General features: G+C 56.2%; 100 protein-coding genes, 1 pseudogene, 1 riboswitch and 1 other annotated feature (2 of these 103 running past the window's edge). Of the genes and pseudogenes, 38 read left to right on the top strand and 63 right to left on the bottom strand.

The window, feature by feature from the left end; genetic code table 11:
• The 10 genes from murF to leuO all read right to left on the bottom strand — a co-directional run.
• Window positions 1–617, bottom strand: the 5' portion of a protein-coding gene (murF, locus tag ETG88_RS11390; protein ID WP_129035425.1) for a UDP-N-acetylmuramoyl-tripeptide--D-alanyl-D-alanine ligase. The gene continues 742 nt to the left of window position 1, outside the view; the window shows 617 of its 1359 coding nt (coding positions 1–617); it begins with the start codon at window positions 615–617; its stop codon lies beyond the left edge, outside the window.
• Complete coding sequence (gene murE, locus ETG88_RS11395; protein WP_129035426.1) at window positions 614–2101, bottom strand: UDP-N-acetylmuramoyl-L-alanyl-D-glutamate--2,6-diaminopimelate ligase; 1488 nt, start codon at window positions 2099–2101, stop codon at window positions 614–616. Before murE ends, murF begins: the two co-directional genes overlap by 4 nt.
• Window positions 2088–3854 (bottom strand): peptidoglycan glycosyltransferase FtsI, encoded by a 1767-nt coding sequence (locus ETG88_RS11400; RefSeq protein ID WP_100777628.1) that lies wholly within the window; start codon window positions 3852–3854, stop codon window positions 2088–2090. Before ETG88_RS11400 ends, murE begins: the two co-directional genes overlap by 14 nt.
• A 15-nt stretch (window positions 3855–3869) precedes the next feature.
• Complete coding sequence (gene ftsL, locus ETG88_RS11405; protein WP_014068894.1) at window positions 3870–4235, bottom strand: cell division protein FtsL; 366 nt, start codon at window positions 4233–4235, stop codon at window positions 3870–3872.
• Window positions 4232–5173: a 16S rRNA (cytosine(1402)-N(4))-methyltransferase RsmH gene (rsmH, locus tag ETG88_RS11410; RefSeq protein ID WP_100777629.1), complete on the bottom strand. Its 942-nt coding sequence runs from the start codon at window positions 5171–5173 to the stop codon at window positions 4232–4234. Before rsmH ends, ftsL begins: the two co-directional genes overlap by 4 nt.
• A gap of 2 nt (window positions 5174–5175) precedes the next feature.
• On the bottom strand, window positions 5176–5634 hold the full coding sequence (mraZ, locus tag ETG88_RS11415) for a division/cell wall cluster transcriptional repressor MraZ (RefSeq protein WP_129035427.1): 459 nt from the start codon (window positions 5632–5634) through the stop codon (window positions 5176–5178).
• 601 nt (window positions 5635–6235) lie between these two features.
• Window positions 6236–7240, bottom strand: a complete 1005-nt coding sequence (gene cra / locus ETG88_RS11420) for a catabolite repressor/activator (protein WP_100777631.1) — start codon at window positions 7238–7240, stop codon at window positions 6236–6238.
• A gap of 181 nt (window positions 7241–7421) precedes the next feature.
• Complete coding sequence (ilvN, locus tag ETG88_RS11425) at window positions 7422–7913, bottom strand: acetolactate synthase small subunit (RefSeq protein WP_100777632.1); 492 nt, start codon at window positions 7911–7913, stop codon at window positions 7422–7424.
• On the bottom strand, window positions 7913–9637 hold the full coding sequence (gene ilvI, locus ETG88_RS11430) for an acetolactate synthase 3 large subunit (RefSeq protein WP_129035428.1): 1725 nt from the start codon (window positions 9635–9637) through the stop codon (window positions 7913–7915). Before ilvI ends, ilvN begins: the two co-directional genes overlap by 1 nt.
• Window positions 9638–10020: 383 nt before the next feature.
• Entirely contained in the window at window positions 10021–10965 is a 945-nt protein-coding gene (gene leuO / locus ETG88_RS11435) for a transcriptional regulator LeuO (RefSeq protein WP_100777634.1), read from the bottom strand.
• Window positions 10966–11598: 633 nt separating this feature from the next.
• Between leuO and leuL the strand changes: the two genes are divergently transcribed.
• The 5 genes from leuL to leuD all read left to right on the top strand — a co-directional run bounded on the left by leuL (window position 11599) and on the right by leuD (window position 16457).
• On the top strand, window positions 11599–11685 hold the full coding sequence (gene leuL, locus ETG88_RS22580; protein ID WP_100777635.1) for a leu operon leader peptide: 87 nt from the start codon (window positions 11599–11601) through the stop codon (window positions 11683–11685).
• Window positions 11686–11775: 90 nt separating this feature from the next.
• Window positions 11776–13347 (top strand): 2-isopropylmalate synthase, encoded by a 1572-nt coding sequence (gene leuA, locus ETG88_RS11445; protein WP_100777636.1) that lies wholly within the window; start codon window positions 11776–11778, stop codon window positions 13345–13347.
• On the top strand, window positions 13347–14438 hold the full coding sequence (gene leuB, locus ETG88_RS11450) for a 3-isopropylmalate dehydrogenase (protein ID WP_100777637.1): 1092 nt from the start codon (window positions 13347–13349) through the stop codon (window positions 14436–14438). Before leuA ends, leuB begins: the two co-directional genes overlap by 1 nt.
• Window positions 14439–14440: 2 nt before the next feature.
• Window positions 14441–15841, top strand: coding sequence for a 3-isopropylmalate dehydratase large subunit (gene leuC / locus ETG88_RS11455; RefSeq protein WP_129035429.1), 1401 nt, complete (start codon window positions 14441–14443; stop codon window positions 15839–15841).
• A 10-nt stretch (window positions 15842–15851) separates the two neighbouring features.
• Window positions 15852–16457 carry a 3-isopropylmalate dehydratase small subunit gene (gene leuD, locus ETG88_RS11460; protein ID WP_129035430.1) on the top strand — a complete coding sequence of 202 codons (606 nt, stop codon included), beginning with the start codon at window positions 15852–15854 and terminating at the stop codon, window positions 16455–16457.
• Window positions 16458–16489: 32 nt separating this feature from the next.
• Here the strand turns inward: leuD and ETG88_RS11465 are convergent, their stop codons facing one another.
• Complete coding sequence (locus tag ETG88_RS11465) at window positions 16490–17668, bottom strand: sugar efflux transporter (RefSeq protein WP_129035431.1); 1179 nt, start codon at window positions 17666–17668, stop codon at window positions 16490–16492.
• 120 nt (window positions 17669–17788) lie between these two features.
• Complete coding sequence (sgrT, locus tag ETG88_RS11470) at window positions 17789–17941, bottom strand: glucose uptake inhibitor SgrT (RefSeq protein WP_100777656.1); 153 nt, start codon at window positions 17939–17941, stop codon at window positions 17789–17791.
• Window positions 17942–18028: 87 nt separating this feature from the next.
• Here sgrT and sgrR point away from each other — a divergent pair, with 87 nt between their 5' ends.
• The 4 genes from sgrR (at window position 18029) to thiQ (ending at window position 23110) form a co-directional block, all read left to right on the top strand.
• Window positions 18029–19684, top strand: coding sequence for an HTH-type transcriptional regulator SgrR (sgrR, locus tag ETG88_RS11475; protein ID WP_129035432.1), 1656 nt, complete (start codon window positions 18029–18031; stop codon window positions 19682–19684).
• Between the two features lie 36 nt (window positions 19685–19720).
• Window positions 19721–19821, top strand: a riboswitch (TPP riboswitch).
• Between the two features lie 31 nt (window positions 19822–19852).
• Window positions 19853–20836, top strand: coding sequence for a thiamine ABC transporter substrate binding subunit (gene thiB / locus ETG88_RS11480; RefSeq protein WP_129035433.1), 984 nt, complete (start codon window positions 19853–19855; stop codon window positions 20834–20836).
• A complete protein-coding gene (gene thiP / locus ETG88_RS11485; protein WP_129035434.1) occupies window positions 20812–22422 on the top strand; it encodes a thiamine/thiamine pyrophosphate ABC transporter permease ThiP in 1611 nt (536 codons plus the stop codon). The genes thiB and thiP overlap by 25 nt, the downstream gene beginning before the upstream one ends.
• Window positions 22406–23110, top strand: a complete 705-nt coding sequence (gene thiQ, locus ETG88_RS11490) for a thiamine ABC transporter ATP-binding protein ThiQ (RefSeq protein WP_129035435.1) — start codon at window positions 22406–22408, stop codon at window positions 23108–23110. The genes thiP and thiQ overlap by 17 nt, the downstream gene beginning before the upstream one ends.
• Window positions 23111–23167: 57 nt before the next feature.
• On the opposite strand, the gene ETG88_RS11495 is transcribed toward thiQ, so the two are convergent.
• Both ETG88_RS11495 and araC read right to left on the bottom strand, forming a co-directional pair.
• Window positions 23168–23935: a DedA family protein gene (locus tag ETG88_RS11495; protein WP_129035436.1), complete on the bottom strand. Its 768-nt coding sequence runs from the start codon at window positions 23933–23935 to the stop codon at window positions 23168–23170.
• 128 nt (window positions 23936–24063) lie between these two features.
• Entirely contained in the window at window positions 24064–24906 is an 843-nt protein-coding gene (gene araC, locus ETG88_RS11500) for an arabinose operon transcriptional regulator AraC (RefSeq protein WP_100777662.1), read from the bottom strand.
• 337 nt (window positions 24907–25243) lie between these two features.
• Here araC and araB point away from each other — a divergent pair, with 337 nt between their 5' ends.
• The 6 genes from araB to rluA all read left to right on the top strand — a co-directional run bounded on the left by araB (window position 25244) and on the right by rluA (window position 35441).
• Complete coding sequence (gene araB / locus ETG88_RS11505) at window positions 25244–26953, top strand: ribulokinase (protein WP_100777663.1); 1710 nt, start codon at window positions 25244–25246, stop codon at window positions 26951–26953.
• Window positions 26954–26963: 10 nt separating this feature from the next.
• Window positions 26964–28466: an L-arabinose isomerase gene (gene araA / locus ETG88_RS11510; protein WP_100777664.1), complete on the top strand. Its 1503-nt coding sequence runs from the start codon at window positions 26964–26966 to the stop codon at window positions 28464–28466.
• Window positions 28467–28548: 82 nt separating this feature from the next.
• Complete coding sequence (gene araD, locus ETG88_RS11515; protein WP_100777665.1) at window positions 28549–29244, top strand: L-ribulose-5-phosphate 4-epimerase; 696 nt, start codon at window positions 28549–28551, stop codon at window positions 29242–29244.
• A 131-nt stretch (window positions 29245–29375) separates the two neighbouring features.
• Window positions 29376–31733 (top strand): DNA polymerase II, encoded by a 2358-nt coding sequence (polB, locus tag ETG88_RS11520; protein WP_129035437.1) that lies wholly within the window; start codon window positions 29376–29378, stop codon window positions 31731–31733.
• A 129-nt stretch (window positions 31734–31862) separates the two neighbouring features.
• Entirely contained in the window at window positions 31863–34769 is a 2907-nt protein-coding gene (rapA, locus tag ETG88_RS11525) for an RNA polymerase-associated protein RapA (protein WP_129035438.1), read from the top strand.
• A 12-nt stretch (window positions 34770–34781) separates the two neighbouring features.
• A complete protein-coding gene (gene rluA, locus ETG88_RS11530) occupies window positions 34782–35441 on the top strand; it encodes a bifunctional tRNA pseudouridine(32) synthase/23S rRNA pseudouridine(746) synthase RluA (protein WP_102104579.1) in 660 nt (219 codons plus the stop codon).
• A gap of 30 nt (window positions 35442–35471) precedes the next feature.
• Here the strand turns inward: rluA and djlA are convergent, their stop codons facing one another.
• Entirely contained in the window at window positions 35472–36293 is an 822-nt protein-coding gene (gene djlA, locus ETG88_RS11535; RefSeq protein ID WP_100777669.1) for a co-chaperone DjlA, read from the bottom strand.
• Window positions 36294–36532: 239 nt separating this feature from the next.
• On the opposite strand from djlA, the gene lptD reads away from it, so the two are divergent.
• From lptD to apaH, 6 genes are read left to right on the top strand one after another with little or no spacing between them, the layout of a single operon-like run.
• The gene (gene lptD, locus ETG88_RS11540; protein ID WP_129035439.1) at window positions 36533–38881 is read left to right on the top strand and encodes an LPS assembly protein LptD; all 2349 of its coding nucleotides are present in this window, start codon (window positions 36533–36535) and stop codon (window positions 38879–38881) included.
• A 53-nt stretch (window positions 38882–38934) separates the two neighbouring features.
• Complete coding sequence (gene surA, locus ETG88_RS11545; RefSeq protein WP_100777671.1) at window positions 38935–40221, top strand: peptidylprolyl isomerase SurA; 1287 nt, start codon at window positions 38935–38937, stop codon at window positions 40219–40221.
• Complete coding sequence (gene pdxA, locus ETG88_RS11550; RefSeq protein ID WP_129035440.1) at window positions 40221–41207, top strand: 4-hydroxythreonine-4-phosphate dehydrogenase PdxA; 987 nt, start codon at window positions 40221–40223, stop codon at window positions 41205–41207. The genes surA and pdxA overlap by 1 nt, the downstream gene beginning before the upstream one ends.
• Window positions 41204–42025 (top strand): 16S rRNA (adenine(1518)-N(6)/adenine(1519)-N(6))-dimethyltransferase RsmA, encoded by an 822-nt coding sequence (rsmA, locus tag ETG88_RS11555; protein ID WP_100777673.1) that lies wholly within the window; start codon window positions 41204–41206, stop codon window positions 42023–42025. Before pdxA ends, rsmA begins: the two co-directional genes overlap by 4 nt.
• A 3-nt stretch (window positions 42026–42028) precedes the next feature.
• Complete coding sequence (gene apaG / locus ETG88_RS11560) at window positions 42029–42406, top strand: Co2+/Mg2+ efflux protein ApaG (RefSeq protein ID WP_100777674.1); 378 nt, start codon at window positions 42029–42031, stop codon at window positions 42404–42406.
• A gap of 4 nt (window positions 42407–42410) precedes the next feature.
• Window positions 42411–43259 (top strand): bis(5'-nucleosyl)-tetraphosphatase (symmetrical) ApaH, encoded by an 849-nt coding sequence (apaH, locus tag ETG88_RS11565; protein WP_100777675.1) that lies wholly within the window; start codon window positions 42411–42413, stop codon window positions 43257–43259.
• A gap of 91 nt (window positions 43260–43350) precedes the next feature.
• Here apaH and folA read toward each other — a convergent pair whose 3' ends face one another.
• From folA to ETG88_RS22450, 17 genes and pseudogenes are all read right to left on the bottom strand, one after another.
• Complete coding sequence (gene folA / locus ETG88_RS11570; RefSeq protein ID WP_100777676.1) at window positions 43351–43830, bottom strand: type 3 dihydrofolate reductase; 480 nt, start codon at window positions 43828–43830, stop codon at window positions 43351–43353.
• Between the two features lie 114 nt (window positions 43831–43944).
• Window positions 43945–45810 carry a glutathione-regulated potassium-efflux system protein KefC gene (gene kefC, locus ETG88_RS11575; protein WP_102104575.1) on the bottom strand — a complete coding sequence of 622 codons (1866 nt, stop codon included), beginning with the start codon at window positions 45808–45810 and terminating at the stop codon, window positions 43945–43947.
• On the bottom strand, window positions 45803–46333 hold the full coding sequence (kefF, locus tag ETG88_RS11580) for a glutathione-regulated potassium-efflux system oxidoreductase KefF (protein WP_102104574.1): 531 nt from the start codon (window positions 46331–46333) through the stop codon (window positions 45803–45805). Before kefF ends, kefC begins: the two co-directional genes overlap by 8 nt.
• Window positions 46334–46429: 96 nt before the next feature.
• Complete coding sequence (locus tag ETG88_RS11585) at window positions 46430–47281, bottom strand: 4Fe-4S binding protein (protein WP_129035441.1); 852 nt, start codon at window positions 47279–47281, stop codon at window positions 46430–46432.
• Window positions 47281–48105 carry a dimethyl sulfoxide reductase anchor subunit family protein gene (locus ETG88_RS11590; RefSeq protein ID WP_129035442.1) on the bottom strand — a complete coding sequence of 275 codons (825 nt, stop codon included), beginning with the start codon at window positions 48103–48105 and terminating at the stop codon, window positions 47281–47283. Before ETG88_RS11590 ends, ETG88_RS11585 begins: the two co-directional genes overlap by 1 nt.
• Window positions 48098–48727, bottom strand: a complete 630-nt coding sequence (locus tag ETG88_RS11595) for a DMSO/selenate family reductase complex B subunit (RefSeq protein WP_129035443.1) — start codon at window positions 48725–48727, stop codon at window positions 48098–48100. The genes ETG88_RS11590 and ETG88_RS11595 overlap by 8 nt, the downstream gene beginning before the upstream one ends.
• A complete protein-coding gene (locus ETG88_RS11600) occupies window positions 48714–51110 on the bottom strand; it encodes a DMSO/selenate family reductase complex A subunit (protein WP_129035444.1) in 2397 nt (798 codons plus the stop codon). The genes ETG88_RS11595 and ETG88_RS11600 overlap by 14 nt, the downstream gene beginning before the upstream one ends.
• A gap of 119 nt (window positions 51111–51229) precedes the next feature.
• A complete protein-coding gene (locus ETG88_RS11605; RefSeq protein WP_100777684.1) occupies window positions 51230–51463 on the bottom strand; it encodes a YgdI/YgdR family lipoprotein in 234 nt (77 codons plus the stop codon).
• Window positions 51464–51671: 208 nt separating this feature from the next.
• Window positions 51672–54896, bottom strand: coding sequence for a carbamoyl-phosphate synthase large subunit (gene carB, locus ETG88_RS11610; RefSeq protein WP_100777685.1), 3225 nt, complete (start codon window positions 54894–54896; stop codon window positions 51672–51674).
• An 18-nt stretch (window positions 54897–54914) separates the two neighbouring features.
• Window positions 54915–56063 carry a glutamine-hydrolyzing carbamoyl-phosphate synthase small subunit gene (gene carA, locus ETG88_RS11615; protein WP_102104569.1) on the bottom strand — a complete coding sequence of 383 codons (1149 nt, stop codon included), beginning with the start codon at window positions 56061–56063 and terminating at the stop codon, window positions 54915–54917.
• Window positions 56064–56517: 454 nt separating this feature from the next.
• The gene (gene dapB / locus ETG88_RS11620) at window positions 56518–57339 is read right to left on the bottom strand and encodes a 4-hydroxy-tetrahydrodipicolinate reductase (protein WP_129035445.1); all 822 of its coding nucleotides are present in this window, start codon (window positions 57337–57339) and stop codon (window positions 56518–56520) included.
• Between the two features lie 246 nt (window positions 57340–57585).
• Window positions 57586–58536, bottom strand: a complete 951-nt coding sequence (ispH, locus tag ETG88_RS11625; RefSeq protein ID WP_129035446.1) for a 4-hydroxy-3-methylbut-2-enyl diphosphate reductase — start codon at window positions 58534–58536, stop codon at window positions 57586–57588.
• The gene (gene fkpB, locus ETG88_RS11630; RefSeq protein ID WP_095280714.1) at window positions 58517–58987 is read right to left on the bottom strand and encodes an FKBP-type peptidyl-prolyl cis-trans isomerase; all 471 of its coding nucleotides are present in this window, start codon (window positions 58985–58987) and stop codon (window positions 58517–58519) included. The genes ispH and fkpB overlap by 20 nt, the downstream gene beginning before the upstream one ends.
• Window positions 58988–59095: 108 nt before the next feature.
• Window positions 59096–59596: a signal peptidase II gene (lspA, locus tag ETG88_RS11635; RefSeq protein WP_100777690.1), complete on the bottom strand. Its 501-nt coding sequence runs from the start codon at window positions 59594–59596 to the stop codon at window positions 59096–59098.
• Window positions 59596–62412: an isoleucine--tRNA ligase gene (ileS, locus tag ETG88_RS11640; RefSeq protein WP_129035447.1), complete on the bottom strand. Its 2817-nt coding sequence runs from the start codon at window positions 62410–62412 to the stop codon at window positions 59596–59598. Before ileS ends, lspA begins: the two co-directional genes overlap by 1 nt.
• A gap of 37 nt (window positions 62413–62449) precedes the next feature.
• On the bottom strand, window positions 62450–63388 hold the full coding sequence (gene ribF / locus ETG88_RS11645; RefSeq protein WP_129035448.1) for a bifunctional riboflavin kinase/FAD synthetase: 939 nt from the start codon (window positions 63386–63388) through the stop codon (window positions 62450–62452).
• A gap of 7 nt (window positions 63389–63395) precedes the next feature.
• Window positions 63396–63617, bottom strand: a pseudogene (locus ETG88_RS22450) (DUF2575 domain-containing protein).
• 98 nt (window positions 63618–63715) lie between these two features.
• Here ETG88_RS22450 and rpsT point away from each other — a divergent pair.
• Window positions 63716–63979, top strand: coding sequence for a 30S ribosomal protein S20 (gene rpsT, locus ETG88_RS11655; protein WP_100777693.1), 264 nt, complete (start codon window positions 63716–63718; stop codon window positions 63977–63979).
• Window positions 63980–64037: 58 nt separating this feature from the next.
• Here the strand turns inward: rpsT and nhaR are convergent, their stop codons facing one another.
• The 4 genes from nhaR to dnaK all read right to left on the bottom strand — a co-directional run bounded on the left by nhaR (window position 64038) and on the right by dnaK (window position 69503).
• Window positions 64038–64940 (bottom strand): transcriptional activator NhaR, encoded by a 903-nt coding sequence (nhaR, locus tag ETG88_RS11660; RefSeq protein ID WP_129035449.1) that lies wholly within the window; start codon window positions 64938–64940, stop codon window positions 64038–64040.
• Between the two features lie 60 nt (window positions 64941–65000).
• The gene (gene nhaA / locus ETG88_RS11665) at window positions 65001–66179 is read right to left on the bottom strand and encodes a Na+/H+ antiporter NhaA (RefSeq protein ID WP_100777695.1); all 1179 of its coding nucleotides are present in this window, start codon (window positions 66177–66179) and stop codon (window positions 65001–65003) included.
• 172 nt (window positions 66180–66351) lie between these two features.
• The gene (gene dnaJ / locus ETG88_RS11670; RefSeq protein ID WP_102104565.1) at window positions 66352–67497 is read right to left on the bottom strand and encodes a molecular chaperone DnaJ; all 1146 of its coding nucleotides are present in this window, start codon (window positions 67495–67497) and stop codon (window positions 66352–66354) included.
• A gap of 86 nt (window positions 67498–67583) precedes the next feature.
• Window positions 67584–69503: a molecular chaperone DnaK gene (gene dnaK, locus ETG88_RS11675; protein ID WP_107702285.1), complete on the bottom strand. Its 1920-nt coding sequence runs from the start codon at window positions 69501–69503 to the stop codon at window positions 67584–67586.
• A gap of 293 nt (window positions 69504–69796) precedes the next feature.
• Here dnaK and satP point away from each other — a divergent pair, with 293 nt between their 5' ends.
• The 5 genes from satP to ETG88_RS11700 all read left to right on the top strand — a co-directional run bounded on the left by satP (window position 69797) and on the right by ETG88_RS11700 (window position 74906).
• Window positions 69797–70360 carry an acetate uptake transporter gene (gene satP, locus ETG88_RS11680; RefSeq protein WP_100777698.1) on the top strand — a complete coding sequence of 188 codons (564 nt, stop codon included), beginning with the start codon at window positions 69797–69799 and terminating at the stop codon, window positions 70358–70360.
• Window positions 70361–70476: 116 nt separating this feature from the next.
• Window positions 70477–71727, top strand: a complete 1251-nt coding sequence (locus tag ETG88_RS11685; RefSeq protein ID WP_129035450.1) for a chloride channel protein — start codon at window positions 70477–70479, stop codon at window positions 71725–71727.
• Between the two features lie 256 nt (window positions 71728–71983).
• Entirely contained in the window at window positions 71984–72985 is a 1002-nt protein-coding gene (locus ETG88_RS11690) for a FecCD family ABC transporter permease (protein ID WP_369804796.1), read from the top strand.
• Entirely contained in the window at window positions 72985–73758 is a 774-nt protein-coding gene (locus tag ETG88_RS11695; protein WP_102104562.1) for an ABC transporter ATP-binding protein, read from the top strand. The genes ETG88_RS11690 and ETG88_RS11695 overlap by 1 nt, the downstream gene beginning before the upstream one ends.
• Before the next feature lie 29 nt (window positions 73759–73787).
• Window positions 73788–74906: an ABC transporter substrate-binding protein gene (locus tag ETG88_RS11700; RefSeq protein ID WP_129035451.1), complete on the top strand. Its 1119-nt coding sequence runs from the start codon at window positions 73788–73790 to the stop codon at window positions 74904–74906.
• Here ETG88_RS11700 and ETG88_RS11705 read toward each other — a convergent pair.
• From ETG88_RS11705 to tal, 3 genes are all read right to left on the bottom strand, one after another.
• Window positions 74893–76194, bottom strand: coding sequence for an MFS transporter (locus tag ETG88_RS11705; protein WP_129035452.1), 1302 nt, complete (start codon window positions 76192–76194; stop codon window positions 74893–74895). The two genes, ETG88_RS11700 and ETG88_RS11705, sit on opposite strands and share 14 nt — an antisense overlap.
• 120 nt (window positions 76195–76314) lie before the next feature.
• Window positions 76315–76902 (bottom strand): molybdopterin adenylyltransferase, encoded by a 588-nt coding sequence (gene mog, locus ETG88_RS11710; protein ID WP_100777704.1) that lies wholly within the window; start codon window positions 76900–76902, stop codon window positions 76315–76317.
• Between the two features lie 116 nt (window positions 76903–77018).
• A complete protein-coding gene (gene tal, locus ETG88_RS11715) occupies window positions 77019–77972 on the bottom strand; it encodes a transaldolase (protein ID WP_100777705.1) in 954 nt (317 codons plus the stop codon).
• Window positions 77973–78348: 376 nt separating this feature from the next.
• Here tal and ETG88_RS11720 point away from each other — a divergent pair, with 376 nt between their 5' ends.
• Window positions 78349–79779 carry an alanine/glycine:cation symporter family protein gene (locus tag ETG88_RS11720; RefSeq protein ID WP_102104561.1) on the top strand — a complete coding sequence of 477 codons (1431 nt, stop codon included), beginning with the start codon at window positions 78349–78351 and terminating at the stop codon, window positions 79777–79779.
• Between the two features lie 66 nt (window positions 79780–79845).
• Window positions 79846–80619: a peroxide stress protein YaaA gene (yaaA, locus tag ETG88_RS11725; protein WP_100777707.1), complete on the top strand. Its 774-nt coding sequence runs from the start codon at window positions 79846–79848 to the stop codon at window positions 80617–80619.
• A gap of 67 nt (window positions 80620–80686) precedes the next feature.
• On the opposite strand, the gene ETG88_RS11730 is transcribed toward yaaA, so the two are convergent.
• The 7 genes from ETG88_RS11730 to yjjY all read right to left on the bottom strand — a co-directional run bounded on the left by ETG88_RS11730 (window position 80687) and on the right by yjjY (window position 87493).
• A complete protein-coding gene (locus ETG88_RS11730; protein WP_129035453.1) occupies window positions 80687–80983 on the bottom strand; it encodes a DUF2502 domain-containing protein in 297 nt (98 codons plus the stop codon).
• A gap of 239 nt (window positions 80984–81222) precedes the next feature.
• A complete protein-coding gene (gene thrC / locus ETG88_RS11735; protein ID WP_129035454.1) occupies window positions 81223–82509 on the bottom strand; it encodes a threonine synthase in 1287 nt (428 codons plus the stop codon).
• 3 nt (window positions 82510–82512) lie between these two features.
• Window positions 82513–83442, bottom strand: a complete 930-nt coding sequence (thrB, locus tag ETG88_RS11740) for a homoserine kinase (RefSeq protein WP_100777710.1) — start codon at window positions 83440–83442, stop codon at window positions 82513–82515.
• A gap of 1 nt (window position 83443) precedes the next feature.
• Window positions 83444–85906, bottom strand: a complete 2463-nt coding sequence (gene thrA, locus ETG88_RS11745) for a bifunctional aspartate kinase/homoserine dehydrogenase I (RefSeq protein WP_129035455.1) — start codon at window positions 85904–85906, stop codon at window positions 83444–83446.
• Between the two features lie 23 nt (window positions 85907–85929).
• Window positions 85930–86048, bottom strand: a sequence feature (Thr leader region).
• Complete coding sequence (gene thrL, locus ETG88_RS11750; protein ID WP_107704209.1) at window positions 85987–86055, bottom strand: thr operon leader peptide; 69 nt, start codon at window positions 86053–86055, stop codon at window positions 85987–85989. (Overlaps the previous feature by 62 nt.)
• A 211-nt stretch (window positions 86056–86266) precedes the next feature.
• A complete protein-coding gene (locus tag ETG88_RS11755; RefSeq protein WP_129035456.1) occupies window positions 86267–86953 on the bottom strand; it encodes a tRNA/rRNA methyltransferase in 687 nt (228 codons plus the stop codon).
• 399 nt (window positions 86954–87352) lie between these two features.
• Window positions 87353–87493 carry a YjjY family protein gene (gene yjjY / locus ETG88_RS11760; protein ID WP_001303782.1) on the bottom strand — a complete coding sequence of 47 codons (141 nt, stop codon included), beginning with the start codon at window positions 87491–87493 and terminating at the stop codon, window positions 87353–87355.
• A 95-nt stretch (window positions 87494–87588) separates the two neighbouring features.
• Here yjjY and arcA point away from each other — a divergent pair, with 95 nt between their 5' ends.
• A complete protein-coding gene (arcA, locus tag ETG88_RS11765) occupies window positions 87589–88305 on the top strand; it encodes a two-component system response regulator ArcA (RefSeq protein WP_006174002.1) in 717 nt (238 codons plus the stop codon).
• A 45-nt stretch (window positions 88306–88350) separates the two neighbouring features.
• On the opposite strand, the gene creD is transcribed toward arcA, so the two are convergent.
• The 4 genes from creD to creA are packed head-to-tail and all read right to left on the bottom strand — an operon-like array spanning window position 88351 to window position 92359.
• Complete coding sequence (gene creD, locus ETG88_RS11770; protein WP_129035457.1) at window positions 88351–89703, bottom strand: cell envelope integrity protein CreD; 1353 nt, start codon at window positions 89701–89703, stop codon at window positions 88351–88353.
• Window positions 89704–89760: 57 nt separating this feature from the next.
• Complete coding sequence (gene creC / locus ETG88_RS11775) at window positions 89761–91185, bottom strand: two-component system sensor histidine kinase CreC (RefSeq protein WP_129035458.1); 1425 nt, start codon at window positions 91183–91185, stop codon at window positions 89761–89763.
• On the bottom strand, window positions 91185–91874 hold the full coding sequence (creB, locus tag ETG88_RS11780) for a two-component system response regulator CreB (RefSeq protein WP_100777715.1): 690 nt from the start codon (window positions 91872–91874) through the stop codon (window positions 91185–91187). The genes creC and creB overlap by 1 nt, the downstream gene beginning before the upstream one ends.
• 14 nt (window positions 91875–91888) lie before the next feature.
• On the bottom strand, window positions 91889–92359 hold the full coding sequence (gene creA / locus ETG88_RS11785; protein ID WP_100777716.1) for a protein CreA: 471 nt from the start codon (window positions 92357–92359) through the stop codon (window positions 91889–91891).
• Window positions 92360–92570: 211 nt separating this feature from the next.
• On the opposite strand from creA, the gene robA reads away from it, so the two are divergent.
• The gene (gene robA / locus ETG88_RS11790) at window positions 92571–93440 is read left to right on the top strand and encodes an MDR efflux pump AcrAB transcriptional activator RobA (RefSeq protein WP_100777717.1); all 870 of its coding nucleotides are present in this window, start codon (window positions 92571–92573) and stop codon (window positions 93438–93440) included.
• Here the strand turns inward: robA and gpmB are convergent.
• A complete protein-coding gene (gpmB, locus tag ETG88_RS11795; protein WP_100777718.1) occupies window positions 93437–94084 on the bottom strand; it encodes a 2,3-diphosphoglycerate-dependent phosphoglycerate mutase GpmB in 648 nt (215 codons plus the stop codon). The genes robA and gpmB overlap by 4 nt on opposite strands.
• 49 nt (window positions 94085–94133) lie before the next feature.
• Between gpmB and yjjX the strand changes: the two genes are divergently transcribed.
• Window positions 94134–94649: an inosine/xanthosine triphosphatase gene (yjjX, locus tag ETG88_RS11800; RefSeq protein WP_100777719.1), complete on the top strand. Its 516-nt coding sequence runs from the start codon at window positions 94134–94136 to the stop codon at window positions 94647–94649.
• 93 nt (window positions 94650–94742) lie between these two features.
• On the opposite strand, the gene trpR is transcribed toward yjjX, so the two are convergent.
• Together trpR and sltY are read right to left on the bottom strand one after the other, a co-directional pair.
• Window positions 94743–95069: a trp operon repressor gene (gene trpR / locus ETG88_RS11805; protein ID WP_100777720.1), complete on the bottom strand. Its 327-nt coding sequence runs from the start codon at window positions 95067–95069 to the stop codon at window positions 94743–94745.
• 56 nt (window positions 95070–95125) lie between these two features.
• Complete coding sequence (gene sltY / locus ETG88_RS11810) at window positions 95126–97063, bottom strand: murein transglycosylase (RefSeq protein WP_129035459.1); 1938 nt, start codon at window positions 97061–97063, stop codon at window positions 95126–95128.
• Between the two features lie 226 nt (window positions 97064–97289).
• On the opposite strand from sltY, the gene ettA reads away from it, so the two are divergent.
• A complete protein-coding gene (gene ettA / locus ETG88_RS11815; RefSeq protein WP_100777722.1) occupies window positions 97290–98957 on the top strand; it encodes an energy-dependent translational throttle protein EttA in 1668 nt (555 codons plus the stop codon).
• Window positions 98958–99040: 83 nt separating this feature from the next.
• On the opposite strand, the gene ETG88_RS11820 is transcribed toward ettA, so the two are convergent.
• Window positions 99041–99940, bottom strand: a complete 900-nt coding sequence (locus ETG88_RS11820) for a LysR family transcriptional regulator (RefSeq protein ID WP_129035460.1) — start codon at window positions 99938–99940, stop codon at window positions 99041–99043.
• A gap of 106 nt (window positions 99941–100046) precedes the next feature.
• Here ETG88_RS11820 and ETG88_RS11825 point away from each other — a divergent pair, with 106 nt between their 5' ends.
• Window positions 100047–101048, top strand: coding sequence for a zinc-binding alcohol dehydrogenase family protein (locus ETG88_RS11825; RefSeq protein ID WP_100777724.1), 1002 nt, complete (start codon window positions 100047–100049; stop codon window positions 101046–101048).
• A gap of 62 nt (window positions 101049–101110) precedes the next feature.
• Here ETG88_RS11825 and nadR read toward each other — a convergent pair whose 3' ends face one another.
• The 3 genes from nadR to serB all read right to left on the bottom strand — a co-directional run bounded on the left by nadR (window position 101111) and on the right by serB (window position 104772).
• Complete coding sequence (gene nadR / locus ETG88_RS11830; protein WP_100777725.1) at window positions 101111–102343, bottom strand: multifunctional transcriptional regulator/nicotinamide-nucleotide adenylyltransferase/ribosylnicotinamide kinase NadR; 1233 nt, start codon at window positions 102341–102343, stop codon at window positions 101111–101113.
• 66 nt (window positions 102344–102409) lie between these two features.
• Window positions 102410–103792 (bottom strand): DNA repair protein RadA, encoded by a 1383-nt coding sequence (gene radA / locus ETG88_RS11835; protein WP_100777726.1) that lies wholly within the window; start codon window positions 103790–103792, stop codon window positions 102410–102412.
• 11 nt (window positions 103793–103803) lie between these two features.
• Window positions 103804–104772, bottom strand: coding sequence for a phosphoserine phosphatase (gene serB, locus ETG88_RS11840; protein ID WP_100777727.1), 969 nt, complete (start codon window positions 104770–104772; stop codon window positions 103804–103806).
• Between the two features lie 117 nt (window positions 104773–104889).
• Between serB and ETG88_RS11845 the strand changes: the two genes are divergently transcribed.
• Together ETG88_RS11845 and lplA are read left to right on the top strand one after the other, a co-directional pair.
• Entirely contained in the window at window positions 104890–105534 is a 645-nt protein-coding gene (locus ETG88_RS11845) for a YtjB family periplasmic protein (RefSeq protein WP_100777728.1), read from the top strand.
• Between the two features lie 38 nt (window positions 105535–105572).
• Window positions 105573–106589: a lipoate--protein ligase gene (lplA, locus tag ETG88_RS11850; RefSeq protein ID WP_123429523.1), complete on the top strand. Its 1017-nt coding sequence runs from the start codon at window positions 105573–105575 to the stop codon at window positions 106587–106589.
• Window positions 106590–106659: 70 nt separating this feature from the next.
• On the opposite strand, the gene deoD is transcribed toward lplA, so the two are convergent.
• The 4 genes from deoD to deoC all read right to left on the bottom strand — a co-directional run bounded on the left by deoD (window position 106660) and on the right by deoC (window position 111033).
• Window positions 106660–107382, bottom strand: a complete 723-nt coding sequence (gene deoD, locus ETG88_RS11855; RefSeq protein ID WP_100777730.1) for a purine-nucleoside phosphorylase — start codon at window positions 107380–107382, stop codon at window positions 106660–106662.
• Between the two features lie 103 nt (window positions 107383–107485).
• Window positions 107486–108709: a phosphopentomutase gene (deoB, locus tag ETG88_RS11860; protein WP_100777731.1), complete on the bottom strand. Its 1224-nt coding sequence runs from the start codon at window positions 108707–108709 to the stop codon at window positions 107486–107488.
• Window positions 108710–108769: 60 nt separating this feature from the next.
• Entirely contained in the window at window positions 108770–110092 is a 1323-nt protein-coding gene (gene deoA, locus ETG88_RS11865) for a thymidine phosphorylase (protein ID WP_102104548.1), read from the bottom strand.
• 161 nt (window positions 110093–110253) lie between these two features.
• Window positions 110254–111033 carry a deoxyribose-phosphate aldolase gene (deoC, locus tag ETG88_RS11870; protein WP_103947176.1) on the bottom strand — a complete coding sequence of 260 codons (780 nt, stop codon included), beginning with the start codon at window positions 111031–111033 and terminating at the stop codon, window positions 110254–110256.
• 261 nt (window positions 111034–111294) lie between these two features.
• On the opposite strand from deoC, the gene ETG88_RS11875 reads away from it, so the two are divergent.
• Window positions 111295–112842 (top strand): YjjI family glycine radical enzyme, encoded by a 1548-nt coding sequence (locus ETG88_RS11875; RefSeq protein ID WP_123429525.1) that lies wholly within the window; start codon window positions 111295–111297, stop codon window positions 112840–112842.
• Complete coding sequence (locus ETG88_RS11880; protein ID WP_129035461.1) at window positions 112817–113677, top strand: YjjW family glycine radical enzyme activase; 861 nt, start codon at window positions 112817–112819, stop codon at window positions 113675–113677. The genes ETG88_RS11875 and ETG88_RS11880 overlap by 26 nt, the downstream gene beginning before the upstream one ends.
• Here ETG88_RS11880 and ETG88_RS11885 read toward each other — a convergent pair.
• Both ETG88_RS11885 and ETG88_RS11890 read right to left on the bottom strand, forming a co-directional pair.
• Complete coding sequence (locus tag ETG88_RS11885) at window positions 113672–114454, bottom strand: TatD family hydrolase (RefSeq protein WP_129035462.1); 783 nt, start codon at window positions 114452–114454, stop codon at window positions 113672–113674. The genes ETG88_RS11880 and ETG88_RS11885 overlap by 6 nt on opposite strands.
• On the bottom strand, window positions 114451–115343 hold the 3' portion of the coding sequence (locus ETG88_RS11890) for a patatin-like phospholipase family protein (RefSeq protein ID WP_107702304.1). 160 nt of this gene lie beyond the right edge of the window; 893 of the gene's 1053 nt are visible here — the last part of the coding sequence; the start codon falls outside the window, past its right edge — the gene reads right to left on this strand; it ends in the stop codon at window positions 114451–114453. The genes ETG88_RS11885 and ETG88_RS11890 overlap by 4 nt, the downstream gene beginning before the upstream one ends.

Raw genomic sequence — 115343 nt, forward strand, 5'->3', positions numbered from 1 at the left:
TAGATCTCACCTTTGGCTTTTGCCACGCCTTCCAGCGAGCCAAAGCCTTCAAGATGTGCGGCGGCGAGGTTATTCACTAACGCCGCTTCAGGACGCGTCAGGCCGACGGTCCAGGCAATTTCGCCCTGGTGGTTGGCGCCTAATTCAATCACGGCGTAATCGTATTCTTTCGTCAGACGCAGGAGCGTCATCGGTACGCCGATATCATTGTTCAAATTGCCTGCGGTATAGAGCGTGTTGCCGCACTGGCTCAGAATGGCCGCCGTCATCTCTTTTACGGAGGTTTTACCGGAAGAGCCGGTCAGTGCCACAACACGTGCCGGAACCTGCTGACGCACCCAAGCCGCCAGCTCGCCAAACGCCAGACGGGTGTCTTTCACCACAATCTGCGGCAGGTCGATATCCAGCTTACGGCTAACCAGCAGCGCGCCGGCCCCGTTTTCTTTCGCCTGATCGGCAAAATCATGGGCGTCGAAGCGCTCGCCTTTCAGCGCCACAAACAGACAGCCCGCAGTGATTTTGCGGGTGTCGGTAGTTACGGCATCAATAGTCAGATCCTGGCCCAGCAGCTCGCCCTTGAGTAAAGAAGCAGCCTGGCTTAGCGTTGAGCTAATCATGCCACCACTCCCAGCAGGCGTGCCGCTGTGACGCGATCCGAGTAATCCAGGCGACGTGCGCCGACGATCTGGTAATCTTCGTGGCCTTTACCGGCCAGCAGCACAACGTCGTTCTCTTTAGCCTGCATGATGGTATTCGTCACCGCTTCAGCACGGCCTTCCATCACACGTGCACGCCCGGCATCGAGCATACCCGCGAGAATATCGTTGATAATCGCGCGCGGCTCTTCGGTACGCGGGTTGTCATCTGTCACCACCGGAATATCCGCGAACTGCTCGGCAATCGCCCCCATCAGTGGACGCTTACCTTTGTCTCGATCCCCGCCACAGCCAAACACGCACCACAGTTTACCGGTGCAGTGCAGACGGGCCGCCTGCAGCGCTTTTTCCAGCGCATCCGGGGTGTGAGCGTAATCGACGACAACCGTTGGTTTGCCCGGTGCGCTAAACACTTCCATGCGGCCACAAACGGGTTGCAGACGCGCGGCGGTTTTCAGCAGTTCGGCCAGCGGATAACCCAGCGCCAGCAACGTCGCCAGCGCCAGCAGCAGATTGCTGACGTTAAAGGCGCCCATCAGGCGGCTTTCGATTTCGCCTTCGCCCCAGGTGGAGTCAAAGCGAATCGTTGCGCCGCTATCGTGATACTTCACGTCCGTCGCTTTCAGCCAGCGGCCATGACAGTTCGGATTAATGTGGTCTTCCATCGACACAGCAACCGCATCCGGCAGCTTAGCCAGCCAGCGGCGGCCCACTTCATCGTCAGCGTTAACAATCGCCTGACCGCAGTGGTGCGTGGAATAAAGCAGCCATTTCGCAGCTTCGTAGCTTTCCATGTCGCCGTGATAATCAAGGTGATCGCGGCTCAGGTTGGTAAAGACCGATGCCGCAAATTTCAGGGCGGCCACGCGGTGCTGGACCAGACCGTGAGAAGAGACTTCCATCGCAGCGAAGGTCGCGCCCTGCCCTGCCAGACCGGCAAGTACATGCTGCACGTCTACCGCAGAGCCGGTGGTGTTTTCCGTCGGGTTTACTTTGCCCAACAGACCGTTGCCAACGGTGCCCATTACTGCACTGGTTTCACCCAGCAGCTCGGCCCACTGCGCCATCAGCTGCGTGGTGGTGGTTTTACCGTTGGTGCCCGTGACGCCAACCAGACGCAACCGATCGGACGGCTCATCATAAAAACGTCCCGCAAGGGCCGAGAGACGCTCGTTTAACTGGCTGAGATAGATGACCGGTACGCCGTGCATTTCACGGACTTCGCCGTCGGTTGCCTCATCTTTTGCCTCAGCAATAATGGCAGCTACACCTTGCGCTATCGCCTGCGGGATATACCGACGCCCGTCCGCCTGATGACCGACTACTGCTACAAAAAGATCGCCCGACGCAGCCATACGGCTGTCGAGTACCATCTCCCGCAGTTCTCGCGCGGGCAGCGTTTGCACCCACGGAGCAAGAAGGTCGCGCAAATTACGATCTGCCACCTGTTCCCTCGCCTTGATTAGTTACAAATTCATTTTTATCGCCCGTGGCCAGCGCATCAGGCTCGATGTTCATGGTGCGTAACACACCGCCCATGATGGCACCGAACACTGGCGCGGAGACGGCGCCGCCGTAGTATTTACCCGCCTGTGGATCGTTAATGACGACCACCAGCGCAAAACGCGGATTGCTGGCAGGCGCGACGCCTGCGGTGTAAGCAATGTATTTGTTGATGTAGCGGCCGTCCGGCCCCACTTTTTTCGCGGTACCGGTTTTAATCGCGATGCGATAGCCCTTGATGGCGGCTTTTACGCCACCGCCGCCCGGCAAGGCGACGCTCTCCATCATGTGCACGACGGTACGCACGGTAGCTTCCGGGAAGATACGCTCGCCGGGAACCGGTGGATCAACTTTGGTAATCGACAGCGGGCGATAGACCCCGTAGCTGCCAATCGTTGCGTAGACTCGCGCTAACTGTAACGGCGTTACCATTAGCCCGTAGCCGAAAGAGAAGGTGGCCCTCTCTATGTCAGACCACCGTTGTTTTTGAGGATATAAGCCACTGCGTTCTCCGACCAACCCCAAATTGGTCGCCTTTCCTAGCCCAAAACGTGAGTAAGTCTCTACTAACGCTGAGGACGGCATCGCTAACGCCAGCTTTGAAACACCGACGTTACTCGACTTCTGCAAAACCCCGGTCAGGGTCAATTCGCTGTAACGCGCCACGTCTTTGATTTCGTGACCGTTAATTCGGTAAGGGATCGTATTCAGAACGGTATTTTCGTTGACGATGCCACGCTGAAGCGCAGTCATCACCACCATCGGTTTGACGGTCGAACCGGGCTCGAAGACGTCAGTGATGGTACGGTTACGCATCACATCTTTTTGCGTCCCCGTCAGGTTATTTGGGTTATAGGACGGGCTGTTGGCCATCGCCAGCACTTCACCGGTGCTGACATCCACCAGCACGGCGCTGCCGGATTCGGCTTTGTTGAACGCCACGGCGTTGTTCAGCTCGCGGTAAACCAGCGCCTGCAGGCGTTCATCGATACTCAGGGCCAGGTTGTGCGCGGCCTGACTGTCGGTTGAGGAGATATCCTCAATCACGCGGCCATAGCGGTCTTTACGCACCACGCGCTCACCCGGCTGACCCGTTAGCCATTTATCAAAGCTCTTTTCGACCCCTTCGATCCCCTGGCTATCAACGTTGGTGAAGCCAATGAGGTGAGCGGTCACTTCTCCCGACGGGTAATAACGGCGCGATTCTTCGCGCAGATGGATGCCCGGCAGTTTCAGTTTCTTGATGTAATCGGCCATATCAGGGTTTACCTGACGCGCCAGATAGATAAAGCGCCCTTTCGGGTTTGCGTTAACGCGGGCCGCCATCTGATCGAGCGGCATTTTCAACGCATCGGCCAGCGCCTTCCAGCGGTTATCGAGGGTCACCCCCCCGGCGTCATGCAGTTCTTTCGGATCGGCCCAGATCGCTTTCACCGGCACACTCACCGCCAGCGGGCGACCAGAACGGTCAGTGATCAGCCCGCGAGAAGTGGAGACCTCCTGCACGCGCAGGGAGCGCATGTCGCCCTGACGCACCAGCATGTCCGGTGCAATAATTTGCAACCACGCCGCACGGCCCAGCAGGAACACCAGCGCCAGTAAAATACAGCCACAAAGCAACGCAAAACGCCAACTCACAAAGTTGGCCTGTTCTTCCTGACGTTTCGGTTTTTGCGTTTTCGCCGCTGCTCTCATGCGTCGCGTGTTCCCTTATTTTTGTACTACAATATTTTCCTGCGAAGGATCAACATGCTGCAGCTGCAGCTTTTCCGTTGCGATCCGTTCAACCCGGCTGTGATCGCCGAGCGCGTTTTCTTCAAGAATCAGGTTTCGCCATTCGATATCCAGCGCATCGCGTTCCAGCACCATCTGCTCGCGTTGCGCGGTCAATAAACGGGTATGGTGCGCGGTGGTCACCACCGTCACAGCCGTCACAATGATGCAAATGAACAGGCAGAGTGGCAGCTTCCCAAACCGCAAGAGATCGTCGCCGATCACGCCAGGCAAGGCATGGCGCTCGTTGCTTCCTAACGATCCTTTAACCTTGCTTAAGGTCTCTGTCACTCTGCTGATCATGCGTTCGTCCTCTCTGCAATGCGCAGCACTGAACTACGGGCACGTGGATTCTCTGCCACCTCTTCTTCGCCCGGCATCAACTTGCCTACTACTCGCAACTGACGGCCACCCAGCTTCCTGAGTTGCTCTTCCGTCATCGGCAGTCCAGCGGGCACCTGAGGACCGCGGCTTTGTTCACGCATAAAGCGCTTCACAATACGGTCTTCCAGCGAGTGGAAGCTGATGATGGATAGCCGCCCACCTGGGGCCAGCACGCCGAGCGAGCTTTTTAGCGCCTGCTCTATCTCCTCCAGTTCACTGTTTACCCAGATGCGCACCGCCTGGAAGGTACGGGTCGCGGGATGTTTGAATTTGTCTTTGACCGGCGTTGCCGCGGTCACAACTTCTGCCAGCTCTTTAGTACGCGTCATCGGCTCGATGCGGTTACGCTCCACGATACCGCGCGCGATACGCTTGCCGAAACGCTCTTCGCCGAAGGTTTTGATCACCCAAGCGATGTCAGCTTCGTCAGCTGTTTGCAGCCATTCTGCCGCAGACTGACCGCGAGTCGGGTCCATACGCATATCCAGCGGCCCGTCACGCATAAAGGAAAAACCGCGTTCTGCATCATCAAGCTGTGGTGAAGAGACGCCAAGATCGAGAAGAATACCGTCGATCTTGCCCGTCAGGCCGCGCTCGGCGACATAATCCGCCAGCGCAGAGAAAGGTCCATGGACGATGGAAAAGCGTGGATCATCGATGGTCTTCGCCACGGCAATTGCCTGCGGATCGCGATCGATTGCCAGTAAGCGGCCTTCCGCTCCCAGTTGGGAGAGGATCAGACGCGAGTGACCACCGCGACCAAAGGTTCCATCGATATAGATGCCATCAGGACGAATATTCAGGCCGTTGACAGCCTCATCCAGTAGCACCGTTGTATGTTTATAATTTTCCATCATATTTATAGAGACAAGTCCTGCAATCGATCCGACAACACTGCGGATTCAGACTGCTCAGCGTCGATATCTTCCTTGACCTGTTGATACCAGGTCGTTTCATCCCACAGTTCAAACTTGTTGAACTGCCCGACCAGCATCACTTCTTTTGTCAGACCAGCATGCTGGCGCAACACAGGCGCTATCAATAATCGTCCTGCGTTATCCATCTGACATTCACTGGCATGTCCCAATAACAACCGCTGTACGCGGCGTTCCTGCGGATTCATGCTCGACAGTCGCGACAGCTTTTGCTCAATAATTTCCCATTCGGGCAAGGTGTAAAGCAGCAGGCAGGGGTGGTTGATGTCAATGGTGCAAACCATTTGACCAGACGCGCTTTCGATCAGCTGATCGCGATATCGGGTTGGTACCGATAAACGCCCTTTGCTGTCGAGATTGACCAACGCCGCCCCACGGAACATGCCAGCCTCACCCCTTATCACCACTTTAACCCACAAATTCCCACATAAAGGAGTTTACGGAGCGAAGGAAAAGCTTGTCAAGCCAGGACTACCGCGATACAGGACGGAAAGCCCCCTATTTACGGACATAACCCAACTTGATTAATTACTGCACAACTGGCGAGGCAAAATTAACGTCATGAATATTTGTAAGAAAAAAAACAGATATGCATTCGAATGTTAAAAATCACTCCATACCACCACGGGCAAATATAAAGTGTCAGTTTGCGACGCGGGCGGCATTTTAAGACATTACGCACGGGGATAACAGCGCCAGATTCACCGGAGAAGCGTGAATACACAAGACCTGGCACGCAGGTGGGCATCAAAGAAGAAAAAATGGCTGATAATTCAGCATGAGAGGAGGCTTTGTAACAAAACAATACAAAAAAGAGTGCTTACTGTTGCCGAAATAACCTTAAAAAGGCTCCGATGAATGCAATATGAATTAATAAGAATAGCAGGCTATGAATCTTAGAGAATTATCCTAATTTTAGTCCGGATATTATTTGCCGTGATAATGAGAAACAATCAGGGCAGTTGACCTGCCCTAAAATGATAATTAACGACGATTCAATACACCGCGTCGATAGAGATTACGTTTGATACGCGTCAGCCCTGGTTTTGGCTTGCGCGGTTCATCCAGACTCGCCAGCACAATCTCCAGTACGCGCTCAGCCACGTCACGATGACGCTGGGCTACGGCCAGCACCGGACACTGCAGGAAATCGAGCAGTTCGTTATCCCCAAAGGTCGCAATAGCCAGCTCAGAAGGGAGTTTCCCTTCGCGGCGCAGCGTCACGTCCATCACGCCCTGTAACAGCGCGAAAGAGGTAGTGAACAACGCCTGAGGCATCGGGTGCGTCTCGAGCCATTTCTCAAACAGCTGCGCCGCGGCTTCGCGCTCGTAGCTGTTAGCGTAGAGATAGTGCACTTCACGCGGATCGTCTTTCCAGGCAGTACGGAACCCCTGCTCGCGCAGGAAGCTGACGGACAGCTCCGGCAGCGCGCCAAGGTAGAGAACGGTTTCTGCCGGGAAGGTACGCAGCTCGGCGGCCAGCATCTCGGCATCATCTTGATCGGCGCCCACGACGCTGGTGAAGTGCTCGCGGTCCAGCGCACGATCCAGCGCGACGATCGGGAACGAGCCATTCGCCCAGCGCTGATAGAAAGGGTGCTCTGGTGGCAGAGAGGTGGAAACAATGATCGCGTCGACCTGGCGCTGAAGCAGATGCTCAATGCAGCGCATCTCGTTATCGGGCTGATCTTCCGAGCAGGCGATCAGCAGCTGATAGCCACGCTGGCGCGCCTGACGTTCGAGGTAGTTCGCAATACGGGTATAGCTGGTGTTTTCCAGATCCGGAATAACCAGACCAATAGATCGGGTGCGCCCGGCACGTAGCCCGGCCGCGACAGCATTCGGATGGTAGTTATGCTCACGAACCACCGCCATGACTTTTTCAACGGTTTTGTCGCTAACACGGTACTGCTTTGCTTTACCGTTAATCACATAGCTCGCCGTAGTTCGTGACACGCCGGCTAGCCGGGCGATTTCATCCAGTTTCACAATTGCCCCTTAAACGAAATAAAAGAGTCCATGGCCTTGTCAGGTTTATGGTTATATCTTTTAACATCTAAACGCAGAATAGTCGTTGCGGCAACCGCTTTTCTCTCCCTTAGGGTCCGTTTAGGCAAAAAAAAAACCCGGCTTTGCAGACCGGGTCGAAAGAGGCGAACTTTTTTGACGACTAACGCATAATTTTATCGCCGCGAGACAAGCCCACGACACCCGAGCGCGCCACCTCAACAATTTTGGCGACATCACGCACGGAGGCCAGAAACGCATCGAGTTTATCGCTGGTTCCGGCAAGCTGAACAGTATAGATAGAAGGCGTCACGTCAATGATCTGCCCACGGAAAATATCCGCGTTGCGTTTGACCTCTTCGCGTCCATATCCGCTGGCCTGAATTTTGACCAACATCACTTCGCGCTCAACGTACGCCCCCTGCCCTAATTCACTCACTCGCAGCACATCCACTAATTTATGCAGCTGCTTTTCAATTTGCTCAAGGACTTTCGCATCACCAACGGTCTGAATAGTCATCCGCGACAGCGTCGGATCGTCCGTCGGTGCCACGGTCAGGCTTTCAATGTTGTAACCGCGCTGGGCGAAAAGCCCAATGACGCGCGATAACGCGCCCGATTCGTTTTCCAGAAGTACAGATAATATCCGGCGCATCAGGTTCTCTCCGTTTTGCTCAACCACATTTCATCCATACCGCCGCCGCGAATATGCATCGGGTAGACGTGCTCCGTCCCATCGACGATCACATCCACAAAGACCAGGCGGTTGTTCCTGACGTGCTCCAGCGCTTCGCCGAGCTTCGCTTCCAGTTCATTCGGATCGCTGACACGCATGCCGACGTGGCCATAGGCTTCCGCCACGCGCACAAAGTCCGGCAGCGATTTCATGTAGGACTGGGAGTGACGACCGGAATAGATCATGTCCTGCCACTGCTTGACCATGCCCAGGTAGCCGTTATTCAGATTCAGGACCAGCACCGGGAGATCGTACTGCAACGCGGTAGAAAGCTCCTGAATGTTCATCTGGATACTGCCATCGCCGGTCACGCACACGACGATCTCATCCGGGAGCGCGAGTTTGACGCCTAATGCAGCAGGCAGCCCAAACCCCATGGTGCCCAGACCGCCGGAATTTATCCAGTGGCGCGGTTTATCAAACGGGTAGTAGAGGGCGGCAAACATCTGATGCTGGCCCACATCCGAGGTGACGTAGGCATCCCCTTTTGTCAGTCGCCAGATCGTTTCGATCACCGCCTGCGGCTTAATGTGTTCGCTTTGCGTGTCATATTTCAGGCATTGACGCCCACGCCACTGCTCAATCTGCTGCCACCAGTCGCGAATGTCATCCAGCGGCTGCGCGGCAGGCTCTTGCGCCAGCAGATCCAGCATCTGTTCCAGCACCTGCAGCGCATCGCCGACAATCGGCACATCGGCAGGAACCGTTTTGGAAATAGAGGTCGGGTCGATATCAATGTGCAGCACCGTCGCATTCGGACAGTACTTCGCCAGATTGTTGGTGGTGCGATCGTCAAAGCGCACGCCGACGGCAAAAATCACATCGGAATTGTGCATGGTCATATTGGCTTCATAGGTGCCATGCATACCCAACATACCCAGCGCCTGACGATGCGTGGCCGGAAAAGCACCCAACCCCATCAACGATGAAGCTACAGGCAAGTTTAATTTTTCGATTAATTCGCGCAGCTGCGTATGACAGTGGGCATTCACAGCACCACCGCCGACGTAGACCACCGGTTTTTTCGCCGCAATCAGCGTTTGCAGCGCGCGTTTAATTTGGCCTTTATGCCCCTGGGTCGTTGGATTATAGGAGCGCATGCTCACGGAATCGGGCCAGACGTAAGGGAGTTTATTGGTCGGATTCAAAATATCTTTTGGTAGATCGACCACCACCGGGCCAGGACGTCCACTGGCCGCCAGCCAGAAGGCTTTTTTCAGCACCCCTGGAATGTCTTCCGTTTGTTTGACCAGGAAGCTGTGCTTCACCACCGGTCGGGAGATCCCCACCATGTCGCACTCCTGAAAGGCGTCGTAACCAATCAGCGAAGTGGCAACCTGTCCGGATAAAATGACCAGTGGGATGGAATCCATGTAGGCGGTGGCAATGCCGGTAATGGCGTTAGTTGCCCCAGGCCCTGAGGTGACGAGCACCACGCCCACCTCTCCGGTGGCACGTGCCAGACCATCAGCCATATGCACAGCGGCTTGCTCATGACGCACCAGCACATGATCGATACCGCCGACGGTGTGTAACGCATCGTAAATATCGAGGACCGCGCCTCCGGGATAACCGAATACTTGCTTGACGCCCTGATCGATAAGTGACCGGACGACCATTTCGGCGCCAGACAACATCTCCATGGTTTGCCTCCAGGCTTCTTGTTATAGACGAACAGAGGAATTCATTTCCTCGCCGTCTTGCTTTCCAGGGTTTCCCCTGTCTTTCATTTTTGCAGAGTGACCTTCACCTTAACCGCTCCCCATGAGGCAGGCAATCAGCAAACGGAGGCGCGAAAAGAGGCGTAAAAGCAGAATACACAGGCATTATGACAAGATATGGTGAATTCCACTGGAATACACTTTTGTGATGATGGTTCATCGCTTAAATAGGCGGGGAATCAGTAATTCATCTATTTTTGCATGGAAAAAAGCGAAAGGAAAAATTCAATTCAGAATAAAATACTACCCATTAAAAAAATAACAGGATAAACCGGATGCATTGCACCGATTTATCCTGATGTGGATTAGCGCCGACAAACACTGACTAACAGCTCTTCCATCCACTGATGACCTTTATCTCGCCCGGCCGCTTCGTGCCACGAAAGATAACACGTTCGGCTATTGAGCTTCAGCGGCAGCGATAATATTTGCAGATTAAGCTGGGCAGAGAATTCTTCCGCCAGCCAGCGCGGAGCAATAGCAACAAGTTGAGTCTGCGAAACAATATTTAATACGCTCACCATGGCCATCCCCTGATACGCCACACAGGCTTGTTTATCCGGTGTGTCATACCACGGCTGGCTAAATGACGCATATCTGTCGAGTGCCACAACAGCGTGCTGCTCATTATAAACATCATTTTCCAGTAATGGCCCGTTGATGCGCGGGTGAGATTTACTGGCGACTAACACCATTTCATCGTTAAACAGCGGCACACAAGAAAACTCCGGACGGCGAAACTCTTCGTAACCCAGAACAAATTCCGTTTCCTGATAACGTAACTGATGTTCAGTATTGTGGTTTAAGGAGGACTTAAATATGAGATGAATATTTGGGGCTATTTCTTCCACTTTATTATAGATAACGGAGGTCAGATAATTATCCAGCGGACTGCACACGCAGAGATGAAAAACACGCTCGCTGCTTAAAGGCTCGAAACCGGACCCCGGCAGCTCATTCTGCACCAGTTGTAACGCCTGGCGAACAGACGCAAAAAGCTGATAAGCCCTTGCCGTAGGCTGGATGCCGCGGCCATATCGCACGAATAGCTCGTCGTTAAACATTAGCTTCAGTCTGGCGACGGCATTACTCACTGCAGGCTGGGACATTCCCAACGCCTGTGCGGCTCTGGTAATATTTTGTTCCTGCATAACAGCATCAAAAACGGTTAATAAGTTAAGATCCACCGTACGTAGCTGAGGCCTGTTTGCTTCAATGGCGTGAGGCCGTTCATTTGTTTTTTCTAACATATCTAACTCCACTGTCACGCTAAACTCCCTTTGACTTGGCGCAATAATAACTTTTAAAAATATTATTTATCATGCAGATAAAACCAGACAAAGAGAAAAGTTTAAAATTCGGAATATATAAAAACTCACGCCAAATAACAGGTGCAGGTATACACAAGCTCAAGCGTTAAAAATTTAAAAGTAATAACTAAAACATTAGGAATAGAATGAAACCATAAATCCAATGAATAAACAACAAGCCTACAGGTAAACAATTATTTAAGTTTTCTTAAACTAATCCATCCTATCAACGGTTGTCCGTTAACATGTCATTATCATTGCTTGATTTTCATTCACCATTACCGCACCCAGACAGAATCCAACCCAATGATTTCAATGGTTTTAATAACCACACCCTTTAAATTTCAGAAAATAATTAATTGAAACCAATTATATTAAATTTATTCCGGAAACGGTTTTAAAGTCCAAAATTAGACAATTTAAATAACGCCGTTGGGAAAACCTAGCACAATACGCTAAAGAACCAGGACCACAGTTATCATGGATCGCGGGCGTTTTTCGCCTCAGGGGTTGACTTGATTCCGCATATCCAGTACCACTAAAAGCATAACGCATTCATCTGGAGCCTGATTCATGATTCGTACCGTTCGTTTCCTCAGCCTACTACTACTAAACGCATCCACTGTGCGCGGTAGGCTGGCGGGCGAAATTCAACGTTGAATCGTCTCCGGTAAACAAAAAACCCGCGCCATTGCGCGGGTTTTTTTATGCTCGTAGCAAGGCGCCCCAGGACAGACAAGGACCAAACCCATGAGCCAGCAAGTCGTTATTTTCGATACAACTTTACGTGACGGTGAACAGGCGTTACAGGCAAGCCTGAGTGTGAAAGAGAAACTGCAGATTGCGCTGGCCCTGGAACGTATGGGTGTCGACGTAATGGAAGTGGGCTTCCCGGTCTCTTCACCGGGTGACTTTGAATCCGTCCAGACCATTGCGCGCACCATCAAAAACAGCCGCGTGTGTGGTCTGGCCCGCTGCGTCGAGAAAGATATCGACGTGGCCGCCGAATCCTTGAAAGTGGCTGAAGCCTTCCGAATTCACACCTTTATTGCCACCTCCCCGATGCACATCGCAACCAAACTGCGTAGCACCCTGGATGAAGTGATCGAACGCGCGGTGTACATGGTGAAACGCGCCCGTAACTACACCGACGACGTCGAATTCTCCTGTGAAGATGCTGGCCGCACGCCGATTGCCGATCTGGCCCGCGTAGTAGAAGCCGCGATTAACGCGGGTGCCACTACTATCAACATCCCGGACACCGTCGGCTACACCATGCCGTTCGAGTTCTCCAACATCATCACCGGCCTGTATGAACACGTGCCGAACATTGATAAAGCCATTATTTCTGTCCATACCCACGACGATTTAGGCCTGGCCGTGGGCAATGCCATTGCCGCAGTCCACGCCGGGGCTCGCCAGGTGGAAGGCGCCATGAACGGCATCGGCGAACGTGCCGGTAACTGTTCACTGGAAGAGGTGATCATGGCGATCAAAGTGCGCAAAGACATCATGAATGTGCAGACCCGCATTAATCACAACGAAATCTGGCGCACCAGCCAGACCGTCAGCCAGATTTGCAACATGCCTATCCCGGCGAACAAAGCGATTGTCGGCACCGGCGCCTTCGCCCACTCCTCCGGTATTCATCAGGACGGCGTGCTGAAGAACCGCGAAAACTACGAAATCATGACCCCGGAATCCATCGGTCTGAATCAGGTGCAGTTGAATCTGACCTCCCGCTCTGGCCGTGCGGCGGTGAAACACCGTATGGAAGAGATGGGTTACAAGGAAAGCGACTACAACATGGATCACCTGTACGACGCGTTCCTGAAACTGGCCGATAAAAAAGGCCAGGTCTTTGACTACGACCTGGAAGCATTAGCCTTCATTAATAAACAGCAGGAAGAGCCAGAGCACTTCCGTCTGGACTACTTCAGCGTGCAGTCCGGCTCCAGCGATATCGCGACCGCCTCGGTCAAACTGGCCTGCGGCGATGAAGTTAAAGCCGAAGCCGCCAACGGTAACGGCCCGGTAGATGCGATTTATCAGGCGATCAACCGCATCACCGACTACAACATCGAGCTGGTCAAATACGATTTGAGCGCCAAAGGTCACGGCAAAGATGCGCTGGGTCAGGTCGATATTGTTGTCACTTATAACGGCCGTCGTTTCCACGGCGTTGGCCTGGCGACAGATATCGTCGAATCCTCAGCTAAAGCCATGGTGCATGTCCTGAACAACATCTGGCGCGCCGCAGAAGTCGAGAAAGAGTTACAACGCAAAGCTCAGAATAAAGAGAACAATAAGGAAACCGTGTAATGTCGAAGAATTACCATATTGCTGTGTTGCCGGGCGATGGCATTGGCCCGGAAGTGATGACACAAGCCCTGAAAGTCCTGGAAGCAATCCGCGCCCGTTTCGCGATGAAAATCACCACCAGCCACTATGATGTGGGCGGTATTGCGATTGATAACCACGGCACCCCGCTGCCGAAAGCCACCGTTGAAGGCTGCGAAAACGCCGATGCGGTCCTGTTTGGCTCCGTCGGCGGCCCGAAATGGGAACATCTGCCACCCGCAGAGCAACCTGAGCGCGGCGCGCTGCTGCCGCTGCGTAAGCATTTCAAACTGTTCAGCAACTTGCGTCCGGCGAAACTGTATCAGGGGCTGGAAGAGTTTTGCCCGCTGCGTGCCGACATTGCCGCCAATGGCTTCGACATTCTGTGCGTGCGTGAATTAACCGGTGGGATCTACTTCGGCCAGCCGAAGGGCCGTGAAGGCAGCGGTCAACACGAGAAAGCATTCGATACCGAGGTTTATCACCGTTTTGAAATCGAACGTATTGCCCGCATCGCTTTTGAATCTGCGCGCAAACGTCGTCACAAAGTGACCTCTATTGATAAAGCCAACGTCCTGCAATCCTCGATTCTGTGGCGCGAAATCGTCAATGAAATCGCCAAAGAGTACCCGGACGTTGAGCTGGCGCACATGTACATCGACAACGCCACCATGCAGCTGATCAAAGACCCGTCGCAGTTCGACGTGCTGCTGTGTTCCAACCTGTTCGGCGATATTTTGTCCGATGAATGCGCGATGATCACCGGCTCCATGGGCATGCTGCCCTCCGCCAGCCTGAACGAAGAGGGCTTTGGCCTGTACGAGCCTGCGGGCGGTTCCGCGCCGGATATCGCCGGTAAAAATATCGCTAACCCGATAGCACAGATCCTCTCCCTGGCCCTGCTGCTGCGCTACAGCCTGGACGCGAACGACGCGGCCGATGCAATCGAAAGCGCCATCAACCGCGCATTAGAAGAAGGTATCCGCACGGGCGATTTAGCGCGCGGCGCGGCGGCCGTCAGTACCGATGAAATGGGCGATATCATTGCCCGCTATGTCGCTGAAGGGGTGTAATCATGGCGAAGACGTTATACGAAAAATTGTTTGATGCGCACGTAGTCTACTCGGCACCAAACGAAACCCCGCTGCTGTACATTGACCGTCATCTGGTGCACGAAGTGACATCACCGCAGGCCTTTGACGGTCTGCGCGCGCACAATCGTCCCGTTCGCCAGCCGGGTAAAACCTTCGCCACGATGGATCACAACGTGTCGACTCAGACCAAAGACATCAACGCGTCGGGCGAGATGGCGCGTATCCAGATGCAGGAGCTGATTAAGAACTGCAACGCCTTCGGCGTTGAGCTGTACGATTTGAACCACCCGTATCAGGGCATCGTCCACGTAATGGGTCCTGAGCAGGGCATCACCCTGCCGGGAATGACCATCGTCTGCGGCGACTCCCACACCGCCACGCACGGCGCGTTCGGTGCGCTGGCGTTTGGTATCGGAACCTCCGAAGTCGAGCACGTTCTGGCGACGCAAACCCTGAAACAGGGCCGCGCGAAAACCATGAAAATCGAAGTCAAAGGTCAGGCGGCGGCAGGTATCACCGCGAAAGACATCGTGCTGGCGATTATCGGTAAAACCGGCAGCGCAGGCGGAACCGGTCACGTGGTGGAGTTTTGCGGCGATGCTATCCGTGCATTGAGCATGGAAGGCCGTATGACCCTGTGCAACATGGCGATCGAGATGGGTGCTAAAGCCGGTCTGGTCGCACCGGACGAGACCACTTTCAACTATGTGAAAGGCCGTCTGCACGCGCCGAAAGGCAAAGATTTTGACGAGGCGGTGGAATACTGGAAAACCCTGCAAACCGACGACGGCGCGACATTCGATACCGTTGTCACCCTGCAGGCAGAAGAGATCGCACCGCAGGTTACCTGGGGTACCAACCCAGGCCAGGTGATTTCCGTTAACGACAACATTCCCGATCCGGCCTCCTTTGCCGATCCGGTGGAACGCGCAAGCGCCGAAAAAGCGCTGGCGTACATGGGCCTGAAACCGGGCATTCCGCTGACCGACGTGGCAATCGACAAAGTGTTTATCGGCTCCTGCACCAACTCTCGCATCGAAGATTTGCGTGCAGCAGCAGAAATTGCCAAAGGCCGTAAAGTCGCGCCCGGCGTGCAGGCGCTGGTCGTGCCAGGCTCTGGCCCGGTGAAAGCCCAGGCTGAAGCTGAAGGGCTGGATAAGATCTTTATCGAAGCCGGTTTTGAGTGGCGCTTACCGGGCTGCTCCATGTGTCTGGCCATGAACAACGACCGTCTGAACCCGGGCGAGCGCTGCGCCTCCACCAGCAACCGTAACTTTGAAGGCCGTCAGGGCCGCGGTGGACGTACCCATCTGGTCAGCCCGGCAATGGCAGCGGCTGCCGCTGTGACCGGCCATTTTGCTGATATTCGTGGTTTGAAATAAGGAGACAATCATGGCAGAGAAATTTACCCAACATACGGGTCTGGTTGTCCCGCTGGATGCGGCGAACGTCGATACGGACGCCATCATTCCCAAGCAGTTCTTACAGAAAGTGACCCGCACAGGCTTTGGCGCGCATCTGTTCAACGACTGGCGTTTTCTCGACGATCAGGGCCAGCAGCCGAATCCCGAGTTCGTTCTGAACTTCCCGGAATTTAAAGGCGCATCGATCCTGTTAGCCCGCGAAAACTTTGGCTGTGGCTCATCCCGCGAACACGCCCCGTGGGCGCTGACGGACTACGGTTTTAAAGTGGTGATCGCCCCGAGCTTTGCCGACATCTTTTACGGCAACAGCTTCAACAACCAGTTGCTGCCGGTGACGCTGACCGACGAACAGGTCGATGAGCTGTTCGCGCTGGTGAAGGCGAATCCGGGCATTTCGTTTGAAGTGGATCTGGAAGCGCAGGTGGTGAAAGCGGGTGACAGAACTTACAGCTTTAAAATCGACGACTTCCGCCGTCACTGCATGATCAACGGCCTCGACAGCATTGGTTTGACCCTGCAGCACGAAGCCTCCATTGCAGCCTACGAAAACAAACAACCGGCGTTTATGCGCTAACGAAAAAGGCCCGCGCAAGCGGGCCTTTTTGTTTAACTCTCTTTGACGCGAAGCGTCAGCGCCAGCGTCACCAGCGAGATCCCCGCAATCACCCAATACACGGCAAAGTGACCATAGCTTTGCGCCAGCGCCCCCTGAATCACCCCCGCCAGAATCACCCCTGTCGAAATACTGTTGGTGAATAACGTCGTGGCAGATCCCGCCCGTCCGGGCATCAGGTCCTGGAACCACAGCATCCCAATCCCGGCGACAATGCCGATAAAAATCGCGTTAAACAGCTGTAACGCCAGCAGCGCTTCGCGACTGTGAAACAGGATCAATCCCAGGTAAAACAGGACGCCAGCCGCTACCGCAACCACCATCATCCGGCGTTTGCCAACGCGCTTCACGTAGAAGCCCGCGAGGATCATCGCCGGGATTTCCAGCCCGGCGGCGGTGCCCATTAAGATCCCGGCGAGCTTATCCGGCAGCCCCAGATCGCTGCTGATCCACAGGGGCATATCGATGATATACATGGTGTTGCAGGTCCACATCAGCGTCGAGGCTATAAACAACATGCGCACGTTTTTATTGTGCCAGCCGCTCACCTGGGTGACGGGCGTATCCGCCGCCTGCTCCACCCGGGCGACCGACGGCAGCACAAAGGCGATCAGCGCCAGGCTGATGGCAAAAATCCCGGCCGCAATGGAGAACATCACCGTAAAGCCGTAATTCAGCGCCAGCATAAAGGCCAGCGGCGGGCCGATCACCCACGTCAGGGAGAGCTGTGCACGCATCACCGAGCTGAACATCACTACTTCCCGCGCCGAGCTGTCCGCGTACTCACGGGCGAGCGCAAAAAGCTGCGGCATGGCGGTATTGGCGAGCGAGGCCAGCAGCACCCCGCAGGTGAGCAGCGTCAGATAGTGACGGTTGAAGGCAAACAGCAGAGCGTTGCCGATGGCCATCGCGCAACAGAACAGAATTAATTTGCGGCGATCGCCCTGGCTGTCGGATCGTTTTGCCAGCCACAGGCTAACCAGGATCCCGGCAATGGCGTTGACCGTGTAAAACAGGCCCACCCAGAAAGGCTGTGCGCCCACCTCACGACTCAGGAACAGGCTCAGGGTCGGCGCCTGTAGCGCCCCCGCGACGCCCATCATAAAGGCCACCAGCATAAAAGCGGCATACACGCCGTTCAGGCGGCGGCCCATCGTCATCAACCAGAGCATGCGCAGTTCCTTGTCAAAGAGGAGCGAAATGGAGAGGCAGTGTAAACGAAAAAAACCAGCAAAAACATTTTGCTGGCGGGTGATAAGCACCAATACTCAGTCACACATGATCGAGGCGAGTCAGCGGTCAGAGGTCGATTTCGTAACGTCCCACTGCATCAGATCTTCAAGCATTTTCAGGCGCTGTTCTGCGCACTGGCGGGCCAGCCAGGACACTCCCTTTGTCGCTGAAAAGTAGTGCTGATAAAACTGACGTGCGGTAGACCTCTTCATATTTACCTCCTCACTTCAACAAGGAGGATTATTGGCTTAATATGAGGATTAATAAATTGCTGATTTTTTGTCAGGAGTTCCCCTTTTATGCCGTCTGGTCGTCTGCAACAACAATTCATCCGCCTCTGGCAGTGCTGCGAAGGCCAGTCAAAAGAGACCACGCTGAACGAGCTGGCGGAACTGCTGAACTGCTCGCGCCGCCACATGCGCACGCTACTGAACACCATGCAGCAGCAGGGCTGGCTGAACTGGGAGGCGGAGGCAGGGCGTGGAAAGCGTTCGCGCTTAACCTTCCTCTATACCGGTCTGGCCTTACAACAGCAGCGCGCCGAAGACCTGCTGGAGCAGGACCGCATCGATCAGCTGGTGCAGCTGGTGGGCGATAAAGCCGCCGTACGCCAGATGCTGGTCTCCCATCTGGGCCGCAGCTTCCGCCAGGGAAAGCATATCCTGCGCGTGCTCTACTACCGTCCGATGAAAAACCTGCTGCCGGGCACGGCGCTACGCCGCTCCGAAACGCACATGGCGCGACAAATCTTTAGCGGCCTGACGCGCATAAATGAGGAAAACGGGGAACTGGAAGCCGACATCGCGCACCACTGGCAGCAACTTTCTCCGCTGCACTGGCGCTTTTTTTTGCGTCCCGGCATCCATTTTCACCATGGCCGCGAGCTGGAGATGAACGATGTGATCGCTTCTCTGCAGCGCGCTCGCGGGCTGCCGCTCTACTCCCACATCGCACACATTCACTCTCCCACCGCCTGGACGCTGGATATCGAGCTTTCCGAGCCTGACCAGTGGCTGCCGTGGCTGATGGGCTATGTCCCGTCCATGATTTTGCCTCATGAATGGGAGAGCATGCCCAGTTTCGCCAGCCAGCCCGTCGGCACCGGCCCTTACGCCGTGATGCGCAATAACAGTAACCAGTTGAAAATCCGCGCCTTCGATGACTACTTTGGCTACCGCGCGCTGATTGACGAGGTGAATGTCTGGGTGCTGCCGGACATCAGCGAAGAGTTTAGCCCCGGCCTGACGCTGGAAGGCCCGACCGAAGGCGAAAAAGCCGTCGAAAGTCGCCTCGAAGAGGGCTGCTACTATCTGCTGTTTGACGCCCGCACCCACCGGGGTGCCAGCAGCGAGGTGCGCCAGTGGATAAGCCAGATCCTCGCCCCCGCCAATCTGATCTATCAGGCGGAAGACCAGCACCAGACCTACTGGTTCCCGGCCTACGGGCTGCTGCCTCGCTGGCACCACGCCCGTCCTGGGCGCGGCGAAAAGCCCGCCGGGCTGGAAACCATTACCCTCACCTATTATCGCGAACACGTTGAGCACCGCTTTATTGCGCGCATCATGAGCAAACTGCTGGCTGCGGAAGGCGTGACGCTGGAAATTCAGGAGGTGGATTACGATGAATGGCATCGCGGCGAAGCGGTGAGCGATATCTGGCTCAACAGCGCGAACTTCACTCTGCCGCTCGATTTCTCGCTCTTCTCGCACCTGTATGAGATCCCGCTGATCCAGCACTGCATTGCCCGCGACTGGCAGCAGGACGCCGCTCAGTGGCGCGCCGGAGAGATGAATCTGGCGGTCTGGTGCCAGCAGTTGCTGTCCCAGCAGGCGATGGTACCGCTGATCCACCACTGGCTGATGATCCAGGGACAGCGCAGTATGCGCGGCTTACGCATGAACACGCTCGGCTGGTTTGACTTTAAATCCGCCTGGTTTGCGCCGCCGGAACCATAACACTTTCGTAATATTCACCAAATCATTACAATACCGCCGTTCTCAACGGGGTGCTGCATCGATGATGTGCGCTGAGATAATACCCGTCGAACCTGATCCGGATAACGCCGGCGAAGGGATTTGAGGCTGTCGCTCAAAATCCTTTGCCACTCAACTTTGAGGTGCAAAGTGTTAAAAAAAGTTCTCCCCCTGCTGGCGCTCTTCGCGCTGCCTGCGTTTGCCAAGCCCGTTTTAACGGTCTACACCTACGACTCCTTTGCCGCCGACTGGGGCCCAGGCCCGGTGGTCAAAAAAGCTTTTGAAGCCGACTGTCACTGCGAACTGAAATTCGTGGCGCTGGAAGATGGCGTTTCGCTGCTCAACCGTCTGCGGATGGAGGGCAAAAACAGCAAGGCCGACGTGGTGCTGGGCCTGGATAACAACCTGCTGGAAGCGGCCTCGCAAACCAAACTCTTTGCCAAAAGCGGTATCGCAGCCGATGCGGTGAACGTTCCGGGCGGCTGGAAAAACGACACCTTTGTCCCCTTCGATTACGGTTACTTCGCCTTCGTCTACGATAAAAACAAGCTGAAGAATCCGCCGAAAAGCCTGAAAGAGCTGGTCGAGAGCGACCAGAAATGGCGCGTGATTTATCAGGACCCACGCACCAGCACACCGGGCCTTGGCCTGCTGCTGTGGATGCAAAAAGTGTACGGCGACAAAGCGCCGGAAGCCTGGCAAAAACTGGCGGCGAAAACCGTCACCGTCACTAAAGGCTGGAGCGAAGCCTACGGCCTGTTCCTGAAAGGCGAAAGCGATCTGGTCCTGAGCTACACCACCTCGCCGGCCTACCACATTATCGAAGAGAAAAAAGACAACTACGCCGCCGCTAACTTTGCCGAAGGCCACTATCTGCAGGTGGAAGTCGCCGCCCGCACCGCGGCCAGCAAAGAGTCGGAACTGGCCGAGAAGTTCCTGAAATTTATGGTCTCGCCCGCGTTCCAGAACGCCGTCCCGACGGGCAACTGGATGTATCCGGTGACCGACGTGAAACTGCCTGCGGGCTTCGATCAGTTGAGCAAACCGCAAACCACGCTGGAGTTCACCCCGCAGCAGGTTTCCACTCAACGCGCCGCCTGGATCAGTGAATGGCAACGCGCCGTCAGCCGCTAATTCCCGGCTGGCTGCTCCCTGGGCTGACTGCCGCCACGCTGATGGTGGTGGTGAGCCTGGGGGCTTTTCTTGCCCTGTGGCTGAACGCACCGCAAAGCGATCTCGCCGCGCTGTGGCACGATAGCTATCTCTGGCACGTGGTGCGATTCTCCTTCTGGCAGGCGTTTCTCTCAGCCCTGCTCTCGATCGTCCCAGCGATCTTTTTGGCGCGGGCGCTTTATCGCCGCCGTTTCCCCGGAAGACAAGCGCTGCTGCGCCTGTGCGCGATGACGCTGATCCTGCCCGTACTGGTCGCCGTCTTCGGTATTCTGAGCGTGTATGGGCGCCAGGGGTGGATCGCCTCGCTGTTGAATGCGTTTGGCATCGAATGGACATTTTCGCCTTACGGCCTGCAGGGTATCCTGCTGGCCCACGTCTTTTTCAATATGCCCATGGCGACGCGACTGTTCTTACAGGCGCTGGAAAATATCCCTGGCGAACAGCGACAGCTGGCCGCCCAGCTCGGAATGCGCGGATTTGCCTTCTTTCGCTTTGTTGAATGGCCGTGGCTGCGGCGGCAGATCCCGCCCGTTGCAGCATTAATTTTTATGCTCTGCTTCGCCAGTTTTGCCACGGTGCTGTCGCTGGGCGGCGGCCCGCAGGCCACCACCATTGAGCTGGCAATCTATCAGGCCCTGAGTTACGACTACGATCCGGGTCGTGCGGCGCTGCTGGCGATGATCCAGATGTTCTGCTGCCTGGGGCTGGTCCTGCTCAGCCAGCGACTCAGTAAAGCCATTGCGGTGGGGAGCCATCAGGTGAACGGCTGGCGCGATCCACAGGACAGCCTGCGCAGCCGCCTGAGCGATCTCCTGCTTATCGTACTTGCGCTGCTGTTACTCCTCCCGCCGCTGCTGGCAGTGGTGGTGGATGGTCTCAATCTGAATCTGATCTCGGTGCTGCAACAGCCGGTGCTGTGGCAGGCGCTGTGGACGTCGCTGCGGATCGCCCTCGGCGCCGGGTTGCTGTGCGTCCTGCTGACCATGATGCTGCTCTGGAGCAGCCGCGAACTTTACGCCCGACACTCCCGAATCGCCGGGCAAGCGCTGGAGCTGAGCGGGATGTTGATTCTGGCGATGCCGGGCATCGTGCTGGCGACCGGGTTCTTTTTGCTGTTTAACAGCACCATCGGATTACCCGAGCACGCCGACGGGATCGTCATTTTCACCAACGCGCTGATGGCGATTCCCTATGCCCTGAAAGTGCTCGAAAACCCGATGCGCGACCTGAGCGCCCGCTACACTCTGCTCTGTCAGTCGCTGGGGATGCGCGGCTGGCAGCGAGTGAGAGTCGTTGAACTCCGCGCCCTGAAACGCCCTCTGGCGCAGGCGCTGGCCTTTGCCAGCGTGCTGTCGATTGGCGATTTCGGCGTAGTGGCGCTGTTTGGTAATGACGACTTCCGCACGCTGCCGTTCTGGCTGTATCAGCAAATCGGTTCGTATCGCAGTCAGGATGGTGCCGTGACGGCCCTGCTCTTGCTGCTGCTGTGCTTTACCCTTTTCACCGTTATCGAAAAACTTCCGGGGCGCGATGCTAAAACTGACTGATGTAACCTGGCTTTATCAGCATCTGCCAATGCGCTTTACGCTCTGTGTCGAACGCGGAGAGATGATTGCCATTCTCGGCCCAAGCGGTGCCGGGAAAAGCACGCTGCTCAATCTGATTGCCGGTTTCCTGCCTCCGGCGCGCGGCGAGATGTTGATAGACGGGCAAACGCACACCCACACGCCGCCGTCCCAGCGTCCGGTGTCGATGCTGTTCCAGGAAAATAATCTGTTTACCCATCTGACGGTGCGACAGAATATCGGCCTGGGAATGGACCCCGGCCTCAAGCTGACGGCGCTTCAGCGTGAGAAACTCGAAGCGATTGCCCAGCAGATGGGGCTGAATGAATTTCTTGAACGTTTACCTGGTGAGCTTTCTGGCGGGCAGCGTCAGCGCGTCGCGCTGGCTCGCTGTCTGGTGCGGGAACAGCCGATTTTGCTCCTCGACGAGCCGTTCTCGGCCCTCGACCCGGCCCTGCGTCAGGAGATGCTGTTGCTGGTAAAAGAGGTGTGTCAGCAGAAAAATCTCACCATGCTGATGGTCTCGCACAGCGTGGAAGACGCCGCCAGAATCGCGGCGCGCTCCGTCGTGATTGCCGACGGGAGAATTGCCTGGGACGGGGAAACGCAGGAGCTGATAAGCGGGAAGGCAAGTGCTTCAGCGTTGTTGGGAATAATGCAGCCGCAGTAAGCCCGGCAAACAATGCGCCACCGGGCAATCTCAGGCCTGGTGGCGGCTGAAAATCGCCTATCGGCTCACCACCTTCAACAAAATCTCGCCATACACCGGCATCAGCGGATGACGAATCAACGCCACCAGCGCCACCACGGCAACCCCGAGCGTCAAGGGCGCCAGCCACAACAGGCGGCCACGCGGCAAATATTGGGTGAGGCGATCCGTACCGGCTTTCGCACTGCGCCACAGGCGCCAGCACAGCCACACCGCGACCCACAGCAGCAGCGCGGTGGCTAACAGCAGCCATTTAAAATGGCCGCTTTGCGCATCGGCGGGGATATCAATCGCCGCACCGGCCAGAATGCCCGGCAGGAAATAGAACGGCGGCCAGAAGACGCAGCCGATGATATTGGGCAGTATAAATTTTGAAACGGGCAGATCCAGCATCCCGGCAACCATCGGCACCAGCGGACGCGTCGGGCCGACAAAACGCCCGACCAGAATGGTAAACATACTGTGCTGATGGAGGGCATGCTCGGTTTTGTCGAGCAGCGCTTTGTTCTTTTTCATGAACGACCAGCGGTGCAACGGCTTTTTGAAGCGCCAGCCTAACCAGAAAGAGATCCAGTCGCCCAGCAGACAGCCAACGATACCGGCCATCCACGCCTGCCAGAAGTTCACCTCGCCGCTGCCAATCAGCGCACCGAGGCCCGCCATGATGACAGTGCCAGGTAAAATCAGCCCCACCAGCGCCAGCGATTCCAGAAAGGCGACCAGCGCGACAGCGATCAGCGAGTAGGCCACGGACTGCGTAATAAAATGTTCCAGCAATGCCTGCATAACGATTCCGGTCAGATAACAGAGCAGGGATTCTGCGAAGTGCTTCCTGCCTCGTCAAGACAACAATTGTCTGAATAGTTTACCGGGTGCCGCCAGACTTCACCTGTTTGTTTCGTTTTATTTACGTTTTACTCACATCCGGCGCGGAATTCGCTCGGGCTGGCGCCGGTGCATTTCTTGAAGACGCGGGAAAAATAGAGCTGATCCTCAAAGCCGACGTTACGCCCCACGGTGGCAATCGGCATACGCGTGGTGCTGAGAAGCAGTTTGGCCTGGCTGATGCGCTGATCCTCGCGCCAGCTCAGAACGCTCACCCCCAACTGCTGACGGAAGAGGTGCGACAGGCGCGACGGCGAGAGGCAGACGTGCTGCGCGACCCCCGCGATATCAAACTGGCTGTCCGACAGATGATCGCTGATGTACTGGCAGGCGTCGCGCACGCGATTGTCCAGCGGCGGATTAAGGGAGGCGTTAATCGCCTCCATGCGCCGCAGCAACAGCTGTTCAAGCAGATTAATCGCCAGCAGCTCGGCGTAACGCCCGCCCGCCTGGGCTTCGATTATCTGGGCAAAAAGCTCGCGGAACTGCGCCTGATGCGCTTCGTCGGGCCGGTAAAAACCGGTGTGGGCGAAAATCGACGGCCAGGCCAGCCACTCCTGCCAGTAAGCGCGCGGGCGGAAGTAGACCCACTGGTGATACCACTCTTTTGCATCGGGATGGCGGCCGTAATGGTGAATTTCTCCCGGCGGGAACAGCAAAATATCGCCAGGGCGACAGACAAATTGCCGATCGTTATTTTTGATCACCCCCTCACCGCGCACGGTGATATTCAGGATATAGCCTTTCATGCCCAGCGGGCGGTCGACGAAAAAGTCGAGGTAACCCTCGGCTTCGATAGGGGTCAGCCCCGCCACCAGATGGGCGTTGAAGGAGTACCCCGGCAACAGGGGATCGTTTTGTGTTTCGGCCATAAACAGGTCACTCCCGACGGTCAATAAGGAAACAAATTGTCCATATCTATAAAAGCGGTATAAAAACGGGTCGTTAAGAGAATCACATCGCCTGCCCTCTCTTTTAACTCCGCTTTGTCTCGGCCTTTACCCCAGATTCATCCACGATCTCGTGCAAATCAGCAGTAACAAAAGTGTCTATAACTGCGGCAGAAATGTCCACATTGAATATTTGCACAACGTCACACTTTCCACCTCAACAGCAATTTAATCCATAAGATTAGCGGATCCTGCCTGACGATTTTCTCCCTCAATCTCTAATGTTGATCCATACCCGTTTTTTGATGGAGCAACATAAATGGCAATTGCGATTGGCCTCGATTTTGGCAGTGACTCAGTACGCGCCCTGGCGGTGGAGTGTCGTACGGGCCAGGAGATAGCGACCAGCGTGGAGTGGTATCCGCGCTGGCAAGAGGGGCGTTACTGCGATGCGCCAAATAATCAGTTCCGCCATCATCCGCGCGATTACATCGAATCGATGGAAGCGGCGATCAAAACCGTTCTGGCCGAATTGAGCGAAGATCAACGCGCACAAATCGTCGGTATTGGCGTGGACAGCACCGGCTCAACGCCTGCCCCCGTCGATGCCGAAGGCCGCGTGCTGGCGCTGCGCCCTGAGTTTGCCGACAACCCGAACGCCATGTTCGTGCTGTGGAAAGACCATACTGCGGTTGAAGAAGCCGAAGCCATCACCCGTTTGTGCCATCAGCCTGGAAAAGCGGACTACTCCCGCTACATTGGCGGCATTTATTCCAGCGAATGGTTCTGGGCCAAGATTTTGCACGTCACCCGTGCCGACCGTGACGTGGCGCAGGCCGCCGTGTCATGGATTGAGCTGTGCGACTGGGTACCGGCCCTGCTGTCGGGCACTACCCGCCCGCAGGATATTCGCCGTGGGCGCTGCAGCGCCGGGCATAAATCCCTGTGGCATGAGAGCTGGGGCGGTCTGCCACCTGCGGCGTTCTTCGATGAACTCGATCCGATTATCAATCAAAGCCTGAAATATCCGCTGTTTACCGACACTTATACCGCCGACATTCAGGTCGGAACCCTGAGCGCAGAGTGGGCGCAGCGTCTGGGCTTGCCGCAAAACGTGGCGATTTCCGGCGGCGCGTTCGACTGCCATATGGGTGCCGTCGGCGCGGGCGCACAGCCTAATACACTGGTGAAAGTGATTGGTACCTCCACCTGCGACATCCTCACCGCGGATAAAGCCAGCGTCGGCGACCGCGCCGTGAAAGGTATTTGCGGCCAGGTGGACGGTAGCGTGGTCCCTGATTTTATCGGGCTGGAGGCCGGACAATCCGCCTTCGGCGATATCTACGCCTGGTTTGGCCGCGTGCTCGGCTGGCCGCTGGATCAGCTGGCGGAAACGCATCCGGAGCTGAAAGCGCAGATCGCGGCCAGCAAAAAACAGCTTCTCCCGCAGCTGACGGAAGCCTGGGCGAAAAACCCGTCCCTTGATCATCTCCCGGTGGTGCTCGACTGGTTCAACGGTCGTCGCACGCCGTTTGCCAACCAGCGTCTTAAAGGCGTGATTACCGATCTCAACCTGGCAACCGACGCCCCTGCGCTCTTTGGCGGTCTGATTGCGGCCACCGCCTTTGGCGCGCGCGCCATTATGGAGTGTTTCACCGAGCAGGGCATCGCCGTGAACGAAGTGATGGCGCTCGGCGGCATCGCGCGTAAAAACCCGGTGATCATGCAGGCCTGCTGCGACGTGCTGAACCGTCCGCTGCAGATCGTCGCCTCCGATCAGTGCTGTGCCCTCGGGGCCGCCATTTTCGCGGCAGTCGCGGCGGGTGTGCACGCAGATATTCCGACCGCTCAACAGCACATGGCGAGCGCCGTCGAGAGCACGCTCCAGCCGCGCCCTCAGCAGGCCCAACGCTTCGAGCAGCTTTATCAGCGCTACCTGCAATGGTCGAAAAGCGCCGAGCACCACTATCTCCCTGTCGCCGCCCCGGCCAAAAACACCGCGGAAAAACCGGCAACCCTGACACATTAAGGACACGATAATGAGCATTTTTAATAATTATGAAGTGTGGTTTGTCATTGGCAGCCAGCATTTATACGGCCCGGAAGCGCTGCAACAGGTGACGAAACACGCGGAGCATGTGGTTAACGCCCTCAATGCGGAGGCCAAACTGCCGTGCAAACTGGTGCTGAAACCGCTCGGAACCACACCAGACGAAATCACCCACATCTGCCGCGACGCGAACTACGACGACAAATGCGCCGGGATGGTGGTGTGGCTGCACACCTTCTCTCCGGCCAAAATGTGGATCAACGGCCTGACCATCCTCAACAAACCGCTGCTGCAATTCCATACCCAGTTCAACGCTTCCCTGCCGTGGGACAGCATCGATATGGACTTTATGAACCTGAACCAGACCGCGCACGGCGGCCGCGAGTTCGGCTTTATCGGCGCGCGTATGCGTCAGCAGCACGGGGTAGTGACCGGCCACTGGCAGGATCAACACGCGCAGCAGCGCATCGGCTCGTGGATGCGCCAGGCTGTCTCCAAACAGGATACCCGTCATCTGAAAGTGGTGCGTTTTGGCGACAACATGCGCGAAGTGGCAGTGACGGACGGCGATAAAGTCGCTGCACAGATTAAATTTGGTTTCTCCGTTAACACCTGGGCCGTGGGCGATCTGGTGCAGGTGGTGAACGAAATCAGCGACGGCGATATCAGCGCGCTGGTGGACGAATACGAAAGCAGCTACCGCCTGACCGCTGCGGCGCAGATCAACGGCGATAAACGCCAGAACGTCATCGATGCGGCGCGCATTGAGCTGGGGATGAAACGCTTCCTGGAACAGGGCGGCTTCCACGCCTTTACCACCACATTTGAAGACCTGCACGGCCTGAAACAACTGCCAGGCCTGGCGGTACAACGTCTAATGCAGCAAGGCTACGGCTTTGCGGGCGAAGGCGACTGGAAAACCGCCGCCCTGCTTCGCATCATGAAGGTGATGTCGACCGGTCTACAGGGCGGCACCTCATTTATGGAGGATTACACCTACCACTTCGAGAACGGCAACGATCTGGTGCTCGGCTCGCACATGCTGGAAGTGTGTCCATCCATCGCCGTCGAAGAGAAACCGATCCTCGACGTGCAGTACCTGGGCATTGGCGGCAAGGCCGATCCGGCCCGTCTGATCTTCAACACCCGCACCGGCCCGGCGATAAATGCCAGCCTGATCGATCTGGGCGATCGTTTCCGCCTGCTGGTGAACTGCGTGGATGCCGTGGAGACCCCGCATTCATTGCCAAAACTGCCCGTCGCAAACGCCCTGTGGAAAGCGCAGCCGGATCTGCCGACCGCGTCTGAAGCCTGGATCGTGGCCGGTGGCGCGCACCACACGGTCTTCAGCCACTCGCTGGATCTGAACGATATGCGCCAGTTCGCGGAGCTGCACGACATCGAGCTGACCGTCATCGATAACGACACCCGTCTGCCAGCGTTTAAAGACGCGCTGCGCTGGAACGAAGTCTATTACGGTTCAAAACGTTAATCGCGTGCCCGGCGGCACGTCGTCTGCCGGGCTTATAAACCCAGGCCGGATAAGCGAAGTGCCATCCGGCAAGGAGAACAGAATGCTTGAAGCATTAAAGCAGCAGGTGCTGGAAGCCAACCTGGCCCTGCCGAAACACCATCTCGTCACCCTCACCTGGGGCAACGTCAGCGCTGTCGATCGGGAGAAAGGGGTGTTTGTGATTAAGCCGTCCGGCGTGGATTACAGCGTGATGACCGCCGAGGATATGGTGGTGGTGAGCATCGCGACCGGAGAAGTGGTCGAAGGGAAGAAAAAGCCCTCTTCCGATACGCCAACCCATCGCCTGCTCTATCAGTCATTCCCGTCGATTGGCGGTATCGTGCATACCCACTCGCGCCACGCCACCATCTGGGCGCAGGCCGGACAATCCATTCCGGCGACGGGCACGACCCATGCCGACTATTTTTACGGCACCATCCCCTGCACCCGTAAAATGACCGATGCGGAAATTAACGGCGAGTATGAGTGGGAAACGGGCAACGTGATCGTCGAAACCTTTGAAAAAGCGGGAATCGATGCGGCGCAAATGCCGGGCGTGCTGGTGCACTCTCACGGGCCGTTTGCGTGGGGCAAAAACGCCGAAGATGCGGTGCATAACGCCATCGTGCTGGAAGAGGTCGCCTATATGGGAATCTTCTGCCGCCAGCTGGCGCCACAGCTTCCGGATATGCAGCAAACCCTGCTGGATAAACACTATCTGCGCAAGCACGGTGCGAAAGCGTATTACGGGCAGTAAATCGGGAACAGGGACATTATTGGCCGGATAAACTCAGTGCCATCCGGCAAAATCACACCTGTATATAAACCCAGCAAAAAATCCGTAACCAGGCTATAATCACGCCTGGTTTTGTTTTTTGGGATGACGGTGTGACGCAGGCGCGAGAAGGCTTTTTACTGACCCGACACTGGCGGGATACGCCGCAGGGTACTGAAGTGGAATTCTGGCTGGCGACGGACGAGGGTCCGCTGAACGTCACGCTGCCGCCACAGGAGTCCGTGGCGTTTATCCCTGAACAGCACGTCGAAAAAACGCGCGAGGTGTTACGCGGGGAAAACGGCTGGCGCATCACGCCGCTTGAGCTGAACGATTTCCACCGCCAGCCCGTTTACGGGCTTTACTGCCGCGCCCATCGCCAGCTGATGCGCTTTGAAAAGCTGCTGCGAGAAGCCGGGGTAACGCTGTACGAAGCGGATATTCGCCCGCCGGAGCGCTTCCTGATGGAACGTTTTATTACCGCTCCCGTCTGGGTCGACGGCACGCCGCAGGGCGGCAAACTGCTCAACGCCCGCCTCAAACCCAATCCCCACTACCGCCCGCCCCTGAAATGGGTGTCGCTGGATATCGAAACCACGCGCCACGGCGAACTGTATTGCATCGGCCTTGAAGGCTGCGGGCAGCGAATTGTCTATATGCTCGGGCCGCCAAACGGTGATGCGTCGGCCCTCGATTTTGAGCTGGAGTATGTCACCAGCCGCCCACAGCTGATTGAAAAGCTAAACCAGTGGTTTGCCATTCACGATCCTGATGTCCTGATTGGCTGGAATGTGGTGCAGTTTGACCTGCGCGTGCTGCAAAAGCATGCCGAGCGTTTCCGTATTCCGCTGATGCTGGGCCGCGGCAACAGCGAGCTTGAGTGGCGCGAGCACGGTTTTAAGAATGGCGTGTTCTTCGCGCAGGCTAACGGGCGGGTGATTATCGACGGTATCGACGCGCTCAAATCTGCCTTCTGGAGTTTCTCCTCGTTTTCGCTGGAAGCCGTCTCTCAGGAGCTGCTCGGTGAAGGGAAATCCATCGACAATCCCTGGGATCGGATGGATGAGATTGACCGGCGCTTCAATCAAGACAAACCGGCACTGGCCACCTACAACCTGAAGGACTGCGAGCTGGTGACGCGGATTTTCCACAAAACGGAGATCATGCCGTTCCTGCTGGAGCGCGCGACCGTCAACGGCCTGGCGATCGATCGTCACGGCGGCTCCGTTGCTGCGTTCGGCCATCTGTATATTCCGCGCATGCACCGCGCGGGCTATGTCGCGCCAAATCTTGGCGAGGTCCCGCCTCAGGCCAGCCCTGGCGGCTATGTGATGGACTCCAGGCCTGGACTGTATGACTCGGTCCTGGTGCTGGATTATAAAAGCCTCTATCCGTCGATCATTCGCACCTTTCTGATCGATCCCGTTGGCCTGGTCGAGGGGATGGCTCAGCCGGATGACGCGCACAGCACCGAAGGATTTCTCGGCGCGCGTTTCTCGCGGGAAAAGCACTGCCTGCCTGAAATCGTCGGCCAAATCTGGCACGGGCGTGAGGAGGCCAAGCGTCAGCACAATAAACCGCTCTCTCAGGCGCTGAAGATCATCATGAACGCCTTTTATGGCGTGCTCGGCACCAGCGCCTGCCGGTTCTTCGATCCCCGTCTTGCCTCGTCGATCACCATGCGCGGGCATGAAATTATGCGCCAGACCAAAGCGCTGGTGGAATCTCAGGGCTATGACGTGATTTACGGCGACACGGACTCAACGTTCGTCTGGCTGAAAGGCGCTCACAGCGAAGAAGACGCCGCGCAAATCGGCCAAAATCTGGTGGCGTTCGTCAACGACTGGTGGCGCAATCATTTGCAAAAAGAGCGGTTAACCAGCGCGTTAGAGCTGGAATTTGAAACCCATTTCAGCCGCTTTTTGATGCCGACAATTCGCGGTACCGAGCAGGGCAGTAAGAAGCGTTACGCCGGTTTGATTCAGGAGGGCGAGAGCCAGCGCATGGTGTTTAAAGGCCTGGAAACGGTGCGAACCGACTGGACGCCACTGGCGCAACAGTTCCAGCAAACGCTCTATCTGCGCGTGTTCCGCAACGAGCCGTATCAGGATTATGTCCGCGAGACTATCGCCAGCCTGCTGGCCGGTGAGCTGGACAGCCAGCTGGTCTACCGCAAGCGCCTGCGCCGCCCGCTGGCAGAGTATCAGCGCAATGTGCCGCCGCATGTTCGCGCCGCGCGGCTGGCCGATGAAGAGAACGTACGTCGCGGCCGCGCGCCGCAGTATCAAAATCGCGGCACCATTAAATACGTCTGGACCACCAGCGGCCCGGAACCGGTGGATTATCAGCACTCGCCGCTGGACTACGATCACTATCTGACGCGACAGCTAATGCCTGTCGCCGATGGAATTTTACCTTTTGTCGACGATGATTTTGCTACACTCATGACAGGGCAACTGGGGCTATTTTGACGCGTGACGAAAACGCCGCCATCCAGTACCATAGCGCCCTTTCCATTCCCGGACCCATTTTTCGATGGCCGTCACTTTGCGACGGTGGTCGAACTATTGCCTGCAATTAAAGATTAGAGCCAAACAACTATGCCTTTTACACTTGGTCAACGCTGGATCAGCGATACAGAAAGCGAGCTTGGATTAGGAACTGTGGTAGCGCTGGATGCGCGCATGGTCACTATCCTTTTCCCGGCCACGGGTGAAAACCGTCTGTATGCACGCAATGACTCCCCTGTTACCCGCGTCATGTTTAACCCGGGTGACACCGTTACCAGCCATGAAGGCTGGCAGCTGAAGATTGAAGACGTAAAAGAAGAGAACGGGATCCTCGCCTACATCGGTACGCGAGTCGACACGGAAGAAACAAATGTCATCCTGCGCGAAGTGCTGCTCGACAGCCGACTGGTCTTCAGCAAGCCGCAGGACCGTCTGTTTGCCGGTCAGATCGACCGCATGGACCGTTTTGCCCTGCGCTATCGCGCGCGTAAATTCCAGAGCGAACAGTACCGCATGCCGTGGAGCGGCCTGCGTGGTCAGCGTACCAGCCTGATCCCGCACCAGCTGAACATCGCCCACGACGTTGGCCGTCGCCATGCGCCGCGCGTGCTGCTGGCTGATGAAGTCGGTCTCGGTAAAACCATCGAAGCGGGGATGATCCTGCATCAACAGCTGCTCTCCGGCGCTGCCGAGCGCGTGCTTATCGTGGTGCCTGAAACCCTGCAACACCAGTGGCTGGTCGAGATGTTGCGCCGCTTCAACTTGCGTTTCTCCCTGTTTGACGACGAGCGCTACGCCGAAGCCCAGCACGACGCCGATAATCCGTTCGAAACGGAACAGCTGGTGATCTGCTCTCTGGACTTCGTACGCCGCAGCAAGCAGCGCCTTGAGCATCTGTGCGACGCCGAGTGGGATCTGATGGTCGTTGATGAAGCCCACCACCTGGTCTGGAGCGAAGATGCGCCCAGCCGTGAATATATGGCGATCGAGCAGCTGGCCGAACGCGTGCCGGGTATCCTGCTGCTGACCGCTACGCCGGAGCAGCTGGGGCTGGAAAGCCACTTTGCGCGTCTGCGCCTGCTCGATCCTAACCGTTTCCACGATTTCTCTGTGTTTGTCGAAGAGCAGCAAAACTACCGCCCGGTTGCCGATGCGGTCGCCCTGCTGCTGGCTGGTAAGCACCTGTCCAACGATGAACTCAACACCCTGAGCGAGTTGATTGGCGAGCAGGATATTGAACCGCTGCTGCACGCCGCCAACAGCGACCGCGACGACGCGGAAACCGCGCGTCAGGAACTGGTCTCCATGTTAATGGACCGCCACGGCACCAGCCGCGTGCTGTTCCGTAACACCCGTAACGGCGTGAAAGGCTTCCCGAAACGCGAGCTGCACACCATTAAGCTGCCGCTGCCGACACAGTACCAAACCGCGATTAAAGTCTCTGGCATCATGGGGGCGCGCAAAAGTGCTGAAGAGCGCGCGCGCGATATGCTCTATCCGGAACAGATTTATCAGGAATTTGAAGGCGATACCGGCACCTGGTGGAACTTCGATCCACGCGTCGAATGGCTGATGGGCTATCTGACCGCTCACCGCTCGCAGAAAGTGCTGGTAATTTGCGCCAAAGCGGCCACCGCGCTGCAGCTGGAGCAAGTCCTGCGCGAGCGCGAAGGTATCCGCGCTGCCGTGTTCCACGAAGGGATGTCGATCATCGAACGCGACCGCGCGGCGGCCTGGTTCGGTGAAGAGGATAGCGGCGCGCAGGTGCTGCTCTGCTCCGAAATCGGCTCCGAGGGCCGTAACTTCCAGTTCGCCAGCCATCTGGTGATGTTCGATCTGCCGTTTAACCCGGATCTGCTGGAGCAGCGTATCGGTCGTCTGGACCGTATCGGCCAGGCGCATGATATTCAGATCCACGTTCCGTTCCTGGAAAAAACCGCCCAGTCGGTGCTGGTGCGTTGGTTCCACGAAGGTCTGGACGCGTTTGAACACACCTGCCCGACCGGTCGCACCATTTACGATCAGGTGCACAGCGATCTGATTGGGTATCTGGCGGCACCGGAAGAGACCGAAGGCTTTGACGATCTGATCAAATCCTGTCGCGAAAAACACGATGCGCTAAAGCTGCAGCTGGAGCAAGGGCGTGACCGTCTGCTGGAGATCCACTCCAACGGTGGCGAGAAAGCGCAGCAGCTTGCCGAAAGCATCGAAGAGCAGGACGATGACACCAGCCTGATCAGCTTCGCGATGAACCTGTTTGATATCGTTGGTATCAACCAGGACGATCGCGGCGAGAACATGATTGTGCTGACGCCGTCCGATCACATGCTGGTCCCGGATTTCCCTGGCCTGCCGGAAGATGGCTGCACCATCACCTTTGAGCGTGACGTGGCCCTTTCCCGCGAAGATGCGCAGTTCATTACCTGGGAACATCCGCTTATCCGCAACGGTCTGGATTTGATTCTGTCCGGCGACACCGGCAGCAGCACCATTTCTCTGTTGAAAAACAAAGCGCTGCCCGTTGGCACGCTGCTGCTTGAGTTGATCTACGTGGTTGAGGCGCAAGCGCCGAAACAGCTGCAGCTCAACCGCTTCCTGCCCGCCACCCCGGTGCGTTTGATGCTCGACAAAAACGGCACTAACCTCGCCGCGCAGGTCGAGTTTGAGAGCTTTAACCGTCAGCTAAGCGCCGTTAACCGCCACACGGGCAGCAAACTGGTGAATGCGGTCCAGCAGGATGTGCATGCCATTTTGCAGCAGGGTGAAGCGCAGATTGAGAAAGCCGCGCGCGCACTGATTGATGCGGCTCGCAGCGAAGCAGACGAAAAACTCTCTGCCGAGCTGTCGCGTCTGGAAGCGTTACGCGCGGTGAATCCAAACATCCGTGACGACGAGCTTGCAGCCATTGAGAGCAACCGTGAGCAGGTGCTGGAAAGCCTGAATCAGGCGAGCTGGCGACTGGATGCGCTGCGCCTGATCGTTGTGACGCATCAGTAAACGGAGCGCGACATGATCATGGAGACCTACAATCCGCCGATGGACCCGTGGCTGGTCATTCTGTATCAGGATGACCACATTATGGTGGTCAACAAGCCCAGCGGCCTGTTGTCCGTGCCGGGACGTCTGGAGGAGCACAAAGACAGCGTGATGACGCGCGTACAGCGCGATTATCCGCAGGCAGAATCCGTGCATCGCCTGGATATGGCGACCAGCGGCGTGATTGTGGTGGCTCTGACGAAAGCGGCTGAGCGCGAGTTAAAGCGCCAGTTCCGCGATCGTGAACCGAAGAAACAGTATGTCGCGCGCATCTGGGGACACCCGGAAAAAGCGGAAGGTCTGGTGGATTTACCGCTGATTTGCGACTGGCCGAACCGGCCTAAGCAAAAAGTCTGTTTTGAAACCGGCAAGGCGGCGCAGACCGAGTATGAGGTGCTGGATTACGCTGCGGATAACACCGCGCGTATTCTGCTCAAACCGATTACCGGCCGTTCGCATCAGCTGCGCGTGCATATGCTGGCGCTGGGCCATCCGATTCTGGGGGACCGTTTTTACGCCACCCCGGAAGCGCTCGCGATGGCGCCGCGTCTGCAATTACACGCTCAGATGCTGACGATAACGCATCCGGAATTCGGCAATCTGATGACGTTTAAAGCCCCTGCCGATTTTTAACGTAGTGCCCGGCGGGTGCCGGGCTTACGCTTATTTAAAGCCCTTCTGCTCTTTAATGAGCTCGTACGCTTTCTGAATTTCCTGCGCTTTCTGCTTCGCCATTTCCATCATCTCTGGCGGTAACCCTTTCGCCACCAGTTTATCCGGATGATGTTCGCTCATCAGCTTGCGATAGGCGCGTTTAATGGTGGTCGCATCGTCGGTCGCTTTCACGCCCAGTACGTTACACGCATCTTCCAGCGTCGGGCCGCGCTGTGCCTGCTGCCAGCCACCGCCAGCAGACTGCTGCTGATGTTGATAGCCGCCACCAAATTGCGCGCCGCCCTGCATCATGCGCAGGAACTGGTCGAACTGCATGCGGGAAATGCCCAGCTCTTCGGCAATCACGTACAACACGTCGCGTTCGTTAGGGTGCAGTGACCCATCCGCAAACGCCGCCTGAATCTGGATTTCCAGAAACATCCGAATTAAATCAAAGCGTCCGAAACAGATGCTGCGGAACTGACGCATTTTCTCGCGCAGCGGATAGTTATCCGCCTTACCGATGCGAAACGCATTTTGTGCCGCCACGCGGGACTCGCCGTGCAGGCTCATGCGATCCATAAATACGCTGGCAATTTGAATGTCTGCCTCGGTAACGCGTCCCTTCGATTTGGTTAAATGCCCCATTACCTCAAAGGTGGTCGCAAAAAAGAGCGCCTGACGCTCACGCTGGTTGGCAAACCAGGCCATTTTACGACTGCGCGCCTTATCGAACATATGCCCGATAATCAGGCCCAAAACGATGCCCCAAAACCCTGCGCCCATCAACAAAGCGAATGCGACGCCAATAATTTTACCCCAATACTGCATAGACTCCCCGTATGGTCATAGTCCTGATTCGACGCAACTCCATCATCTCAGTGGTCGAGCCACGGTCAATTGAGGGACATCGCCTATAATTTGCATTATCATACTCGTCATTCGATAGCGAGCCTAACACTCTGACTCGTAAACGGGCAGGATTAACGCTGGCACTGCGCAGATGAGTAAGATAGTCTCTGAGCGTTTGTAAGCCGTAGCCACTGATGACGGAACACTAAATATAACGTATGAAAAAACGTATCCCCACCCTCCTGGCCACCATGATCGCCGCCGCTCTGTACAGTCAACAGGGCATGGCTGCCGATCTCGCCTCACAGTGTAAGCTTGGCATCCCAAGCTATGATCGCCCATTGGTGCAGGGTGATACCAATAGCTTGCCCGTCACGATTAATGCCGACCATGCCGGTGGCAATTATCCGGATAACGCGACATTTACGGGCAATGTCGATATTAATCAGGGCAACAGCCGTCTGCGGGCGGATGAAGTCCAGCTGCATCAAAAGCAGCCTGAGGGCGCGGCAGAGCCGGTTCGCACAGTCGATGCTCTTGGCAATGTGCACTATGACGACAATCAGGTCATCCTGAAAGGTCCGAAAGGCTGGGCAAACCTGAATACCAAAGATACCAACGTCTGGGAAGGTGATTACCAGATGGTGGGTCGCCAGGGACGCGGTAAAGCAGATCTGATGAAACAGCGCGGTGAAAACCGCTATACCATTCTGGAGAATGGCTCCTTTACCTCTTGTCTGCCGGGTTCTGACACCTGGAGCGTCGTCGGTAGTGAAGTGATCCACGACCGCGAAGAGCAGGTGGCGGAAATCTGGAATGCACGCTTTAAACTCGGCCCGGTGCCGGTGTTTTATAGCCCCTACTTGCAGTTGCCGGTCGGCGATAAGCGTCGTTCAGGTTTCCTGATCCCGAACGCCAAGTACAGCACCACGAACTATTTTGAGTTCTACCTGCCGTACTACTGGAACATCGCGCCGAACATGGACGCCACGATTACGCCGCACTATATCCATAAGCGCGGCAATATCATGTGGGAAAACGAGTTCCGTTACCTGACCAAAGCGGGTACAGGTCTGATGGAGCTGGATTACTTGCCATCGGATAAAGTGTTTAACGATGAGCACCCGACAGAGGGCGATCGTCACCGCTGGTTATACTACTGGCAGCATGCCGGTGTGATGGATCAGGTCTGGCGTTTCAACGTCGACTACACCAAAGTCAGCGATCCTTATTACTTTAACGATTTTGATTCCAAGTACGGTTCAAGTACCGATGGCTACGCGACGCAGAAATTCAGCGTCGGTTACGCGAATCAGAACTTCAACGCCACGGTTTCTGCCAAGAAGTTCCAGGTCTTTAGCTCTCAGACAGCCAGTACCTATGGCGCTGAGCCTCAGCTGGACGTGAACTGGACGCAGAATGATGTCGGTCCGTTTGATACCCGCGTTTATGCTCAGGCCGTCCACTTCGTGAATACCAATTCCGATATGCCAGAAGCGACCCGCGTCCACCTTGAACCGACCATTAATCTCCCGCTCTCTAACGACTGGGCTAGCCTCAATACCGAAGCCAAGATGATGGCGACCCACTATCAGCAGAAGAATGTGGACTGGTACAACAATCGCTACAACACCGATCTCGAAGAGTCCGTTAACCGTGTGCTGCCACAGTTTAAAATGGACGGTAAGCTGATTTTCGAACGTGATATGAACCTGGCAAGCGGCTATACCCAAACGCTGGAACCGCGCATGCAGTACCTGTATGTGCCGTATCGCGATCAGAGCAAAATCCAGAACTACGACTCCTCTTTCCTCCAGTCCGACTACAGCGGCCTGTTCCGCGATCGTACCTATGGCGGACTTGACCGTATTGCTTCCGCGAACCAGGTAACGACCGGCGTCACGACTCGCGTATATGATGACGCTGCGGTTGAACGTTTTAACGTTTCTGTTGGTCAAATCTACTACTTCACTGAAGCACGTACCGGTGATGACGACATTAACTGGGAGAAAGACAATAAAACGGGTGCCCTGGTGTGGGCCGGTGATACCTACTGGCGCATGACCGATCGTTGGGGTCTGCGCGGTGGTCTGCAGTACGATACACGTCTGGATAACGTCGCCACCAGCAGCGCAAGCGTTGAGTATCGTCGTGATGAAGACCGGATGGTGCAGTTGACTTACCGTTACGCCAGCCCGGAATATATTCAGGCGACACTGCCAAACTACGCCAACGTCGAGCAGTATAAAGACGGTATTTCCCAGGTGGGTGGGGCCGCAAGTTGGCCGATCGCCGATCGCTGGTCCATTGTGGGCGCCTACTACTTTGACACGAACACCAGCAAGCCTGCGGATCAGATGGTTGGCTTGCAATACAACTCCTGCTGTTATGCGCTTCGCGTAGGCTACGAGCGCAAACTTAACGGCTGGGATACCGACAATAATCAGAGCAAATACGATAACGTCATTGGCTTCAATGTCGAATTGCGCGGCCTGAGTTCCAACTACGGCCTGGGCACGCAGCAGATGCTGCGCTCGAACATTCTGCCATATCGTAGTTCCTTGTAATGTGCTTGATTTACAACGCCATCCGCTTTGCGGTTAATTGAAATGGAAAAAGTATGAAGAACTGGAAAACGCTGCTGCTCGGTATCGCTATGGTTGCGAACACCAGCTTTGCCGCGCCACAGGTTGTTGATAAAGTCGCCGCCGTGGTGAACAACGGTGTAGTACTTGAAAGCGACGTAAATGGCTTAATGCAATCTGTGAAGCTCAATTCGGGTGAAGCAGGTCAGCAACTTCCAGATGACGCGACGCTGCGTCATCAGATCCTCGAGCGTTTGATCATGGATCAGATCGTGCTGCAGATGGGTCAGAAAATGGGTGTGAAGGTGACCGATCAGCAGCTCGATGAAGCGATCGCCAACATTTCTAAGCAAAACAACATGACCCTCGATCAGATGCGCAGCCGTCTGGCCTACGATGGGATCAGCTATGCGACCTACCGCAACCAGATCCGCAAAGAGATGCTGATCTCTGAAGTGCGCAACAACGAAGTGCGTCGCCGCGTATCGATCCTGCCGCAGGAAGTGGATCAGCTGGCGAAGCAGGTGGGCAACCAGAACGATGCCAGCACCGAGCTGAACCTGAGCCACATCCTGATTCCACTGCCGGAAAACCCGACTTCCGATCAGGCTGCTGAAGCGGAAAGCCAGGCACGTTCTATCGTGGATCAGGCGCGTAACGGTGGTGACTTCGGCAAACTGGCGATCAGCTACTCCGCTGACCAGCAGGCACTGAAAGGCGGCCAGATGGGCTGGGGTCGTATTCAGGAGCTGCCGTCTATTTTTGCGCAGGCGCTGAGCACCGCGAAGAAAGGCGATGTTATCGGTCCTATCCGTTCCGGTGTCGGCTTCCACATTCTGAAAGTGAACGATATGCGCGGTCAGAGCCAGAGTATTTCCGTCACGGAAGTGCATGCTCGCCACATCCTGCTTAAGCCGTCACCGATTATGACCGACGACCAGGCGCGCGTGAAACTGGAGCAGATTGCTGCCGATATTAAGAGCGGTAAAACCTCCTTCGCCAATGCGGCGAAAGAGTTCTCTCAGGATCCCGGTTCTGCGAATCAGGGCGGCGATCTGGGCTGGGCGGCTGCGGATATCTACGATCCTGCCTTCCGCGATGCGCTGATGAAGCTGAACAAAGGCCAGATGAGCGCCCCGGTTCACTCCTCCTTCGGCTGGCACTTAATCGAACTGATGGATACCCGCAACGTGGATAAAACCGACGCGGCCCAGAAAGACAGAGCCTACCGTATGCTGTTCAACCGTAAATTCTCTGAAGAAGCGGCGACCTGGATGCAGGAACAACGCGCCAGCGCTTACGTGAAAATACTGAGCAACTAATGAAACAACATCGTGTTGTTATCACTCCCGGCGAACCCGCCGGGATTGGTCCTGACCTCGTCGTCCAGCTTGCACAACAGAGCTGGCCGGTGGAACTGGTCGTCTGTGCTGATGCAACACTGTTAAAAGACCGGGCTGAATGGCTCGGTCTGCCTTTAACGCTCCTGCCTTACGACGCCAGCCAAACGCCTGTTCCACAGCAGGCGGGTACCTTAACGCTTCTCCCTGTTGATCTTCGTGCGCCTGCGCAGCCAGGCCTGCTCAACACCGAAAACGGCCACTACGTTGTCGATACGCTGGCCCGCGCCTGTGATGGTTGCCTGAGCGGTGAATTTGCCGCGCTGATTACCGGTCCGGTACATAAGGGCGTGATTAACGATGCGGGTGTGCCGTTTACTGGCCACACGGAATTCTTTGAAGCGCGCTCCCACAGCGACAACGTGGTCATGATGCTGGCGACGGAGGAACTGCGCGTCGCGCTGGTGACGACCCATTTGCCGCTGAAAGCCATTGCAGAGGCGATCACGCCTGCTCTGCTGCGCGACATCATCACCATATTGCATCACGATCTGCAAACCAAATTCGGTATCAAAGCGCCGCATATTCTGGTCTGCGGGCTGAATCCCCACGCGGGTGAAGGCGGGCATATGGGCATGGAAGAGATCGAAACCATCATTCCGGTGCTGGAAGAGATGCGCGCCAAAGGGATGAATCTCAGCGGGCCGCTGCCGGCTGATACCCTTTTCCAGGCTAAATATCTTGATAGTGCGGATGCTGTGCTCGCGATGTACCACGATCAGGGCCTGCCCGTGCTAAAATACCAGGGATTTGGCCGCGCCGTGAACATCACGCTCGGTTTACCCTTTATTCGAACGTCCGTTGACCACGGTACTGCGCTGGATCTGGCAGGAAAAGGCAAAGCGGATGTCGGCAGTTTTATTACGGCGCTTAATCTCGCCATCAAAATGATTGTTAATACTCAATGAATACTAGAGTCCATCAGGGCCACTTAGCCCGCAAACGCTTCGGGCAAAACTTCCTTAACGATCAATTCGTTATCGAAAGCATCGTTTCTGCCATTAATCCACAAAAAGGCCAGGCGATGGTCGAAATCGGTCCGGGCCTTGCCGCGCTGACCGAGCCGGTGGGTGAACGCCTCGACGAAATGACGGTTATCGAGCTGGACCGCGATCTGGCGGCCCGTCTGCAAACGCATCCGTTCCTCGGTCCTAAGCTGACGATTTACCAGCAGGACGCCATGACCATGAACTTCGCCGAGCTGTCCGAGAAGCTGGGCCAGCCGCTGCGCGTGTTCGGTAACCTGCCGTATAACATCTCTACGCCGCTGATGTTCCATCTGTTTAGCTATACTGATGCCATTGCAGACATGCACTTCATGCTGCAAAAAGAGGTCGTCAACCGACTGGTTGCAGGGCCGAACAGTAAAGCGTATGGTCGATTGAGCGTAATGGCGCAATACTATTGCCAGATTATCCCGGTACTCGAAGTGCCACCGACCGCCTTTACCCCGGCGCCGAAAGTGGAATCTGCGGTAGTGCGTCTGGTCCCTCATGCCGTGATGCCGTACCCGGTCAAAGAGCTGCGCGTACTGAGCCGCATCACCACGGAGGCCTTTAACCAGCGCCGTAAGACGATTCGCAACAGCCTGGGTAACTCGTTTACCGTTGAGGTGTTGACCGAATTAGGTATCGATCCGGCAATGCGTGCGGAAAATATTTCCGTTGAGCAGTACTGTAAGTTGGCTAATTACATCAGCGACAACGCACCGCCAAAGGAGAGCTAAGCCATGATTGATTCGCCCCGCGTATGTGTTCAGGTGCAAAGCGTTTACGTCGAGTCTCAGTCCACTCCGGACGACGAGCGTTTTGTTTTTGCTTATACCGTAACCATTCGCAATCTGGGGCGGATGCCTGTGCAACTGCTCGGGCGCTACTGGCTTATCACCAACGGCAATGGCCGTGAAATTGAAGTCCAGGGTGAAGGTGTGGTGGGAGAACAACCTCACATCGCCCCTGGCGAAGAGTATCAGTACACCAGCGGTGCCGTCATAGAGACACCGATGGGCACCATGCAAGGCCATTATGAAATGGTCGATCCAGACGGCAATACCTTCCGTATTGCCGTGCCTGTTTTCCGTCTCGCCGTTCCTACATTCATTCACTAAAAAAATGTCTACATATCTCATTGGCGACGTTCACGGTTGCTACGATGAACTGATCGCATTGCTAAAACAGGTCGATTTTACGCCTGGACAAGACACCCTCTGGTTGACGGGCGATTTAGTGGCGCGCGGCCCTGGGTCGCTGGATGTCTTACGCTTCGTCAAATCGCTGGGCGACAGCGTGCGTGTGGTGCTGGGCAATCACGATCTGCATCTGCTGGCGGTGTTTGCCGGAATCAGTCGCAACAAGCCTAAAGACCGCATCACACCGCTGCTTGAAGCACCCGATGCCGACGAGTTGCTCAACTGGCTGCGTCGTCAGCCTTTGCTGCAGGTCGACGAAGAGAAAAAGCTGGTCATGGCCCATGCCGGGATCACCCCGCAGTGGGATCTGCAGACCGCCAAAGAGTGCGCGCGTGACGTCGAAGCGGTGCTGGCGAGCGACTCCTATCCGTTCTTCCTCGACGCGATGTATGGTGATATGCCGAACAACTGGAGCCCGGAGTTAAGCGGTCTGGCGCGCCTGCGCTTCGTGACCAATGCCTTTACCCGCATGCGCTACTGCTTCCCGAACGGTCAGCTGGATATGTACTGCAAAGACACGCCGGAAAACGCCCCTGCGCCGCTAAAACCCTGGTTTGCCATTCCTGGCCCGGTGACGGATGAGTACAGCGTTGTGTTTGGCCACTGGGCATCGCTGGAAGGCAAAGGCACGCCGGAGAACATTTACGGGCTGGATACGGGATGTTGCTGGGGCGGAGATTTGACCTGCCTGCGCTGGGAAGATAAACACTATTTTGTGCAACCGTCGAACCGGCATCTGGAGTTAGGGGATGGCGAGGCGGTTGCCTCCTGATATTAATGCCGGATAGTGGCGGCTTTGCCTTATCCGGCTTATGTTCAGGTCGTAAAACCCCGGTCAGCGAAGCGCCACCGGGGAATAAGACTTAACGACGTTCTAAAACTTCGAAGCAGTAGCTGTGCGAGTTCTGCGCATCAGCGTCGTGGAATTCGCTGAAGACAGATTCCCACTCGTCAGGATCGTAGTCAGGGAAATGCGTATCCCCTTCCACTTCTGCGTCAATGTGGGTCAGGTAGAGCTTCTGTGCTTTTGGCAGGAACTGCTCGTAAACACGTCCCCCACCAATCACCATAATCTCTTCCGCGTCGCCACAGGCGGCAATCGCGTCGTCGACGGATTTTACCCATTCAACGCGATCGTCCGTGCCCGGCTGGCTACTGATAACGATGTTTTTACGACCCGGTAGCGGGCGACCGATTGACTCCCAGGTCAGGCGGCCCATCACTACCGGCTTGTTTAGCGTGGTGCGTTTAAACCATGCCAGATCGGCAGGCAGGTTCCACGGCATGGCGTTTTCCATACCGATAACGCGGTCTACCGCCAGCGCTGCAATCAGACTGATCATTGAAAATTTCCCGGATGCAAAAAATTGCCGCCACTATACGGAAAGCTTAATCTTTCGTCGACTGGCGGCAGAGTAAAGAACGGGAAATATTTCAATATTGCTGGCAACTCCTCTTCACGCGACAGGTTTACTCTCTGGCTCATCCTTCGGATCGCCAGTATGTTTACCCTCTTCCGTGCCTTGCCAACCGTGACGCTGGGTCAACGACAGATGATTGCGGTCTTCGTTGATGATCTCTGTCAGCATCGCGCTGGTGCGTTTCACGGCGGCGGCGCGGGACGTCGAATCATCATCGGCCATCTCAACCATCTCTTCGACCATATCGGTGTTAAAACGACGGAACAGATCGGCGCGCTCACGCGCTTCATAGGCGCCAAGACCCAAACCTTCCAGCGCCATACGCCCGGATTTCAGCGCCCCTTCGAATGTTTCACGCTCTGGCGCGTCCACCCCCGCCTGACGCAGCTTGATGTAATGGTCTACGTCGCGCGCCCGGGAGATGATTTTCAGGTTCGGGAAATGCTCCATGGCCAGTTCAGCTAACTGCAGGCTGGCCTGCGGATCGTCAATCGCATTGATCAGCACTTCGGCTTTCGCCGCTCCGGCGGACTCCAGCAGATCGACGCGTGTCGCATCGCCGTAGAAGACCTTCATACCGAATTTACGCAGGGTTTCGATATGATCGGGATCGTGATCCAGAATGACCATTTTCACGCCGCTGGAGAGCAGCAAACGGCCGGCGATCTGCCCGAAGCGGCCAAACCCGGCGATAATCACCCGCGGCTGCTCTTCGTCAATCTCATCGGCTTCGCGATCCTGCCCGCTGCCTGATTGTTCAAGACGTGTCAGGAGCACCAGCAGAATCGGCGTGGCGGCCATCGAGAGCGCCACCGCCAGCGTCAGCGCTTTCGCCCACTCCGTATCCAGCACGTTCGCCATCTGCGCCGCGCCAAACACCACGAAGGCGAACTCGCTCCCCTGCCCCAGCAGCACGGCAAACCAGCGGCGCTGTTTATTAGGTACATTCAACGGACGGGCGATCAGCCACAACATCCCCATTTTGATCACCAGGAAACCGGCCAGCAGAATGAGAATGCGCAGCGGGTGCGTCACCAGCGTCCCAAAGTCGATAGACATCCCGACGCCGATGAAAAACAGCCCCAGCAGCAGGCCTTTGAAGGGCTCGATATCGCTTTCAAGCGCATGCCGGTATTCGGAGCTGGCCAGCAGCACGCCCGCCAGGAAAGCGCCCATCGCCATCGACAGACCGGCCTCCTCGAGCAGCAAACCAAAGCCGAAGACCAGGAACAGCGCCACGGCGCTGAACACTTCGCGCAGGCCGGATCGAGCCACAAAGCGCAGCAGCGGACGGGTCACATAGCGCCCTAACAAAATCACCAGCGCCAGCGCGCCCGCCACTTTCAGCGCCGACAGGGCAAAAGCCCCCAGCGTGGTGGACGAACCGCTCGCCGCCAGCAGTGGGATCATTGCCACCAGCGGAATGGCGGCAATATCCTGGAACAGTAAAACGGAAAACGTGCTGCGCCCCATCTGGGAAACCGTCAGGTTGCGCTCATTCATCGCCTGCATGGCAATCGCCGTCGAGGAGAGCGCGAGCGTCATGCCGATAAGCTCGGCCACCTTCCAGTCCATCCCGAGCAGCATACAGAAGCCGCCCAGTAGTGCGCCGCAGGCGACCATCTGCAGTGCGCCGCCGCCGAATACCGAGGCGCGCAGTTTCCACAGACGCTGCGGATCGAGTTCCAGACCAATGACAAACAGCATCAGCACCACGCCGATTTCAGCGAAATGCAAAATGGACTCAGCGTCCGTAACCAGCCCCAGCCCCCACGGGCCGATGGCGCAACCGGCAATCAAATAGCCGAGAACCGATCCCAGACCCAGACGCACGGCAACCGGAACAATCAGCGCAGCGGCCCCCAGGTAGATCAGCGCCTGTATTAGCGTGTGGCTATCCATGGTGGTGCTCCTGCCAGTCGAGTAAACGTTGTTTATAGTGACGCGCCTGCGCCTGTAGTGTTTCGTCGTCACAGACAAAGGTGCAGTGCATGGCGAAAGGCGGCAGCCATTGCAATCCGCAGTAGATCGCCGTCGCCTGCAGCGGCTGAGACAGCACCTCAAACCCTGGATGTTGGCCTATCTCGAAATGGCTTTCGCCACCGCCGGTGGTAACGGCCCACATCAGGCTTTTACCTTTTAGCGCGTGGCCGTTGTGCCCGTACGCCCAGCCGTGGGAGAAGACTTTGTCGATCCACAGTTTGAGCAGCGGCGGCGTGCTGTACCACTGCATGGGATGCTGCCAGACGATAAGATCCGCGCGGGAGATGGCCTCCTGTTCGGCGGCGATATCGATGTTGAAGTCGGGATAGAGTTGATAGAGGGAGCGTATCTCAACGCCGTCGATTTCCCTGGCTTGTTCAAGCATCCGCTTATTCGCGTGCGAGTGCTGCGGATAAGGATGCGCATAAATTATCAGAATCATTCGGAGCTCTTAACGAGAGGAACATCTGATCAAGCATATCCCATTGGCGGTAAAACAAAAACGAGATACATAAGCCCGGTTAATATGACAGGGGCGTCACCGCATCCCGTGATGATGCTGGCGGCAAATCGGACACAGCGACGCCTGCGGGTGCCAGGCATAAAATGGGCGAGAGCACGCCGGGCATGATGTCTCAAACAGAGCGTGAACGACAGGATCCGCTCTCCCCGTCGCAGGCGCTATGGAAATGGCATCGACAGGACAGACCGCCTCGCACGCTTTACAGCCGTGACACTGCCGGGCATCGAGGGTAAAGGCACCCGCCTTGAGCACGACGGCTTTTGGGGAACAGACCCGGCTGCACGCCGCGCAGGCCACACACGTTTCAGTGTCGAGGTGCAGCGCAAACTGATGATACTGCGGAAATGCCTTTGAAAGCGGCTCCAACGCAACCGAAACGCCCTTCTCCAGACCAGACAAACGGCGGCGTCCACGATTGAGCGACGCGTGCTCCGGCGGATAAATTTGCCAGGTTGGCTCATCCAGCTCGCGCAGTTTTAAATTGAGCGCCGCGATAGCAACGCCCCAGTGAGGATGTTCATCCAGATCGATTTCGACGCCACGAATATGATGCTGGACATGCCACAGCAACAGTTCATTGATTTCCGGTGCAATGGATGTGAAAGGTGCGATTAAGCGTTGCGCGCTGAGGTGTCTTCGGGGCGGCTCCAGGTGCGCAATGGCCTCCACGGGGCAGACAAACAGACAGCGCCCACAGCCCAGGCAAAGATCTTGGTTCAGCGCCGCGCCCTCTCCGGTGATACTCAGCGCACCTGCGGGACAGGTGTCAACGCAGGCACGGCAGGTTGCGCGTCGAAGCGAGCGGCGTAAACATGACTCGCCCACCGCAGGAGGCGGTGGGGAGTCAGCGAAAGCAAAACGAAACATCAGTGAATGCTAAAGAACGCAAAGCGCAGCAGGACTTCTGCTACCAGCAGTAACACGCCCCCCACATACAGCCACACCTGGCGACGGCCAAGTGCGCCATATGCAAAGGCCAGCATGCCGACGACAGAAAGGCTCCAGCCCCATAAACGCAGCTGTGCGGTTGCCTGAAACGCCTCGAGTGGCTGATGCGGGAACGTCAGCGCGTCAGTCAGACCGGCTCCGGCCAGCCACGACAGGTAAGGCATTTGCGCCAGTAATCGAACGAGAACGGCGGCCACGACCAGCCCCATCATCCAGCGTGTCAGGGAGCTATTGCGTAAAGGCAGCACCACACTCGCCACCACCGCGCCGACAATGACGACCGAGCCATAAAACATGACCAAGGTGTTGGCATGCATCCAGGTGATCACCGAGGTATGCATGTAGATTTGGCTCATGCAAAACACATCAACCAGCCCTGCCAGCAGCGCCAACGGCATCAGCACTTTCCACAGCGCCCCGTTCATCAGCGAGGCCAAAAAACCCAATCCGGCGACGGCCAGAAACAGGCTGGCAAACACGATTTCCCGGCTTAGCCACGAACTGCTGAAATGGCGCAGCGCATTGAAGGCGTTAAGCGGATACCCCAGATGGAATACCGATGCCAGCAGGCCAAGTCCGGCCATTACGCAGACGATAAAGACCGGCATACGCGTGCGTTCCGTTGGCATTCGTGCGGAATAGCTCTGCGTTGTGCCAGTGCACAGGTTTAAGCTCACAAACAGCGTCAGCCCGACGGCCCCCTGCAGCAGCAGGGTAAACATTAATAGCGGCCACTCATGCATGAGGCTTCTCCTTTTTTTCCGCACCCTGATGCGCTTTGATCACCAGGTTTGGCTGCGTGATCGCCGAATCAGGCAATCCCTTCACATCGCAAAGGTCGCCATATTTTTTGCGTAATTCCTCAATCGGGCCGAACTGAATTGCCCCCAGCGGGCAGGTTGCAACGCAGATCGGCTGCTCGCCCTGTGCCTGCAGATCCACACAAAAATCGCACTTCGACATTTGTCCGGTCTGCTCATTCAGCTGCGGCGCGCCGTAAGGACAGGACCATGCGCAGTATCCGCAGCCCACGCATTTATCCGTGTTCACCCTGACAATGCCGTCGCCAGGCCGTTTGTGCATCGCGGTGGTTGGGCAATTTTTCGTACAGACAGGATTTGCGCAATGATTGCAGGAGATGGAGAGCGTGTACGCGAAGACATTATTCTGCATGCCTCCCTGCCCCGTAGGCATAAACCCGCCGCCAGTCACTTCGTAAACCCGACGAAAACGACGCCCCACGTCCAGATTATTTTTATCTTTGCACGCGACCTGGCAGGCCTTGCAGCCGGAACAGCGTGAAGAATCGATAAAGAACCCGAGCTGCTTATCGCTCACGGGCGCAAAGTCCTTAAACTGACTCATGCTTCGCTACCTCCACCAGCATGGTTTGATGAGAATTCCCTTTCGCCAGCGCCGTAATTCGCGACGAGCTAAGTACGTTGGCACATCCGCCATGATCGATCCCTTGCGCATCGGGCTGCCACCAGGCACCAGCCTGCATAGCGACGACGCCTGGGATAATACGCGGCGTCACTTCCGCCTCTACCAGGCTCACGCCGCGTGCGTTATGAATGCGCACCTTATCGCCTTGCACGATCCCGCGCGTCTCAGCATCCCGTGGGTTAATCCACAGTTTTTGTGCCTGCACCTCCTGCAGCCAAGGGTTAGCGTACTGAGTTGAGTTCGCCCGGTTTTTGCCTTTCCAGGTAATGAGCTGCAAAGGGAACTGCTTCGCCAAAGGATCTTCCGGCCCTTCGTGCGCGGGCACATAGTGGGAAAGCGCCGGAATTTCCGGGTGCTGCATGTCATACAACCGCTTCGAAAAAATTTCGATCTTGCCGGACGGCGTCGGGAAAGGATGGTTATCCGGATCGCGGATGTTCTCCTCAAAGGCCACCCATGGGGCGCTCTTAAACAGATGACGGCGCTGGACCTGCAGTTGTTCAAAGGTCGGAAGATGTTCATCCGGCATCGACAGCCGGGTGTTTTCCCAGATGTGCTCGATCCACTGTTTTTCATCCCGGCCCTGACTGAACTCCGTTTCCACGCCAAGTTTTGCCGCGACTTCGCGCTGCCACTCATAGTCGCTACGGCGCTCAAACTCCGGATCGATGAGCCTTTCTGATAGCACCAGATAATTTGCCGTCCCCCAGGTTTCACCGATATTCCAGCGCTCCATAAAGCTGGTTTCTGGCAAAAGCAGGTCGGCATATTTCGCGCTGGGGCTCATGTAGAGATCGCTGACGACGATAAACTCGATTTTCGATTCGTCCTCAAGCATTTTCACCGTCTGGTTAACGTCCGGGTTTTGGTTCGCCAGATAGTTACCTGCCAGCGAGAACAGGATGCGGATGTTGCTGCTGAGTTTCTCGGCCCCTTTCAGGCCATCGTCCGGGCTGACTTTACTGGCATCTTCCGCCGCCTGGACCCAGTTCATGATCGAGATACTCTCTTTGACAGGGTTCTCCAGCGTTTCGGTGCCGGTAGTGAATTTTCGGTTGGCACATCCGCCGTAGCCCGCGGCCCAGCCGCCCATCACGCCGACATTGCCGGTCAGCGTGGCTAGCAGCGTGGAGCCTCTGGCGGTACGTTCACCGCAGTTATGTCGTTGCGGCCCCCAGCCCTGAATCAGCGCCGCCGGTTTGGTGGTGGCGTAATCGCGCGCCAGCTGGCGAATCGTCTGCGCAGGAACGTGGGTGATTTTCTCGGCCCATTCGGGGGTCTTCACCACGCCGTCTTTTTTCCCCATCAGATAGGCCATCAGCGACTCATTCGCCGGAACGCCCTCTGGCATCGAATCCTCGTCAAAGCCGAGCGTGTGACGGGCGATAAAGTTTTTGTCGTGCAGATCCTCGCTGATGATGACGTACATCATCGCATCCATCAGCGCATTGTCGGTCGTCGGCAGCAGCGGGATCCACTCATCCGCCAGCGACGACGTGGTGTCAGAATAGCGGGGATCAACCACGATGAAGCGGGTGCCGTTTTGCTTCATCTGCTGGAAATAGTGGTTGGTGTGACCAAAAATCGTCTCGGTAGGATTGTGCCCCCAGAGGATCACCAGCGGGGTGTCTTTCAGGGTATCGAGGGAGTTTCCGCTGGCCGCGATGCCGTATGTGTACGGCGTGGCCGCCACGGTATTTCCGAGGCTGACGGAGTGGTAGTACGAGAGATACCCACCGGTCAGATTCAGCAGGCGTTTCATCATCCCGTCGCCGGAAAACGCCCCGCCGCTGGTGGCGGTATTGTTATGCATAAACCGCGACGCCGGGCCATATTTCGCCGTGATCCGCGTGAGGTTATCCGCAATCATCGTCGTGGCTTCATCCCAGGAGATGCGCTCAAACTTCCCTTCTCCGCGCTTGCCCACGCGCTTCATAGGGTATTTGAGACGATCGGGATGATAGACGAATTTACGGTATCCACGGCCACGCACGCAGGCGCGCATAATCGGCATATCAGGATCGAGTTCGTTATCGGGGCGAGTGGTGATTCGTGTGACAACGCCCTCTGAAACATGAGCGCGAATATCACATTTTCCGCCGCAGTCGAAGGTACTGCAGGTCGGGACCACTTTTTCCATCGACGGTGAGTCCGGTACGACGGCAGTCGTGTCTGCGACATCAGCGGAACGTGCAGTGCGGGATACAAAAGGAAGGGTCAGGAGTAAAGAACCCGATTTGAGGACGTTACGCCGTGAAATTTCTAAACCTTGCTTATCTGGTGCTTTTTGATGTTCTTCCATAATCACTCTCCATTTTTCAGAGCGTGATTCTCGCTTACCTCCTAAGGATTACGGTTGATATTCGTCAAGGATTAGATACAGCGGCGAGGCGCCGCTGTAAGAAAAAAAATGAATGAGAATTAGTTATCTAATTCACTCATGTTCTTCACCTGATCGCGGTTAATTTGCTCGGTTTTACCGGTTTGTGCATTTTTATAGGAAACCAGACCGGTGTCGTCATCGACCTGTGGTTTACCGTCGGTGACGATGGTTCTGCCATCCGTGGTTTCCACTGCCTGGTTAGATGAACAACCAGCAACGGTGAAGAGAGCTGCGGCAGCAAAAATTGAGGTGGCCAGAAGTTTATTTCGCATGGTGTTCTCCCTGCTTTTCAGTTGAATTTAATTATCGACCTAACCATTTTAGGCTAACTGACTGAAGAGAGATGGAAAACCAGAAGACTCTGAAGTGGAACGAAGAGGCGTTTGTTGTAGGCGGGTAAGCGAAACGCCACCCGCCAGAGGCTTACGCGAACAAAAACGTGCCGGGTGGCAGCTTCGCCTTACCCGGCCTGCAACACTGTTACTTGTTAATCTGCGCGTGCATTTCCTGCACCGAAATCACTTTCTCGGTGGCATCTGCGTTCAGCGCCATGGCTGTCGCGAAACCGCCGTTCAGGGTGGTGTCGTAATGCACTTTGTACTGCAGCGCGCTGCGGCGAATCAGCTTGGAGTCTTCAATCGCCTGACGACCTGCGGTGGTGTTGATGATGTAGGTGTACTCGCCATTCTTGATACGGTCCTGAATGTGCGGACGACCTTCATGCACCTTGTTGACCAGACGCGGGTTGATACCGGCTTCACCCAGTACGATAGCCGTACCGTGGGTGGCATCCAGTTCAAAGCCCTGTTTCAGCAGTTTCGCGGCCAGGTCAACCACACGTTCTTTATCCCCTTCACGCACGGAGAGCAGCGCGCGGCCCTGCTTTCTCATGGTTGAGCTGCTGCCCAGCTGCGCCTTGGCGAAAGCTTCTGCGAAGGTACGACCAACACCCATAACTTCACCGGTGGAGCGCATTTCTGGCCCTAACAGCGGGTCAACGCCCGGGAATTTGTTGAACGGCAGCACCACCTCTTTCACCGAGTAGTACGGTGGGATGATCTCTTTGGTGACGCCCTGCTGGGTCAGCGTCTGGCCCGCCATCACGCGCGCCGCCACTTTCGCCAGCGGGATACCGGTGGCTTTGGAGACGAACGGTACGGTACGTGCCGCACGCGGGTTAACTTCAATCAGATAGACTTCGTTGTCTTTCACCGCGAACTGGACGTTCATCAAACCGCGTACCTGCAGCTCGAAGGCCAGCTTCTGCACCTGCTGGCGCATGACATCCTGAATTTCCTGACTCAGGGTGTAGGCTGGCAGAGAACATGCGGAGTCACCGGAGTGTACGCCTGCCTGTTCGATGTGCTCCATGATGCCACCAATCAACACCATTTCGCCGTCGCAGATGGCATCCACGTCCACTTCTACCGCGTCGTCGAGGAAGCGGTCGAGCAGCACTGGCGCATCGTTAGAGACGCTCACCGCCGTCTGGAAGTAGCGACGCAGGTCGGCTTCGTCGTAGACGATTTCCATCGCACGGCCGCCCAGCACGTAGGACGGGCGCACCACCAGCGGATAACCAATCTCTTTCGCTTTCTCAACGGCCATCTCAATCGCAGTGACGGTGGCGTTCGCCGGTTGTTTCAGCTTCAGACGGTCTACCGCCTGCTGGAAACGCTCGCGGTCTTCTGCGCGGTCAATCGCATCCGGGCTGGTGCCGATAACCGGTACGCCTGCCGCTTCCAGCGCGCGCGCCAGTTTCAGCGGGGTCTGGCCGCCGTACTGCACGATTACGCCCTTCGGCTTCTCGATGCGCACGATTTCCAGCACGTCTTCCAGGGTCACCGGCTCGAAATAGAGGCGGTCAGAGGTGTCGTAGTCGGTCGATACCGTTTCCGGGTTACAGTTGACCATGATGGTCTCGTAACCGTCTTCACGCAGCGCCAGAGAGGCGTGTACGCAGCAGTAGTCAAACTCTATGCCCTGGCCGATACGGTTTGGACCGCCGCCCAGCACCATGATTTTGTCGCGGTCTACGGACGGATTCGCTTCGCACTCGTCTTCATAAGTGGAGTACATGTAGGCGGTGTCAGTTGCGAACTCGGCGGCGCAGGTGTCCACGCGTTTGTAGACCGGGTGCAGGTTATACTGGTCACGCAGCTTGCGGATTTCGGATTCACGCACACCCGCCAGTTTAGCCAGACGCGCATCGGCAAAGCCTTTACGCTTCAGCATACGCAGGAAGTCCGCGTCGAGACCGGTGATGCCCATCTCAGCCACTTTCTCTTCCAGACGCACCAGCTCTTCAATTTGCACCAGGAACCAGCGGTCGATGTTGGTCAGGTTGAAGACGCCATCCACAGAGAGGCCCGCGCGGAACGCATCGGCGATGTACCAGATACGCTCAGCGCCTGCGTCTTTCAGTTCACGACGGATTTTGGTCAGCGCTTCCGGGTCATCGAGGCTCACTTTCGGGTCGAAGCCCATTGCGCCCACTTCCAGGCCACGCAGCGCTTTCTGCAGGGATTCCTGCTGAGTGCGGCCAATCGCCATCACTTCGCCGACGGATTTCATCTGGGTCGTCAGACGGTCGTTTGCGCCCGCGAATTTCTCGAAGTTAAAGCGAGGAATTTTGGTCACAACATAGTCGATAGACGGCTCAAACGACGCCGGAGTGCGGCCACCGGTGATGTCGTTCATCAGCTCATCGAGGGTGTAACCTACCGCCAGTTTCGCCGCCACTTTCGCAATCGGGAAGCCGGTCGCTTTGGATGCCAGCGCTGAGGAACGTGAAACGCGCGGGTTCATTTCGATAACAATCAGGCGACCGTTTTTCGGGTTCACGGAGAACTGCACGTTAGAACCGCCGGTTTCGACGCCGATTTCACGCAGTACCGCCATCGAGGCGTTACGCATGATTTGATACTCTTTGTCGGTCAGCGTCTGGGCTGGTGCGACGGTGATGGAGTCACCGGTGTGGATGCCCATCGCATCGAAGTTTTCGATAGAGCAGACGATGATGCAGTTGTCGTTTTTATCACGCACCACTTCCATCTCGTACTCTTTCCAGCCAATCAGCGACTCATCAATCAGCAGCTCTTTGGTTGGGGAAAGATCCAGACCGCGTTCGCAAATCTCTTCGAACTCTTCACGGTTGTAAGCGATACCGCCGCCGGTGCCGCCCATGGTGAAGGACGGACGGATGATGCATGGATAGCCTACGTCAGCGGCAACCGCCAGCGCTTCTTCCATGGTGTGTGCGATGCCGGAGCGCGCGGTGTCGAGGCCGATTTTTTTCATCGCCACGTCGAAACGGCGGCGGTCTTCGGCTTTATCAATCGCGTCGGCGGTGGCACCAATCATGGTCACACCGAATTCCGCCAGCACGCCCTGACGTTCCAGTTCCAGCGCGCAGTTCAGCGCGGTCTGACCGCCCATGGTTGGCAGTACGGCGTCCGGACGCTCTTTTTCGATGATTTTGCGCACCACTTCCCAGTGAATCGGCTCGATGTAGGTCGCATCGGCCATTTCCGGGTCGGTCATGATAGTGGCTGGGTTAGAGTTCACCAGGATTACGCGGTAACCCTCTTCGCGCAGGGCTTTACACGCCTGTGCGCCGGAGTAGTCGAATTCGCAGGCCTGGCCGATGACAATCGGACCAGCGCCAAGGATCAGGATGCTTTTTATATCTGTACGTTTTGGCATGGTGTTCTCGGCTCCTGATTATTTAGCGGTCTGACGGTATTGCTCGATAAGTTCGATGAAGTGATCGAACAGCGGCGCGGCATCGTGCGGGCCTGGGCTGGCTTCCGGGTGACCCTGGAAGCTGAACGCCGGTTTGTCGGTGCGATGGATACCCTGCAGGGTATGGTCGAACAGCGACTTGTGGGTGACGCGCAGGTTGGCGGGCATTGACGCCTCATCCACCGCAAAACCGTGGTTTTGTGCGGTAATCATCACCGTGTTGTTGTCGATATCTTTCACCGGGTGGTTTCCACCGTGGTGGCCGAACTTCATCTTGATGGTTTTCGCACCGCTCGCCAGCGCCAGCAGCTGATGGCCGAGGCAGATGCCAAATACCGGAATATCGGTTTCGAGGAAGCGTTTAATCGCTTCAATCGCATAATCACACGGTGCCGGGTCACCCGGGCCGTTGGAGAGGAAGATGCCGTCCGGATTCATCGCCAGCACGTCTTCGGCCGGGGTTTTCGCCGGAACGACTGTCAGTCGGCAGCCGCGATCCACCAGCATGCGCAGGATGTTGCGCTTCGCGCCGTAGTCGTAAGCCACCACGTGGAACGGCAGCTCGTCTTCTTTTTTGGCTTCTGGCAGTTCACCTGCCAGCGTCCAGCTCCCCTGGGTCCAGCTGTAGGCTTCCGCTGTGGTCACTTCTTTCGCCAGATCCATTCCGTTCAGGCCAGGGAAGGCTTTCGCTTTTTCCTGCGCCAGTGCCGCATCCAGGTTGTCGCCTGCGATGATGCAGCCGTTCTGTGCGCCCTTCTCGCGCAGCAAACGGGTCAGCTTACGGGTATCGATATCGGCAATCGCCACGATGTTGTGACGCTTCAGGTAAGAAGAGAGGTCTTCAGTATTGCGGTAGTTGCTGGCAATCAGCGGCAGGTCGCGAATAATCAGACCTTGCGCGTGAACCTGAGAGGATTCTGCATCGGCTTCGTTGGTGCCGACATTACCAATATGAGGATAAGTAAGGGTGACGATTTGGCGGGAATAGGAAGGATCAGTGAGGATTTCTTGATAACCGGTCATTGAAGTATTGAAAACGACTTCCCCAACCGCCGAACCTGTTGCCCCTATGGCCCGACCGATAAACTGGGTTCCGTCTTCCAGAACCAATAGCGCTGACTTAATCAAAACACCCTCCAGAGAATATTCACTCACTTTATCTGCATATTAATTCACAACGGCGTTATGAATCAATGCAAATTTGTTTCCCGCGGATTTTCGGCAAACGGCGGCATTCTGGGGATTTAGAGGGGTAAAGTCAACTCAAAATGGCTTTTTTGTTTATTATTTTACGCAGCTTTGGCGTTTAACGGAGTTTAAGCCATAAAAAGATCAACAAAATCACGTTAGAAAACGTTTGTACGCTGAGTTTAGTGAGATTTGATGAGGTAGCACAACAAAAACCAGACCAAATGGTCAAAATTTACAGTGCGATAACACAAAAAAGAGAGATAACTGTAACTTTACTCAACAATATTACGAAATACACTTCAAACTGGAAAAATAAAAGGGCAATAAAATATTACCCTGTGCAATCAATCAATTAAGACTGCAATAACCACATCACGATGGGTAATAACACTTATAAATCGTTAAGATTAAGCACATCTCGCATGTCAAAAAGACCATTATCTAAATTTTTGAGCCACAATGCCGAGCGCACAGCGCCGTTGGCAAAGGTCATGCGGCTGGATGCTTTATGGGTAATCTCCACGCGCTCGCCGATATCGGCGAAGATCGCCGTATGTTCGCCGACGATATCCCCCGCTCGCACCGTAGCAAACCCAATCGTGCCCGGAACACGCTCGCCCGTATGCCCTTCGCGAGAATAGACTGCGCAGTCCTTTAAATCCTTATCAAGTGCATAAGCAATCGCTTCGCCCATTGCCAGCGCCGTACCGGATGGGGCATCCACTTTGTGGCGGTGGTGCGCTTCGATAATTTCGATATCCGTGTAGCCGCCCATCACTTTCGCGGCTTTCTCCAGCAGCTTGAGCATGACGTTGACGCCCACGCTAAAGTTAGCGGCGAAGACAATCGCAATCTCCTGGGAAGCGTCTTTGATCGCCTGTTTGCCCGCGTCGTCAAAACCGGTGGTGCCGATGACCATTCCTTTACCGTGCTGACGGCAAAAGGCCAGATGGTGTAGCGTCCCTTCCGGGCGCGTAAAATCGATGAACACGTCAAAATCGTCTTTCACCGCATCCAGACTGCTTTGCACGGTTACGCCCGTCTTGCCCACACCCGCCAGTTCACCCGCGTCCGTTCCAAGAAGCGAGGAGCCGTCGCGCTCCAGCGCCGCGCCAAGCGCAACACCGTCTAACTGCAGCGCTGCCTGAATTAACTGACGGCCCATACGGCCACCCGCGCCCGCTATCGCGACACGCACCTGTGCATCATGCATAGTTATTCTCTTACGTTAAAAGTATGTAAATCGTTTTCAGATTAACCAGCCTGTGACGAAGCCGCTATCTTAAAACGCCGATAATTAGAATTTTATGATAAACAGGCGGCAGTATCAGTAAAAGACATGAGGATCAGCGAAAACCGCATGATTCACGCAAAGGGTGGAACTGTCGGGTTCATCACAGGGAATCAGACAAAAAAATGCCGGTCTCTTTCGGGACCGGCATTTTCTAAACAGAGAGGATTATTCGACTTCTTTCGCGTCGATGCGCAGCTCTTTCGGCACTTCAAAGACGATATTCTCTTCGCGACCTTCCAGCGGCACCGCTTCGCCGCCGCCCAGCTCCTGCAAACGCTTAATCACATTTTGCACCAGAATGTCCGGCGCGGAGGCACCGGCGGTCACGCCGACACAGGTTGCGTTTTTAACCCACGCTTCCTGAATGTCGGTGGCGTCATCAATCAGAAACGCGGTTTTCCCCATACGCTGCGCCAGTTCGGCCAGACGGTTGGAGTTGGAAGAGTTTTTGGAACCGACCACCAGCACCACATCAGCCTGCTCGGCCAGTGCGCGCACCGCTTCCTGACGGTTGGTGGTGGCGTAGCAGATGTCATCTTTGCGCGGCCCGACGATTTTCGGGAACCGACTGCGCAGGGCGTCGATGACATCAGAGGTGTCGTCTACCGAGAGCGTCGTCTGGGTCATGAACGACAGGCGCGCTTCGTTTTTCACTTCAAGCGACAGCACATCGTCCGGCGACTCAACCAGGTACATTCCCCCTTCCGGGTTGCTGTACTGGCCCATCGTGCCTTCCACTTCCGGGTGGCCGGCGTGGCCAATCAGAATCGACTCTTCACCACGACGGCTGGCACGGGCGACTTCCATATGCACTTTGGTCACCAACGGACAGGTGGCGTCGAAGACCGTCAGGTCACGACTTTTCGCTTCGTTACGCACCGCCTGCGAGACGCCGTGCGCCGAGAAGATCAGGATCGCGCCGTCAGGCACTTCACTGATCTGCTCGATAAAGATCGCGCCGCGCTCGCGCAGGCTGTCTACCACATAGCGGTTGTGGACCACTTCGTGACGGACATAAATCGGCGCGCCGTAAATTTCCAGCGCGTTTTCAACAATGCTGATAGCGCGGTCTACTCCGGCACAAAAACCGCGCGGGTTAGCCAACAGGATCTGCATTTACTTCCTCCAGCGCCGGGTCGATCTCCAGCACTTCAACATCAAAATGGACGGTACGCCCGGCCAGCGGATGGTTGAAATCAACGGTGATGGAATCGCCATTAATTTCACGGATCACGCCAGGCATTTCGCTGCCGTCCATAGCGGTAAAGAGCATAATCGCGCCGATTTCCGGCTCGCCCGCGTCCATGAATTCACGGCGCGAGAAATACTGGATCAGATCCGGGGTTGGCACGCCAAACGCCGCATCAGGCTCGAGAGAGAAGGCTTTTTTCTCCCCCTCTTTCAGCCCAAGCAACTGCTGCTCCAGACCTTCCGAAAGAGAGGTGTCACCCAGGCGGAACAGCGCAGGTTTGCCGTTATTGCGGGTCGATTCCGCAGTGGAACCGTCGTCCAGTTTCAGCGTGAAATGGACCAGCACCGCGCTATTGCTCTGTATGGATTTTGACATGCCGATTTGCTCGCTTGTTTTGCCTCAACGGTTTGCCCGGTGGCGCCTGGCTTCCGGGCTGACGCGAGGCACATATTCTGTAGGCCGGGTTACACCCGGCCTTTACATTTACGCCTGCTCTTTCGCTGCGGGTTTAGGCAAGAAACCTTCCAGCACAATCAACGCGGCACCGATGCAAATTGCGCTATCAGCCAGGTTGAAGGTAGCGAAGTGCCAGTCACCGACGTAGAAGTCGATCATATCGACCACAAAGCCGTGCCACAGACGGTCAAACAGGTTACCCAGCGCACCGCCAATGATCAGCGCGTAGGCGATGTTGGTCAGCTTCTGCGTCGCTTTTGAACGATACATTAGCACCGCGAGGATCACGCAGATACCGATAGCGATACCTGCGAAGAACCAGCGCTGCCAACCGCCGCTGTCGGCGAGGAAGCTGAACGCCGCGCCGTAGTTGCGCGCGTAATGCAGATTAAGTGACGGGAACAGCGGAACCGTATCCCCCAGAGCAAAGTTCTGGAGGATCAGGAACTTGCTGCCCAGATCAATAATCAGTACGACGACGACCAGCCACAGCCAGCGCAGTCCTGTTGCACAGAGACATTTACTCATCAGGCAAACTTACGTTTTTCGCCATCACCGGCGATGTTGCTGACACAGCGTCCACAGATATCTGCGTGTTCCGCCACCTGGCCAATATCGTTGGTGTAATGCCAGCAGCGCGGACATTTCTCACCTTCGGCTTTGCTCAGCGCCACCTTCAGCCCTTTGAGCAGCTCGCTCTGCTGGGCATCGGCAGTCGCCTGTGCATAATCGGCAACGCTGGCACCTGAGGTCAACAGGACAAATCGCAATTCATCGCCCAGCGCCGTCAGTTTCGCCGCCAGCTCAGGTTCGGCGTACAGGGTCACTGCCGCTTCCAGAGAGCCACCGACTTTCTTGTCAGCACGCGCCTGTTCGATAACCTTGTTCACTTCGCCACGCACTTTCAGCAGCTCGTCCCAGAAGGTATCGTTCATGGCTTCAGTCTCAGCCAGACCAAACAGGCCAGTGTACCATTCGCCGGTGAAGACGTACTTCTCGCGCTCGCCTGGCAGGTAGCCCCAGATTTCGTCTGCGGTGAAGGACATGATCGGTGCCATCCAGCGAACCAGCGCTTCTGCGATGTGATACAGCGCAGTCTGGCAGCTGCGACGCGCCACGCTGTCTGCTTTCGCGGTGTACTGGCGGTCTTTAATGATGTCGAGGTAGAACGAGCCCATCTCGATGGAGCAGAAACGCATCAGGCGCTGCACCACTTCGTGGAAGTCGTAAGACTCGTAGGCTTTCAGAATGTCTTCCTGCGCCGCTTGCGCGCAGCCCACAGCCCAACGATCCAGCACGACCATCTCTTCCGGTTTCACCATGTCTTTGACCGGGTCGAAACCGTTCAGGTTAGCGAGCAGGAAGCGCGCGGTGTTACGGATACGACGATAGCTGTCGGCAGCACGTTTGAGGATCTCATCGGAAACCGCCATTTCGCCGGTGTAGTCCGTAGAGGCCACCCACAGACGCAGAATGTCCGCGCCCAGTTTGTTCATCACATCCTGCGGAGAAACGGTGTTACCGATGGATTTGGACATCTTGCGTCCCTGACCATCTACGGTAAAGCCGTGCGTCAGAACCTGACGGTATGGCGCTTTACCTTTCATCGCGGTGGAGATCATCAGAGATGACATGAACCAGCCGCGGTGTTGGTCAGAACCTTCCAGGTACATATCCGCCGCATGGCCATAGAACTCAGGGCGCACATCCACTACAGAAGAGTGGGTAGAGCCGGAGTCGAACCATACGTCGAGGGTGTCTGGTACTTTCTCGTAGTTGGCCGCGTCATCGCCCAGGATCTCTTTCGAGTCCAGATCCCACCACGCCTGGATGCCATCCACTTCAACGCGTTTGGCGACTTCTTCCATCAGCTCCAGCGAGCGAGGGTGCAGCTCCTGCGTCTCTTTATGAACGAACAGGGACATCGGTACGCCCCAGGTACGCTGACGGGAGATACACCAGTCAGGGCGGTTAGCGACCATGGATTCGATACGCGCCTGGCCCCAGTCTGGGATCCACTGCACGCCTTTGATCTCTTTCAGAGACTGCTCGCGCAGGCCTTTCTGATCCATGCTGATGAACCACTGCGGGGTCGCACGGAAGATGATTGGCGACTTGTGACGCCAGCAGCACGGATAGCTGTGCTGCATCTTCTCAACGTGCAGCAGAGCACCGCTGGTGCGCAGCATGTCGACAATGATGTCGTTCGCTTTAAAGACGTTGATACCGTCCAGCGCCGGGTAGGTGCCTGGCAGGTATGCGCCGTCTGGCCCGACCGGGTTTGCGATTTCCAGACAGTATTTCAGGCTGATGTTGTAGTCATCCGGGCCATGGCCACCGGCGGTGTGTACCGCACCGGTACCAGCGTCCAGCGTAACGTGATCGCCAAGAATGGCCGGCACGTCGAAATCGAGGAACGGGTGTTTGAAACGCATCAGCTCAAGCTCAGCGCCGTTCACGGTGCCCAGCACGGTGTATTCGCTGATGTTTGCGCGTTTCAGGACGCTCTCAACCAGATCTTTAGCCAGAATCACCGCCTGGCCTTCAACCTGTACCAGCGCGTAATCGAAGTCCGCAGACAGGGAGATTGCGCGGTTCGCAGGCAGGGTCCACGGGGTAGTGGTCCAGATAACCAGGGAAATTGGGCCGTTGACGGAGGTCACGCCGAATTTCGCTTTCACTGCGTCCTGATCTACCGCGTGGAACGCCACGTCGATAGACGGAGAGGTTTTGTCGTAATATTCCACTTCCGCTTCTGCCAGCGCAGAACGGCAGTCAACGCACCAGTGCACAGGCTTCGCGCCTTTATGCAGATGGCCGTTACCGATGATTTTGCCCAGAGCGCGAATGATGTTGGCTTCAGTTTTGAAGTCCATCGTCAGGTATGGACGAGACCAGTCGCCCAGCACGCCCAGACGGATGAAGTCTTTACGCTGACCATCAACCTGCGCGGCCGCGTATTCGCGACATTTTGCACGAAACTCGGCGGCGGTGAATTTCTCACCAGGCTTGCCGTATTCCTGCTCCACTTTCAGCTCGATCGGCAGACCGTGGCAGTCCCAGCCCGGAACGTAAGGCGAGTCAAAACCGGTGAGTCCTTTGGACTTCACGATAATGTCTTTCAGAATCTTGTTTACAGAGTGACCAATATGAATGCTGCCATTCGCATATGGAGGGCCATCATGCAGAATGAAGGTTTTTTTGCCTTTTTTGGCTGCACGGATGATGCCGTACAGGTCATCATCGGTCCAACGCGCCAGCATTCCCGGTTCACGCTTGGCGAGATCGCCGCGCATCGGGAACCCTGTTTCCGGCAAATTCAGGGTTGATTTATAGTCACTCATCAGATTCTCGGTTCCGTATTTAAAACTCGTTCAGGCATTAAGCCGGGTTCGATAGCCCAAAAAATTCGCGGGCCGTTAACTCATCACGCGCAATTTGTGCTTTCAGCTCATCGAGCGAAGCAAATCGCTGCTCATCGCGTATTTTTTTACGCAGGATTACATCTATATGGCGACCGTAAAGGTCCATTACAACGTCAAGCAGATGCACTTCGAGCTGCTGACGCACACCTGCTACCGTTGGACGGGTGCCAATATTGGCCACGCCCGGCAACGGTTTATCACCCAGTCCGGTGACTTCTACCGCATACACCCCTTTTACCGGGGAAACCTGACGACGCAGCGGGACGTTCGCCGTCGGGAAACCTATTGTGCGACCGAGTTCATCGCCATGCACGACCCGCCCGGAAATGGCAAACGGATGCCCTAACAGGTTCTCCGCCACGTCCAGCTGATCGTCGGCTAAGGCCATACGCACTGCCGTGCTGCTCACGCGCACGCCACCTTCGCAGAAGGTCATGGTGCTGGTGACATCAAAGCCATACTCCAGACCCGCCTTCTGTAATAACAAGAAATCGCCCTGACGACCAGCGCCGAAGCGGAAATCATCGCCCACGGCGAGAAACTGCACGCCCAGACGTTTTACCAGCAGATCGCCGACAAAATTTTGCGCCGTCAGTGCCGCAAAACGTCGGTCGAAGCGCACGCAAAGTACGTAGTCCACGCCGCATTCCGCCAGATAGCGCAATTTTTCACGCAGGCGAGTTAAACGCGCGGGCGCTTTATCACCGGCAAACAGCTCCAGCGGCTGCGGTTCGAAAATCATCACCACGACCGGCAGCCCACGGGCCTCGCCCTCTTTACGCAATCCCTGCAACAGCGCCTGATGCCCACGATGCACGCCGTCGAAATTACCAATGGTCAGTACGCACCCGTGCGGGGCGTGACTGAGATTATGTATGCCGCGTATCAGCTTCATGACAGGCTCAAAACAGTGAAAATCGCCCGAGTATACCTTGTACAGCGGTTAAGGTTAACCGGCGATTGTTGCCTCAAATCAGAAAGCCGTAATGATTTCATGATGCTTAGCTTTCGGAGGGAAAAAATCTGCCCGTTACTGCGTTTTTTTACATCGAAAGACTGTATTCAGCTGAGACAAGCTGGTAGAATCCTGCGCCATCACTACGTAACGTAGCGTCGCCATTCAACGGCGCTTATTTGCACAAATCCATTGACAAAAGAAGGTATAGAGGGCATATTCCTCGGCCTTTGAATTGTCCACATAGATCATATTTGGGAGTTGGACTTGGCTAATATCAAATCAGCTAAGAAACGTGCTATTCAGTCTGAAAAGGCTCGTAAGCACAATGCAAGCCGTCGCTCTATGATGCGTACTTTCATCAAGAAAGTATACGCAGCAATCGAAGCTGGCGACAAAGCTGCAGCGCAGAACGCATTTAACGAAATGCAACCAATCGTGGATCGTCAGGCTGCTAAAGGTCTGATCCACAAAAACAAAGCAGCGCGTCATAAAGCAAACCTGACCGCGCAGATCAGCAAACTGGCTTAATCGCCACTTGTTGTTGCTTGTTATAAAGAACCCGCTTAATGCGGGTTTTTTTATTGGCTCATTTTGACGCTGGCGGCATAAAGAGCGCCGAGTAGTCGCGGTTACAGATACGCTGGACCGCCGGATGCTGAATCATCCTTTCGGCAAAAATCGCGTGATACTCTTCCATCACGTTGTCCACCCGCCCAATCTCTGTGACCCTGTCATCGGTGTACAGATCGTGCGCGTAAAGCGTTGGGGCGACGAAGATCGCGTTATGCGCTTCGCCAAAGGCTTTCATGAGCGCCGCATCATCAAACTCTCCCAGAATCTCTACCTTCAGACCCTGCGAGTTAAACCAGTTCAGCAGCTTGCGGCCTAACATCGAACGTCGTCCCGGCACGAGCAGGCGTCGCTCCTCAAGGCAGGCAGGAAACGGTTTATCTGGCGGCGGATTGATGCACCAGAAGCTCACGCCGCATTCGCCAATCTTGACCGAGAACAGCCCTTCCTGTTGAGTAGAGTCTATCGGGCAGTCCGAGATGATGATGTCCAGCTTATGCTGGCTCAGCTGCTCCAGCAGCATCTCGTGCGTCGATTCAAAGCAGCGCAAATGGATCTGCTCATCTTCCACCACCGCCGCGTCCAGCACGCCGCTCACCAGCCGTTTAGACAGCGCATCCGCAACGCCCACATCAAACAGCAGGTTTGACTCTTTGCGGTAGTTCACGATATCGAGCATCTCCTGGCTCAGGGTGAACATCTTATCCGCATAGCGAAAAACCAGTTCACCCAGTTCGCTCGGCTCAATACCCCGACCTTTACGCTTAAACAGCTTCCCCTGCAGGCGTTCTTCGAGTGCCTTTATCTGACCGGTAATGGTCTGGGGCGTCAGATAGAGCGCTTCTGCTGCGCCGACCACTGAGCCTTCTTTGTAGACGTGCCAGAAATAGTACAGATGGTTGTAATTGATGTGAGACATAGCATTTCGCTCCCTGAGAGTATTGTCAGGAGAGGGCCTCTGCCCTCCCCCTTTTAACTGTTAAGCCGGTTGCACCTGTCCGGACAGCTTCACTTTCAACAGTGTGTATCCCGTGAACGCGGCCAGTAACGAGCCGATCAAGATCCCGAGTTTTGCCCACACGATGAGCTGAGGGTCATATGACGCAAAGGCCAGGGTCGAGATGAAAATCGACATCGTGAAGCCAATTCCACACAGCACGCCGACCGCCGCGATTTGCCGGAAGGTCGTCCCCTGTGGCAATGACGCGAACTTCAGCTTAAGAGCCAGCCAGCAGAACAGGCCGATCCCCAGCGGCTTGCCGATAAACAGGCCAGCGACGATGCCCATCGGCAGCATAGATGTCAGGCCGCTCAGGGTGACGCCCTGCAGCGACACGCCCGCATTCGCGAATGCAAACAGCGGCAGGATCATAAAGGCGACCCAGGGATGCAGGACATGCTCCAGCTGTTTGGCCGGGGATTTGCCCTTCTCATCCGCTTTCAGCGGCACAAAGAAGCCGATGATAACGCCCGCCAGTGTTGCATGAACGCCCGATTTCAGTACCGCGGTCCATAGCACCACACCCACCAGAATGTAGATCCCGGTTCGACGCACATTAAACAGGTTCAGCAGTGCCAGCACAGCGATAGCGCCCGCCGCCACGCTCAGAGATAACACCGACAGCTCGCTGGTATAGAACAAAGCGATAATTACGATCGCGCCCAGGTCGTCGATAATCGCCAGCGCCATCAGGAAAATCTTTAACGCCACCGGCACGCGGCTGCCCAGCAGCGCCAGCACGCCCAACGCAAAAGCAATATCGGTTGCCGCCGGAATCGCCCAACCGTGGCGAGCGACAGGGTCATGGTAGTTAAACACCAGATAGAGCAGCGCAGGCACCACCATACCGCCCAGCGCGGCAATAACCGGGAAAGCTGCCCGCTGACGGCTGTTAAGCGACCCAAGAACCAGCTCACGTTTTACTTCCAGGCCCACCAGCAGGAAGAACACGGCCATCAGCGCGTCGTTAATCCACAGCAGCATGTTCTTGTTGATCTCTAATGCACCCACGCGCAGCTCAACGGGCGTGTCCAGAAATGCACGGTACAGGCCCTGAGTCGCATCCATATTCGCCAACACCATGGCGGCAAGTGCAGCGATAATCAAAATCACGCCGCCGGACGCCTCATTGCTGAAGAATCGTTGTAAAAGTTTCACTTTAGTTCTCTCTCTAAGACCATACCTCGATAAAACCATAATACCAAGGCAAACAGCTCGAAAAAATCAGATTAATGTTGCGGATATACTCGGTTTTGCCGAGTCATTCGCCACAAAAAGAAAAAGCCCGGAATCGCTTCCGGGCTTTGAAAAATTCACACTCGCTAAGGGATTAGCGGGTCAAATCATCGAAGAATTTTTTCACGCCATCGAAGAAGCTTTTGGAACGCGGGCTGTTATTCTCGCCCGTTGGACCGCCGAAGCTTTCCTGCAACTCTTTCAACAGCTGTTTCTGTTTGTCGTTCAGACCGACCGGCGTTTCGACGACCACGCGACACAGCAGGTCGCCCTGCGCACCGCCGCGAACAGATTTCACGCCTTTGCCGCGCATGCGGAACAGCTTGCCAGTCTGGGTTTCGCCCGGAACCTTCAGGTTCACGCGCCCGTCGAGCGTAGGTACTTCGATTTCGCCGCCCAGCGCCGCCATCGCGAAGTTGATCGGCACTTCACAGTACAGGTTGTTGCCTTCACGCTCAAAGATGGCGTGCTGCTTCACCTGAACCTGAACGTAGAGATCGCCCGCTGGTGCGCCGTGCTCGCCTGCTTCGCCTTCACCGGACAGACGAATACGATCGCCCGTATCCACCCCTGCCGGGATTTTGACGGACAGGGTTTTGGTCTTCTCAACGCGACCGTGACCGTGACATTTGTTGCACGGATCTTTAATCAGCGTACCGCGACCATGACAGTGCGGACAGGCCTGCTGCACCGCGAAGAAGCCCTGGCGAATCTGTACCTGACCGGAGCCGTGACAGGTTGGACAGGTCTGCGGCTTGGTACCCGCTTTCGCGCCGCTGCCGTGGCAGATATCACACTCTTCCAGCGTCGGAATGCGAATCTCTTTCGTGACACCGCGTACGGCCTCTTCCAGCGTCAGATCCATGTTGTAGCGCAGATCCGCGCCGCGCGCTGCGCGCTGACGACCACGGCCACCGCCGAAGATATCACCGAAAACGTCGCCAAAGATGTCGCCGAAATCAGCACCACCGCCACCAAAGCCACCGCCGTATCCGCCGCCGCCCATGCCGCCTTGTTCAAACGCCGCATGACCGTACTGATCGTAGGCTGCACGTTTCTGAGCGTCGGTCAGGATTTCATACGCTTCTTTGATCTCTTTAAATTTGGCTTCGGCCTCTTTGTCACCCTGGTTACGGTCCGGGTGAAATTTCATGGCCAGGCGCTTGTACGCCTTTTTGATTTCACGCTCTTCCGCGGTTTTCGGAACGCCTAAAATCTCGTAGTAGTCTTGCTTTGCCATTGGTTTTTTCAGCCCCTTAACATGCGAGCACGGGCGGAGAGGAAACCTCTACGCCCGTGCCGATTAATTACCCTGCATCAGGGCGATTATTTTTTGTCTTTTACTTCTTCGAACTCAGCGTCGACAACGTCGTCGTCTTTCGCGTTGTTCGCGGAAGCACCAGCTTCAGCGCCAGCCTGCTGCTGTGCGTGCTGTTGCTGAGCAATTTCCATCAGCTTCTGGGACGCCTGCGCCAGCTCCTGCATTTTCGCTTCGATGTCCGCTTTGTCTTCGCCTTTCAGGGAAGTTTCCAGCGCGCTCAGTGCAGCTTCAATAGCGGTTTTGTCGTCAGCTGGCAGCTGTTCGCCTGCTTCTTCAACCTGCTTACGAGTGCTGTGCAGCAGATGGTCACCCTGGTTACGGGTCTGAACCAGCTCTTCGAATTTACGGTCAGATTCAGCATTTGCTTCTGCTTCACGAACCATTTTTTCGATCTCTTCTTCGTTCAGACCAGAAGAAGCCTTGATGGTGATCTTCTGCTCTTTACCGCTGTTTTTGTCTTTCGCGGAAACGTGCAGGATACCGTCAGCATCGATGTCGAAGGTGACTTCGATCTGTGGCATACCGCGCGGTGCCGGGCTGATACCGTCGAGGTTAAACTGGCCCAGATCTTTGTTATCCGCAGCACGTTTACGCTCACCCTGCAGCACATGGATGGTTACCGCAGACTGGTTGTCTTCAGCGGTAGAGAACACCTGGCTGTGCTTGGTCGGGATAGTGGTGTTTTTGCTGATCAGCGCAGTCATCACGCCGCCCATGGTTTCGATACCCAGCGACAGCGGGGTAACGTCCAGCAGCAGAACATCTTTCACTTCGCCGGTCAGTACGCCGCCCTGAACCGCTGCACCGATTGCCACAGCTTCGTCCGGGTTAACGTCTTTACGCGGCTCTTTACCAAAGAATTCAGCAACTTTCTTCTGAACCATTGGCATACGAGTCTGACCACCTACCAGGATAACGTCCTGAATGTCAGAGACAGACAGACCAGCATCCTGCAGAGCAACTTTCAGCGGCTCGATGGAACGGTTGACCAGGTCTTCGACCAGGCTTTCCAGTTTCGCGCGAGTCACTTTGATGTTCATGTGTTTTGGACCAGACGCATCTGCAGTGATGTACGGCAGGTTCACGTCGGTCTGCTGCGCAGAAGACAGCTCAATTTTGGCTTTTTCTGCGGCTTCTTTCAGGCGCTGCATGGCCAGCGGATCGTTACGCAGGTCAATGCCCTGATCTTTCTTAAATTCGTCAACGAGGTAGTTGATCATACGGCTGTCGAAGTCTTCACCACCCAGGTGGGTATCACCGTTGGTTGCCAGAACTTCGAAGGTTTTTTCGCCGTCAACTTCGTCGATTTCGATAATAGAGATATCGAAAGTACCACCACCGAGGTCGTAAACCGCAATAGTACGGTTGCCAACTTCTTTATCCAGACCGTAAGCCAGTGCAGCTGCGGTTGGTTCGTTGATGATACGTTTGACTTCCAGACCTGCGATACGACCGGCATCTTTGGTTGCCTGACGCTGAGCATCGTTGAAGTAAGCAGGTACAGTGATAACCGCTTCAGTTACCGGTTCACCCAGGTAATCTTCAGCCGTTTTCTTCATTTTCTTCAGCACTTCAGCAGAGATCTGCGGTGGTGCCATTTTCTGGCCCTTCACGTCGATCCATGCATCACCGTTGTCAGCACCGATAATTTTGTACGGCATGATGGCTTCATCACGCTGAACTTCTTCGTCCTGGAAGCGACGGCCAATCAGGCGTTTAATCGCAAACAGAGTGTTTTGCGGGTTAGTCACGGCCTGACGTTTAGCCGGCTGGCCAACCAGAGTTTCACCATCCTGGGTATAAGCAATGATAGAAGGCGTGGTGCGATCGCCCTCGGCGTTCTCCAGCACACGTGCAGTAGTGCCGTCCATAATCGCTACACAAGAGTTGGTAGTACCCAGGTCGATACCAATAATTTTACCCATCTAAACGTCTCCACTAAAAATTTGTTCATCATGTGGTTGTGAATCTGTAATAAGGGCGAAACGTGCGGTTTCAACTGCCCAGATTTGATTTTTTTCAGCTTCACTCACTGCGGTTGACTACAAGATGGGGTCGTAACGGCATCCATCAAGGGGGAAGGATAAAAAATTTTTAATTTCACCCTGCTCAGATCATAGACGCCGAGAGTCGCGGTGATTATTATGCCGCGCCACGCCTGGGAGAGTGGGCGTGGTAAAACCATTTCACCATACTAATGATGATTTTTTGAGGACTTATGGGCAACACTAAGTTGGCTAATCCGGCTCCGCTGGGCCTGATGGGTTTCGGCATGACCACTATTCTGCTGAACCTGCATAACATCGGCTTATTTCCGATGGACAATGTTATCCTGGCGATGGGCATTTTTTACGGCGGTATCGCGCAAATCTTCGCGGGCCTGCTGGAGTATAAAAAAGGCAACACCTTCGGTTTAACCGCATTCACCTCTTACGGTTCTTTCTGGCTGACGCTGGTCGCCATTCTGGTTATGCCGCAAATGGGCTTTGATGCATCAAACGGCCACTTCCTGGGCGTATACCTGGGTCTGTGGGGCGTGTTCACCCTGTTCATGTTCTTCGGTACGCTGGTTGCTAACCGCGTGCTGCAGTTCGTCTTCCTGAGCCTGACCGTGCTGTTCGCCCTGCTGGCGATTGGCCATCTGGCGGAAAACGAAAGCATCGTTCACGTTGCTGGCTGGGTAGGTCTGGTCTGTGGCGCAAGCGCAATTTACCTGGCAATGGGTGAAGTGCTGAACGAGCAGTTTGGTCGCACCGTTCTGCCGATTGGTGAAAAACACTAATCCCCCTTCGTGCCCGCCTCGCGGGCACGAATCTCCTGCCTTAATTCTTCTGATTGATACCTCTTCATGCGCTTTATGGGACACTGTGGCTCCCTCTTTCTATCAAGACGCTCGCTATGATGGCTTACGATCCGTCTCGTACTGACTGGCTGCAACGCTGGGCCGCACTACTCCTCACCGGGATTCTGGCCGGGCTGGGCGGCATGCTGCTCGCCATGCTACTGCATGAAGTTCAGCACCTCGTTTACGGCTACAGCCAGACCATCCTCATTAGTCCGCAGTCATTTTTAGAGGGCGTGACGGATGCCAGCGCACAGCGACGTTTTCTCGCCCTCACCGCTGCGGGTCTGGTAGCGGGCATCGGCTGGTGGTCGCTTGCGCGCTACGCCAAAAAACGCATCAGCATTGGCGAGGCGATAAAAAATCCCGACAAACCAATGCCAGCCGTCACGACGCTCATTAACGCTCTGCTGCAAATTATCACCGTCGCGATGGGTTCGCCTCTTGGCCGCGAAGTCGCACCACGCGAAGTGGGCGCACTGTTTGCCGGCGGCGTCGCCCGTCGTTTACGTCTGAGTTCCGCGGATATTCAGCTGATGATTGCCTGCGGCGCCGGAGCCGGGCTGGCGGCGGTCTATAACGTTCCTCTGGCCGGGGCCATATTTACTCTGGAAGTGCTGCTGGTCAGTTTCAACTGGGAGAAAGCCATCGCCGCGGTGGTGACCTCGGCGCTGGCGGCGTGGATCGCCACATTAGGTCTTGGCGATGAGCATCAGTACCATTTCACCACCGAAATCGCCGCCACCTCGCTTGTCTTCTGGGGCGCGCTTTCTGGCCCGCTGTTTGGTGCGGCGGCGTTTCTGTTTCGTCGTGTGACGCAGCACGCACGCAGTAGGGTACGCAGTAACTGGCAAATGCCGGTCTTCAGCCTGATCGCCTTTACGGCCCTCGGCGCGTTATCCGTCTGGTTCCCGCAGTTGCCCGGCAATGGTAAAGGCCCGACGCAGCTTGCCCTCAACGGCGCTATCACGCTACAGCTCGCCACCGCGATCCTCGCTCTTAAAGTGGTGGTGATCTGGGCGGTACTGCGCGCCGGTGCTCAGGGCGGGTTACTGACGCCGGGACTCGCCGTCGGGGGTCTGCTCGGTTCAGTGCTGTTTATCCTGATGGGGCGCTGGTTCCCCGGCACTGATATGGCGAGTTTTGCTCTGACGGGTGCGGCCGGTTTTCTCGCGGCCTCCCTGCAAATGCCACTGACCGCCATCGTGCTGATCATGGAATCCACCCGCATGGACCACAGCTTCCTGGTGCCGGTAGCCCTCTGCGTGACAGGCGCGTACATGACCTGCCGCCGTCTGGACGGTTGATTTTTGCGCACAACAGAAACCGCGGCTAAACAAGTTGCGCTATTCACATCATTTTAATTGATAAGCATTATCATCCCGAATATTGTCACCGGGAGCATCCCGGATATTGGATATCAGGCAGCATCAAGGACAGGAACGTTTCGGGATAAACTACGATTCTGCTTTTGTTGCATAAGGTAAGCCAATGAGTTCCCCTCTTGTCGCCAGCGTGAAGCCTGACGGGTCAGCGGTGGCGTCACAGTACCGAAAAGTCGTGATGCGTCGCTTTATCGTTGCGGGTGTAATCCTGCTCATGATCATCTTCTCGCTGCTGCTTGATTTTACCCTCGGCCCTTCCGGGATTTCCGTCTCAACCCTGTGGCACACGCTGTTTGATGCCGCCTCGGCCGACGCGGGCACACGGGTGATTGTCTGGGATTTACGCCTGCCCTTCGCGCTGATGGCGGTGGTGGTTGGCATGGCGCTGGGCCTCGCGGGCGCAGAGATGCAAACCATCCTGAACAACCCCCTCGCCAGCCCGTTTACGCTGGGTGTCTCTTCCGCCGCCTCCTTTGGCGCGGCGCTGGCTATTATTCTCGGGCTGGGAATCCCCGGTATTCCCGATCAATGGTTTATCTCCGCCAACGCCTTTGTCTTTGCGCTAATGGCCTGCTTCGTGCTCGACGGTATCAGCCGCTGGACGCGCGTCGCCACCTCCGGCGTGGTGCTGTTTGGCATCGCGCTGGTCTTCACCTTTAACGCGCTGATCTCCATTCTGCAATTTGTCGCCAGCGAAGATACGCTCCAGGGGCTGGTGTTCTGGACGATGGGCAGTCTGGCCCGCGCGTCCTGGGATAAGCTCGCGATTCTGGTGGTAGTGCTGCTGGTTGTCGTTCCCCTGTCGTTGAAAAATGCCTGGAAGCTCACGGCTCTGCGCCTTGGGGAAGACAGGGCCGTCAGTTTTGGCATTAACGTGCGCAAACTGCGGCTGGCGACGCTCCTGCGCATCAGCATTATTTCGGCGCTGACGGTAGCCTTTGTCGGGCCGGTCGGTTTTATCGGCCTGGTCGCGCCGCATATCTCACGCATGATGTTTGGCGAAGACCACCGGTTTTATCTGCCGGGAAGTATGCTGATCGGCGCGCTGGTGCTCTCCCTCGCCTCAGTGCTCTCCAAAAATATTGTTCCCGGCGTCATTATTCCGGTCGGCATCGTCACCTCGCTGGTCGGCGTGCCCTTCTTCCTGAGCATTATTATCCGCCATCGGGGGACGCTGTAATGGATGGCTTGATCGTCACCGACCTGCACACCGGCTATCGCAAAAAGAAAATCATCGACGGGCTGAATACGCCCCTGCTGCCACGCGGGAAAATTACCGCGCTGCTTGGGCCAAACGGTTCGGGGAAATCGACGCTGTTGCGGGCACTGGCCGATCTGAACCCGGCGCAAGGCACGCTGGAGCTGAACGGCGAAGATCTGATGACATTACCTTCCGCCCAGCGGGCACAGAAAGTGGTCTATCTGCCGCAGTCGCTCCCGGCGGGAGTGCATCTGCATGCGCTGGAGTCAGTGATCGTCGCGCGACGCGCCAGCGGCTTTTACGCCGACGGCAACGCAGAACAGGAAGCGTTCGATATCCTGCAAAAACTCGGCGTCGCCCATCTGGCAATGAGCTATCTCGACCAGCTCTCCGGCGGGCAGAAACAGCTGATTGGCCTTGCGCAGTCGCTGATCCGCCAGCCCGATCTCCTGCTTTTAGATGAACCGCTGAGCGCCCTCGATCTCAACTACCAGTTTCACGTCATGGATATCGTCGCCCGCGAAACGCGGCTGCGCAATATCGTGACGGTGGTGGTTATCCACGACATCAACATCGCCCTGCGCCACGCCGAATACGCCGTGATGCTCAAAGAGGGTGCCCTGGTCGCCAGCGGAATTCCGGGTGAAGTGGTCACCCCCGCAAATCTGGCAACGGTCTACGGAGTGAGGGGCCGGGTGGAATATTGTTCGCAAGGACTGCCGCACGTGGTGGTCGATGGTTTAACCGCATAACAAGCATAATGAGACGGGGAAGTAAGACGATGAAGAAGATGATATTCGCCGCGGTACTGCTGCTCTCGCCGCTGCTGGCGATGGCCCAGAACTGGCCGGTGACCGTAAAAGACAGGGATAACCGCACGGTCACCATTCCTAAGGAGCCGCAGCGCATTATTTTGCAGGATGGCCGAGATATCCTGACGCTGGCGATGCTTGAGCGGGACGATCCCTTCGCCAAAGTCGTGGCGTGGAACAACCTGCCGAAGAAACAGGACACTGAAACCTGGAACGTGCTGAAGCGTAAATGGCCGGAAGCCGAGAAGATCCTTGATATGCAATTCTCGGATCAGGGGAATGTCGATCTGGAGACGGTGATTTCGCGCCATCCGGATCTGATGATCGCCCAGTTGCGCGCGAAACCTTCGCTGACGCAAAGCGGCGTGCTGACTCAGCTGGAAGCCCTGCACATTCCGGTGGTTTTCGTCGATTACGAACTGCATCCGGTGGAGAACACGCTGCCGAGTATCGACCTTCTGGGCAAGGTGTTAGGTCAGACGGAGCGCGCGCAGGCCTACATCGATTTCTACCAGCAGCGTCTGGATCGGATTCATCAGCGCCTGGCTACAGCAGAGAAAAAGCCGCTGGTGTTTATCGAACCGATCGCCGGAGTGGCTGGCCTGGATAACGGCTGTTGCTTTACCCATGCGCACAACGGCTGGGGCGGGCTGGTAGAGGCCGCAGGCGGCGTGAACATTGGCTCGCAGCTGCTGCCGGGCGCAACCGGAAATATCTCGGTGGAGAAAATTATCTCCCTGAACCCGGATTACTACCTGATGACCGGTTCAAAACGCTCGGGGAAAGGAACGGCGATTATACCGTTTGGCTACAACGTGCCGGAAAGCGATGTCGCCGCCGCGTTTAAGGCGCTGGTGTCGCGCCAGGGCGTGAGCAGCATTCCGGCTGTCGCGGAGGGCCGAACCGGCGCGCTGTACCATCACTTCTACAATAATCCGTACAACATCATCGCCATTGAAGCGTTGAGTAAACGATTCTACCCAACGCTGTTCAATGATGTTGATCCGCTGGCGGATTATCACGAGCTGATCAAAAGCTTCACCCACATTCCGGATGACAACATCATCCTGAGTTTTACCCCTCGTTAGTCTGCGCGTGCGCCATCAGCTGATGGCGCTCACCGCGAAGCCAGATCCCAAGCCCCAGTCCCATCAACGCCAGCGCCAGCACGTACCAGGCAGGCGCCATCGGCGACACCCCCATCAGCAGCGTGACGGCAATCGGCGTCAGGCCGCCGAAAATGGCGTACGAGACGTTGTACGAGAACGAAATCCCGGTGAAACGCACTTCTGCCGGGAAGGCGCGGACCATCACATAAGGCACCGCACCGACCACGCCGACGCATAGCCCCACGACGCCGTAGAGCAGGAACAGCTGTTCCGGATGTGCTCCCGCCAGATGATAGAACGCCCAGCTCGACCCAGCGAGCAACAGGCTGCCGACGATGAACGTCCGGCTGGCGCCAAAGCGGTCAGCCGCCAGACCGGCAATCAGACAGCCAAAGCAGAGCATGATGGTTGCAATGCTGTTGGCCTGCAGCGTCACCGCCGGGGCAAAGCCATACTGTTTTTGCAGCCAGACCGGCGACATCAAAATCACCACCACAATCCCGGCAGACAGCAGCCAGGTGAGCAGCATGGAAATCACCACCGCTTTCTGATGGCGCACCACAACTGATTTCACCGGCAGTTCCTGCGCCAGCGCTTTACGCTGCTGCATTTCGAGGAAAATTGGCGTCTCCTGCAACCAGCGGCGCAGGTACATCGCCACCAGGCCAAACGCGCCGCCCAGCAGGAACGGAATACGCCAGCCCCACTCATGGACGGCCTGGGTGGTCATGCTGGTGTTGATCAGGGTCGCCACCACCGAGCCGAGCAGAATCCCGACGGTCAGTCCGGCGGTTAAGGTTCCGCAGGCAATCCCGATGCGCCGCGCCGGAACGTGTTCAGCGACAAACACCCACGCCCCCGGCACTTCCCCGCCGATTGCCGCCCCCTGCAAAATGCGCATCAACAGCAGCAGAACCGGCGCCACAATGCCCATTGAGGCATAGGTCGGCAGCAGACCGATGGCCAGCGTCGGCACCGCCATCAGCAAAATGCTGAGGGTAAACATCTTTTTACGCCCGACCAGATCGCCAAAGTGGGCCATAATGATGCCGCCCAGCGGGCGCGCGAGATAGCCCGCGGCAAAAATGCCGAAGGTCTGCACCTGGCGCAGCCATTCCGGGATATCCGCCGGGAAGAAGAGTTCGCCCACGACGGCGGCAAAGAAGACGAAGATGATGAAATCGTAAAACTCCAGCGCGCCGCCAAGGGCCGCGAGCGTGAGCGTTTTGTAGTCCTGACGGTTCAGAGGCCGGGTGTAATGTGACATAGCAAACCTTTACTGGCAGTGTTGATTTAATTTTACAGCAATCGTAAAGAAAAAATGACTATACCGTAAATGTATCACCACGCCATTGAGGCTGCAGCTTATGTCACAAACGCACTAATTTCAGGAGATTGTTTCGCGTCGCGCGCTTTTAGGACGAAAAGCTGCTACCACTTGCGGATCGGTCTCAACGTACGGGCCGTCCAGTAACTGTATACAATACGGTACACTGGCAAAAATCCCCGCCACCGCCACTTTCCCGTCTTCGGCTTTCACACCCTCAAGCGTCTCTTTGATCGACTTCGGCTGGCCCGGCAGATTGAGAATCAATGCCTGTTTGCGGATCACCCCTACCTGGCGCGAAAGAATCGCCGTCGGCACAAAGTGCAGGCTTATCTGGCGCATCTGTTCACCAAAACCTGGCATCTCGCGATCTGCCACCGCCAGGGTCGCATCCGGCGTCACATCGCGGCGCGCAGGCCCGGTGCCGCCGGTGGTCAGCACCAGATGGCAGCTCATTTCGTCCACCAGCTCGCACAGCGTTTGCTCGATGATCGGCTGTTCATCCGGGATTAAGCGGGTTTGCACTTCAAATGGGGTGGTCAATGCGGCAGCCAGCCACTCTTCTAACGCCGGGATGCCTTTATCGGCATAAACGCCGCTGGAGGCGCGGTCAGAAATCGACACTAAGCCGATGCGTAAGGTATTCATATCCATTCCCTTCATAACAATACTGATTAAGAGGAATGATACACGCAGAGGGGAAAATCAGACAGGGGACGAAAGAAGTAACGTGGCCGGGAGAGGCTCCCGGCCATGAAAAATGATTACAGCAGATCGCCGATCATTTTTTCCAGTTTTTCCTGGTCAACAGCAAACTTACGGATACCGTCCGCCAGTTTGTCTACTGCCATTGGGTCCTGGTTGTGCTGCCACAGGAACTCGGACTCGGTGATACGCTCTGGACGCGCTTTCACTTCGCCGGTGTAGCTCAGTTTACGCTCCAGTGCGCCTTCGCTCTCTGCCAGCTCTTTCAGCAGCGCAGGGGCGATGGTCAGACGGTCGCAACCAGCCAGCTCGATGATTTCGCCGACGTTACGGAAGCTTGCGCCCATCACGACAGTCTCATAACCGTGCTGTTTGTAGTATTCGTAGATTTCAGTGACGGAAACCACGCCTGGATCTTCAGATGCTGCGTACTCTTTCTTGTCGGTGTTGGCTTTGTACCAGTCCAGAATACGGCCCACGAACGGAGAAATCAGGTACACGCCCGCTTCTGCACAAGCACGTGCCTGAGCGAAGGAGAAGAGCAGAGTCAGGTTACAGTTGATACCTTCTTTTTCCAGCTGCTCTGCAGCGCGGATGCCCTGCCAGGTAGACGCCAGTTTAATCAGGATACGATCGTTGCTGATGCCCGCATCGTTATACAGTTTGATCAGGTGTTTGGCTTTCGCGATAGACGCTTCGGTGTCGTAGGACAGACGCGCGTCAACTTCGGTAGAGATACGGCCCGGAACCAGTTTCAGGATTTCCAGACCGATGTTCACAGCCAGTTTGTCAGTTGCATCCACAACCTGCTGCGCACGATCGTTGCTCTGGCCTTTCGCCCAGGTGACAGCTTCGTCGATCAGTTTGCGGTACTCAGGGATCTGCGCGGCGTTAAGAATCAGAGAAGGGTTAGTTGTGGCATCCTGCGGCTGGTACAACTTCATTGCCGCGATATCTCCGGTGTCAGCTACGACAGTGGTGAACTGACGAAGGGAGGTCAATTTATCCGTCATGATAGTGTTTCTCTTTTAACGTGCCCTGGATAATTCACGCTACCGACAGCCTGCCAGCAGCGGAAAAATGACAGGTTTACTTGTTAGGGGGATGTAACCGGTCTGCCATGATGATAACACGACGGAATGACAGCGCAACCGCAGACAGTGCGCTTACGGATAGTATGGTAAACTCTGAATATTAACAGCGTGCTAATTAACAGCAGGCTTACTCAACAATCTAACCTTACCCTAAAACATTCGCGTTGCAGACAGACGGCAGGCGAGCGAATCCCCGGAAGCGATACGTCCGTGACTGAGGTGAACGAGCACAGCCAACGCACCTGTGGCCCGAAGCAGGAAGGGTAAGAAGGTGGCATCAACAAGAGGGACGTTAATGCCGGACTATTTCTCGTTTATCAATGAAGTCCTGTGGGGCTCAGTAATGATTTATCTGTTACTGGGGGCCGGGATTTGGTTTACCGTTCGCAGCGGTTTTATTCAGTTTCGCTATATTCGCCAGTTTGGCAAAAGTCTTAAAAACAGCGTCAGCCCCCAGCCCGGCGGATTAACGTCTTTCCAGGCGCTCTGCACCAGTCTTGCGGCACGCGTCGGCAGCGGGAATCTCGCCGGTGTGGCACTCGCCATCAGCGCGGGCGGCCCTGGCGCCGTGTTCTGGATGTGGGTCACAGCCATTATCGGAATGGCGACCTCCTTTGCAGAGTGCTCGCTGGCGCAGCTCTACAAAGAGCGGGACAAGCACGGTCAGTTTCGCGGCGGCCCAGCCTGGTATATGGCCCGAGGCTTGGGCATGCGCTGGATGGGCGTTCTGTTTTCCCTTTTCCTTCTCGTCGCCTACGGTCTTATTTTTAACACCGTTCAGGCTAACTCCGTGGCCCATGCTGTGCGCTATGCCTTCGACTTCCCGGAATGGATAACGGGTGTCGTCCTGGCGGTACTGACGCTGCTGGTGATCGTGACCGGTATCAAAGGCGTTGCGCGCCTCATGCAGTGGCTGGTTCCGGCCATGGCCCTGCTGTGGGTGATCGCAAGCCTGGTGGTCACCGCCGCGCATCTCGAACAGGTTCCAGGGGTGATCGCTACCATTTTCAAAGCCGCGTTTGGCTGGCGAGAAGCCGCCGCTGGCGCACTGGGATACACCCTCAGCCAGGCGCTGACTGCGGGTTTCCAGCGCGGTATGTTCTCAAACGAAGCCGGTATGGGTTCGACGCCAAATGCGGCCGCGGCGGCAGCGTCATGGCCCCCTCACCCGGCGGCTCAAGGGATCGTGCAGATGATCGGTGTGTTTACTGACACCATTATCATCTGTTCAGCCAGCGCGATGATTGTGCTGCTGGCGGGGCCAGTGCCTCATTCCGCAGATGCCGTCGGAATTCAGATCATCCAGCAGGCGCTGGTGAACCTCTCAGGCAGTTGGGGCGCGGGTTTTGTCTCGCTGATTGTGATTCTCTTCAGCTTCAGTTCCATCGTCGCCAATTACATTTATGCCGAAAATAACCTGATATTCCTGCGCATCGATTCACGCAATACCCTGTGGTGTCTGCGCGTCGCGCTCGTCGGTATGGTGTTGACAGGTTCGGTGATGAGCCTGCCGCTGGTCTGGCAGCTGGCGGATGTGATTATGGCGCTGATGGCAATCACGAATCTGACAGCCATTCTGCTGCTGTCGCCGGTGGTGACGCTGATTGCCAGTGATTATCTACGCCAGCGGAAGCTGGGCGTGAGGCCGGTGTTTGACGCCACCCGCTATCCCGAAATCGAGTCACAAATTGCCCCGGGCAGCTGGGATGATTTGCCACGGCAATAACAGTCATCGATCAAATCAGGCCGTTTTTTTGCTAAAGTCGCACTAAATTTCCTGCAAGGACTGGATATGCTGATTCTGATTTCACCTGCAAAAACGCTCGATTACCAGAGCCCGCTCGCCACCGAGCGCTATACCCAGCCCGAACTGCTGGATCATTCCCAGCAGCTGATCCGCGAGGCGCGCAAACTTTCCGCCCCGCAGATTGGCAAGCTGATGAGCATCAGCGACAAACTCGCCGATCTCAACGCCACCCGCTTCCACGACTGGCAGCCGGACTTTACGCCGAAAAACGCCCGCCAGGCGATCCTCGCCTTTAAAGGTGATGTGTATACCGGCCTGCAAGCGGAAACGTTCAGCGAAGCCGATTTCGATTTTGCCCAGCAGCACCTGCGTATGCTCTCGGGTCTTTACGGCGTGCTGCGCCCGCTGGATCTGATGCAGCCGTACCGCCTGGAGATGGGCATTCGTCTGGAAAACGCCAAAGGCAAAGATCTGTACCACTTCTGGGGCGATATCATCACCGAGAAGCTAAACGACGCGCTGAGTGCTCAGGGCGATAACATCGTGATCAACCTGGCATCTGACGAATACTACAGATCCGTGAAGCCGAAAAAGCTGAACGCCGAGATCATCAAGCCGGTATTTTTGGATGAGAAGAACGGTAAGTTCAAAGTGATCAGCTTCTACGCCAAGAAAGCGCGCGGGCTGATGAGCCGCTACATCATCGAAAACCGCCTGACGAAGCCAGAACAGCTGACTCACTTTAACAGCGAAGGGTATTTCTTTGACGGCGAAGCGTCAGGGAAAGGCGAACTGGTGTTTAAGCGTCACGAGCAGTAATTCCCCGTGGCGCTACGCTTCCCGGAGCGACTCGTCGCTCTGCTAAGCGCAGCGCCATCAGGCAGTGTTAATGATGTTTCCAGTCCGGCCCCTTGCCGTGGTTATCATGCTTATCGCCATGACGATTATCATGAGGCTCGCGATGCTCGTCATGCGGATGCCAGCGGTTGTTGCGCCATTCGTAATGCGATTTCCACCAGTCATGGTCGCGCCAGCGGCCGCCATCCCAGTAGTGTCCGCTTTTATCCTGATCGCCAATCTGTAATTTAACCGCCGGGATCAGCGTGATCTCTCCGGCCTGTACCACTGCGGGAGCGACCAGCATCAGCGAAAGTGCGAGCATTGCAGGTTTCAGTTTAGACATAGGTGACTCCTTCATATTCTTGCCCAACGTGGGCCGATGTAAGGAGATTACGTGAGGGAAGTCGGGGATGTTATTCTCTGCAATCCTAATCTCTAAGTGAGCGCATTTATTGGGAATTTCTGCTTTTTCCCTGCATTTTTTCTCCTTATTTTCTCCATAAAAAAACCGGGCGAACCCGGTTTAGCTAGCTATGTGCGTTCTGTTAGCCGGTTAGGCGAAGCCGCCACCCGGCACAACCCTCACCCGCGCGTCATCATCAGCTGACGCAGCGCCGCAAAATCTGCTGGCAGAGTGTGGGACAGCAGCGGCAGATCGGCGCGATCGGCCAGCTCTCTCGGCAACGGCAGCGATTCACCCAGGATCTCATCCACGCTCTCTTTGAACTTCGCCGGGTGCGCCGTTCCGAGGAACAGGCCGTACTCGCCCGGATTAAGCTGGTCGCGCAGCGCACGATAGGCAATCGCCGCGTGAGGCTCGGAGGTATACCCCACCGCTTTCAGCTCACGCATCGTCGCTTTGGTAGTGTCATCACTCACCGCCGCATAGCCGAGATCGCCCAGACGCCAGATCTTACGGCGGAACAGCTCTTCCACGCGCGGCCAGTTGTTCGGCTGGCTTACGTCCATCGCGTTAGAGAGCGTCGCCTGCGTCGCGTTTGGCGTCCATTTGCCATCTTTCAGGAAGCGAGGAACGGTGTCATTGGCGTTGGTCGCCGCGATAAAACGCTTCACCGGCAGGCCCAGTGATTTGGCCAGCAGCCCGGCGGTCAGATCGCCAAAGTTGCCGCTTGGGACAGAAATCACCAGCTGATTGCGAGCTTCCTGCGGCAGTTGCGACACCGCCTCGAAGTAGTAGCAAATCTGCGCCAGCAGACGGCTGATGTTGATTGAGTTCGCCGAGTTCAGTCCCAGCGCCACTTTCAGCTCTTCGTCGTCGAAGGCCTGCTTCACCAGCGCCTGACAGGCATCGAAATCGCCGTCGATGGCGACGGTTTCAATGTTACCGCCGAGGGTACAGAACAGTTTTTCCTGTAGCGGGCTGATTTTGCCCTGCGGATAGAGGATCACCACGCGCACGTTTTTCAGGCCGTAAAACGCGTGAGCCACCGCTGCACCGGTATCACCAGACGTCGCCGTCAGAATGGTGACCGGTTTGTCGCCGCTGATGTGCGTCAGCATCTGCGCCATAAAGCGCCCGCCGAAATCTTTAAACGCCAGCGTCGGGCCGTGGAACAGCTCCAGACAGCCGATGTCTGGCTCAACGGATTTCACCGGTGCCGGGAAGGCAAACGCATTGCGCACGCGCGCTTCCAGCAGTTCGTGAGGAATTTCATCGCCAATAAAAGCAGAGAGGATTTTCGCGCTGCGGCTGACGAAATCCTGCTTCAGCATTTCATCGACTTCCGTCAGGCTAAACTCCGGCAAATCATGCGGAAAAAACAGCCCCTGATTTTTGCCCAGCCCCTGAGTCACCGCCTGCGCGAAGCTCACCTGCTCGTTATGATCTTTAAGATTGTAGAGTTTCATCGTTTATCCCAGTACTCGTGCGCCTGCCGTGTCCAGACGGCAAATATGAACAAAGCCTTCCTGATTTTGCAGGTAGTTTTTCGCCAGCCAGTCTGCCACGCGCTGCGCGGTGTCCGGCTTATCACAAAGGGCGAACAGCGTCGGGCCTGAGCCCGAAATACCGCACGCCTGCGCGCCGATATCCAGTGACGCCTCACGCGCTTCATTGAAGCCCGGCAGCAGTTTGGTGCGGTACGGCTCGGCAATCACATCTTTCATCAGCTTCGCGGCGAGCGCAGGCTGACGGGTATAGCAGGCGTGAATAAAGCCGGCCAGATGACGACCGTGCGCGATACAGTCCTGACGACGATACTGCGCGGGCAGAATCGCGCGCGCTTCAGCGGTCGAAACTTTAATCCCCGGATAGGCCAGCACCCATAGCCACTCATCAAAGCCTGGCACCTGCTGGCTGATAATGCCGTTCTCTTCGATCATCAGCTGCATCCCGCCAAGGAAGCACGGCGCGACGTTATCATAGTGAATGCTGCCAGAGATGCGCCCTTCCAGTTCGCCCATCAGTGACAGCAGGCGGGTGTTGTTAAGCGGTTTGCCGCAGTGTTCGTTCATCGCCACCAGCGCGGCGACGACGGAACAGGCGCTGGAACCCAGCCCGGAGCCAATCGGCATACTTTTTTCAAGGGTCATGGCGACCGGCACGTTTTTACCGATCTCCTGACAGAAGCGCTCCCAGCACTGGTAGACAATATTCTCGCGCGGCTCTGGCGGCAGCTTGTTGGCGAAGCGGCCAATATTATTGAGGCTGAAACTGTCCGCCGCTTCGACGGTGACGGTATCACCCAGCAGCGAACCGTCGAGGGGCGTTACCGCCGCACCCAGCACATCAAATCCGACGCTCATATTAGCGCTGGAAGCCGGGGCATAAACTTTGACCATGTTAAACTCCTAACTTCCATGACAGGGTACGCAGCAGATCGGCAAACACGCCCGCCGCCGTCACATCATTCCCTGCGCCGTAACCGCGAAGTACCAACGGTAATGGCTGATAATAGTGGCTGTAAAACGCCAGGGCGTTTTCGCCGTTTTTCACTTTAAAGAGCGGATCGTTCCCGTCCACTTCAGCAATCTTCACGCGGCACACACCGTCGTCTTCGATGTTGCCAACATAGCGCAATACTTTGCCTTCATCACGGGCTTTTGCGATACGTGCCGCAAAGTCGTCATCCAGCTGCGCTAAGCGATCCATAAAAGTAGCGACATCGCCGCTGTCATCAAAACCTGCAGGCAGCACCGGCTCGATGACGATATCCGACAGCTCCAGCTCACGGCCGGTTTCACGGGCAAGGATCAGCAGCTTACGCGCGACATCCATGCCCGAGAGATCGTCACGCGGGTCTGGCTCGGTATAGCCCAGCTCACGCGCTTCACGGGTGGCTTCCGAGAGGCTCATCCCTTCATCCAGCTTGCCGAAAATAAACGACAGGGAACCGGAGAGAATGCCGGAGAAGCGCTGCAGTTCATCACCCGCGTTCAGCAAGTTTTGCAGGTTCTCAATGACCGGCAGCCCCGCGCCGACGTTGGTGTCGTAGAGGAACTTACGGCGAGACTTGCTGGCCGCGGTGCGCAGCTGATGGTAGTAATCCATCGACGAGGTGTTGGCCTTTTTGTTCGGCGTCACGACGTGGAAACCTTCGCGCAGGAAGTCAGCATACTGATCGGCGACGGCCTGGTTTGAGGTACAGTCCACAATCACCGGATTAAGCAGGTGATACTCTTTCACCAGACGAATCAGGCGGCCAAGATTAAACGGCTCTTTCGCCTGCGCCAATTCATCCTGCCAGCTTTCCAGATTCAGCCCGTGGACGTTGGTCAGCAGCGCTCGGGAATTCGCCACGCCGCAGACGCGCAGATCGATATGTTTGTTCTTCAGCCAGCCCTGCTGACGCTTCACCTGCTCCAGCAGCGCACCGCCCACACCGCCGACGCCAATGATGAACACCTCGATCACCTGATCGGTGTTGAACAGCATCTGGTGCGTGACACGCACCCCGGTGGTCGCGTCATCATTGCTCACCACAACCGAAATCGAGCGCTCGGAAGAGCCCTGGGCAATGGCCACGATGTTGATGTTGGCGCGTGCCAGCGCGGCAAAGAATTTGGCGGAGATCCCGCGCAGGGTGCGCATTCCGTCGCCGACGACCGAGATAATCGCCAGGCGTTCCTGGATCGACAGCGGTTCCAGTAGCTCTTCTTTCAGCTCCAGATAAAACTCATCTTCCAGCGCACGACGGGCACGGCCACAATCCGCCTGCGGCACGCAGAAGCTGATGCTGTATTCAGAGGAGGACTGCGTGATGAGCACAACGGAGATACCGTTGCGCGACATCGCGGCAAACACACGTGCGGCCATGCCGACCATGCCTTTCATCCCTGGACCGGAGACGCTGAACATCGCCATGTTATTGAGGTTAGAGATACCTTTAACCGGCAAATCGTCTTCATCATGGCTCGCGCCAATCAGCGTGCCTGGCGCCTGTGGGTTGCCGGTATTTTTGATGAGGCAAGGGATCTGGAACTGAGCAATCGGGGAGATGGTGCGTGGATGGAGGACTTTTGCGCCGAAATACGACAGCTCCATCGCTTCCTGATACGACATCGATTTCAGCAGCCTTGCGTCCGGCACCTGGCGCGGATCGCAGGTATAGACGCCGTCAACATCCGTCCAGATTTCGCAACAATCGGCCCGCAAACAAGCAGCCAGCACGGCGGCAGAGTAGTCGGAACCGTTACGGCCCAGCACCACGAGTTCGCCCTTCTCGTTACCGGCAGTAAAGCCCGCCATCAGAATCATATGGTCAGCCGGGATTTTACTGGCGGCGATGCGACGGGTAGATTCGGCAATATCGACGGTGGATTCGAGGTAATGGCCCACCGCCAGCAGTTTTTCGACCGGGTCGATCACCGTGACATGGTGACCACGCGCTTCCAGCAGGCCCGCCATGATAGCAATTGAGAGTTTTTCACCGCGGCAAATCAGCGCCGCGTTGATGCCATCCGGGCATTGTCCCAGCAGGCTGATGCCGTGCAGGACATGTTTGATCTGTGCGAACTCTTGTTCCACTAAGGCTTTCAGCCGGGCGAGCGGGAAGCCTGGCTGGATATCTGCAAGCCCCTGAAGCAGCTCGGTAAAAATGCGCTCGGCATCGCTGATGTTCGGGAGAGCATCCTGGCCACCGATGGTTTTTTCAATCATCGCCACCAGGTGGTTAGTAATTTTCGCCGGGGCAGAGAGCACGGTTGCCACCTGCCCCTGCCTGGCGTTGCTTTCCAGGATATCGGCAACGCGCAGAAAACGTTCTGCGTTTGCCACTGATGTACCGCCGAACTTCAAGACTCGCATGGTTTACCTCGTGATCTTTGGTCGAAAAAAAAGCCCGCACTGTTCAGGTGCGGGCTTTTTTCTGTTTTTCCTGTTACGCGTCAGCCCGCATCGTTACCTGTGGTAATGATGATGGTTGTTGTAATGGTGGTGGTGCTAACGCGATTCATGGATGTTGTGTGCTCTGTGTTGTTTTCTGTCTGTCCTGTATTCTTTTAGGGTTAAAGTATCCGGCACCTTAAGTCAATGAATTTTTAATTTGATCACAATTTGTAACCCTTTCACGACCCGCTGCTTGCGGTTTTATTTTTATCCGGATACAACCAGTTGCAACCCTTATCGACAGACGGTTAATCCATACGAAAAACAAATGTCAGGTTTTTATTCTGCCAATTTTTTTTCGATATCGTGCAGCAATCGGTGCAACATTGCCGTGTCGCGCTGCTCAAGCAACCCCAGTCGCTGATGAAGCCAGTCCACCATTTTCTGATCGTCCGCCACGCCAAGCTGGGTTAAGAGCGAGTGCGTTCGCGCGCGCAACACCCGCAGCTGGTTTTCATCCCCGTCGTTCACGTCGGGCGTGGGAATTTGCATTAAAGATGCTAATTGATAGCAATAGACCATCACCGCCTGGCCGAGATTGAGAGACGGATAATCTGCCACCATCGGCACACCGGTCAGCACGTCTGCCAGCTCCAGCTCTTCATTCGTCAGGCCCGAATCTTCGCGGCCAAAAACCAGTGCCGCTTTGGTTAGCCACGCGCTTTTTTCTTCCAGCAGCGGCACCAGTTCGGTTGGCGTCGCGTAATAATGATACTTCGCCCGGCTGCGGGCGGTGGTCGCGACGGTGAACGAAATGTCGTGCAGCGCATCGGCGAGAGTCGCGTAAGTGGTTATGTTATCGAGGATTTCACCCGATCCGTGTGCCACCCAACGGGCGGCTGGCTCGAGGTGCGCCTCGCTGTCTACGATGCGCAAATCGGTGAATCCCATGGTCTTCATTGCTCGGGCGGCAGCGCCAATATTTTCTGCTCTTGCTGGCGAAACCAGCACTATCGATAAGTGCATTTTTGCTCTCTTTTTAATCAGTTAGCCGGTAAAAGTGTGACGCAGCTCAACATATTACGCAGCGCGAATTTACAAAATTGCAACACAAATCACCGAAATAGCATTTCACCATGAATTAAAAGCGCTAAACTGTTCCGTAACGGAACTAGTGATTCAAATGTTAACAGACATTAGTTATCCGTATGTTTAATAATGATAATACTCGTATTGATTGGTTTTTCGAATTGGATTCGCGTTGTTTATTAATCAATATCTGCAACTAGTTGGTTTATTGAAAAATTGTGACAAAGGCTAGCAATCAGATACGATGATTTCATCAAACTGTTAACGTGCTACAATTGAACTTGATATATGTCAACGAAGCGTAGTTTTATTGGGTGTCCGGTGTCACTTAGCCTGTTATGTTGCTGTTAAAATGGTTAGGATGACAGCCGTTTTTGACACTGTCGGGTCCTGAGGGAAAGTGCCCACGACCAAGCTAATGATGTTGTTGACGTTGATGGAAAGTGCATCAAGAACGCAATTACGTACTTTAGTCACGTTAGGCCGATCATGTTAATTTGCGACATGTATCAGGCAGGTCAGGGACTTTTGTACTTCCTGTTTCGATTTAGTTGGCAATTTAGGTAGCAAACATGCAGACCCCGCACATTCTTATCGTTGAAGACGAGTTGGTAACACGCAACACGTTAAAGAGCATTTTCGAAGCAGAAGGCTACGATGTCTTTGAAGCGACCGATGGCGCAGAGATGCATCAGATCCTTTCTGAAAATGATATCAACCTGGTCATCATGGATATCAACCTGCCCGGGAAAAACGGCCTTCTTCTGGCACGCGAGCTGCGTGAACAGGCGAACGTGGCGTTAATGTTCCTGACAGGCCGTGATAACGAAGTTGATAAAATTCTTGGCCTGGAAATCGGCGCTGATGACTACATCACCAAGCCGTTTAATCCTCGCGAGTTAACCATTCGTGCACGCAACCTGCTGTCCCGCACCATGAATCTGGGTACGGTGAGTGAAGAGCGTCGTAGCGTAGACAGCTACAAATTCAACGGCTGGGAACTTGATATCAACAGCCGTTCGCTGGTTAGCCCGAACGGTGAACAGTACAAGCTGCCGCGCAGTGAATTCCGCGCCATGCTGCACTTCTGCGAAAACCCGGGCAAAATTCAGTCCCGTGCAGAGCTGCTGAAGAAGATGACGGGCCGCGAGCTGAAGCCGCACGACCGTACTGTTGACGTGACGATCCGTCGCATTCGTAAACACTTCGAGTCTACGCCGGATACGCCAGAAATCATCGCCACTATCCATGGCGAAGGCTATCGTTTCTGCGGCGACTTGCAGGAATAATCCCGCTCTCAATGCAGTAAAAACGGCGCTTAACGCGCCGTTTTTTTATTTCCAGATCCGTAACGAATCCGCGTTCTCTTCACTTTTCGGCATACTGCGCTTCACCTGTGTGAGCGAGTACCAGTCAAAGTGCCGCGTCAGATACATTACCGCAAACAGCGCTATCGCCAGCACGCCCGACCCCAGCAACAGCGCGCTGTCTTCCGAACGCAGCAGGAACCACATCACACCGTCCAGGCCTAACAGCGCCACGACAAACACCGCGCTTCGCTTCCAGCCCTTCAGCACCGCCTGCAGATATACCCCGTTCATCAGCGCCCCGACCAGGCTTGCGATAATCCAGGCAGGGGTAAAGCCCACATGTTCTGACAACGCCAGCAGTACCAGGTAGAACAGCACCAGCGACAGCCCCACCAGCAGATACTGCATCGGGTGCAGACGAAGGTGAGAGAGCGTTTCGTAGACAAAGAAAGCCATAAACGTCAGCGCAATCAACAAAATGGCATACTTAATGGCGCGGTCTGTTAACTGATACTGATCGGCAGGCGTCGCCACCGTCACGCTAAAGGCTGGAACGTCACGAAACGAAGGCGTTTCACTCGCGCTGAACACGCTTTCAAGATTGTTCGCAAACCAGCTGCTTTGCCAGTGGGCCTGAAATCCTGAGGCACTGATTTCGCGCTTCGACGGTAAGTAATCCCCCATAAAACCAGGGTGCGGCCAGTTGCTGCGCAGCGTCAGCTCGCTGTTACGCCCGACCGGCACGACGGAGAAACTGCCCGTCCCATTGAGATTCAACGCCATCTCCAGTTCGATGTTTTTTGCATTGAGCGTTTCCCACGTCAGCGGAATGTGAATCCCCGCCTGCTCCCCCAGGATGCCGGAACCCGGCTCTACGGTCATGGTTTCGCCGTTCACTTTCGACACGTTCACCGCACCGATCCCACGCGCATCACCGACGCCAACGGCCACAAACGGTTGGCCCAGCGTGATGGTTTCCCCTTTGAGCTGGTCCAGCTTATCCGTATTAAATTGCGCTTTCAGTTTCAGATCAGTGCTCCAGATCTGCCCATCGTAGATGCCGATGCTTCGGGATTCGACCTGCTGATTGCCATCAATCACCAGCGATTCCGGCAGCAAGAAGTGCAGGAAACTGCGCTTATGCTCAACCTGAACCTTATCTTCAATCGTGTAATAAATTTCCGTTACCGGAATCGCGATTAACGGGCCGGTGAGCTGCTGCGGGCCGCTGGTGCTTTGGCGCAGCGTATCTTCGACGTCATCGCGATAGCTGGCACGCTCCGAAATCAGGTTGCTTACCATAAACAGCGGAACTAACAGCAGCAGGATGCACCCCATCAGGGTGCTAACTTTCCAGAACAGGGGGGATTTTTTCATTGCCTTCTCCTTAGTGATGGAGAGAGCGTAACGTGGCTATGTGCGCGGAATTTGAAGTTATGTGAAGGGACGGTGAAGTGCCAAAATAGCCTCAACGCCGCCTGCTTCGCGATTGCGAAGTTGAATATCGCCGTGATGCAGACGCGCAACCTCCTGCACAAACGCCAGCCCAAGGCCGCTGCTCTTCAGGCCCGTTTCGCGCGGAAGTGAGTAAAAGCGCTCAAAAATGCGGGCCAGGGCGTAGTCCGGAATACCGCTGCCGCTGTCGGTCACTTTCAGCAGGGTCTGCTTCTGCACCGCTTCAGCGGTGAGCGTGATACTCCCGCCGTGCGGCGTAAAGTCGATGGCGTTATCCAGCAGGTTGCCCAGCGCCTGCTCCAGCAAATCCGCATCGCCCTCGACCGTCGGCACGTCGACCTGGCAACTCAGATGGATATTTTTTGCCGCCAGCATCGTTGCGCGCGCGTCGCTGATACGCGTGAACAGCGCAGTAATATTGACGGTACCGGGGATAATCTCCACGCGGTTTTCCAGCTTCGCCTGCTCCAGCAGCTTTTCGACCAGCGACTGCATCCGCGCGTTCTGCACCAGGATATTGTCGATAAACCGCGCGGCTACCGGCGGTGGCGGCTGCTCTGACAGGATCTCCGCCGCGCCGCGAATCGCCGCCAGCGGGCTTTTCAGCTCATGGGTCAGGGCGTGAACGTAATGCTCAATATAATTTTTGCCTTCGAGGCGGATACGCATGTTTTCCAGCGCCTGCGCCAGCTTGCGCAGCTCACTGCTGCCCGGATCGGGCAACGGCAGCGGCGTGTCGTGGGTCACAGAATCCGCGTAGCGCGACAGGGAACTGATGGAACGGTTGATCCACCACGCCACAATCAGCCCTATCAGCAGGGCAATCCCCAGCAGCGCGCCGCCCGCCCAAAGAATGCGCCGCTCGCTGCGGTGGATCACCGGCGCCATAGCGCTGTTCGGTTTCCCCACCGACAGCACGCCGATGATTTTTCCCTGATCAACAATGGGTGCCGCCACGTACATCACGGTGCTCTCAGGGTCGTTGGGATCGTCCTGGGTACTGCGCGCGCCGTACTGCCCGCGCAGGGTGCGCCAGACATCATTCCAGCGCGAATAATCCTCACCCAGCCCTTTTCCGGTGGAATCAAACACCACTTTGCCCTGCGCATCGGTCATGTAGACGTGATATTCGTTGCGCACTTTGTAGATGCCGCCAATATTGGCGCGAAACGGGCGTTGATGCAGCTGCGTGAAAGCCTGCGCAACTCTGCCGTTTTGGGGATCATTCGCCAGCAGATCGTCGCGCCCCACTTCCGCCAGCAGCGTGGCGGTATCAATCAGTGTCCCTTCGGTGGCCCTGCGCACGCCGGGTTTCACCTCCTGCACAAAGATCGACAGCACAAACCAGGCGGCGATTGCGACAATCAGGAAATAGCCCAGCAGCAGCCGCATGCCGATGCGCATTACGACAGCCCCAGGCTGTAACCCATGCCGCGATGGGTGCTGATGGGCGAAAGGTCCGCATTCACGGCGCGCAATTTGGCGCGCAGGGTTTTGATATGGGTATCCACGGTGCGATCGAAGCTGTCACCATCCTCGCCCCAGACTTTGTCCATCAGCTGCTGGCGGGAAAACACCCGGCCAGGCGCGTGGAGCAAGGTTTTAAGCAGCAAAAATTCGTAGCGCGTTAAAAGTAATGCTTCGCCGCACCAGCTGATCTGCGCGGCGGGTTCGTTGAGTTCAAACTGCCCGATGCGCAGGATCTCCGAAGGCAACGCCGATTTCTGCATCCGTCGCAAAATGGTCCGCACCCGGGCGCACACTTCGCGCGGCGAGAAGGGTTTGGCGACGTAATCATCGGCCCCCATTTCGAGGCCCAGCAGTTTATCCACCTCATCGCTGCGAGCCGTGAGGAACAGTACCGGCAGCGACGGATGTTGCGCCAGCAGCTGACGACACAGCTCGAAACCGCTGATATCCGGCAGACCCACATCCAGAATCGCGAGTGCAGGCGCCTGACGCCGCGCCTCTTCGAGCGCAGGCAGCCCGCGTTCGAAGGACTTCACCGCAAAGCCTTCCTGCGAAAGCATGTAGATTAGCGTCTCGGCGATGCTGATTTCGTCTTCCACCAGCCAAATCAACGGTTGCTGCATCCTGTGCCCCTGAGTTAGCGCCACGGCATGATCGGTACGGCACTCAGTGCGTTTTTCGGCGATCCCTCAACCACTTTATCGGAGTAAGCGAGGTATGCCAGCGTGTTCCGTTTTGCATCATAGAAACGCACGACCTGCAGTTTTTTAAACACCAGCGAAGTGCGTTTCTGGAACACCACATCGCCCTGCGCTTTGCCGTTTTTAATTTTGTCGCTCAGCTCCACCGGCCCCACCTGCTGGCAAGAGATCGCCGCATCGGCCGTATCTTCAGCCAGCCCCAGCCCCCCTTTGATCCCGCCCGTTTTCGCGCGGCTGATATAGCAGGTGACGTTCTTCACATCAGGATCGTCAAAGGCTTCGACCACGATTTTATGGTCCGGGCCAAAGATTTTAAACACGGTATCGACGGAGCCAACTTCTTCGGCCAGCGCGTTACGCCCCACTAACAGCATCAGAGCGGTGAAGATCAATGTCTTGTATTTCATATTGTTACCATTCTTTAAAATTGCATTGAGCGATTATTCAACAAACAGGATAAAAATGTAGCAAGATCACAGGATTAGCAATTTGATGCCCATAATGTGCGGCAAAAAGCATTAATGCGCAAAAAAAACACTGAATGCTAAAACATCAAAAAATGCTATTATCCGCTACCCTGTTATCAGGCACCTGCTGTTTTAAGGATGAGGATAGTATATGGATCAGGCTGGAATTATTCGCGATCTGCTTACCTGGCTAGAAGGTCATCTGGACCAGCCTTTGTCACTGGATAATGTGGCGGCAAAAGCAGGTTATTCCAAGTGGCATTTGCAAAGGATGTTCAAGGATGTCACCGGTCATGCTATCGGTGCCTATATTCGTGCACGTCGTCTCTCAAAATCGGCGGTGGCCTTGCGCCTGACAGCGCGTCCGATTCTGGATATTGCGCTGCAATACCGTTTTGACTCGCAGCAGACCTTTACCCGCGCTTTCAAAAAACAGTTCTCGCTGACGCCTGCGCTCTATCGTCGTTCACCCGACTGGAGTTCGTTTGGCATGCGCCCGCCGCTGCGTCTGGGCGAATTTGCGATGCCAAAATATGAATTCGTCACCCTACCAGAGACGCACCTGATTGGCACGACGCAAAGCTACTCCTGTTCGCTGGAACAGATTTCTGAATTCCGTCATCAGATGCGCACCCAGTTCTGGCGCGATTTCCTGAGCCACGCCCCGGCGATCCCGCCGTTGCTGTATGGCCTGAACGAAACGCACCCAAGCCAGGAAAAGGACGACGAGCAGGAAGTGTTCTACACCACCGCGCTTACGCCTGAGATGGCCAACGGCTATATTCAGGGCTCGAAGCCGGTCGTGTTGGAAGGCGGTGAATACGTGATGTTCAACTATGAAGGGCTGGGAACGGGTGTTCAGGAGTTTATCCTGACCGTTTACGGTACCTGCATGCCGATGCTGAATCTGAACCGCCGTAAAGGTCAGGACATTGAGCGCTACTATCCGGCCAGCGATGCTAAACCGGATGAAGGCCCAATCAATCTGCGTATGGAATTCTTGATTCCAATTCGCCGCTAACGCTGCAGTTCATCCAGCGCAGGGGCGTCCAGATGCGAGATGTCCCCTGCCATTTCCACCACCCAACCAGACGCCAGCCACGGGCTTTCCTGATAGTCGATACGGGAAATAGAGCAGTTGCGCAGACGCAAACGGCGCTCAGCATAAGCCGGCAGTCCAAGAATGGTGCTCACCAGGCAGCCCAGGGCGATACCGTGGCTCACCAGCAGCGGTCGGCTACCTGCCGGTAGCTTGAGGCAATCTGCCAGTGCCGCCTGAACGCGCACGCTCAGCTCCTGCATGGACTCACCCTCAGGAATACGGCCATCTTCGGTGCCGTTGACCAGCGTACGACGCCAGCCCTCTTCCTGCTCCGTCAGAGAATCCACATGACGTTTTTCCAGCACGCCCATGTCGAGCTCGCGCAGGCGAGGATCGAGGATAATGTCGCACCCGCAGGCCTCAGCGATAATGCGCGCCGTTTGCTGCGTGCGCCCTAAATCGCTGGCGATAATGTGCGTGATGCCCAGGGTTCTGGCGCGCTCCGCAACCTGCCATGCTTGTTGCTCACCTTTGGCGGTGAGAGGACTGTCTGACTGGCCTTGAATACGTCGCTCGGCGTTCCACTGCGTTTCACCGTGGCGAACAAGGTAAACCTGTAACATGTTTTTTTCCGTTATACTGCGATGAGTTTTTTTCGAATCGAGCTTAATTATGCACCATGTTGTCTCTGCTACCACTAATCCTGCCAAAATTCAGGCAATTCTAAGGGCATTTGAAGAGATCTTCGGCGAAGGATCCTGCCATATCGACGCCGTCGGCGTCGAGAGCGGCGTCCCTGAACAACCTTTCGGAAGCGAGGAAACGCGCGCTGGCGCACGAAATCGCGTCGTGAATGCGAAAGCTCTGCGCCCGCAGGCCGATTTTTGGGTCGCGATTGAAGCGGGAATTGACGAAGGGGCAACCTTTAGCTGGGTGGTGATTGAGAGCCGCGAGCAGCGCGGAGAATCCCGTTCAGCGACGTTGCCTTTACCGGCTACCATTCTGGAAAAAGTGCGGGCGGGAGAAGCGCTCGGGCCGGTGATGTCGCACTACACCGGCATCGACGAGATTGGCCGCAAAGAGGGTGCCATCGGCGTGTTTACCGCCGGGACGCTGACGCGTTCGAGCGTTTACCATCAGGCAGTGGTGCTGGCGTTAAGCCCGTTTCATAACGCGGTGTACCGTTGAAACGCCACGATGAGAGCTGATCTTTTGCAGGTCTGATAAGCGCAACGCCATCAGGCCTGCAATCGCACTCTTTCCCGATAACAGGAAATCCCCTCAGGCATTTTTCAGCAGCACTTCCTCAAGCCACTGGCGCAACTCAACCGGGGCTGATTTCAGGCTGTTCGATCCACGGGTAATCGTAGCAATCCCCGCCCCCAGCTCATTCTTCAGCTCACGCTGGCTCATCTCACCCCGCAGCAACTCTTCAATAATGCGCACGCGCGTCCCCAGCGCTTCGCGCTCGTCGGGCGTCAGGATCAGCTGCATCAGAGGCAGGTGCAGATCTTTCTCGTAGGACTGGCGAAGCAGCTCCACAAAACGAAGCCACTCCTGGTTGCGCTGTTCGGCCATCGCCGATGAATAAGGGGAATGCTGGGTCATGTTATGCCGCCGTTTGTACTCTTAGACGAGTACAAGCATAACACAACCCATCCGGATTAATACTTTCTCTGCCACTCCGCGTCGCTCATCAGGGTGTCTTTCTGCCCCATGAAGTAGCGGTAGTAGGCATCATAGGCCAGCACATTCTTCACATAACCGCGCGTTTCGGAGAACGGAATGCTCTCGATAAACGCCACCGCGTCGATGCGCCCGGCGCTGTTGCCAAGCCAGGTGCGCACACGCCCAGGCCCTGCGTTATACGCCGCCGAAGAGAAGATGCGGTTATTGCCGAACTGCTGATACACATACTGTAAATAGCTGGTGCCGATGTTGATGTTGGTATCCGGATCCAGCAGCTGTGACGGGCTGCTGTAGCCTGGAATATTAAACATCTTCACCGTATGCGTGGCGGTCCCCGGCATAATTTGCATCAGGCCACTGGCCCCCACCGGCGAGCGCACTTTCGGGTTCCAGGCACTCTCCTGACGGGCAATCGCCATCGCATAGCTCTGCGGGATATCTTTGCCGCTGGTGTAACGATCAAACAGATCGTTGTAGGCCAGCGGGAAACGCTCTTCCAGATGATCCCACAGTTTTCCGGCGATCGTCGCCTGCACGCTCAGATCCCACCAGCGGTTATCGAAGGCATAACGCGCCAGCTGGGCTTTTTCGTCAGTCGTGCGGCTGGTCACCAGGTTGGCCCACTCGCTGCGCGCGGTGTTATCCATGCTCCAGTACATCAGCTCGCGCACGCGCGCCATTTCCGGTCCCTGCGTCAGGGCTGGATTGGCGTTTGTCGGGGCTTTGTCGATTTTCAGCGTGTACTCCTCGCCAAGACGCTGCGCCGCCGCCATCGGATAGAAACCGCGCTGCTGCATCAGGGAGTGAAGGATCTCTTTCGCTTCGTCATCACGCCCGCGCTCCATCAGCAAATCGGCCTGCCAGTAACGCCACTCGTCCTTTTCTTTCGCATCCATCGGCAGGCGGGAGAGCCAGGTGTTTAAACCACGGCGATCGCCGGTGCCGAGCGCCATACGCACGCGGCGTTCAACCAGCGAGGTCGAGTTTGAGCGCATGATCGCATCGTCACGCCAGCGCGCCTGTTCGTCGGTCACATTGGTGCCCATCAGACGCCACGCGACGATATCGCGCAGATCCTGGGTTTGATCGTCGTTGAGCTGCTGCGCCTGCACCAGCTGCGGAATCATCAGCCTTGCGTTTTCCACATCGTCACGCGCCACGCTGGTAAAGGCCACCGCCGCCATTTGGCGGGTGAAATCGGTCGCGCCCGTCGAGCGAGCAAACGTCAGCACAGAATTGGGATCGTTGGCGAGCTGAAGAACCGCTGTGGAAATGGTCTGGTAATCGGAGGGCATCTGCCCGGCCAGCGTGGTCACGAGACGCGTGTTGCCCGCTTTCATCGCCAGGCGAATACGTTCGAGATAGGCCAGCGGATCTTGCTGACCCGATGCGCGCCAGGCGCCAAACAGCGAGTCACAGGCGTTTGGCAGATTTTTGCCCGTCAGCCACAGATCTTTCGCTCCGCTCCAGGCTTCCTGCTGCTGCCCGGTCGCCCATTTAGCGTAATAGAAATTACACTGCGCTTCGGTGGTGCCCGGTTTTTCCGGGCTGAATGCCAGCAGACCGCGCCAGTCTTCACGACGCGCCAGCTCGTTCACAAAGCGCGATTGCAGAGTGCGGGCGGGCGGTAGCGTCGGATTCGCCTGGATAAAATTCGCGACGGTGAGGGTCGGCTGGTTCATGAGATCGTCGGTGATCTGGCGGTATTCCAGATACGGATAGAGCGGATACTCTTTCAGCGTCGGCATCAGTGCCTGCACGGTATCCATCTGCTTACTGTCCCACGCCTGCTTGATTTGCGCATAGCGGTTACGCTGTTCATCCAGTGAATCGGCATGCGCTGCGTGGCTTATCGTCATCACGCATACGCTGGCAGCCAGCAGACGCCAGACCACCTGTTTGGCTTTTTCCACAAGCTCTTCCTCATTTTGTTGAATACCGTTGCGGCGTCGTGCCACATAAAAATGTAATGGATCTATGCTAACCAGGCATACCGCAACACGCCACGTTATGGACACTTTTTTACCTTTCTTGCGTGCTTTAACACTCCCGACGTTCCTGGCTGGGATTAGGCACTGAAAAAGGCTACACTTCGCAGCTGAATTCTATTTTCTTCACGATAAAAGAGGCGAAGTCCACGTGGCTCAATTCGTTTATACCATGCATCGTGTCGGCAAGGTCGTTCCGCCGAAACGTCATATTCTGAAAAATATCTCGCTGAGCTTCTTCCCGGGCGCAAAAATTGGTGTTCTGGGTCTCAACGGTGCCGGTAAGTCCACCCTGCTGCGCATTATGGCCGGCATCGATACAGACATCGAAGGTGAGGCTCGCCCGCAGCCTGGTCTCAAAATCGGTTACCTGCCGCAGGAACCGAAGCTGAACCCGGAACACACCGTTCGCGAATCCATCGAAGAAGCCGTTTCTGAAGTTGTTAACGCACTGAAAGGCCTGGACGAGGTGTACGCGAAGTACGCTGAACCGGACGCTGACTTCGACAAACTGGCGGCGCAACAGGGTAAATTTGAAGAAATTATCCAGGCGCATGACGGTCACAACCTGAACGTCCAGCTGGAGCGTGCGGCCGATGCTCTGCGCCTGCCAGACTGGGACGCGAAAATCGAAAAACTGTCCGGTGGTGAACGCCGCCGCGTCGCGCTGTGCCGTCTGCTGCTGGAAAAGCCAGACATGCTGCTGCTCGACGAACCAACGAACCACCTGGATGCCGAATCCGTCGCCTGGCTGGAACGCTTCCTGCACGACTTCGAAGGGACCGTTGTGGCGATTACCCACGACCGTTACTTCCTTGATAACGTGGCAGGCTGGATCCTGGAGCTGGACCGCGGCGAAGGTATTCCGTGGGAAGGCAACTACTCCTCCTGGCTGGAGCAGAAAGATCAGCGTCTGGCGCAGGAAGCGTCTCAGGAAGCTGCTCGTCGTAAATCGATTGAGAAAGAGCTGGAGTGGGTTCGTCAGGGTGCTAAAGGCCGTCAGTCTAAGGGCAAAGCCCGTCTGGCACGCTTTGAAGAGCTGAACAACTCCGAATACCAGAAACGTAACGAAACCAACGAACTGTTTATTCCACCAGGCGCGCGTCTGGGGGATAAAGTCGTTGAAGTGAGTAATCTGCGTAAATCCTACGGCGATCGCCTGCTGATTGACGACCTGAGCTTCTCCGTGCCGAAAGGGGCGATTGTCGGGATCATCGGTCCGAACGGCGCCGGTAAATCAACCCTGTTCCGCATGATGTCTGGTCAGGAACAGCCTGACAGCGGCACCATCACGCTGGGTGATACCGTGAAACTGGCCTCCGTTGACCAGTTCCGTGATGCGATGGACAACAGCAAAACCGTGTGGGAAGAAGTCTCCGGCGGGCAGGATATCATGCGTATCGGTAACACCGAGATGCCGAGCCGCGCCTACGTTGGCCGCTTCAACTTCAAAGGTGTGGATCAGGGTAAACGCGTCGGCGAGCTGTCCGGCGGTGAGCGTGGCCGTCTGCATCTGGCGAAACTGCTGCAGGTTGGCGGTAACGTACTGCTGCTCGATGAACCGACCAACGACCTGGATATCGAAACCCTGCGTGCGCTGGAAAACGCCATGCTGGAGTTCCCGGGCTGTGCGATGGTGATCTCGCACGACCGTTGGTTCCTGGACCGTATTGCCACCCACATTCTGGATTACCAGGACGAGGGTAAAGTGGAGTTCTTCGAAGGTAACTTTACCGAATACGAAGAGTACAAGAAACGCACGCTCGGCGCCGATGCGCTGGAGCCAAAACGTATCAAGTACAAGCGTATCTCCAAATAAGTGACTGATTTGCCCGGCGGCGTTTTGCCTGCCGGGCAAACGAAAGAAAGCAGGCCGGGTAAGGCGTCATCGCCTCCCGGCATTCACACCCCAACGTAAAACCGCTTCACCTCATCAAACTGCATCGCAAACTGGATATAGCTCATCAGCGCAGGCGAATTCAGCTTCCGGCTCGGGTAGACCAGCCATAGCTCATTCCCCTCCACGCGCCATTCTGGCAACACCGGTACCAGCGCCCCCTTCTCGATTTTATCTTCCAGCAAAAACGCGGGCAGCAGCGTGATTCCCGCCCCCGCAATGGCACTCTCCCTGGCGTAAACCAGGTTATCCGTGACATGCGCATTGTCAGGCAGATGTCGATAATCCTCGTCGTTACGACGCAACAGCCACTCCGGCCAGGCTTTGTGAGTGATACAGCGGTGATCCACCAACTGCCGTGGATGTTCCAGAGGAGCAAAACGCGCCAGATAATCGGGCGAGGCCAGCATATAGCGCGGGCAGTTGCCAATCGTACGGCCAATCAACGAAGAGTCCTGCGGCTTGCCGGTGCGCAGCGCGACGTCATAGCCAGACTCCACCAAATCCTGCACATCATCTGAAATACAGACATCGAGCGACACATCCGGATAACGGCGCTGAAACTCCGCATTCAGATGCGCCAGCAGCGTGGCACCAATCCCCGCCGGGCTTGTGATCCGCAGCCGACCGCCGGGATTATCGCGCAGACGCTGAATGGCGTATTCCGCGCGCTCGCTCGCCGCCAGCATCTCGCGGCAGTGCACCAGATAGTGCTCTCCGGCATAGGTTAGATTGAGTTTGCGGGTGGTGCGGTTCAGCAGGCGGATACCGACCTGCTGCTCAAGCTGGCTAATTCGCTGGCTGACGCTTGATTTTGGCAGGCTCGCTTTTTGCGCCGCCGCGGTAAAACTGCCCATCTCGGCCACCAGCGCAAACAGGGCCATATCCTGTAGCTGTTTAAACATGATTGTTCATCTCAAACGAACACTTTGTTATTGATTGTCCATCTTATCACGCAACTGGTGACTTAATAGACTAGCCTCAACAAACGCATTCCATAAGGAGTTCACCATGTCCGTTAAAGCCATTGCCGTTAATCCAGACCAGCCTTCTGCTTTTATTGAGATCACGCAGCCCATGCCGCAGCCCGGCGAGCATGATTTGCTGGTTGAGGTGAAAGCCGTTTCTGTAAACCCGGTCGATACTAAAGTTCATGCCAGCCTGAGCAAAAACGGTCTGCAGGCGCCGCGTATTCTGGGCTGGGACGCCAGCGGAATTGTGAAGGCGGTCGGTGCGGGCGTTACGCAATTCAAAGCCGGTGACGAAGTGTGGTACGCAGGGGACATCACCCGTCCGGGCAGCAATGCCACGCACCAGCTGATTGATGCGCGCATCGTCGGCCACAAACCGCAAAACCTCGACTGGGCTGCCGCAGCGGCTCTGCCGTTAACCGCCCTGACGGCGTGGGAAGGATTGTTTGAACGGCTGAATATCCAGGACGCCGGATCGGACAAAACGCTGCTGATCATCGGGGGCGCGGGCGGCGTCGGATCGCTGGCGATCCCCTTTGCCAAACACAACAGCCAGATCAAGGTGATCGCCACGGCGTCCCGGGAGGATTCGGCCCAGTGGTGTCGGGATCGCGGTGCGGATCTGGTGGTGAATTATCGCGACCTGCAAGGTGAACTGGCGAAGCACGACATTACCTTTGTGGATTACATTTTCATTCTTAACGATACCGACGGGCACTGGGCGGCGGTCAGCGAGCTGATTGCGCCGCAGGGGCATATTTGCACCATCGTTGAGAACGACCATCCGCTGGATCAAAGCAAGCTGAAGTCTAAATCTGCCGCGCTGCACTGGGAGTTCATGTATACCCGAAGCATGTATCAGACTGCGGACATGGCGCGTCAGGGTGAGATTCTGAATGAGGTCGCGAAGCTGGTCGAAAACGGTGTGGTGGAGAGTTCGCTGAGTGAGACGCTGCAGGGATTAAGCGTGGAGAGCATTAGCGAAGCGCACCGCAAAGTGCTTGACGGGCATATGCGCGGGAAGGTGGTAGTGCAGTTCTGAGGTCATTACCCTCTTTCTGACCCTCTCCCTGTTTAGGAGAGGGGATCGTTCGGAGCAGCGCTTTACGCCTGCTCCCCCATCAACGTCTTCACCAGCTCCACGCAGCGCAGGAAGCGGCCATCGTAGTCCGACTCCTCCACATGGACAAACTCCACGTTATTCTCACGCAGCATATCCACCAGCATGGTCTGGAACTCTTTGCGGTCGACGGAGCTGCCCAGGCTGCGCATCCCATCGGCGACCCACGGCGTGTTGTTTTCCAGCAAAATCACCAGATCGAAGCGATACTCATCGATCAGCGCCTGAACAAACGGATGCTCACGGCCCTCGTACTTTTTACAGAATGCCTGAGTGGTCACGAAATCCGTATCCACAAACGCCACTTTGTTCGCGTATTTGACCGCGAAATCAATGTACTGCGCATGGCCCAGCGCGATTTTGTCGTAATCGGAATACTGGAGCGCCATCTCGTCGCCGCCCAGATGTGAGAAGACGTAATCGCGCCCATACTCCCAGGCACTGGTGGTGTTGAAGATATTCGCCAGCTTGTTGACCAGCGTAGATTTACCGCTCGATTCACCGCCCAGAATTGCCACCGTGCGCACAAAGAACGGCTTCACTTCCGTTGGGATGTAATCCCAGTAGCGGAAGGGGTTTTCGCGGATTTGTGCGCCGCTGATGTTCATGAAGGTGCGCTTAGGATCGATCAGCACTGTTTCCGTTCCGAGATGTTCGCGGAACTGCGGCGCATCGGACTCTTCAGAGGTATAGATCCAGTTCGGGGCTATCCCCTTCTCTTCCATAAAGGCTTTGATGCCGTTACTCCACACATCCCAGCCGTGCGGATACGGCTCCATGCCCTCTTCGTTAAAGGCATGAATACGAATGTTTTTTTGGTATTTGAACGTCTGCAGCAGCCAGCGCAGACGATCTGAGACAGTCGGCTGCTGGGACATGGCGCTGTCTTCGAACAACGCGCGATCACGCGTGTCATCGTAACCCATGATGATATGCAGCTCATCCACCTGGCTACAGGCGCGCTGAATCAGATAGATATGGCCGGTATGCAGCGGATAAAACTTGCCAAATACCACGCCGATATTCTTTTGCATGCGCGGAAATTCAAGGCCCAGAAAGCGGTGCAGCGCCTCAAGTTTTTGCGCGCTCGGGCTTTTGATTTTGGCATTCAGAAGCTGGCTTAAATAGCCCTTGGTCATCCCGCTGGCTTCCGCCACCTGCTGCAAAGTACAGCCTTTCTGGCGGATCGCGGTTTTAAGATAGTCAAATGTTGACACAAGAGCCTCCTGCTAAGTGAGGCGGGTCAGCAAAACGCTCCCGCCAAAAAGATACGCACGTTAATATTATAAGTCGTCAAAGACGCTTAACGCATCCGACAGTTTTTTCACCGGGAAAATTTTCATCCCTTCCGGCACTTTTTTCGGTACGTTGGCGGCAGGGACAATGGCACGACGGAAACCGTGTTTCGCCGCTTCGGAGATACGCTCCTGGCCGCTCGGGACCGGGCGAATTTCTCCGGCCAGCCCCACTTCGCCAAACACCACCAGATCCTGCGGGAGCGGTCGGTTGCGCAGGCTGGAGACCATCGCCAGCAGCAGGGCCAGATCGGCACTGGTTTCTGTCACTTTCACGCCGCCCACCACGTTGACGAACACATCCTGATCAGCCATTTGCAGGCCGCCGTGACGGTGCAGCACCGCCAGCAGAATCGCCAAACGGTTTTGCTCAAGCCCGACCGCCACGCGACGAGGGTTGCCCATCATGGATTGATCCACCAGCGCCTGAATCTCCACCAGTAGCGGCCGCGTCCCTTCCCAGAGCACCATCACCGAGCTGCCGGCGGTCTCTTCGTCGCCACGGCTCAGGAAGATGGCCGATGGGTTGCTCACTTCACGAAGACCTTGTTCGGTCATGGCGAAAACGCCCAGCTCATTCACCGCACCAAAACGGTTTTTATGGCTGCGCAGGGTGCGGAAACGGGAATCCGCATCGCCGTCGAGCATCACGGAGCAGTCGATACAGTGCTCAAGCACTTTTGGACCGGCCAGAGAGCCATCTTTGGTGACGTGGCCGACCATCACGATGGCCACGCCGCGCGTCTTAGCAAAGCGCGTCAGATAGGCGGCGGTTTCACGCACCTGCGCCACGCTGCCCGGCGAAGACTGAATATCCGCCATGTGCATGACCTGGATGGAGTCGATGACCATCAGCTTCGGCTGCTCTTCGTCAGCAATCATACAGATTTGCTCGATGCTGGTTTCCGACAGCATATTCAGATTGCCGGTCGGCAGACCGAGACGGTGCGCGCGCATCGCGACCTGCTGCAAAGACTCTTCACCGGTCACGTACAGGGTTTTCATCTGTTCGGCGAGTTTGCACAACGTTTGCAGCAGCAGCGTCGATTTACCGGCGCCGGGGTTACCGCCGATCAGTATCGCGCTGCCCGGCACCACGCCGCCGCCCAGTACGCGGTCAAACTCTTTGAAACCGGTGGAAAAACGCGGCACTTCATCGAGGCTGATCTCGGAAAGTTTTTGTACCTTCGAGACCCCAGCGTTACCCGCATAGCCGCTCAGACGCTCGTTGCGGGCCACGGTTGGCGAAGCGGCCACACGCACTTCGGTGATGGTGTTCCAGGCATGGCAGGCGCTGCACTGCCCCTGCCAGCGCGGATAATCCGCACCACATTCATTACAGACAAATGCGCGTTTTGGAGCTTTCGCCACGGTTTACCTCTTTATTTCTGATTCACGCTACCGGAAAGGATGCAGAACACCCCCATCAGATCGGCGTGACGAATGGTGACTTCCGTCTTTTCGTTTACTTTTGGCTTGGCATGATAGGCAATGCCCAGCCCGGCCACTTTGATCATTGGCAGATCGTTCGCGCCGTCACCGATGGCGACAGTCTGCGTGACCGGAATTTCATATTTTTCCGCCAGACGCGTCAGGGTGTTGGCTTTGTACTGGGCATCGACGATATCGCCGATCACTTCGCCGGTCAGTTTACCGTCGCGGATCTCCAGTTCGTTCGCCACAACGGTGGTCAGGCGCAGTTTGTCGCGCAGGTAGTCCGCGAAGAAAGTGAACCCGCCGGAGGCAATCGCCACTTTCCAGCCGAGGGTTTCCAGCTTCAGTACCAGTTGGGTGAGGCCCGGCATCAACGGGAGTTCATCACGCACCTGACGCAGGATGTTGGCATCGGCCCCTTTCAACGTGGCGACGCGCTGCTTGAGGCTGGCGGCAAAATCGAGTTCGCCGCGCATGGCGCGTTCGGTCACTTCCGCCACCATCTCACCGCTACCGGCCAGTTTCGCGAGTTCGTCGATGCACTCGATCTGAATGGCGGTCGAATCCATATCCATCACCAGCAGTCCTGGCGTTTTGAGATGCGGGATTTTACCCAGCGGCGCCACATCCAGCCCGGCTTCGTGGGCCAGGCGGGTCGCGCGTTGTGTCAGCGATCCGGCCAGACGCAGCACCTGATAATCTTCCACGCACCAGGCCGCCACAATCACCATCGCCGCGCCGAGCTTGGTTTGGTATTGCGTCAGGCGTTGCTTATCCAGGCCACGGCCATACAGCAGCCAGCCGCTACGCCCCGCATGGTAGTCCAGAGGCATGACCTCGTCGCCACTTAATGAGAGCGGCAATCCTGGCCATAAAGAGACGTCATCGGTCAGGTCGCACCAGGTAATGTTCGGCATTGAAGCTCCTGTAAATTGGTTCGCGCCGGAAGGTTCCAGGGGGAAAATAACGCATGAGGCTACCCTGTAACCATCACTTCTGGCAACATTAAGCCGTAAATTTTCAGCAGGTGGAATATGGCTCGCGCAAAACTGAAATTCCGGCTTCATCGTGCAGTGATTGTCCTGTCCTGCCTCGCGCTTCTGGTGGCGCTGATGCAAGGGGCATCCTGGTTTAGCCAGAATCATCAACGACAACGTAATCCGCAGTTCGAAGAGCTGGCGCGAACCCTGGCGCGTCAGGTTACCCTGAGCGTTGCACCCGCAATGCGCACCGAGACGCCGGACGATAAACGCATCGCCCAAATACTGCGTCAGATTACGGAAAACAGCCGTATTCTGGATGCAGGGGTCTACGACGAACAGGGCGATCTGATTGCCCGCGCCGGTGAGCACGTTGACGTGCGCGACCGTCTGGCGCTCGACGGCAAAAAGGCTGGCGGCTATTTCAATCAGCAAATTATCGAGCCGATTCAGGGCAAGAATGGCCCGCTGGGCTACCTGCGTCTGACCCTCGACACCCACACCCTGCCGACCGAAGCCAAACAGGTGGATAACACCACGAATATTCTACGCCTGATGTTACTCCTTTCGCTGGCGATTGGCGTCGTGTTAACGCGCACGCTTTTGCAAGGCAAACGCACGCGCTGGCAGCAGTCGCCTTTCCTGCTGACGGCCAGTAAATCGGTGCCAGAAGAGGAAGAGAGCGAGAAGAAGGATTAATGGTAAAGTGGGTGGACGATTCGGAAAGGAAATCTGCCATGACGACACTACGCCTGCTTATCTCTGACTCTTACGATCCCTGGTTCAACCTCGCGGTGGAAGAGTGCATCTTCCGCCAGATGCCTGCCACACAGCGCGTCCTGTTCCTGTGGCGCAACGCCGATACGGTGGTCATTGGCCGCGCGCAGAACCCGTGGAAAGAGTGCAACACCCGGCGCATGGAAGAGGACAACGTGCGTCTGGCCCGTCGCAGCAGCGGCGGCGGCGCGGTATTCCATGACCTCGGCAATACCTGCTTTACCTTTATGGCCGGGAAACCGGAATACGATAAAACCATCTCCACCGCGATTGTGCTCAATGCCCTGAACGCCCTCGGCGTGACGGCAGAAGCCTCCGGACGAAACGATCTGGTGGTCAAAACCCCAGAAGGCGACCGTAAAGTTTCCGGCTCGGCCTATCGCGAAACCAAAGATCGCGGTTTTCACCACGGCACTCTACTGCTTAACGCTGACTTGAGCCGTCTGGCGAACTATCTCAATCCCGACAAGAAAAAGCTGCAGGCCAAGGGGATTACCTCGGTGCGCGGTCGCGTGGCGAATCTGGTGGAGCTGCTGCCAGGCATTACCCATGAGCAGGTTTGCGCGGCAATTCGTGAGGCGTTTTTCGAACATTATGGCGAGCGCGTCGAGGCGGAAGTGATCTCCCCGGACAAAGCGCCGGATTTGCCCAACTTCGCCGAAACCTTTGCCCGACAAAGTAGCTGGGAGTGGAACTTCGGCCAGGCACCGGCGTTCTCGCATCTGCTGGATGAGCGTTTCACCTGGGGCGGCGTAGAGCTGCATTTCGACGTTGAACGGGGCATTATCACGCGCACGCAGGTGTTTACCGATAGCCTCAATCCGGCCCCGCTGGAAGCGCTGGCGGCCCGTTTGCAGGGATGTTTGTATCGCGCGGAGAGTCTGCAGCAAGCGTGTGACGCGCTGTTAGGCGAGTTCCCGGAGCAGGAAAAAGAGTTGCGGGAGCTGTCGGCGTGGATAGCGAAAGCGGTGCGGTGACAGAAAAGCCCGCAAGCGGGCTTTAACATTGCAGGCCGGGTAAGGCGGAGAAGCCACCCGGCAAACAGACTTACTCTTTATCGCCCAGCAGAACGGATTCCAGCGCGATTTTGATCATGTCGTTGAAGGTGGTCTGACGCTCAGCGGCAGTGGTCTGCTCGTGAGTACGGATGTGGTCAGACACGGTGCAGATGGTCAGCGCTTTCGCACCAAACTCAGCCGCTACGCCGTAGATGCCCGCCGCTTCCATTTCCACGCCCAGGATGCCGTATTTTTCCATCACGTCGAACATTTCGCCGCCGTCCGGTGCATAGAACAGATCAGCAGAGAAGATGTTACCGACGCGCGCATCAACGCCCAGCGCTTTCGCCGCGTCAACCGCGTTACGCACCATGCCGAAGTCAGCGATGGCTGCAAAGTCGTGGTCTTTGAAACGCATACGGTTGACTTTGGAATCGGTGCAAGCACCCATACCGATGACGACGTCACGCAGTTTCACGTCCATACGCACTGCACCGCAAGAGCCCACGCGGATGATTTTCTTCACGCCGAAATCGGTGATCAGCTCTTTGGTGTAAATGGAGCAGGACGGGATACCCATACCGTGACCCATCACAGAGATTTTGCGGCCTTTGTAAGTACCTGTGAAGCCCAGCATGCCGCGCACGTTGTTCACTTCACGTACGTCTTCGAGGAAGGTTTCCGCAATGTGCTTCGCGCGCAGCGGGTCACCCGGCATCAACACTACGTCCGCGAAATCGCCCATTTCTGCATTAATGTGTGGGGTAGCCATCTTCAGATCCTTTTAAAATTGTCGTTTTGTCGGGTGGCGGCTGCGCCTGACCCGACCTACTAAATCGTAGGCCCGGCAAGCGCAGCGCTGCCGGGCATGCGCATCACAGCATGTTTTTGCCGTAGTCCATTGGCGAAGTACCGAAGTAGCTCGCAATGGTCTGGCCGATATCCGCGAAGGTTTCGCGGTGGCCCAGCGATCCTGGTTTCACTTTCGGTCCGTACACCAGCACAGGAATGTGCTCGCGGGTGTGGTCGGTACCGGTCCAGGTTGGGTCGCAGCCGTGGTCAGCGGTGAGGATGATGATGTCATCTTCCCCCACCAGCTCCAGCAGCTCCGGCAGACGGCGGTCGAACAGTTCCAGACCGGCGGCATAACCAGCGACGTCGCGACGGTGGCCCCAGGAGGAGTCGAAGTCTACGAAGTTGGTGAAGACGATAGTCTTGTCGCCCGCTTCTTTCATCTCTTTGATGGTGGCGTCGAACAGCGCGTCCAGACCGGTGGCTTTCACTTTTTTGGTGATGCCGCAGTTGGCGTAGATGTCTGCGATTTTACCGACAGAAACCACTTCGCCCGCTTTCTCATCAACCAGTTTCTGCAACACGGTCGGTGCTGGCGGTTCTACGGCCAGATCGTGACGGTTGCCGGTACGCTGGAAGTTGCCCGGTTTGTCGCCGATAAACGGACGAGCAATTACGCGGCCAATGTTGTAGCCGCCTTCGGTCAGCTCTTCACGCGCGATTTCGCACAGCTCGTACAGACGATCCAGGCCGAAGGTCTCTTCGTGACAGGCAATCTGGAACACGGAGTCAGCGGAGGTGTAGAAAATCGGCTTACCGGTTTTCATGTGCTCTTCGCCGAGCTGATCCAGAATCACCGTACCGGAGGAGTGGCAGTTACCGAGGTAACCCGGCAGATTGCCGCGCTCAACCAGCTTGTCCAGCAGCTTCTGCGGGAAGCTGTTTTCGTGATCGGAGAAATAGCCCCAGTCGAACAGAACCGGTACACCGGCAATTTCCCAGTGACCAGACGGGGTGTCTTTACCTGAGGAAAGCTCGTGCGCCCAGGCGTATGCGCCGATCACTTCTGCGTTAGCGTCCATACCGGCCGCCACTTTACCAGTCGAACCTTCATGCGCCTTCACCAGACCCAGGCGGGTCAGGTTTGGCAGAGTCAGTGGGCCCTGACGGCCATTGTTCGCTTCGCCTTTCGCACACGCTTCTGCGATATGGCCCATGGTGTCGGAACCGACATCACCAAAGCGGTCTGCATCTTCTGTAGCGCCGATGCCGAATGAGTCCAGCACCATAATAAATGCACGTTTCATATGTTCTCCGTACTTATGTGCTTCAAAAATTCATAAAAAACCGATCAGATCAGTATACCGCTATTCGGTGATACGACGATAGACGGTTGGTGTGGTTTCGGGAGCTGTGTCGTCAAGTTTAATGGCCGCTTTTACCGCTTTCGCCGCTTCCTGCCAGCTGGCTTCGTCTTTGGCATGGATGACCGCCAGCGGACGCTGCCCGTCAACGCTGTCACCCAGACGGGTCATATCGGTAAAGCCGACGCTGTAATCAATCGTGTCCGATGCCTGACGGCGCCCGCCGCCCATCGATACCACGGCCATGCCCAGCGCACGGGTGTCCATGGCGGAGACAAAACCTTCCGCATCGGCGTAAACCGCCTTGCTGAGCGTCGCGGTCGGCAGGTATTTCGCGTAGTTTTCGACGAAATCGGTTGGGCCTTTTTGCGCAGCCACCATGCGACCGAAGATCTCTGCCGCTTTGCCGTTATCCAGCACTGCCTGCAGTTTCGCGCGCGCGTCGGCGTCGTCTTTGGCGAGCTTACCGGAGATCAGCATCTCAACGCACAGCGCCATAGTGACGTCGAACAGACGCGGATTGCGGTATTCGCCGGTCAGGAACTGCACGGCTTCGCGCACTTCGACGGCGTTACCCGCGCTGGAGGCCAGCACCTGGTTCATGTCGGTGAGCAGCGCCGTCGTGCGCACGCCTGCACCGTTGGAGACGCCCACGATCGCTTCGGCCAGTGCCGCAGAGAGTTCATAGGTAGGCATAAACGCGCCGCTTCCCACTTTCACATCCATCACCAGGGCATCCAGACCTTCCGCCAGCTTTTTGGCGAGGATCGAGGCGGTGATCAGCGGAATGGAATCCACTGTCGCGGTGATATCGCGGGTGGCGTAAAAACGTTTATCCGCCGGCGCGAGAGAGCTGGTCTGGCCAATAATCGCCACACCAACGTCTTTAATAATTTCGCGGAAGCGCTGGTCATCCGGGAAGATATCGAAGCCCGGAATGGCTTCCAGTTTGTCGAGCGTACCGCCCGTATGCCCCAGGCCGCGCCCGGAGATCATCGGGATATAGCCCCCACATGCGGCGACCATTGGGCCGAGCATCAGGGAAGTGACATCGCCCACGCCGCCCGTGGAGTGTTTATCCACAATCGGGCCGTTGAGGTTAAGGCTTTTCCAGTCCAGAACGGTTCCTGAATCCCGCATCGCCATGGTCAGCGAGACACGTTCCGGCATCGCCATATCGTGGAAGAAAATGGTCATCGCCAGGGCGGCAATCTGCCCTTCAGAGATGGTGTTGTCACGAATACCGTTGATAAAGAAGCGGATCTCTTCGTCGCTTAATGCATGACCATCACGTTTTTTACGAATAATTTCTTGTGCGAGAAACACGGTAACCCCCGGGGAATCAGGTTAAATGCGGCGGTAAACCCGCCGCGATAAAATATTACTCTTCATAATTCGAGCTGTCGGAGGGCGGCAAGAAAGTGCCCCCCAGGCGCCTACACAAGTAAGAGACTGGGGTGAAAGTGCAGCCTGACTATGACGAGTAATTAGTAGCTGCTGGCACTCTTACCGTCACCGTGACCCAGCGCTTTCAGCAGGCTTGCCAGCAGGCTGGATGCGCCGAAGCGGTAGTGACGGGAATCCGCCCAGTCGGCGCCAAACAGGTCGTCAGCGATGGCCAGGAACTGCTGCGCGTCCTCTGCAGTACGCACGCCGCCCGCAGGTTTGAAACCAACGGTTTTAGACACGCCCATGTCGCGAATCACTTCCATCATGATGCGAGCGCTTTCTGGCGTTGCGTTGACCGGCACTTTACCGGTAGAGGTTTTAATGAAATCCGCACCCGCTTTGATGGAGATTTCAGATGCTTTACGAATCAGCGCTTCTTCTTTCAGCTCGCCCGTTTCGATAATCACTTTCAGCAGCACGTTAGCCGCCGCACAAGCGTCTTTACAGGCTTTCACCAGGTCAAAACCGACCTGCTCGTTGCCGGCGATCAGCGCACGGTACGGGAACACCACGTCAACTTCATCAGCACCGTAGGCAATCGCCGCGCGGGTTTCAGCCAGCGCAATGTCGATGTCGTCATTGCCGTGCGGGAAGTTGGTGACGGTTGCGATACGCACGTCAGGCGTGCCCTGCGCGTTCAGCGTCTTACGTGCAATCGGGATAAAACGCGGATAGATGCAGATGGCAGCGGTATTGCCCACTGGCGTTTTCGCCTGATGGCACAATGCGATCACTTTTTCATTGGTGTCGTCATCGTTCAGGGTGGTCAGGTCCATCAGTTTCAACGCGCGCAGGCTGCTTGCGGTTAAATCGGTCATAACATTCTCCAACGGCTTCGCCGTATAAATTTTCACCGTGCGGGTCTGTGAGTATTCTAACATTCACCCGCATTCACACTTCGACATTCATCACAGTTAATGAAAACTGCGTACAAATTTGCATTACTGTAATGAGATCAACTTCAAACTTTAGTCCTCAGGCTGCTGGCTAAAACAGCAATCACCCGCGTCGGATCAAATGGCTTCGCATGATGAGTTCCTACAATCTGCCCATCAACCGCAGAATAAAAGGAAGCGAACATGTCCACCTCCGGTCTCGATGCTTTGCAACAACGTTGCCAGCAAATTGTGACAAGCCCGGTACTGACAGCCGAGCAAAAACGTCATTTCCTGGCGCTGGAAGCGGAAAACAATCTACCCTACCCCGCGCTGTCACAGGCCGCGCGTGCGGCACTGGACGAGGGTTTCATCTGCGATATGTTTGAAGGCCATGCGCCCTTCAAACCGCGCTACGTTCTGCCGGACTACGCTAAATTCCTGGCAAACGGCTCAGAGTGGTTAGAGCTGGAAGGGGCGAAAGATCTCGATGACGCCCTGTCGTTACTCACTATCCTCTACCACCATGTTCCATCCGTCACATCGATGCCGGTGTTTCTCGGCCATCTCGACGCGTTGCTGCAACCCTATGTTAGAATTCTAACACAAGAAGAAATTGATAGCCGAATAAAACGTTTCTGGCGTTATCTCGACAGAACCCTGCCAGACGCGTTTATGCACGCCAACATCGGCCCTGCGGATACCCCAATCACCCGCGCTATTCTACGCGCCGATGCAGAGCTGAAGCAGGTCGCACCGAATCTCACCTTTATTTACGACCCGGAAATCACCCCTGACGATTTGCTGCTGAGCGTGGCAAAAAATATTTGCGAATGCAGTAAACCGCATATTTCCAACGGTCCGGTGAATGATAAAATTTTCACAAAAGGCCGTTATGGCGTAGTGAGTTGTTACAACTCCCTGCCGCTGGCGGGCGGTGGCAGTACCCTGGTTCGCCTCAACCTCAAGGCTATTGCCGAGAGCAGTGAATCAATGGACGATTTCTTTACCCGCACGCTACCGCACTACTGCCAGCAGCAGATCGCGATTATCGATGCACGCTGTGATTTTCTGTATGAGCAATCCGGCTTCTTTGAGAATAGCTTCCTGGTAAAAGAGGGGCTGATTGATGCGGATCGTTTTGTGCCGATGTTTGGCATGTACGGTCTGGCCGAAGCGGTGAATACCCTGTGCGAGAAAGCCGGACTGAACGCGCGTTACGGCAAGGATGAGCAGGCCAATGCGCTGGGCTACCGCATGAGCGAACAACTTGCGGAATTTGTCGAAAATACGCCGGTGAAACACGGCTGGAAGCAGCGCGCCATGCTGCATGCCCAGTCCGGAATCAGCTCTGACGCGGGTACTACGCCGGGTGCGCGTCTGCCGTATGGCGATGAGCCGGATCCGATTAGCCACCTGCTGGCCGTCGCGCCGCATCACAAACATTATCATTCGGGCATCAGTGATATTTTGACGCTGGACGAAACCATCAAGCGTAACCCGCAAGCCGTGGTTCAGCTTTGTCTTGGGGCGTTTAACGCCGGGATGCGCGAATTTACGGCCAACGTGGCCGGGAACGATCTGGTGCGTGTGACCGGGTATATGGTGCGCCTGTCGGATCTGGAGAAATACCGCGCGGAAGGCTCTCGTACCAACACCACCTGGCTTGGCGAAGAGGCCGCACGCAATACACGTATCCTTGAACGTCAGCCGCGTGTGATAAGCCATGAACAGCAGATGCGCTTTAGTTAGTCAGGTTATCCCTTTCTCCTGCGTGGACGGGCCGGGCAGCCGCCTGGCACTGTTCCTGCAGGGCTGTAACCTGCGCTGCAAAACCTGCCACAACCCGTGGACCATCGGACGCTGCAACGATTGCGGCGACTGCGTGCTTCACTGTCCGCACGATGCCCTGAACATTCAGGCCGGGCGCGTCTGGTGGCAGGAGAGTATCTGTCAAAAATGCGACACCTGTTTGCACGTCTGCCCGCAACAGGCCACCCCGATGGCGCAGCGTTTCAGCGTAGAGGAAATCCTCGGGCAGATTCGCACCGTCGCGCCCTTTATTGAAGGGATAACCGTCAGCGGCGGCGAAGCCACTACCCAGCTGCCGTTTTTGGTGGCGCTGTTTCGCGCCATCAAAGCGGACGCGTCACTGAAGCATTTAACCTGTCTGGTAGACAGCAACGGGCTGCTGAGTGAAACCGGCTGGCAAAAACTGCTGCCGTTTTTTGATGGTGCCATGCTGGATCTGAAAGCCTGGAACAACGAGCACCACCGTTTCCTGACCGGACGCGAAAATCCGCAGATCAAACACAGCATTCGCTGGCTGGCACACCATCAGCGTTTAACGGAACTGCGGCTGCTGGTGATCCCGGATCATTGTGATTATCTGAAACATCTGGAGTCGCTGATCGCCTTTATTCACGCTCTCGGCGATGTGCCTGTCAGGATCAACGCTTTTCACGCCCACGGGGTGTACGGCGAGGCGGCCAGCTGGCGCAGCGCCACGGCAGAGGATGTAGAACCCCTGGCCTGCGCGCTGGAGAAACAGAGGATAACGGTGATCCGCCCGGCGCTCTATTTATAGGGTGATGCCAAACAGATCTTCCGTGTTTTGCAGCAGCGCATCTGCGAGGGTTTCTGCCGGCTCAGCACGTAATTCACACAGTGTCGTAAAGACGCGCGCCGCCTGCTCCGGGCGATTCGGCTGGCCCTGAAAACCGTTCAGTGGCATGTCCGGCGCGTCAGTTTCCAGCAGCAGGGATGACAGGGGCAACTGCGCCATCACGTCGCGGGTTTTACTGGCGCGCGGATAGGTGATTGTGCCGCCGACGCCAATTTTGTAGCCCAGCTCGATAAAACGTTGCGCCTGTTGCAGGCTTCCGGAAAAACCGTGCACTACGCCGGTTCGCGGCAGATCGGCACGTTTGAGGTGCATCGTCAGTTTGTCGTGAGTGCGTCTTGAGTGGAGGATCACCGGCAGATCGTGGCGTTTAGCCAGTTTTAGCTGCGCATCCAAAAGCGCCTGCTGGCGATCGAATTGCGGATCGTCGCGATAGAGATCGAGACCGATCTCACCGATCGCCACCAGTTTTTTCCCGGCGGTGAGAATAGAGGCTTCCAGCTGGTCCAGATGCGCATCCTGATGCGTTTCCACCACAATGGGATGCAGGCCCAGCGCGGCGTAGAGTGCCGTGTGGCTGCGAGCCAAATCGAGCACCCGCTCAAAATTTGCCGCTTCAATGGCAGGCACGATAATCGCCTGCACACCCGCCTTCGCGGCCTGCGCGATACTTTGCGTCTCGTTGCCGGTAAACGGCGGAAAATCAAAGTGGCAATGGGTGTCGACAAAGCGAAAAGTCACGCCAGATCCTCGTTATCAAAGGTCGTATCGTTCGCCTGCGGGGCATCCACCAGCGGCATCGTCAGGGCGTCGTTTGCCACAATCGCCGGTGGCGTGATGATACGCTTATGTCGATAAATAGGCGGACTTTCGGCCAGCAGTTTCCCCACCGTTGCCAGGAAATAGCGAGCGCACAGACGCCCGGTTTTATAGTCATCGCGCAGCGCAGGTATGCGACTGCCCAGCGCCATGCTGTTAAGGGGTTTCGGCGGGTAGATTTCAAAGATTTTCAGCTTGCCCGGCGGCTTTTCGATAAACCGCTGCATTGCGCTGTAGCTGGTTTCATGCTGATGAGCGATGTTCACCAGCGGCTGCAGGCTACTGTCCCCAAGCCATTTTTCCATGCGCTTAAACCACTGCGGGGTGTAGTACATCTGCGACGGCACGGTGCGGATCACCACGATAGTTTGCGCACCACGGCGGGCGGCTTCCTGAACGGGGACGGCGTCGCTGATCCCACCGTCCAGATAGTTGATGCCGTCGAGGGCCGCTGCGGTCCGGTAGAAGCCAGGAATCGCGCTGGATGCACGCAGAATATCCAGCCAGTTCTCTTTTTGCGGTGAGAAGTAGCCCGGCGTGTAGTCATCGCCCCGGCTGGCGCACATCCAGAACTCTTTTCCCGTATCAAAAAGGCGAGAAGCGGTGTCCATCGCCAGCGGCATCTGGCTGGAGGTGGAGTCTAAGAGCCAGTCCAGATCGATGAGATTTCCGCCGCGTACAAATCGCAGCGGATTGAAGAAATCGCGAGAAGTGGTGTAGCGCATGATCACTTTGCGGGCGTAACCGGGCTGGTTACAGACGTAGGCAGAGAGATTTTGCGCCCCGGCGGACGTGCCAAAGAAGAGATCGA

Origin of the sequence: Lelliottia nimipressuralis (assembly GCF_004115925.1) — a bacterium.
Lineage (GTDB): Bacteria > Pseudomonadota > Gammaproteobacteria > Enterobacterales > Enterobacteriaceae > Enterobacter > Enterobacter nimipressuralis.

Excerpts from the sequence above, each read along its gene's own strand:
- ETG88_RS11690 (WP_369804796.1), top strand. The coding sequence starts at position 71,984 with ATGCGTCGCTTTATCGTTGCGGGTGTAATCCTGCTCATGATCATCTTC.
- leuL (WP_100777635.1), top strand. The coding sequence starts at position 11,599 with ATGATTCGTACCGTTCGTTTCCTCAGCCTACTACTACTAAACGCATCC.
- rsmA (WP_100777673.1), top strand. The coding sequence starts at position 41,204 with ATGAATACTAGAGTCCATCAGGGCCACTTAGCCCGCAAACGCTTCGGG.
- sgrT (WP_100777656.1), bottom strand. The coding sequence starts at position 17,941 with ATGAAGAGGTCTACCGCACGTCAGTTTTATCAGCACTACTTTTCAGCG.
- deoC (WP_103947176.1), bottom strand. The coding sequence starts at position 111,033 with ATGACCGATTTAACCGCAAGCAGCCTGCGCGCGTTGAAACTGATGGAC.
- mog (WP_100777704.1), bottom strand. The coding sequence starts at position 76,902 with ATGAATACCTTACGCATCGGCTTAGTGTCGATTTCTGACCGCGCCTCC.
- araC (WP_100777662.1), bottom strand. The coding sequence starts at position 24,906 with ATGGCCGAAACACAAAACGATCCCCTGTTGCCGGGGTACTCCTTCAAC.
- dapB (WP_129035445.1), bottom strand. The coding sequence starts at position 57,339 with ATGCATGATGCACAGGTGCGTGTCGCGATAGCGGGCGCGGGTGGCCGT.
- yjjX (WP_100777719.1), top strand. The coding sequence starts at position 94,134 with ATGCACCATGTTGTCTCTGCTACCACTAATCCTGCCAAAATTCAGGCA.
- arcA (WP_006174002.1), top strand. The coding sequence starts at position 87,589 with ATGCAGACCCCGCACATTCTTATCGTTGAAGACGAGTTGGTAACACGC.
- kefC (WP_102104575.1), bottom strand. The coding sequence starts at position 45,810 with ATGGATAGCCACACGCTAATACAGGCGCTGATCTACCTGGGGGCCGCT.
- leuC (WP_129035429.1), top strand. The coding sequence starts at position 14,441 with ATGGCGAAGACGTTATACGAAAAATTGTTTGATGCGCACGTAGTCTAC.
- tal (WP_100777705.1), bottom strand. The coding sequence starts at position 77,972 with ATGACGGATAAATTGACCTCCCTTCGTCAGTTCACCACTGTCGTAGCT.
- ETG88_RS11825 (WP_100777724.1), top strand. The coding sequence starts at position 100,047 with ATGTCCGTTAAAGCCATTGCCGTTAATCCAGACCAGCCTTCTGCTTTT.
- apaG (WP_100777674.1), top strand. The coding sequence starts at position 42,029 with ATGATTGATTCGCCCCGCGTATGTGTTCAGGTGCAAAGCGTTTACGTC.
- pdxA (WP_129035440.1), top strand. The coding sequence starts at position 40,221 with ATGAAACAACATCGTGTTGTTATCACTCCCGGCGAACCCGCCGGGATT.
- araD (WP_100777665.1), top strand. The coding sequence starts at position 28,549 with ATGCTTGAAGCATTAAAGCAGCAGGTGCTGGAAGCCAACCTGGCCCTG.
- lplA (WP_123429523.1), top strand. The coding sequence starts at position 105,573 with ATGACGACACTACGCCTGCTTATCTCTGACTCTTACGATCCCTGGTTC.
- dnaJ (WP_102104565.1), bottom strand. The coding sequence starts at position 67,497 with ATGGCAAAGCAAGACTACTACGAGATTTTAGGCGTTCCGAAAACCGCG.
- yaaA (WP_100777707.1), top strand. The coding sequence starts at position 79,846 with ATGCTGATTCTGATTTCACCTGCAAAAACGCTCGATTACCAGAGCCCG.
- ETG88_RS11465 (WP_129035431.1), bottom strand. The coding sequence starts at position 17,668 with ATGCTCTGGTTGATGACGATGGGCCGCCGCCTGAACGGCGTGTATGCC.
- thrA (WP_129035455.1), bottom strand. The coding sequence starts at position 85,906 with ATGCGAGTCTTGAAGTTCGGCGGTACATCAGTGGCAAACGCAGAACGT.
- ETG88_RS11730 (WP_129035453.1), bottom strand. The coding sequence starts at position 80,983 with ATGTCTAAACTGAAACCTGCAATGCTCGCACTTTCGCTGATGCTGGTC.
- ETG88_RS11695 (WP_102104562.1), top strand. The coding sequence starts at position 72,985 with ATGGATGGCTTGATCGTCACCGACCTGCACACCGGCTATCGCAAAAAG.
- creB (WP_100777715.1), bottom strand. The coding sequence starts at position 91,874 with ATGCAGCAACCGTTGATTTGGCTGGTGGAAGACGAAATCAGCATCGCC.
- apaH (WP_100777675.1), top strand. The coding sequence starts at position 42,411 with ATGTCTACATATCTCATTGGCGACGTTCACGGTTGCTACGATGAACTG.
- trpR (WP_100777720.1), bottom strand. The coding sequence starts at position 95,069 with ATGACCCAGCATTCCCCTTATTCATCGGCGATGGCCGAACAGCGCAAC.
- araA (WP_100777664.1), top strand. The coding sequence starts at position 26,964 with ATGAGCATTTTTAATAATTATGAAGTGTGGTTTGTCATTGGCAGCCAG.
- robA (WP_100777717.1), top strand. The coding sequence starts at position 92,571 with ATGGATCAGGCTGGAATTATTCGCGATCTGCTTACCTGGCTAGAAGGT.
- ETG88_RS11755 (WP_129035456.1), bottom strand. The coding sequence starts at position 86,953 with ATGCACTTATCGATAGTGCTGGTTTCGCCAGCAAGAGCAGAAAATATT.
- satP (WP_100777698.1), top strand. The coding sequence starts at position 69,797 with ATGGGCAACACTAAGTTGGCTAATCCGGCTCCGCTGGGCCTGATGGGT.
- ribF (WP_129035448.1), bottom strand. The coding sequence starts at position 63,388 with ATGAAGCTGATACGCGGCATACATAATCTCAGTCACGCCCCGCACGGG.
- ispH (WP_129035446.1), bottom strand. The coding sequence starts at position 58,536 with ATGCAGATCCTGTTGGCTAACCCGCGCGGTTTTTGTGCCGGAGTAGAC.
- deoD (WP_100777730.1), bottom strand. The coding sequence starts at position 107,382 with ATGGCTACCCCACACATTAATGCAGAAATGGGCGATTTCGCGGACGTA.
- lptD (WP_129035439.1), top strand. The coding sequence starts at position 36,533 with ATGAAAAAACGTATCCCCACCCTCCTGGCCACCATGATCGCCGCCGCT.
- ETG88_RS11400 (WP_100777628.1), bottom strand. The coding sequence starts at position 3,854 with ATGAGAGCAGCGGCGAAAACGCAAAAACCGAAACGTCAGGAAGAACAG.
- creA (WP_100777716.1), bottom strand. The coding sequence starts at position 92,359 with ATGAAATACAAGACATTGATCTTCACCGCTCTGATGCTGTTAGTGGGG.
- ETG88_RS11600 (WP_129035444.1), bottom strand. The coding sequence starts at position 51,110 with ATGGAAGAACATCAAAAAGCACCAGATAAGCAAGGTTTAGAAATTTCA.
- mraZ (WP_129035427.1), bottom strand. The coding sequence starts at position 5,634 with ATGTTCCGTGGGGCGGCGTTGGTCAATCTCGACAGCAAAGGGCGTTTA.
- nhaR (WP_129035449.1), bottom strand. The coding sequence starts at position 64,940 with ATGTCTCACATCAATTACAACCATCTGTACTATTTCTGGCACGTCTAC.
- ETG88_RS11875 (WP_123429525.1), top strand. The coding sequence starts at position 111,295 with ATGTCCACCTCCGGTCTCGATGCTTTGCAACAACGTTGCCAGCAAATT.
- ETG88_RS11595 (WP_129035443.1), bottom strand. The coding sequence starts at position 48,727 with ATGAGTCAGTTTAAGGACTTTGCGCCCGTGAGCGATAAGCAGCTCGGG.
- sgrR (WP_129035432.1), top strand. The coding sequence starts at position 18,029 with ATGCCGTCTGGTCGTCTGCAACAACAATTCATCCGCCTCTGGCAGTGC.
- araB (WP_100777663.1), top strand. The coding sequence starts at position 25,244 with ATGGCAATTGCGATTGGCCTCGATTTTGGCAGTGACTCAGTACGCGCC.
- leuB (WP_100777637.1), top strand. The coding sequence starts at position 13,347 with ATGTCGAAGAATTACCATATTGCTGTGTTGCCGGGCGATGGCATTGGC.
- creC (WP_129035458.1), bottom strand. The coding sequence starts at position 91,185 with ATGCGCATCGGCATGCGGCTGCTGCTGGGCTATTTCCTGATTGTCGCA.
- gpmB (WP_100777718.1), bottom strand. The coding sequence starts at position 94,084 with ATGTTACAGGTTTACCTTGTTCGCCACGGTGAAACGCAGTGGAACGCC.
- folA (WP_100777676.1), bottom strand. The coding sequence starts at position 43,830 with ATGATCAGTCTGATTGCAGCGCTGGCGGTAGACCGCGTTATCGGTATG.
- leuA (WP_100777636.1), top strand. The coding sequence starts at position 11,776 with ATGAGCCAGCAAGTCGTTATTTTCGATACAACTTTACGTGACGGTGAA.
- ETG88_RS11495 (WP_129035436.1), bottom strand. The coding sequence starts at position 23,935 with ATGCAGGCATTGCTGGAACATTTTATTACGCAGTCCGTGGCCTACTCG.
- rapA (WP_129035438.1), top strand. The coding sequence starts at position 31,863 with ATGCCTTTTACACTTGGTCAACGCTGGATCAGCGATACAGAAAGCGAG.
- ETG88_RS11705 (WP_129035452.1), bottom strand. The coding sequence starts at position 76,194 with ATGTCACATTACACCCGGCCTCTGAACCGTCAGGACTACAAAACGCTC.
- ETG88_RS11880 (WP_129035461.1), top strand. The coding sequence starts at position 112,817 with ATGAACAGCAGATGCGCTTTAGTTAGTCAGGTTATCCCTTTCTCCTGC.
- ETG88_RS11820 (WP_129035460.1), bottom strand. The coding sequence starts at position 99,940 with ATGTTTAAACAGCTACAGGATATGGCCCTGTTTGCGCTGGTGGCCGAG.
- surA (WP_100777671.1), top strand. The coding sequence starts at position 38,935 with ATGAAGAACTGGAAAACGCTGCTGCTCGGTATCGCTATGGTTGCGAAC.
- ETG88_RS11685 (WP_129035450.1), top strand. The coding sequence starts at position 70,477 with ATGATGGCTTACGATCCGTCTCGTACTGACTGGCTGCAACGCTGGGCC.
- thrC (WP_129035454.1), bottom strand. The coding sequence starts at position 82,509 with ATGAAACTCTACAATCTTAAAGATCATAACGAGCAGGTGAGCTTCGCG.
- rluA (WP_102104579.1), top strand. The coding sequence starts at position 34,782 with ATGATCATGGAGACCTACAATCCGCCGATGGACCCGTGGCTGGTCATT.
- dnaK (WP_107702285.1), bottom strand. The coding sequence starts at position 69,503 with ATGGGTAAAATTATTGGTATCGACCTGGGTACTACCAACTCTTGTGTA.
- ftsL (WP_014068894.1), bottom strand. The coding sequence starts at position 4,235 with ATGATCAGCAGAGTGACAGAGACCTTAAGCAAGGTTAAAGGATCGTTA.
- ETG88_RS11720 (WP_102104561.1), top strand. The coding sequence starts at position 78,349 with ATGCCGGACTATTTCTCGTTTATCAATGAAGTCCTGTGGGGCTCAGTA.
- kefF (WP_102104574.1), bottom strand. The coding sequence starts at position 46,333 with ATGATTCTGATAATTTATGCGCATCCTTATCCGCAGCACTCGCACGCG.
- thiP (WP_129035434.1), top strand. The coding sequence starts at position 20,812 with ATGGCAACGCGCCGTCAGCCGCTAATTCCCGGCTGGCTGCTCCCTGGG.
- rsmH (WP_100777629.1), bottom strand. The coding sequence starts at position 5,173 with ATGATGGAAAATTATAAACATACAACGGTGCTACTGGATGAGGCTGTC.
- ilvN (WP_100777632.1), bottom strand. The coding sequence starts at position 7,913 with ATGCGCCGGATATTATCTGTACTTCTGGAAAACGAATCGGGCGCGTTA.
- lspA (WP_100777690.1), bottom strand. The coding sequence starts at position 59,596 with ATGAGTAAATGTCTCTGTGCAACAGGACTGCGCTGGCTGTGGCTGGTC.
- creD (WP_129035457.1), bottom strand. The coding sequence starts at position 89,703 with ATGAAAAAATCCCCCCTGTTCTGGAAAGTTAGCACCCTGATGGGGTGC.
- serB (WP_100777727.1), bottom strand. The coding sequence starts at position 104,772 with ATGCCGAACATTACCTGGTGCGACCTGACCGATGACGTCTCTTTATGG.
- ETG88_RS11700 (WP_129035451.1), top strand. The coding sequence starts at position 73,788 with ATGAAGAAGATGATATTCGCCGCGGTACTGCTGCTCTCGCCGCTGCTG.
- thiQ (WP_129035435.1), top strand. The coding sequence starts at position 22,406 with ATGCTAAAACTGACTGATGTAACCTGGCTTTATCAGCATCTGCCAATG.
- ETG88_RS11585 (WP_129035441.1), bottom strand. The coding sequence starts at position 47,281 with ATGTTTCGTTTTGCTTTCGCTGACTCCCCACCGCCTCCTGCGGTGGGC.
- deoB (WP_100777731.1), bottom strand. The coding sequence starts at position 108,709 with ATGAAACGTGCATTTATTATGGTGCTGGACTCATTCGGCATCGGCGCT.
- carB (WP_100777685.1), bottom strand. The coding sequence starts at position 54,896 with ATGCCAAAACGTACAGATATAAAAAGCATCCTGATCCTTGGCGCTGGT.
- ileS (WP_129035447.1), bottom strand. The coding sequence starts at position 62,412 with ATGAGTGACTATAAATCAACCCTGAATTTGCCGGAAACAGGGTTCCCG.
- ETG88_RS11590 (WP_129035442.1), bottom strand. The coding sequence starts at position 48,105 with ATGCATGAGTGGCCGCTATTAATGTTTACCCTGCTGCTGCAGGGGGCC.
- djlA (WP_100777669.1), bottom strand. The coding sequence starts at position 36,293 with ATGCAGTATTGGGGTAAAATTATTGGCGTCGCATTCGCTTTGTTGATG.
- thrB (WP_100777710.1), bottom strand. The coding sequence starts at position 83,442 with ATGGTCAAAGTTTATGCCCCGGCTTCCAGCGCTAATATGAGCGTCGGA.
- ilvI (WP_129035428.1), bottom strand. The coding sequence starts at position 9,637 with ATGGAGATGTTGTCTGGCGCCGAAATGGTCGTCCGGTCACTTATCGAT.
- ETG88_RS11605 (WP_100777684.1), bottom strand. The coding sequence starts at position 51,463 with ATGCGAAATAAACTTCTGGCCACCTCAATTTTTGCTGCCGCAGCTCTC.
- ETG88_RS11845 (WP_100777728.1), top strand. The coding sequence starts at position 104,890 with ATGGCTCGCGCAAAACTGAAATTCCGGCTTCATCGTGCAGTGATTGTC.
- leuO (WP_100777634.1), bottom strand. The coding sequence starts at position 10,965 with ATGTTAGAAAAAACAAATGAACGGCCTCACGCCATTGAAGCAAACAGG.
- fkpB (WP_095280714.1), bottom strand. The coding sequence starts at position 58,987 with ATGTCAAAATCCATACAGAGCAATAGCGCGGTGCTGGTCCATTTCACG.
- leuD (WP_129035430.1), top strand. The coding sequence starts at position 15,852 with ATGGCAGAGAAATTTACCCAACATACGGGTCTGGTTGTCCCGCTGGAT.